Origin of the sequence: Leisingera thetidis, assembly GCF_025857195.1 — a bacterium.
GTDB lineage: Bacteria > Pseudomonadota > Alphaproteobacteria > Rhodobacterales > Rhodobacteraceae > Leisingera > Leisingera thetidis.
In genome coordinates this window covers 1-112,423 of sequence record NZ_CP109788.1, presented here as the reverse complement: position 1 = coordinate 112,423, position 112,423 = coordinate 1, and the positions used below count along the sequence as shown (strand labels likewise).

The 112,423-nt window shown below is 64.4% G+C and carries 105 protein-coding genes and 6 pseudogenes (1 of these 111 cut by a window edge); 50 read left to right on the top strand and 61 right to left on the bottom strand.

What is annotated here, in order from left to right; translation table 11 throughout:
* The 3 genes in view from OKQ63_RS21600 to OKQ63_RS21590 are tightly spaced (at most 4 nt apart) and all read left to right on the top strand, a layout consistent with a single transcriptional unit that may run on beyond the window.
* On the top strand, positions 1–809 hold the 3' end of the coding sequence (locus OKQ63_RS21600) for a GcvT family protein (RefSeq protein ID WP_264214202.1). The gene continues 1,597 nt to the left of window position 1, outside the view; 809 of the gene's 2,406 nt are visible here — the last part of the coding sequence; its start codon lies beyond the left edge, outside the window; the stop codon is at positions 807–809.
* 4 nt (positions 810–813) lie between these two features.
* Positions 814–2,376 carry a trimethylamine methyltransferase family protein gene (locus OKQ63_RS21595; protein ID WP_264214201.1) on the top strand — a complete coding sequence of 521 codons (1,563 nt, stop codon included), beginning with the start codon at positions 814–816 and terminating at the stop codon, positions 2,374–2,376.
* Between the two features lies 1 nt (position 2,377).
* Positions 2,378–3,049: a TetR/AcrR family transcriptional regulator gene (locus tag OKQ63_RS21590; RefSeq protein WP_264214200.1), complete on the top strand. Its 672-nt coding sequence runs from the start codon at positions 2,378–2,380 to the stop codon at positions 3,047–3,049.
* Between the two features lie 176 nt (positions 3,050–3,225).
* On the opposite strand, the gene speB is transcribed toward OKQ63_RS21590, so the two are convergent.
* Genes speB through OKQ63_RS21570 form a run of 4 tightly spaced genes read right to left on the bottom strand, consistent with a single transcriptional unit; the run spans position 3,226 to position 7,181 of the window.
* Positions 3,226–4,191 (bottom strand): agmatinase, encoded by a 966-nt coding sequence (gene speB, locus OKQ63_RS21585; RefSeq protein WP_264214199.1) that lies wholly within the window; start codon positions 4,189–4,191, stop codon positions 3,226–3,228.
* A gap of 18 nt (positions 4,192–4,209) precedes the next feature.
* On the bottom strand, positions 4,210–5,490 hold the full coding sequence (locus OKQ63_RS21580) for a TRAP transporter large permease (RefSeq protein WP_264214198.1): 1,281 nt from the start codon (positions 5,488–5,490) through the stop codon (positions 4,210–4,212).
* Positions 5,487–6,110, bottom strand: coding sequence for a TRAP transporter small permease (locus OKQ63_RS21575; RefSeq protein WP_264214197.1), 624 nt, complete (start codon positions 6,108–6,110; stop codon positions 5,487–5,489). The genes OKQ63_RS21580 and OKQ63_RS21575 overlap by 4 nt, the downstream gene beginning before the upstream one ends.
* Before the next feature lie 54 nt (positions 6,111–6,164).
* Positions 6,165–7,181 carry a TRAP transporter substrate-binding protein gene (locus OKQ63_RS21570; protein ID WP_264214196.1) on the bottom strand — a complete coding sequence of 339 codons (1,017 nt, stop codon included), beginning with the start codon at positions 7,179–7,181 and terminating at the stop codon, positions 6,165–6,167.
* A 143-nt stretch (positions 7,182–7,324) separates the two neighbouring features.
* On the opposite strand from OKQ63_RS21570, the gene OKQ63_RS21565 reads away from it, so the two are divergent.
* Together OKQ63_RS21565 and OKQ63_RS21560 are read left to right on the top strand one after the other, a co-directional pair.
* A complete protein-coding gene (locus OKQ63_RS21565; protein ID WP_264214195.1) occupies positions 7,325–8,218 on the top strand; it encodes a LysR family transcriptional regulator in 894 nt (297 codons plus the stop codon).
* A gap of 172 nt (positions 8,219–8,390) precedes the next feature.
* Positions 8,391–10,541 carry a TonB-dependent siderophore receptor gene (locus OKQ63_RS21560; protein WP_264214194.1) on the top strand — a complete coding sequence of 717 codons (2,151 nt, stop codon included), beginning with the start codon at positions 8,391–8,393 and terminating at the stop codon, positions 10,539–10,541.
* Between the two features lie 50 nt (positions 10,542–10,591).
* Here OKQ63_RS21560 and OKQ63_RS21555 read toward each other — a convergent pair whose 3' ends face one another.
* Entirely contained in the window at positions 10,592–11,131 is a 540-nt protein-coding gene (locus tag OKQ63_RS21555) for an Lrp/AsnC family transcriptional regulator (RefSeq protein ID WP_264214193.1), read from the bottom strand.
* Between OKQ63_RS21555 and OKQ63_RS21550 the strand changes: the two genes are divergently transcribed.
* The 9 genes from OKQ63_RS21550 to OKQ63_RS21510 all read left to right on the top strand — a co-directional run bounded on the left by OKQ63_RS21550 (position 11,122) and on the right by OKQ63_RS21510 (position 19,067).
* Positions 11,122–11,493, top strand: coding sequence for a hypothetical protein (locus OKQ63_RS21550; protein WP_264214192.1), 372 nt, complete (start codon positions 11,122–11,124; stop codon positions 11,491–11,493). The two genes, OKQ63_RS21555 and OKQ63_RS21550, sit on opposite strands and share 10 nt — an antisense overlap.
* 86 nt (positions 11,494–11,579) lie before the next feature.
* Complete coding sequence (locus OKQ63_RS21545; protein WP_264214191.1) at positions 11,580–12,683, top strand: aromatic ring-hydroxylating oxygenase subunit alpha; 1,104 nt, start codon at positions 11,580–11,582, stop codon at positions 12,681–12,683.
* Between the two features lie 19 nt (positions 12,684–12,702).
* Positions 12,703–13,140 carry a lactoylglutathione lyase gene (gene gloA / locus OKQ63_RS21540; RefSeq protein WP_264214190.1) on the top strand — a complete coding sequence of 146 codons (438 nt, stop codon included), beginning with the start codon at positions 12,703–12,705 and terminating at the stop codon, positions 13,138–13,140.
* Between the two features lie 3 nt (positions 13,141–13,143).
* Positions 13,144–13,542, top strand: a complete 399-nt coding sequence (locus OKQ63_RS21535; RefSeq protein ID WP_264214189.1) for a cupin domain-containing protein — start codon at positions 13,144–13,146, stop codon at positions 13,540–13,542.
* A gap of 175 nt (positions 13,543–13,717) precedes the next feature.
* Complete coding sequence (locus OKQ63_RS21530) at positions 13,718–15,157, top strand: glutamine synthetase family protein (RefSeq protein ID WP_264214188.1); 1,440 nt, start codon at positions 13,718–13,720, stop codon at positions 15,155–15,157.
* Positions 15,158–15,181: 24 nt separating this feature from the next.
* A complete protein-coding gene (locus OKQ63_RS21525; RefSeq protein WP_264214187.1) occupies positions 15,182–16,027 on the top strand; it encodes an ABC transporter permease in 846 nt (281 codons plus the stop codon).
* A 70-nt stretch (positions 16,028–16,097) separates the two neighbouring features.
* The gene (locus OKQ63_RS21520; RefSeq protein ID WP_264214264.1) at positions 16,098–17,153 is read left to right on the top strand and encodes an ABC transporter substrate-binding protein; all 1,056 of its coding nucleotides are present in this window, start codon (positions 16,098–16,100) and stop codon (positions 17,151–17,153) included.
* Positions 17,154–17,182: 29 nt separating this feature from the next.
* Positions 17,183–17,983, top strand: coding sequence for an ABC transporter ATP-binding protein (locus OKQ63_RS21515; RefSeq protein ID WP_264214186.1), 801 nt, complete (start codon positions 17,183–17,185; stop codon positions 17,981–17,983).
* Between the two features lie 70 nt (positions 17,984–18,053).
* Complete coding sequence (locus OKQ63_RS21510; RefSeq protein WP_264214185.1) at positions 18,054–19,067, top strand: alpha/beta fold hydrolase; 1,014 nt, start codon at positions 18,054–18,056, stop codon at positions 19,065–19,067.
* Positions 19,068–19,134: 67 nt separating this feature from the next.
* Here OKQ63_RS21510 and OKQ63_RS21505 read toward each other — a convergent pair whose 3' ends face one another.
* Positions 19,135–19,356 (bottom strand): GDCCVxC domain-containing (seleno)protein, encoded by a 222-nt coding sequence (locus OKQ63_RS21505; protein WP_264214263.1) that lies wholly within the window; start codon positions 19,354–19,356, stop codon positions 19,135–19,137.
* 4 nt (positions 19,357–19,360) lie between these two features.
* A complete protein-coding gene (locus tag OKQ63_RS21500; RefSeq protein WP_264214184.1) occupies positions 19,361–19,684 on the bottom strand; it encodes a hypothetical protein in 324 nt (107 codons plus the stop codon).
* Positions 19,685–19,783: 99 nt separating this feature from the next.
* On the opposite strand from OKQ63_RS21500, the gene OKQ63_RS21495 reads away from it, so the two are divergent.
* The 5 genes from OKQ63_RS21495 (at position 19,784) to OKQ63_RS21475 (ending at position 25,596) form a co-directional block, all read left to right on the top strand.
* Positions 19,784–20,182, top strand: a complete 399-nt coding sequence (locus tag OKQ63_RS21495; RefSeq protein WP_264214183.1) for a MerR family transcriptional regulator — start codon at positions 19,784–19,786, stop codon at positions 20,180–20,182.
* A 348-nt stretch (positions 20,183–20,530) separates the two neighbouring features.
* Positions 20,531–22,039, top strand: coding sequence for an FMN-binding glutamate synthase family protein (locus OKQ63_RS21490; protein WP_264214182.1), 1,509 nt, complete (start codon positions 20,531–20,533; stop codon positions 22,037–22,039).
* Positions 22,040–22,075: 36 nt separating this feature from the next.
* Entirely contained in the window at positions 22,076–23,749 is a 1,674-nt protein-coding gene (locus OKQ63_RS21485) for an acetolactate synthase large subunit (RefSeq protein WP_264214181.1), read from the top strand.
* Positions 23,746–25,131: an aldehyde dehydrogenase family protein gene (locus tag OKQ63_RS21480; protein WP_264214180.1), complete on the top strand. Its 1,386-nt coding sequence runs from the start codon at positions 23,746–23,748 to the stop codon at positions 25,129–25,131. The genes OKQ63_RS21485 and OKQ63_RS21480 overlap by 4 nt, the downstream gene beginning before the upstream one ends.
* Positions 25,132–25,251: 120 nt before the next feature.
* Entirely contained in the window at positions 25,252–25,596 is a 345-nt protein-coding gene (locus OKQ63_RS21475; RefSeq protein ID WP_264214179.1) for a RidA family protein, read from the top strand.
* 78 nt (positions 25,597–25,674) lie between these two features.
* Here OKQ63_RS21475 and OKQ63_RS21470 read toward each other — a convergent pair whose 3' ends face one another.
* The 4 genes from OKQ63_RS21470 to OKQ63_RS21455 all read right to left on the bottom strand — a co-directional run bounded on the left by OKQ63_RS21470 (position 25,675) and on the right by OKQ63_RS21455 (position 31,978).
* Positions 25,675–27,369 carry a BCCT family transporter gene (locus OKQ63_RS21470; protein WP_264214178.1) on the bottom strand — a complete coding sequence of 565 codons (1,695 nt, stop codon included), beginning with the start codon at positions 27,367–27,369 and terminating at the stop codon, positions 25,675–25,677.
* Positions 27,370–27,552: 183 nt separating this feature from the next.
* Positions 27,553–28,953 carry a carnitine 3-dehydrogenase gene (locus tag OKQ63_RS21465; protein WP_264214177.1) on the bottom strand — a complete coding sequence of 467 codons (1,401 nt, stop codon included), beginning with the start codon at positions 28,951–28,953 and terminating at the stop codon, positions 27,553–27,555.
* Positions 28,954–29,101: 148 nt separating this feature from the next.
* Positions 29,102–30,019 (bottom strand): 3-dehydrocarnitine:acetyl-CoA trimethylamine transferase BcoG, encoded by a 918-nt coding sequence (bcoG, locus tag OKQ63_RS21460; protein WP_264214176.1) that lies wholly within the window; start codon positions 30,017–30,019, stop codon positions 29,102–29,104.
* 18 nt (positions 30,020–30,037) lie between these two features.
* Positions 30,038–31,978 (bottom strand): acetoacetate--CoA ligase, encoded by a 1,941-nt coding sequence (locus OKQ63_RS21455; protein ID WP_264214175.1) that lies wholly within the window; start codon positions 31,976–31,978, stop codon positions 30,038–30,040.
* A gap of 134 nt (positions 31,979–32,112) precedes the next feature.
* Here OKQ63_RS21455 and OKQ63_RS21450 point away from each other — a divergent pair, with 134 nt between their 5' ends.
* Positions 32,113–33,099 (top strand): GlxA family transcriptional regulator, encoded by a 987-nt coding sequence (locus tag OKQ63_RS21450; protein ID WP_264214174.1) that lies wholly within the window; start codon positions 32,113–32,115, stop codon positions 33,097–33,099.
* Positions 33,100–33,176: 77 nt separating this feature from the next.
* Here OKQ63_RS21450 and OKQ63_RS21445 read toward each other — a convergent pair whose 3' ends face one another.
* Positions 33,177–34,067, bottom strand: a complete 891-nt coding sequence (locus tag OKQ63_RS21445; RefSeq protein WP_264214173.1) for an AraC family transcriptional regulator — start codon at positions 34,065–34,067, stop codon at positions 33,177–33,179.
* A gap of 213 nt (positions 34,068–34,280) precedes the next feature.
* Here OKQ63_RS21445 and OKQ63_RS21440 point away from each other — a divergent pair, with 213 nt between their 5' ends.
* Both OKQ63_RS21440 and OKQ63_RS21435 read left to right on the top strand, forming a co-directional pair.
* Entirely contained in the window at positions 34,281–34,742 is a 462-nt protein-coding gene (locus OKQ63_RS21440) for a (2Fe-2S)-binding protein (RefSeq protein ID WP_264214172.1), read from the top strand.
* Position 34,743: 1 nt separating this feature from the next.
* The gene (locus OKQ63_RS21435) at positions 34,744–36,921 is read left to right on the top strand and encodes a xanthine dehydrogenase family protein molybdopterin-binding subunit (RefSeq protein WP_264214171.1); all 2,178 of its coding nucleotides are present in this window, start codon (positions 34,744–34,746) and stop codon (positions 36,919–36,921) included.
* A gap of 92 nt (positions 36,922–37,013) precedes the next feature.
* On the opposite strand, the gene OKQ63_RS21430 is transcribed toward OKQ63_RS21435, so the two are convergent.
* The 19 genes from OKQ63_RS21430 to OKQ63_RS21340 all read right to left on the bottom strand — a co-directional run bounded on the left by OKQ63_RS21430 (position 37,014) and on the right by OKQ63_RS21340 (position 56,595).
* The gene (locus OKQ63_RS21430; protein WP_264214170.1) at positions 37,014–37,916 is read right to left on the bottom strand and encodes a complex I NDUFA9 subunit family protein; all 903 of its coding nucleotides are present in this window, start codon (positions 37,914–37,916) and stop codon (positions 37,014–37,016) included.
* Positions 37,917–38,185: 269 nt separating this feature from the next.
* A complete protein-coding gene (locus OKQ63_RS21425) occupies positions 38,186–39,223 on the bottom strand; it encodes an extracellular solute-binding protein (protein ID WP_264214169.1) in 1,038 nt (345 codons plus the stop codon).
* A 20-nt stretch (positions 39,224–39,243) separates the two neighbouring features.
* Positions 39,244–40,053, bottom strand: a complete 810-nt coding sequence (locus OKQ63_RS21420; protein ID WP_264214168.1) for an ABC transporter permease — start codon at positions 40,051–40,053, stop codon at positions 39,244–39,246.
* Between the two features lie 3 nt (positions 40,054–40,056).
* Positions 40,057–40,986 carry an ABC transporter permease gene (locus OKQ63_RS21415; protein ID WP_264214167.1) on the bottom strand — a complete coding sequence of 310 codons (930 nt, stop codon included), beginning with the start codon at positions 40,984–40,986 and terminating at the stop codon, positions 40,057–40,059.
* Positions 40,986–42,116: an ABC transporter ATP-binding protein gene (locus tag OKQ63_RS21410; protein ID WP_264214166.1), complete on the bottom strand. Its 1,131-nt coding sequence runs from the start codon at positions 42,114–42,116 to the stop codon at positions 40,986–40,988. The genes OKQ63_RS21415 and OKQ63_RS21410 overlap by 1 nt, the downstream gene beginning before the upstream one ends.
* A gap of 456 nt (positions 42,117–42,572) precedes the next feature.
* Positions 42,573–42,953 carry a cupin domain-containing protein gene (locus OKQ63_RS21405; RefSeq protein WP_264214165.1) on the bottom strand — a complete coding sequence of 127 codons (381 nt, stop codon included), beginning with the start codon at positions 42,951–42,953 and terminating at the stop codon, positions 42,573–42,575.
* A 12-nt stretch (positions 42,954–42,965) separates the two neighbouring features.
* Entirely contained in the window at positions 42,966–44,117 is a 1,152-nt protein-coding gene (gene argE, locus OKQ63_RS21400; RefSeq protein ID WP_264214164.1) for an acetylornithine deacetylase, read from the bottom strand.
* Entirely contained in the window at positions 44,110–44,316 is a 207-nt protein-coding gene (locus OKQ63_RS21395) for a dodecin (protein ID WP_264214163.1), read from the bottom strand. Before OKQ63_RS21395 ends, argE begins: the two co-directional genes overlap by 8 nt.
* An 11-nt stretch (positions 44,317–44,327) precedes the next feature.
* On the bottom strand, positions 44,328–46,397 hold the full coding sequence (locus tag OKQ63_RS21390; RefSeq protein ID WP_264214162.1) for an oxidoreductase: 2,070 nt from the start codon (positions 46,395–46,397) through the stop codon (positions 44,328–44,330).
* Positions 46,398–46,478: 81 nt separating this feature from the next.
* A complete protein-coding gene (locus tag OKQ63_RS21385; RefSeq protein WP_264214161.1) occupies positions 46,479–47,441 on the bottom strand; it encodes a LysR substrate-binding domain-containing protein in 963 nt (320 codons plus the stop codon).
* A gap of 27 nt (positions 47,442–47,468) precedes the next feature.
* Entirely contained in the window at positions 47,469–48,965 is a 1,497-nt protein-coding gene (locus tag OKQ63_RS21380; protein WP_264214160.1) for an aldehyde dehydrogenase, read from the bottom strand.
* A gap of 26 nt (positions 48,966–48,991) precedes the next feature.
* Positions 48,992–49,666: a DUF1028 domain-containing protein gene (locus OKQ63_RS21375; protein WP_264214159.1), complete on the bottom strand. Its 675-nt coding sequence runs from the start codon at positions 49,664–49,666 to the stop codon at positions 48,992–48,994.
* 115 nt (positions 49,667–49,781) lie between these two features.
* Positions 49,782–50,198: a RidA family protein gene (locus OKQ63_RS21370; protein WP_264214158.1), complete on the bottom strand. Its 417-nt coding sequence runs from the start codon at positions 50,196–50,198 to the stop codon at positions 49,782–49,784.
* A gap of 63 nt (positions 50,199–50,261) precedes the next feature.
* The gene (locus tag OKQ63_RS21365) at positions 50,262–51,536 is read right to left on the bottom strand and encodes a flavin-containing monooxygenase (protein ID WP_264214157.1); all 1,275 of its coding nucleotides are present in this window, start codon (positions 51,534–51,536) and stop codon (positions 50,262–50,264) included.
* Between the two features lie 248 nt (positions 51,537–51,784).
* Positions 51,785–53,248, bottom strand: coding sequence for an aldehyde dehydrogenase (locus tag OKQ63_RS21360; RefSeq protein WP_264214156.1), 1,464 nt, complete (start codon positions 53,246–53,248; stop codon positions 51,785–51,787).
* A gap of 12 nt (positions 53,249–53,260) precedes the next feature.
* On the bottom strand, positions 53,261–54,298 hold the full coding sequence (locus OKQ63_RS21355) for an LLM class flavin-dependent oxidoreductase (RefSeq protein ID WP_264214155.1): 1,038 nt from the start codon (positions 54,296–54,298) through the stop codon (positions 53,261–53,263).
* Positions 54,295–55,221, bottom strand: coding sequence for a flavin reductase (locus tag OKQ63_RS21350; protein ID WP_264214154.1), 927 nt, complete (start codon positions 55,219–55,221; stop codon positions 54,295–54,297). Before OKQ63_RS21350 ends, OKQ63_RS21355 begins: the two co-directional genes overlap by 4 nt.
* Positions 55,218–56,021 carry an alpha/beta fold hydrolase gene (locus OKQ63_RS21345; protein WP_264214153.1) on the bottom strand — a complete coding sequence of 268 codons (804 nt, stop codon included), beginning with the start codon at positions 56,019–56,021 and terminating at the stop codon, positions 55,218–55,220. Before OKQ63_RS21345 ends, OKQ63_RS21350 begins: the two co-directional genes overlap by 4 nt.
* On the bottom strand, positions 55,993–56,595 hold the full coding sequence (locus OKQ63_RS21340; protein ID WP_264214152.1) for an amino acid synthesis family protein: 603 nt from the start codon (positions 56,593–56,595) through the stop codon (positions 55,993–55,995). Before OKQ63_RS21340 ends, OKQ63_RS21345 begins: the two co-directional genes overlap by 29 nt.
* Positions 56,596–56,702: 107 nt before the next feature.
* Here OKQ63_RS21340 and OKQ63_RS21335 point away from each other — a divergent pair, with 107 nt between their 5' ends.
* Positions 56,703–57,389: a GntR family transcriptional regulator gene (locus OKQ63_RS21335; RefSeq protein WP_264214151.1), complete on the top strand. Its 687-nt coding sequence runs from the start codon at positions 56,703–56,705 to the stop codon at positions 57,387–57,389.
* A gap of 89 nt (positions 57,390–57,478) precedes the next feature.
* Here the strand turns inward: OKQ63_RS21335 and hutU are convergent, their stop codons facing one another.
* The 6 genes and pseudogenes from hutU to OKQ63_RS26180 all read right to left on the bottom strand — a co-directional run.
* Complete coding sequence (gene hutU / locus OKQ63_RS21330; RefSeq protein ID WP_264214150.1) at positions 57,479–59,161, bottom strand: urocanate hydratase; 1,683 nt, start codon at positions 59,159–59,161, stop codon at positions 57,479–57,481.
* On the bottom strand, positions 59,158–59,943 hold the full coding sequence (hutG, locus tag OKQ63_RS21325) for an N-formylglutamate deformylase (RefSeq protein WP_264214149.1): 786 nt from the start codon (positions 59,941–59,943) through the stop codon (positions 59,158–59,160). Before hutG ends, hutU begins: the two co-directional genes overlap by 4 nt.
* Complete coding sequence (gene hutH, locus OKQ63_RS21320; RefSeq protein ID WP_264214148.1) at positions 59,940–61,463, bottom strand: histidine ammonia-lyase; 1,524 nt, start codon at positions 61,461–61,463, stop codon at positions 59,940–59,942. The genes hutG and hutH overlap by 4 nt, the downstream gene beginning before the upstream one ends.
* Positions 61,460–62,668, bottom strand: a complete 1,209-nt coding sequence (hutI, locus tag OKQ63_RS21315; RefSeq protein ID WP_264214147.1) for an imidazolonepropionase — start codon at positions 62,666–62,668, stop codon at positions 61,460–61,462. The genes hutH and hutI overlap by 4 nt, the downstream gene beginning before the upstream one ends.
* A 102-nt stretch (positions 62,669–62,770) precedes the next feature.
* Complete coding sequence (locus OKQ63_RS21310; protein ID WP_264214146.1) at positions 62,771–64,096, bottom strand: MFS transporter; 1,326 nt, start codon at positions 64,094–64,096, stop codon at positions 62,771–62,773.
* 144 nt (positions 64,097–64,240) lie between these two features.
* Positions 64,241–64,333 (bottom strand): annotated as a pseudogene (locus OKQ63_RS26180) (helix-turn-helix domain-containing protein); the annotation flags it as partial.
* 164 nt (positions 64,334–64,497) lie between these two features.
* Here OKQ63_RS26180 and OKQ63_RS21305 point away from each other — a divergent pair.
* The 6 genes from OKQ63_RS21305 to OKQ63_RS21280 are packed head-to-tail and all read left to right on the top strand — an operon-like array spanning position 64,498 to position 69,173.
* A complete protein-coding gene (locus OKQ63_RS21305; RefSeq protein WP_264214145.1) occupies positions 64,498–64,890 on the top strand; it encodes a VOC family protein in 393 nt (130 codons plus the stop codon).
* Entirely contained in the window at positions 64,887–65,558 is a 672-nt protein-coding gene (locus tag OKQ63_RS21300; protein ID WP_264214144.1) for an SDR family oxidoreductase, read from the top strand. Before OKQ63_RS21305 ends, OKQ63_RS21300 begins: the two co-directional genes overlap by 4 nt.
* Positions 65,559–65,611: 53 nt before the next feature.
* Positions 65,612–66,712, top strand: coding sequence for an alkene reductase (locus OKQ63_RS21295; protein WP_264214143.1), 1,101 nt, complete (start codon positions 65,612–65,614; stop codon positions 66,710–66,712).
* Positions 66,709–67,053, top strand: coding sequence for a cupin domain-containing protein (locus OKQ63_RS21290; RefSeq protein WP_264214142.1), 345 nt, complete (start codon positions 66,709–66,711; stop codon positions 67,051–67,053). Before OKQ63_RS21295 ends, OKQ63_RS21290 begins: the two co-directional genes overlap by 4 nt.
* A 21-nt stretch (positions 67,054–67,074) precedes the next feature.
* Complete coding sequence (locus OKQ63_RS21285) at positions 67,075–68,103, top strand: zinc-binding alcohol dehydrogenase family protein (protein ID WP_264214141.1); 1,029 nt, start codon at positions 67,075–67,077, stop codon at positions 68,101–68,103.
* Positions 68,103–69,173, top strand: a complete 1,071-nt coding sequence (locus tag OKQ63_RS21280; protein WP_264214140.1) for a DMT family transporter — start codon at positions 68,103–68,105, stop codon at positions 69,171–69,173. The genes OKQ63_RS21285 and OKQ63_RS21280 overlap by 1 nt, the downstream gene beginning before the upstream one ends.
* Here OKQ63_RS21280 and OKQ63_RS21275 read toward each other — a convergent pair.
* A pseudogene (locus tag OKQ63_RS21275) lies at positions 69,127–69,267 on the bottom strand (helix-turn-helix domain-containing protein); the annotation flags it as partial. The gene OKQ63_RS21280 and the pseudogene OKQ63_RS21275 sit on opposite strands and share 47 nt — an antisense overlap.
* A gap of 791 nt (positions 69,268–70,058) precedes the next feature.
* Here OKQ63_RS21275 and OKQ63_RS21270 point away from each other — a divergent pair.
* From OKQ63_RS21270 to OKQ63_RS21240, 7 genes are all read left to right on the top strand, one after another.
* A complete protein-coding gene (locus OKQ63_RS21270) occupies positions 70,059–71,588 on the top strand; it encodes a sugar ABC transporter ATP-binding protein (RefSeq protein WP_264214139.1) in 1,530 nt (509 codons plus the stop codon).
* The gene (locus tag OKQ63_RS21265) at positions 71,588–72,649 is read left to right on the top strand and encodes an ABC transporter permease (protein ID WP_264214138.1); all 1,062 of its coding nucleotides are present in this window, start codon (positions 71,588–71,590) and stop codon (positions 72,647–72,649) included. Before OKQ63_RS21270 ends, OKQ63_RS21265 begins: the two co-directional genes overlap by 1 nt.
* A gap of 28 nt (positions 72,650–72,677) precedes the next feature.
* Positions 72,678–73,787 carry a substrate-binding domain-containing protein gene (locus tag OKQ63_RS21260; protein WP_434086069.1) on the top strand — a complete coding sequence of 370 codons (1,110 nt, stop codon included), beginning with the start codon at positions 72,678–72,680 and terminating at the stop codon, positions 73,785–73,787.
* A 61-nt stretch (positions 73,788–73,848) separates the two neighbouring features.
* Entirely contained in the window at positions 73,849–74,766 is a 918-nt protein-coding gene (locus tag OKQ63_RS21255) for a polysaccharide deacetylase family protein (protein WP_264214137.1), read from the top strand.
* A 55-nt stretch (positions 74,767–74,821) separates the two neighbouring features.
* Entirely contained in the window at positions 74,822–76,042 is a 1,221-nt protein-coding gene (lhgO, locus tag OKQ63_RS21250) for an L-2-hydroxyglutarate oxidase (protein ID WP_264214136.1), read from the top strand.
* On the top strand, positions 76,032–76,355 hold the full coding sequence (locus OKQ63_RS21245) for an NIPSNAP family protein (RefSeq protein ID WP_264214135.1): 324 nt from the start codon (positions 76,032–76,034) through the stop codon (positions 76,353–76,355). Before lhgO ends, OKQ63_RS21245 begins: the two co-directional genes overlap by 11 nt.
* Before the next feature lie 18 nt (positions 76,356–76,373).
* Positions 76,374–76,928, top strand: a complete 555-nt coding sequence (locus tag OKQ63_RS21240) for a DsbA family protein (protein WP_264214134.1) — start codon at positions 76,374–76,376, stop codon at positions 76,926–76,928.
* Positions 76,929–77,248: 320 nt separating this feature from the next.
* Here the strand turns inward: OKQ63_RS21240 and OKQ63_RS21235 are convergent, their stop codons facing one another.
* The 5 genes from OKQ63_RS21235 to OKQ63_RS21215 form a co-directional block, all read right to left on the bottom strand.
* Positions 77,249–79,240, bottom strand: a complete 1,992-nt coding sequence (locus OKQ63_RS21235) for a M13 family metallopeptidase (protein WP_264214133.1) — start codon at positions 79,238–79,240, stop codon at positions 77,249–77,251.
* A gap of 219 nt (positions 79,241–79,459) precedes the next feature.
* Complete coding sequence (locus tag OKQ63_RS21230; RefSeq protein ID WP_264214132.1) at positions 79,460–79,903, bottom strand: hypothetical protein; 444 nt, start codon at positions 79,901–79,903, stop codon at positions 79,460–79,462.
* Positions 79,904–79,917: 14 nt separating this feature from the next.
* Positions 79,918–80,199 carry a hypothetical protein gene (locus OKQ63_RS21225; protein WP_264214131.1) on the bottom strand — a complete coding sequence of 94 codons (282 nt, stop codon included), beginning with the start codon at positions 80,197–80,199 and terminating at the stop codon, positions 79,918–79,920.
* Positions 80,200–80,316: 117 nt separating this feature from the next.
* Positions 80,317–81,297 carry an SH3 domain-containing protein gene (locus tag OKQ63_RS21220; RefSeq protein WP_264214130.1) on the bottom strand — a complete coding sequence of 327 codons (981 nt, stop codon included), beginning with the start codon at positions 81,295–81,297 and terminating at the stop codon, positions 80,317–80,319.
* A gap of 234 nt (positions 81,298–81,531) precedes the next feature.
* Positions 81,532–82,668, bottom strand: coding sequence for a helix-turn-helix domain-containing protein (locus OKQ63_RS21215; protein ID WP_264214129.1), 1,137 nt, complete (start codon positions 82,666–82,668; stop codon positions 81,532–81,534).
* Between the two features lie 34 nt (positions 82,669–82,702).
* Here OKQ63_RS21215 and OKQ63_RS21210 point away from each other — a divergent pair, with 34 nt between their 5' ends.
* Positions 82,703–85,084 (top strand): mechanosensitive ion channel domain-containing protein, encoded by a 2,382-nt coding sequence (locus tag OKQ63_RS21210; protein ID WP_264214128.1) that lies wholly within the window; start codon positions 82,703–82,705, stop codon positions 85,082–85,084.
* Positions 85,085–85,328: 244 nt separating this feature from the next.
* Here OKQ63_RS21210 and OKQ63_RS21205 read toward each other — a convergent pair whose 3' ends face one another.
* Positions 85,329–86,198 carry a LysR substrate-binding domain-containing protein gene (locus OKQ63_RS21205; protein ID WP_264214127.1) on the bottom strand — a complete coding sequence of 290 codons (870 nt, stop codon included), beginning with the start codon at positions 86,196–86,198 and terminating at the stop codon, positions 85,329–85,331.
* Positions 86,199–86,317: 119 nt separating this feature from the next.
* On the opposite strand from OKQ63_RS21205, the gene psrA reads away from it, so the two are divergent.
* From psrA to OKQ63_RS21165, 8 genes are all read left to right on the top strand, one after another.
* On the top strand, positions 86,318–87,445 hold the full coding sequence (gene psrA, locus OKQ63_RS21200) for an iron-containing alcohol dehydrogenase PsrA (protein WP_264214126.1): 1,128 nt from the start codon (positions 86,318–86,320) through the stop codon (positions 87,443–87,445).
* Between the two features lie 48 nt (positions 87,446–87,493).
* Positions 87,494–88,399 carry a phosphate/phosphite/phosphonate ABC transporter substrate-binding protein gene (locus OKQ63_RS21195; protein WP_264214125.1) on the top strand — a complete coding sequence of 302 codons (906 nt, stop codon included), beginning with the start codon at positions 87,494–87,496 and terminating at the stop codon, positions 88,397–88,399.
* A 51-nt stretch (positions 88,400–88,450) separates the two neighbouring features.
* Positions 88,451–89,203 (top strand): phosphonate ABC transporter ATP-binding protein, encoded by a 753-nt coding sequence (gene phnC, locus OKQ63_RS21190; protein ID WP_264214124.1) that lies wholly within the window; start codon positions 88,451–88,453, stop codon positions 89,201–89,203.
* A 75-nt stretch (positions 89,204–89,278) separates the two neighbouring features.
* Positions 89,279–90,028, top strand: coding sequence for a phosphonate ABC transporter, permease protein PhnE (gene phnE, locus OKQ63_RS21185; RefSeq protein WP_264214123.1), 750 nt, complete (start codon positions 89,279–89,281; stop codon positions 90,026–90,028).
* 10 nt (positions 90,029–90,038) lie between these two features.
* Positions 90,039–90,863, top strand: coding sequence for a PhnE/PtxC family ABC transporter permease (locus OKQ63_RS21180; RefSeq protein WP_264214122.1), 825 nt, complete (start codon positions 90,039–90,041; stop codon positions 90,861–90,863).
* An 80-nt stretch (positions 90,864–90,943) separates the two neighbouring features.
* Positions 90,944–92,188, top strand: coding sequence for a phosphonoacetate hydrolase (phnA, locus tag OKQ63_RS21175; protein WP_264214121.1), 1,245 nt, complete (start codon positions 90,944–90,946; stop codon positions 92,186–92,188).
* 18 nt (positions 92,189–92,206) lie between these two features.
* Positions 92,207–93,658, top strand: a complete 1,452-nt coding sequence (phnY, locus tag OKQ63_RS21170) for a phosphonoacetaldehyde dehydrogenase (RefSeq protein ID WP_264214120.1) — start codon at positions 92,207–92,209, stop codon at positions 93,656–93,658.
* A 118-nt stretch (positions 93,659–93,776) separates the two neighbouring features.
* A complete protein-coding gene (locus tag OKQ63_RS21165) occupies positions 93,777–95,462 on the top strand; it encodes a Na/Pi cotransporter family protein (RefSeq protein WP_264214119.1) in 1,686 nt (561 codons plus the stop codon).
* Positions 95,463–95,593: 131 nt separating this feature from the next.
* Here the strand turns inward: OKQ63_RS21165 and OKQ63_RS21160 are convergent, their stop codons facing one another.
* Positions 95,594–95,902 (bottom strand): hypothetical protein, encoded by a 309-nt coding sequence (locus OKQ63_RS21160; RefSeq protein ID WP_264214118.1) that lies wholly within the window; start codon positions 95,900–95,902, stop codon positions 95,594–95,596.
* 125 nt (positions 95,903–96,027) lie between these two features.
* Between OKQ63_RS21160 and OKQ63_RS21155 the strand changes: the two genes are divergently transcribed.
* Positions 96,028–96,510 carry an Lrp/AsnC family transcriptional regulator gene (locus OKQ63_RS21155; protein ID WP_264214117.1) on the top strand — a complete coding sequence of 161 codons (483 nt, stop codon included), beginning with the start codon at positions 96,028–96,030 and terminating at the stop codon, positions 96,508–96,510.
* Positions 96,511–96,568: 58 nt separating this feature from the next.
* Here the strand turns inward: OKQ63_RS21155 and leuB are convergent, their stop codons facing one another.
* From leuB to OKQ63_RS21110, 9 genes are all read right to left on the bottom strand, one after another.
* Entirely contained in the window at positions 96,569–97,672 is a 1,104-nt protein-coding gene (gene leuB, locus OKQ63_RS21150; RefSeq protein ID WP_264214116.1) for a 3-isopropylmalate dehydrogenase, read from the bottom strand.
* Positions 97,673–97,705: 33 nt separating this feature from the next.
* On the bottom strand, positions 97,706–99,103 hold the full coding sequence (locus OKQ63_RS21145) for an amidase (RefSeq protein ID WP_264214115.1): 1,398 nt from the start codon (positions 99,101–99,103) through the stop codon (positions 97,706–97,708).
* Positions 99,104–99,117: 14 nt separating this feature from the next.
* Complete coding sequence (locus OKQ63_RS21140; RefSeq protein ID WP_264214114.1) at positions 99,118–99,843, bottom strand: SDR family NAD(P)-dependent oxidoreductase; 726 nt, start codon at positions 99,841–99,843, stop codon at positions 99,118–99,120.
* Entirely contained in the window at positions 99,840–100,577 is a 738-nt protein-coding gene (locus OKQ63_RS21135; RefSeq protein ID WP_264214113.1) for an SDR family NAD(P)-dependent oxidoreductase, read from the bottom strand. Before OKQ63_RS21135 ends, OKQ63_RS21140 begins: the two co-directional genes overlap by 4 nt.
* On the bottom strand, positions 100,574–101,413 hold the full coding sequence (locus OKQ63_RS21130) for a polysaccharide deacetylase family protein (RefSeq protein WP_264214112.1): 840 nt from the start codon (positions 101,411–101,413) through the stop codon (positions 100,574–100,576). The genes OKQ63_RS21135 and OKQ63_RS21130 overlap by 4 nt, the downstream gene beginning before the upstream one ends.
* Before the next feature lie 14 nt (positions 101,414–101,427).
* The gene (locus tag OKQ63_RS21125; RefSeq protein ID WP_264214111.1) at positions 101,428–102,216 is read right to left on the bottom strand and encodes an ABC transporter permease; all 789 of its coding nucleotides are present in this window, start codon (positions 102,214–102,216) and stop codon (positions 101,428–101,430) included.
* Positions 102,213–103,064 (bottom strand): ABC transporter permease, encoded by an 852-nt coding sequence (locus OKQ63_RS21120; protein WP_264214110.1) that lies wholly within the window; start codon positions 103,062–103,064, stop codon positions 102,213–102,215. Before OKQ63_RS21120 ends, OKQ63_RS21125 begins: the two co-directional genes overlap by 4 nt.
* The gene (locus OKQ63_RS21115; protein ID WP_264214109.1) at positions 103,061–104,128 is read right to left on the bottom strand and encodes an ABC transporter ATP-binding protein; all 1,068 of its coding nucleotides are present in this window, start codon (positions 104,126–104,128) and stop codon (positions 103,061–103,063) included. The genes OKQ63_RS21120 and OKQ63_RS21115 overlap by 4 nt, the downstream gene beginning before the upstream one ends.
* A gap of 77 nt (positions 104,129–104,205) precedes the next feature.
* Positions 104,206–105,249, bottom strand: a complete 1,044-nt coding sequence (locus OKQ63_RS21110; protein ID WP_264214108.1) for an ABC transporter substrate-binding protein — start codon at positions 105,247–105,249, stop codon at positions 104,206–104,208.
* A gap of 158 nt (positions 105,250–105,407) precedes the next feature.
* On the opposite strand from OKQ63_RS21110, the gene OKQ63_RS21105 reads away from it, so the two are divergent.
* Entirely contained in the window at positions 105,408–105,935 is a 528-nt protein-coding gene (locus OKQ63_RS21105) for a MarR family winged helix-turn-helix transcriptional regulator (RefSeq protein ID WP_264214107.1), read from the top strand.
* Here OKQ63_RS21105 and OKQ63_RS21100 read toward each other — a convergent pair.
* The 3 genes from OKQ63_RS21100 to OKQ63_RS21090 are packed head-to-tail and all read right to left on the bottom strand — an operon-like array spanning position 105,906 to position 106,888.
* Positions 105,906–106,343: a Mu transposase C-terminal domain-containing protein gene (locus OKQ63_RS21100; protein ID WP_264214261.1), complete on the bottom strand. Its 438-nt coding sequence runs from the start codon at positions 106,341–106,343 to the stop codon at positions 105,906–105,908. The genes OKQ63_RS21105 and OKQ63_RS21100 overlap by 30 nt on opposite strands.
* Positions 106,344–106,361: 18 nt before the next feature.
* A complete protein-coding gene (locus tag OKQ63_RS21095; RefSeq protein ID WP_264214106.1) occupies positions 106,362–106,655 on the bottom strand; it encodes a CcdB family protein in 294 nt (97 codons plus the stop codon).
* Positions 106,656–106,666: 11 nt separating this feature from the next.
* A complete protein-coding gene (locus tag OKQ63_RS21090; protein ID WP_264214105.1) occupies positions 106,667–106,888 on the bottom strand; it encodes a type II toxin-antitoxin system CcdA family antitoxin in 222 nt (73 codons plus the stop codon).
* Positions 106,889–107,013: 125 nt separating this feature from the next.
* Here OKQ63_RS21090 and OKQ63_RS26055 point away from each other — a divergent pair.
* The 3 pseudogenes from OKQ63_RS26055 to OKQ63_RS21075 form a co-directional block, all read left to right on the top strand.
* A pseudogene (locus tag OKQ63_RS26055) lies at positions 107,014–107,406 on the top strand (integrase); the annotation flags it as partial.
* Between the two features lie 111 nt (positions 107,407–107,517).
* A pseudogene (locus tag OKQ63_RS26050) lies at positions 107,518–107,879 on the top strand (recombinase family protein); the annotation flags it as partial.
* Positions 107,880–108,082: 203 nt separating this feature from the next.
* Positions 108,083–108,420, top strand: a pseudogene (locus OKQ63_RS21075) (DDE-type integrase/transposase/recombinase); the annotation flags it as partial.
* A gap of 42 nt (positions 108,421–108,462) precedes the next feature.
* Here the strand turns inward: OKQ63_RS21075 and OKQ63_RS21070 are convergent.
* The 4 genes and pseudogenes from OKQ63_RS21070 to repA all read right to left on the bottom strand — a co-directional run.
* Positions 108,463–108,717: pseudogene (locus tag OKQ63_RS21070) on the bottom strand (hypothetical protein); the annotation flags it as partial.
* A gap of 58 nt (positions 108,718–108,775) precedes the next feature.
* Positions 108,776–110,029 carry a plasmid replication protein RepC gene (repC, locus tag OKQ63_RS21065; RefSeq protein WP_264214103.1) on the bottom strand — a complete coding sequence of 418 codons (1,254 nt, stop codon included), beginning with the start codon at positions 110,027–110,029 and terminating at the stop codon, positions 108,776–108,778.
* Between the two features lie 172 nt (positions 110,030–110,201).
* Entirely contained in the window at positions 110,202–111,215 is a 1,014-nt protein-coding gene (gene repB, locus OKQ63_RS21060) for a plasmid partitioning protein RepB (RefSeq protein ID WP_264214102.1), read from the bottom strand.
* The gene (gene repA / locus OKQ63_RS21055; protein WP_264214101.1) at positions 111,212–112,423 is read right to left on the bottom strand and encodes a plasmid partitioning protein RepA; all 1,212 of its coding nucleotides are present in this window, start codon (positions 112,421–112,423) and stop codon (positions 111,212–111,214) included. The genes repB and repA overlap by 4 nt, the downstream gene beginning before the upstream one ends.

Below are 112,423 nucleotides of genomic sequence, written 5' to 3'. Positions count from 1 at the left end.
TCTTCAACTGGGGGGACGGCAGCTGGTGGATCATGGGCAGCTACTACCTGCGCGAATGGCACATGCGCTGGTTCCAGGATCACATGGATGAGGGCGTGGACGTGCGCGACCTGTCCGATGCCGTCACCGGCTTCAGCCTCTCCGGCCCGAACAGCTGCAAGGTGCTGGAAAAGCTGACGGACGACCCCATTGCAGACCTCCCGTTCATGGGCTGCGGCACCTTCGACATCGGCATGCTGCGCCTCAAGGCGGGCCGCCTCTCGGTCGCGGGTGAGCTGGGCTATGAACTCCATTGCTCCGCCGCCGAGCACATCACTTTGCGCGACACCCTGCTGGAGGCAGGGGCCGATCTGGGGTTGCGCGAATACGGCTTCAACGCGCTCCTCAGCCTGCGGCTGGAGAAAAGCTTTGGCATCTGGAGCGCGGAATTCACCCAAGGCTACACTGCCGCCCAAACCGGCATGGACCGCTGGATCGACTGGGACAAGGACTTCATCGGACGCGCAGCGGCGCTGACAGAACGCGATGCAGGCGGCCCGGCGCAGATCGTGGTGCCGCTGGAGGTCGAGGCAACGGACGCCGACGCCAGCGGCTATGAGCCGGTCTGGCGGGGAGACAAACGCGTCGGCTTTGTCACCTCCGGCGGCTATGGCCACACGCTGGGCAAATCGCTGGCGATGGCGATGGTGGACCGCGAGGCCGCGGCTGAAGGCACGAAACTGACCGTGCATATCGTCGGCCAGCAACGCGCCGCCCGGGTGATTGCCCCCTCGCCCTATGACCCCTCCGGCACGGCGATGAAAGGCTGAGGCGATGACCATCGAAAACGAAGGCGGCCCGCGCGGCCGCCGCCAAAGGGGACGCGGGCGCGGCGCGGAGGCCGCCCAAGCCCCCAAGCGCAATGTGAACTACCGCCAGCTGAAGAACCCGTTCCCGCTGATGGAAGTGTTTCCGGCCGATCAGATCGCGGACATGCATGAAACCGCGCTGAAGATGCTGCAGGAACTGGGCATGAAGGTGCTGCTGCCCGAGGCGCGCAGGATTTTTGCCGCAGGCGGCGCCCGCGTCGATGAAGACCGCGAAATGGTCTATATCGGCCGCGACATGGTGGAGGCGGCACTGGCCACGGCGCCGCGCGCGATCACCTGCCGGGCCGGAGCGCGGGACCGCGATATCACGCTGGAGCTGGGCAGCCTGGTGTTCCAGGCAGGCGCCGGCGCGCCCAATGCCACCGATCTGGAACGGGGCCGCCGCCCCGGCTCAGCCCGGGACTACCTGGAATACCTCAAGCTCACCCATCACTTTGATGTTTTCCACATGATCTCGCCCCAGGTGGAGCCTCAGGACGTGCCCGTGCACCTGCGCCACTATTTCACCACCGAGGCGCAGATGACGCTCACGGACAAATTCCCCTTCATCTACTCCCGCGGCACGCCGCAGGTGATGGACTGTTTCGAGATGATCCGCGATTTCCGCGGGCTTTCGGACGGTGAGTTCCAGGCCGAGCCGCGCTGCTACACTATCATCAACACCAACAGCCCGCGCACGCTGGACATTCCGATGGCGCAAGGTTTGATCGACTTTGCCCGCCACGGGCAAGTGTCGATTGTCACGCCGTTCACCCTGATGGGGGCGATGGCGCCGATTACGGTGGCGGGTGCCATCACCCTCAGCCATGCCGAAGTGCTGGCAGCCCTGACGCTTACCCAGCTGGCAAACCCCGGCGCGCCGGTGTGCTACGGCACTTTCACCTCCAACGTCGACATGAAGTCCGGCGCGCCTGCGTTCGGCACGCCTCCGCATTTCCAGGCCTCGCTGGCGGCGGGCCAGCTGGCGCGCTTTCTTGGCCTGCCCTGGCGCTCGGCTGCCGGGTCGGCCTCCAATACCAACGACGTGCAGGCGGCCAATGAAAACCAGATGGGCCTGTGGGGCTGCCTGATGGCCGGGGCCACCGTGGTGATCCATTCGGCGGGCTGGCTGGAGGGCGGGCTGTCGGTGTCTTTTGAGAAGCTGATCACCGATGCGGAAGTCCTGAACATGATTGCCGAGCTGTGCGCCGGCGCTCAGGCGGGCACGGAGGAAATCGGCTATGACACCGCGATCCGGGAGGTGGCGCCAGGCGGCCATTTCTTTGCCACCCCCCAGACCATGGCGCGCTATAGTACCGAATTCTATGAGCCGGTGGTGCATGACTACGCCAATTTCGGCACCTGGACAGAGCGCGGCGCGCTGGATGCCAACAGCCGGGCCACCCGGGTCTGGCAGGAGATCGTCGCGCGTGATACCCGGCCCCAAACCGATGAAACCCGCGTTGAGGCCCTGCAAGGCTTCATCGCCAAGCGCACCGCAGAAGGCGGCGCCCCGCCGGAGAGCTGAGATGGCCAGACGCGCGGCCCCGGTGCTGCACCGGGACAACCCGGACAAGGAACCGCTGAGCGGCCATGTGAAGGTCACGCCGGAGGACTGGCTGAACGTGGCCCGCGACCTCTTGATCAGCGACGGCGTGGCGGGGGTCAAGGTGCTGGCCATCGGCGAGCGGCTGAGGGTCTCGCGCTCCAGCTTCTACTGGTATTTCAAAAGCCGCAAGCACCTGCTGGAGGCGCTGCTGGACGATTGGGAGGCCCGCAACACCGCGCCGGTGCTCACCCATTGCAAATTGCCAGCTGACAATATTTCCTGGGCGGTCTGCAATTTCTTCCGCTGCTTTGTCGATCCGGACCTGTTCGACGCGTCCTTGGATTTTGCGGTCCGCGAATGGTCGCGGCGCGACGGCAAGGTGCGCAACCGGATCGACGCGGCGGATGCGCTGCGGCTCAGGGCGGTGACCGCGATGTTCGAGCGGCACGGCTATGACCCATACGAGGCCGACGCGCGGGCGCGGATCCTCTATTTCATGCAATGCGGCTACCACGCGCTGGAGGTGCGGGAGCCGATGCAGGCCCGCACCGCCCGGCTGGAAGGCTATCTGCTGGGCTTTACCGGGGTGGAACCGGATCCGGAGGCGGTGGCAGCGGCCCGGGCGTTTGCTGAAGGGAAGATGGGCCGCTGAAGGTCCGGCGCGTGCGGCGGCGGCGGGAGCGAGGGGCCGGCCCCTCGCGCTCCCCGGAGTATTTTTGACCAGAAAGAAGCAAATAGGCCGGGTCCAAAAAGGCCTGGCACGCCTATGGAAGACGGCGTGCCAGGCAGTCCGTTGCGCCTTTGCACACAGGCGCAGCGGGAGGAGACTCAGGTCTTGTTGTGGAAAATGAAGCCGATGAAGTTCAGCAATAGCTGCGCCGCCAGGATCTGGGTGCTCTCGGCCGGGTCATAGGCCGGGGCCACTTCCACCAGGTCGATCCCCACCACATCGCCGCGTTTGCTGAGCCCCTGCAGAATTTCCAGCACGTCGTAATACTGGAAGCCGCCGTGGCTGGGGGTGCCGGTGCCCGGCGCAATCGACGGGCAGAAGGCGTCGATGTCGATGGTCACGTAATAGCGCGCGCCCTCGGGAATGCGCTCCAGAACGCCTTGCGTGCCCAGCTTGCGCACCTGGCGCACCGACAGGATGTCGGAGCCGCGCTCGCGGGCGTCGATGTACCCCTCCTTGGCGGTGGAGGACACGTTGCGGATGCCCAGCTGGGTCATGCCGGAGACGTAATCCTTCTCGATTGCGCGGCGCATCGGGTTGCCGTGGCCGTCGGTGACACCGTGGCGCTCATCGACAAAGTCGAGATGCGCGTCGATCTGGATCACGTGGATCGGGCCGTTTTTGGCGCAATCCTCGGCATAGGCGTTGATGCAGGGGATATTGATGGAGTGGTCGCCGCCGATGGTCACCGGAATGGCGCCCGCGTCGAGGATCTTCTTCACGCCGTATTCGATGTTGGCGTGGCTTTCCTCGGTCTTGGTGTGGATGATGTCGGCATCGCCCAGATCGACGATCCGCACGTCCGCGCCCAGATAGGTGGCGTCATCCTCATGATCATAGGCGCCGGCGTGGCCGAAGCTGAACAGGGTGGAGGCCTCGCGCACCGCCCGCGGGCCGAACCGCGCGCCGGAGCGGAACTGGCAGCCGAAATCAAAGGGCGCGCCGAGGATGGCGACGTCGGCGTTGATATTGTCCCAATCCTCGACATAGGGCTTCTTGCCGAAGGTGGCGATGCCGACGAAGGGCAGGTTCAGGCGGCCGGATTCGTAACCGTGTGCAGACATGTTGATTCTCCGTTTTTCTTAACGATAGGCCAGTTCCGGCAGGAACAGGGCGATTTGCGGGAAGGCGACCAGCAGGCCAGTCACGGCCAGCAGGATGATCAGGAAGGGCGGCACCCCGCGCACCACTTCCACGAACGGGCGGCGGAACACCGCGATGGCGGTGAACAGGTTGCAGCCGAACGGCGGCGTTGCGGCGCCGATGGCGACCTGCAGGGTGATCAGCACACCGACCAGCACCGGGTCCAAACCGGCCGCTTTGATCATCGGCGCGAAGATCGGCACCAGAATCAGGATCACCACAATCGAGTCGACGAACATGCAGCCGAGGAAGAAGGCGAGGTTGACTGCCAGCAGCACCATCAGCGGTCCGGCCTCATCCAGCCCCAATGACGCGATGATCTGCTGCGGCACCTGGGCAAAGCTCAGCGTCCAGCTGAAGGCGGCACCCGCCGCAATCAGGATGAACACCACCGAGGTGATGGCGCCGGTCGACAGCGCAATGTCCCAGAGGTCGCGCAGTTTCACCGAGCGGAAGATCAGCACCTCCAGCACCGCGGCATAAAGCACGCAGATCGCCGCCGCCTCGGTCGGCGAGAACACCCCGCCGTAGATGCCGCCGACGATGATCGCCGGAAAGCCCATCGGCCACAGTGCCCGGCGCATGGCGGTGAACCGCTGGCCCCAGCCCTCGCGCGGCAGGACGGGGATGTCGTGGCGGTAGGCGTAGACCATGCAGTAGGCCGAGAACAGCACCACGATCAGCAGTCCCGGCACAATGCCCGCGATGAACAGCTGCGAGATCGAGGTGCCCGAGACCACGCCATAGATGATCATGCCGATGGAGGGCGGGATCAGATAGGCGAGGTCCGCCGCATTGACGATCAGGCCGATGGCAAAGCTGTCCTTGTAGCCGGATTTCAGCATCCGCGGCCGCATCGCGCCGCCGATTGCCACCACGGTGGCCTGGGTCGAGCCGCAGACCGCGCCGAACAGCGCGCAGGCCGAGGTGACGGAGATCGCCAGACCGCCTTTGATATGGCCCATGAAGCTCATCACCACGTCGATCAGCCGGTTGGCGGAATGGCCGCGGGTGATGATGTCGGCGGCCAGGATGAACATCGGCACCGCAATCAGCGCGGCGGGCTTCACGCCGCCGATCATCTGCTGCACCAGGATCTGCAGGCTCATGTCCGGGAAGTAGACGAGGAAGCCCAGAACTGCGGCCGAGATCAGCGGCATCTTCATCGGGAACCCTGCCAGCAAGAGCAGGACCATCACGGCAAGCATCAGTTCGGTCATGGTTTTTCCCCTGTCCCGGTGCCCGCGGCGCCGGCCTCTTCATAGCGCTGGATGGCGGCGGCGGTTTCCGGGTCCTCGTAGCTGTCCACCTCCAGGTAGGAGACATAGATCTCCGCCTCGGCGAAATTCAGGTTGCGCAGCGCGGTCAGCAGGTACTGAAAGGCGGTCAGCGCCAGCCCGAGCACCACCCAGACATAGGTGAGGTACAACGGCAGCTGCAGCGCCGGGGTGATGCGGCCGCGGCTGGCGACCTTCTGCACATATTCCAGCGCGTACCAGGCCAGGACCGCCATCATCACCGCGGTGGTGGCGGCAATCACCACCATCAGCCCCTTGCGCAGCTTCACCGGCAGCGCGTCATAGACCGCGGACATGCGGATGTGGATGCCCTTGCGGGTGGCATAGCCCAGCCCCATGAAGGTGACGATGACAATCAGGAACTCGTTCAGCTCCTCCGAGAAGTAGATCGACTGGTTGAACACGTAGCGGCCAAAGACATTGGCGATGGTGTTGGCCGCCATCAGGATGATCCCCCAGCCCAGGATCCAGACCTCGGCACGGCCGATGGCGCCGTCGATCTTGCCCAGAAACCCGAAGGGCGCGGAATTGGCGTGTTGCATGGTATCCTTCCTTGGTGGGACCCCGCGCTGGTCCGCGCGGGGCCGGACGCGGGATCAGTTGCCCGCCAGCTCCGCCTGCAGCGCATCCAGCAGCTCCTGGCCGCGGGCGCCTGCGGTCTCGACATAGGCGGCGGCAGTCCCGCCCGAGCGGGCACGGAAGGCATCACGCTCGTCCTCAGACAGCACCACCAGGCCGATGTCCGGCTTGGCATCCTTGATGCTGTCCAGACGCTGCTGGTTGAACTCGCTGACCACGCCGTCGATGTAGCCGGTCATTTCCGCCATGGTGCCGCGCAGCAGCTGCTGGCGTTCCGGGCTCAGGGTGGCGAACCAGTCGGACCCGGCGACAACGGTGGTCACCAGTTCCTGCTCGCCGGCCCAGATCAGATGGCTGGTGACCTCGTAGAACTTCATCTCCTCGATGGTCGGGATCGGGTTCACCTGGCCGTCCACCGCGCCCAGCTGCAGCGCGCCGAACACTTCGCCGAACGGCAGCGGCGTCGGGCTGGCGCCCATGTTCTTGTAGGTCTCCAGCAGGATCGGCGACACCATCACCCGCATCTTGAAGTTCTCGAAGTCCTCCGGCGTGCGGATCTCGCGGTTGGTGGTCCAGACCTGCGGGCCTTCGGAATACATCGTCATCACTTCCAGCCCGCGCTTCTGGAAGTCTGCGTTCAGCGGGCCATAGATGGTGTCCGAGCTGCTGAGGATTTTTGAAACCGCCGCCGGGTCCGAGGGCAGCAGGTAGGGCAGCAGGAACACCTGGCTCTCCGGCACGATGGTGCCGAGGTTGCCGATCGACACATTGGTCAGCTGGATGACGCCGTCGGCGGCCTGCTCCACCGTTTCGGTCGGGGTGCCGAGCGTGCCCATCGGATAGACGGTCACGGTCACATCGCCCTCGGTCGCCGCCTCGATGCGCTTTTTGAACTCCTGCGCATAGGCGTCCATGATCGAGCCCGGAATTTCCTCGATGGCAAATTTCCAGTCATCGGCAAAGACCGCGGCCGGCGCCAGGCTCAGCAGCGCCGCGGCAGCGGTTGTTTTCAGGGATCTCAGGTTAAGGGCCATGCGGGTCTCCTCCCAGTTGGCATGATTGACGCGGGTCGGGGGACACCTCAGCACGAACTTAAGCATGAAAAAATATCACACTGCTTATATTCACATAAGCAAAGTTCATGTAATGACTGCCACACCCTTCGGAGGACGGCCTCATGAAACTGCTGCGCAATACGCTGTTGGAAACCTTTGTCACCGTGGTGGACTGCGGCGGATTTTCCGATGCGCAATACGCCCTTGGCATCACCCAGTCCGCCATCAGCATCCGCATCCGCGACCTCGAAACCTCGCTCGGCTACCGGGTGTGCGAGCGCGGCCGCGGCGGCTTCCGCCTGACCGAGCGGGGCGAGATCGCCTATCAGAAGGCCCGCGGCATCCTGCGCAGCGCCCGCGATTTCGACGCCGAACTGCTGGAGCTGCGCGACGCGGTCACCGGCGACCTGCGGATCGGCGTGGTGGATGCGGTCAGCAGCCTGCCCGGCCTCAACCTGGCCCGGGCCCTGCAAACGTTCCTCGCCCGCCGCAACGAGGTGCGGCTGGAGATCGTCGTCGCCTCGCCCGCCGATCTGACCCAGCAGCTGATCACCGGCGCGCTGCACGTGGCCATTGCACCCTTCCGCAACCGGATTGCCGACCTCACCTATGAAGAGCTGTGCAGCGAAGAGCACCGGCTTTACTGCGGCAGGGGCCATCCGCTGTTCACCCTGCCGGAGACAGAGATCAGCCCGCAGGGAATTGCGTCCTATCCGCTCTGCCAGCGCTCCTATGACATGCTGGTCTCACCCGATCTTGGCGGCCCGGACCCGACAGCGGTGGTCGCCAACATGGAGGCGATGGCGATGCTGATCGAAACCGGGCAGTATCTTGGCCCGCTGCCGGTTCATTTCGCCGAAAGCTGGACCAGGACGGGCAGGTTCCGGGAACTCTGCCACCCTCGGCTGCGCTGGCAATCCGCCTTTTCGCTGGCCACCCGGCAAACCCAGGTTCAAAGACGCGCGGTGGAGCTGTTTATCCGGGATATGCGCGCCGCCTGCCAGCCCCCTGGATAAGGCCGGCTCCGCACCCGGATTGACGGATTTCCGACGGCCGGGATTGACAGCCCGGTCTGTATTTGTATTTTGCGGCGACCCAGGAAACTCCCAGGCATCACCCGCATTTTGCCAACAAAGTAGGGCCAGCCGGGGCGATCCGCCTGTCTGGCCAAGACCTGGGACACACTGAATGACACTCCAATCCGCTCCGGCAGCTGCCTGCCGGCCCGCGCTGCGCGCCCTGCTGTGCGGCACAGCGCTCGGCGCTTGTGCGTTTGCCGCCCTCCCGGCCGCCGCAGAAGACGGCGAAACCGTCGACCTCGCCCCGATCATCGTCCGCGACAAGCTGCAATATGCCGGTGCCGTGGACGGCTACCTGGCGCCGGCCACCGAAACCGGCGTCAAATCCGGCGTGCCGCTGAGCGAGGTGCCGCAGTCGGTCTCCGTCGTGACCTCCGCGGAACTCGAACGGCGCCACCCGGCGCAGGTCGAGGACGCGGTCAAGTTCACCCCCGGTATAAACCCCTCGACCTGGGGCACCGATGACCGGTTCGATCAGTTTTCGATCCGCGGCTTCGACATGGGCACCAGCGCGCTTTACCGCGACGGGCTGCCGAACAAGTCGCATAATTTCGCCAGCTTCAAGATCGACCCCTACATGCTGGACCGGATCGAAGTGCTGCGCGGCCCCGCGGGCGTGCTCTACGGCTCCAACGATGCCGGCGGCATGGTCAACCTGGTGACCAAGCGCCCCGGTTTCGGCAACGAAACCTCGGCCTATGCCGGCTACGGCAGTTTCGGCACCGCCGAGGCAGGCTTCGACGCCTCCCGCGTGCTGAACGCCGAAGGCACCCTGGCCGGGCGGCTGACCGTGCTGCTGCGCGATGGCGCGACCGAGGCGGACAACTCCCACAACGACCGCAAGCTGGCGGCCGGCAGCCTGACCTGGGCGCCCACCGACGACACCAGCCTGACCGTTTTGATGCATCTGCAGCAGGATGAGCGCACGCCGCTGCAATGGGTGCCGGAGGCGGGTGTCGAATACGATGCGGCCCTCGGCAGCCTGCCGGAGGACTTCCACACCCGGCAGTCGCCGTTCAATTCCTACAAGAGCGACAGCGGGTCGATCGGCTGGGAATTCTCGCACCGTTTCGGCAATGGCTTCACCTTCAACCAGAAGGCCCGCTATGCCCGCGAGAAAATCGACTACCGGCACCTGTATCTGGCCTCGACCGACTTCGCGACCGGCGACATGACCTATACTGCGCAGGCAAACAGCGAAGAGGCCTATAATCTCGGCTTCGACAACTACCTGGAGTGGAAAAGCGGCGGCAACAGCCTGATCGTCGGCGTCGACTACCAGCGCCGCAAGACGGAATACCGCCAGTACCTGGCCTATGGCGCCTATCCGGTCAGCTTCGCCGATCCGGTTTTCGATTTCAGCGTCGCCTATCCGCCGCTTTCGGAGCACAACAGCGAAGAATACACCGAAAAGGGCATCTACCTTCAGGACCACTTCAAATTCGCCAACGGCCTGTCCGTCACCGCAGGCCTGCGCCGCAGCTGGTTCGAGAATGAGATCGGCAACCTGCTGACCTCCACCCAGCAGTTCCAGAAGAACGCCGCAACCACCGGCATGCTGGGGCTGACCTACGAGATGGCCAACGGCCTGGCCCCCTACATCAGCTATACCGAGGGTTTCATTCAGAACTTCGGCAAGACCATCGCCGGTGCGCCGCTGGATCCGTCCGAAAGCAAGCAATGGGAAGCGGGCCTGCGCTACCTGCCCGATCACGGCAGCTACCTGCTGAGCGCCGCCATCTTCGACCTGCGCAAGACCAACGTCAAGGACTACGACCGCAACGACCCGACCTGGAGCAGCTTCACCCAGGCCGGAGAGATCCGCGCGCGCGGGCTGGAACTGGAGGCCCGCGGCCGCCTGAGCGGCAACCTGCAGGGCGTGTTCGGTTATACCTATCTGGATACCGAGATCACCAAATCGCTGGTCACCGGCCTGACCGGCAACGACAACGCCATGGCACCGCCGCACCAGCTGTCGCTGTGGCTGGATTACGATGCCTCGGATCTGGTGCCGGGTCTGAGTGTCGGCGGCGGGCTGCGCTACAACGACGCTGCCTTTGCCACCCAAAGCAACGCCAGGGTGACGCCGTCCTACACCCTGGCCGACCTGGCGCTGCGCTACGAATGGCAGGAGATGGAAGTGAACCTGCGGGTCTCCAACCTGTTCGACCGGGACTATGACAGCATCTGCTATGACGGCTATGGCTGCTCGCGGGGCGAGGGCCGCACGGTGTCCTTCACCATCGGCAAAACCTTCTGAAGCCGCGGGCGGGCGCAGCACGCCTGCGCCCCCTGCCCCGGCCGCGGCGGCTAGCCTGCCGCGGCGGCGCCGGTTTCCGGCATGTCCCGCTTGAGCAGGAACTGGTTCTTGAAATTCTTCAGGCCCAGCATGACATCGGCATTGGCGATATCATCGCTGGCGTGGATTTCCTGTTCCAGGAACTCTTTCAGCTCCTCGGCATCATCGCTGACCAGCTCGACTATCAGGTCGTAGCGGCCCGCCACCCACAGGATGAAGACCACCCGCGGATCCCCTTCCAGCCGTTCCGCCACCTGCCGCGGGGTGACCCCGGCGGCCACGTTCAGCCCGATCATCGCATCGGTGGTATATTCAGTGGCCACCGGATCCGACATCGCCACGATCCGCAGCATGTTGTTCTCGCGCAGCCCGCTGACCCGGTTGCGGATGGTGCCCTCGGAGACATCCAGCCGCTGGGCGATCTCGGAGAAGGCCATCCGCCCGTCCTGCTGCAGCAGCCGGATGATCTGCTGGTTCAGGTCATCCCCAGGGGACCGGATGCTTTGACTGGCCCGTTTCGCCCGCGAAGACACTTGATGCTTTGCTGTCATTTCCTGCTGCCCGATTGCTGTTTTCGCAGCCGAGATTAAGCGAAGGCGCCGGAATCCGCAAACCGGCGCCGCGTGTTTTTGCAGGAATTACTGTTCCAGGCAGGCGTTTTTCCCGGCATTTCACGGATTGGACCGGCGCGGCGCCACCGGGACCGCAGCCGGATCCGGCTGATTTTGCGATTCTCAGCGCGGCAGCGGCATTTTCATTCGAAATTCGCACCACCCTGCCGCTTTCTGACCAGCTTTCTCCTGATTCATATCGGAAAATCTCTCATCATAACGAATATCGCAAAAAACAGTTGCCAGATGATGCGATTTTCGTAAACATGATTTCCAACCCCTGCCAACGGCGCTGCTGCTGACACAGACCGGCCGGAGACAGGGACGGGTTCCATGCACGCGCCAGCACAACGGCGTGCTGCATGTGGCAGTGTCGAAGGGAGGAACAATGACAATTGCCGAGGAAAGAACACGGATCAGCGGCGGGCCGCAGCACGGCCTGACCGCGGATACCTACCGCAGCGAAACGGTCTGGCAGCAGGAATGCCGGACGGTGCTCGCCAAGAACTGGGTGTTCATCGGGTTTGCCCATCAGGTCGCCAATCCCGGCGATGCGCACCCTGTGACATGCGCAGGCCTGCCGCTGCTGACGGTGCGCGCCCAGGACGGCGGAATCCAGGTGTTCCACAACGTTTGCCTGCACCGCTGCATGACCCTGGTCGACAAACCCAAGAATGTCGGCAAGCTGATCCGCTGCCCCTATCACGCCTGGGCCTATGACCTGGAGGGGCGGCTGCGTGCAGCACCGCATTTTGCCGGCACCGGCAAACAGGAGTTTGACGGCTTCGACCTCAAACAGCACCGCCTGCAGCCGGTCCGCACCCATGTCTGGCACGACTGGATTTTCATCAATCTTGACGGCAATGCGCCGGACTTCGAGGCGTACGCCGCGCCGCTGATCAACCGGCTGGAAGGGATGGATTTCGCCAGGGTGGAGCCGATCGGCCTGCTCGATTTCGGCGAGATCAAGACCAACTGGAAGCTGATCATGGAGAACTTCATCGAGCCCTACCATGTCCAGTTCGTCCATGCCTCGACCACCGACCAGCCGCTGGAGGACCACTACACCATCACCGACGGCAACTGCATCGGCAGCGCCGTGGACCTGAAAAAGGAGACCGGCACCGCCGGCAGCCTCGGCGTCAGCTCGCGCTACCTGACGCTGTACCCCAACTTCATCCTGGGGCGCTACTTCCCCGACCAGCTGGGGGTTTACCTGAATGTGCCCACCGGCGCCGGCACGATGCAACAGTACCGTGCGCTCTACACCACCGCGGGCCAGCAGCTGAGCGCCGCGGAAATCGAAGGCCTCAAGACGCTGTGGTGGGACGTGCACAAGGAAGACCACGAGATGGTCGAGCGCATGTTCGAGGGCCGAAAATCCCCTGTCGCGGCCGGCGGCGGCCTGCTGTCGCCCGCCTGGGAGGACAGCGTGCGCGCTTTTCAGGACCTGATCGAACGCGACTTGGCAAGTGCCCCGGCAAGTGCCTGAACAAAAAGGAACAGACCCAATGAGCGACCCCGTTTCCAAGGGTTTCCGCCTGGCCCACACGATGATGCGGGTGATGGACATGGAGAAATCCCTGGAATTCTACTGCGGAATTCTGGGCATGGAGGTGCTGCGCCGCACCGATTACCCCGAAGGCAAATTCACCAACACCTTCATCGGCTACGGCCCGGAAGCGGAGTCTCCCACCCTGGAGCTCACCGCCAACTGGGATCAGGAAGAGCCTTATGACAAGGGCAACGGCTGGGGCCACATCTGCATCGAGACCCCGGATGTCTATGCCGCCTGCGAACAGCTGGCCGCCGCGGGCGTGAAGATCACCCGCCCGCCGGGGCCGATGAAGAACGGCACCCGCGTCATCGCCTTCTGCGAAGACCCGGACGGCTACAAAGTCGAACTGAACGAAAGCATCCTGAAACACCTTGCCAGCGAAGGGGCATAATCCATGGGCGATCAACCGCAGCTTTTCAAATTCGACCTGGTCCAGGAGCGCTATGACGCCATGGACGGCAGCGACACTTACATCAAGCCGATGGTCACCAGCGAATTCAGCAAATCCATGTGCGGCGGCATCAATGTTCTGAACAACATCAAGGTGCCGTGGGACCTGACCTGCGACGAGATCATCTATTGCCTTGAGGGCACCTTCCGGCTGGTCTGCGATGGCAAAAGCTATGTGTGCAACCGCGGCGACGTGCTGTTTGTGCCCAAGGACAACCACATCTCTTACGAAGCGGACGGCAAATGCGTGATCTTCTACGCCGCCTATCCGCACAACTGGAAACAACTGGCCGGGATCACCCAGGTTCCGGGCATCGACCCGTCGGATTTCGTCCCGGGCTGAGATACGCCGCTCCTGGCCACTGGGCACCCTCGTCCGAGCGCAATGCGACGTGCCGCGGACGGCGGGTTGCCCGTCTTTTCCGCCAGGCAATTGCTGAAAACGAAACCTAACCAACGCTGACCGGCCCGCCCGGCAGTGCCCGGCACCCGCGTGCCAATCAATGGGAGGAACAACCATGCTGAAAGCCAATCCCGAAACCAGAATCTATTACGAATCCTTCCAGGACGCGGTGGAGCGCAACCGCCCCCGCATCCCCGAGGTGCGCGAGCGGCTGGAAGCGGCCGGCGTCAAATACGTGATGGCCGCCTGGATCGACCTGCACGGCATCCCCAAGACCAAACCGGTGCCGATGAGCGATTTCGAACCGCTCTGCCTTGGCAAAGGCCCGCAGTTCGCGGTGCACTCGATCTCCTTTGTGCCCGAGCTCAGCCCTGCCGACAGCGACCAGGTGGTGGTGCCGGACCTGGATGCTGTCTATGTCTGCCCCTGGGACACCTCGATGGCGATCATCTTCTCGGATCTTTACTGGGAAGACGCGCCCTATAACGTCTGCTCGCGCCAGGCCCTGAAGCGGGCGATGAAAGAAGCCGCCGACGAGGGCTACACCGGCTATGCCGGGGTCGAGCCCGAATTCATCGTGATGAAATACGACGAAGCCGGCCAGCCGGTGAAGGCCTTCGACGACGATCCGGCAGAGGGTCTGCGCCCGCGCCGCCAGGCCTTCGGCTATGACGTGGAATACTCCATCGACTCGATGTCCTTCCTGAAGGACATGATCGACATCATCGAGGGCCTGGGCTGGAACCTGCACGACGTGGTGGCCGAAGGCGCCTATTCCCAGTTCGAGCTGGATTTCCACTATACCAACATGCTGGAAATGTCCGACCGGCTGGCGTTCCTGCGCATCACCCTGAAAGAGGTGGCCAAGAAGCACGGCCTGTTCGTGACCTTCATGCCGAAACCGACGGTGGGCGACTGGCGCTCCGGCGCGCATATCAACATGTCGATGCAGCATGACAGCCGCCCCGGCGAGAACATCTTCGAGACCGCGGACGGGGAATGGTCGGACGAAAGCCGCTGGGCCGTCGGCGGCCTGATGCAGCACGCCGAGGCGATCACCGCAATCACCTGCCCCACCGTGAACTCCTACAACGGACTGGTGCCGCGGGTGGGCGGTTTCGAGGGCGGCACCGTCACCTGGGCGCCGACCAACATCACCTACGGCTTCAACAACCGCTCCGCCCAGTTCCGGCTGCCGCAAAGCCGCCACTGCATCGAAAACCGCGCCTGCGACATGACGATGAATGTCTACCTGGCGATGGCCATGCACCTCAGCTGCGCGGTGATGGGGATCAAAAACAAGATCGACCCGGGCAAGCCCACCGACTTCGACCTCTACTCGAAAACCGAAGGTGAACTGGCCGAGCTTGGCATCCGCCGCCTGCCCCGCACCCTGTGGAGCGCAATCGAGGCGCTGCGCCATGACGAGATGGCCGAGCATGTGATGGGCCCGGTGATGCGCAAATCCTTCCTCGAATACAAGAACGACGAATGGGAACGCTATCACCAGTCGGTCACCGACTGGGAAGTGCGGGAATACCTGCGCCTCTACTAAAGCGCCCCAGCAAAGGACAGACCCATGACCCAGGCCCTTCGGACTTTACCGGCAGCGCGGACCAAGGCCGCGCGCCCGAAACTGCGGATCTTCGAATTCAAATCGGATATCCCGCCGTCCTGGCGCCTCACCCTCGGGATAGCGGTCTGGGTCATCTTCTTTGCCATCTGGCAGTGCGCCGCCTGGTCCGGCGTGATGCCCGCAATCCTGCTGCCAGGGCCCGGCGAGGTGCTGGCAGCGCTCTACACGCTGTTTGCCGAGAACGGCTTTCTCGGCGATGTGCTGCTCAGTGTCTGGCGGGTGATGTTCAGCTTTGCCCTGGCCTGCGCAATCGCGGTCCCGCTTGGCATCCTGATGGGCGCGTTCAAGGCGGTGGAGGCGTTTTTCTCCCCCTTCGTGTCCGCCTGGCGCTACCTGCCCGCCCCGTCCTTCATCCCCCTGCTGCTGATGTGGTTCGGGGCGGGTGATGCGCAGAAACTGGCGCTTTTGTTCATCGGCGTGATCTGGTTCCTGATCACCCTGATCGCCGACCACACCAAGGCGGTGCCGAAGGATCTGATCAACACCTCCGTCACCCTGGGCGGATCCCGCTGGCAGGTGCTGCGCAGCGTCGTGGTCCCGGCCGCGCTGCCCAATATCGTGATCGCCATGCGCCAGATGCTGGCGGTCAGCTGGACCTATCTGGTAATCGCCGAAATCACCGCGGCGGATGCCGGCATCGGCGCCATGATGATGCGCGCCAAACGCTTTTTGCATGTGGATCAGATCATGGCCGGCATCCTGGTGATCGGCCTGCTGGGGCTGATCTTCGACTACCTGCTGCGGGCGCTGCATGCCCGGGCATTCCAGTATCTCGACGACTATTCCTGAGGAGCCGGAGCAGACCGAACAGAACAGGCCAACCAAAACACACCGACGTCGCAAGGGAGGTATCGTGACGATGACCCAAAAACTGCTGAAATCAGCCAGCCGCTGCATTGCAGCCATCGCGCTGGCAGGCGCCGCCGCGCCCGTATGGGCCGCGGACAGCGTCAGGATCGCGGGCTTCACCTGGCCAGGCTACGGCTTCTGGCACATTGCCATCGAAAAGAACCTCGCCCCGGATCTGGACCTTGACTACCAGACCATCGAAGACCCCTATGAAAGCTTCAACCTGGTTGCTGCCGGTCAGCTCGACATCGTCTCCTCCACCGCTGAATTCACCCCGGTCGGGGTCGAACGCGGCCTGCCGGTCAAGCTGGTGGCCTTTGGCAACCTGTCCAATGGCACCGACAAGGTCGTCGCGGGCCCGGGCATCGAAACCGCCGCCGATCTGGCCGGCAAGGAAGTCGCCGTGCTCGAAGGCGGCCTGGCGCAGATCTATGTCGCCATGTGGCTGGAGCAGAACGGCGCCGCCTATGACTCCGTTGTCTACCGCAACATCATCGCTGACGATGCCTTTGCCGCGATGATCGGCGGCGGCGTGGCCGCCTCGGAGTTCTGGGAGCCTTACGGCTCCAACACCCTGAAGGCGCTGGAAGGGTCCAGCATCCTGACCCAATCGGACGAACCCTTCTGGCTGAAAAACGCCGTGGTCGCGGACGGCCACTATATGAGCGATGCGCTGATCAACGACCGCCGCGATGTCGCCCTGAAAACCATGAAGGCGATGTATGATGCCATCGCCTGGTGGAAGGAAAACCCGGCTGAGGGCAACGGGATCATCGCCAAGGGCATGGGGATGAGCCTCTCCGACGTCGAACTGGTTCTGGGCAGCGACGGCTCGTTCCTCGATGGCGGCCTTTACGTCTACGACTTCATCGAGGCTGCGCAGTTCTGCGGCTCGGCGCCGGGCAACCCGCCGTTCGAGCAGACCAATGGCCAGATGTCGGACCACTGGAACCTGGTCAGCGAATGGTGGGTCAAATTCGGCCTGATCCAGGAGGTCAAGGCGCCTGAAACCGGCGTCGAATGCAGCCTGCACAAGGAGCTTTACGACAGCGGCTACCGCGGCTGACCCACCTGACCAGAAAAGAGGGACGCATCATGCAATCCAGCACCATTCTATCCGTCCAGAATGTCTGCAAGACATTTCCCGCACGCGGCGGCGGGGTCGAGGCCTTGCGCGATGTGTCCTTCTCGGTGGCCCGCAACGAGCTCTGCGTGCTGCTGGGGCCTTCGGGCTGCGGCAAGTCCACGCTTTTGAACATCGTGGCGGGCCTCCATGCGCCCACCAGCGGCAGCCTCAGCCTGGAGGGCCGCCCGATCCACGGCCCGGCGCGCGAGCGCGGCATGGTGTTTCAAAGCTACACCTCCTTTCCCTGGCTGACGGTGCAGGAAAACGTCGAATACGGCATGAAGCTGAACGGCATCCCCAAGGCGGAACGCCGCGACCGCGCGCTGCATTACATCGATCTGGTGCATCTGGCAAAATTCCGCGATGCCTACCCCAAGACCCTGTCGGGCGGCATGAAGCAGCGGGTGGCCATCGCCCGCACCCTGGCCAACGCGCCGGAGATCCTGCTGATGGACGAACCGTACGGCGCGCTCGACGCGGAAACCCGCTGGCACATGCAGGAGATGCTGCTGGAGATCCTGCGCACGACGCAAACCACCATCCTGCTGGTCACCCATGACATCCAGGAGGCTATCTTCCTCGCCGACCGCATCGTGTTCCTGTCCGCCCACCCCGGACGCCTGAAAACCATCCTCGAGCTGGATTTCAAGAAAGGCAGGGAAATCCGCAGCAAGGAGGATCTGGTCGGACTAGACGGCTACCCGGAATGCGAGCGCGAGATCATGCAGCTGATGCGCGGCGAGGCCAGACCGCAGGAAGAAGACGCTTAGAACCGCGCCTCCGCCCTGCCAGCCAACAAGGCCGCAGGCCGGTAACACCGCAATTTCAAAGGGCTGAACGATGACAGACTATAAAATCCTGGACCTGGGGGATTTCCCGCTCATGTCGGGCGCGGTGCTGAAAGACGCCAGGCTTGCCTATCAGACCTATGGCACCCTCTCGCCCGCGCGCGACAATGTCATTGTCCTGCCCACGTTTTACACCGGCACCAATACGCGGAACGAGGGGTTCTTCGGCCCCGGCCGCGCCATCGATCCGGCGCGCCATTTCATAATCAGCCCCAACTTGTTCGGCAATGGCCGCTCCTCCTCGCCCTCAAACACACCCGCGCCGCAGGACGGCCCGCGCTTCCCGCTGGTGCAGATGTGGGACAACATCGCCGCCCAGCACCGGCTGATCCATGACCATTTGGGCATCGAGCAAATCGCCCTGGTTGCAGGCTGGTCCATGGCCGGCTGCCAGGCCTACCAATGGGCGGCGCAGTATCCGGACATGGTGCAGGCGATCCTGCCGTTCTGCGCCTCGGCCCGCACCTCGCCGCACAATTTCGTCTTCCTCGAAGGCGTCAAAGCCGCCCTCTGCGCCGACCAGACCTGGAACGGCGGCAACTACACCTCCCCGCCAGAGGCCGGACTCAAGGCCTTTGGCCGGGTCTACGCCGGCTGGGCCTTTTCCCAGACCTTCTACCGCGAGGGGCTTTACCGCCAGCTGGGGTTCGACACCATCGAAGACCTGCTGCAGGACTGGGAGCAGGACCACGTGCAGGGCTGGGATGCCAACAACCTTTTGGCCAAGCTTGCCACCTGGCAGGCCGGCGACATTTCGGCGGGGCCGCTGTACAATGGAAACTTCGAGGCCGCCCTGAACGCCATCAAGGCCCGCGCCATCCTGATGCCCTGCACCCAGGATCTTTACTTCCCGCCCGAAGACAACGGCATCGAGGCCCGCCACATGCCCAACGCCATTTTCCGCCCCTGCGACTCTGCCTGGGGCCATTGCGCGGCAAATCCGGGCAACGACCCCGGGTTCACCGCCCAGCTGGATGCCGGCATCCGGGAACTGCTGGAGGAATAGCGGGCCGCCCGGGCAGGAATGTCATCCCGCCGGGCTGCGCCTGCGGCCGGTGCCGGCCCACCCGCATTCAGACAGCGCAGCAACCTCCGCCCTTCTGGATCGGCGGGCACGGTACGGTCCCATAGGAGCAGAAGACGCAGCAATCCCCCTGTTTCGGCTTCAGCACTGTCTTGCACGATCTGCATTCATAGAACCACTGGCAGGACTCCGTCGGCATTGTCTCGGTTTCAACGTGCCCGCATTGCGGACATGTCACTGTGCTTTCAAGGATTGCTGTTTGCTCTGTCATCATCTCACATCTGCAGGATCAGGTATGCGTTGATCTCGGCCTCCCGGAACACAATAACCCATGCCAGGCCGGTCATGACGGTGCTTCCGGCAAGCCACCATTTCAGCGCCGCCACGGTTCCGCGCTGGCGGGCCATCAGCCAGGACACCGCAACCAGCACGGTCGAGATCGCCAGGACATAGTAACTGACGGCTGCAATCCTGCCAAAGATTGCAATCCAGCTGCCTCCCAAACCCAGCAGCATCAGTGCCATAGGCAGCACGCAGCAGGACGCGGCTCCAAGGGCCGACATCGCGCCCAGGCAGCTGAGGCCAAGGTATTTCTGCATTCCGCACCTCCAAATGCCGGGCCGCCGCTGAATTGCGGCAAGGGTCATGGAGAGGTATAACTCCTGTAGCTGCTACAGGAGCAAACAGGACATTTTCACATGATCGCGATCGGGGAAGCCTCCAGGCAAAGCGGCGTCGGCATTGAAACCATCCGCTATTATGAGCGTGAAGGCATAGTTCCGAAGCCAGAACGGGCTCCGAACAACCGGCGCCTCTATTCCGCAGATGACGTTGGCAGGCTTCGTTTCCTGAAGCGGTGCCGTGATCTCGGCTTCCCGCTCGCAGATGCAAAGACCCTGCTTGGACTGTCCGAGGGCGGCGGCGCGGATTGCCTGTCCGTCAAGGACATGGCGGAACTTCATATTGCCAATGTCCGCGACAAGATCGACGAGCTTACGCGCTTGGAGGCCGCACTGAATGAGCTCACGGCAAACTGTGCCAAAGGGAATGTTGCCTGCCCCATGCTGACCCGGCTGCGCACGGTACAGGGCTGCTAAGGCCCCCCCCCCGGACCCCGGCCGCGGCGCAGCCTTGTGCCTGCTGCATCTTCCGGGCCGGCACTCCGGCGGAACGGTCAGCCAGCCATGGTACGCCCCGCCCCGCGGACTGGACAGCATTCCCGGCTTACCCCAGTATCCGGGGACAGATCCGCACCGTGCGGAACCGCATCTGGCATCCGCACGCTGTTCCACCGACAGCCCCATGCAAACTCCGGGAAGGCGGCTCCAAAGGAAGTGATCAGCCCGTGAATGCAATGCCCGCCACGAATGCGCATTCTCAAGTGACAAATGCCAGGCCCGCGGAGCCAGCCGCGCCGCCAGACCCCTGAAGGAGCGACGGAGACCATGTCCCAGATATCCAGCACCGTCCTGGCGCTGCTCGAATTCCTGTCCTACGCGTTCATCTTTGCCCTCGGGGCCGGCATCCTGTGGCTGGCGGTGCTTTATGTCCGCGACAAGACCCAGACCGACAGCACCCTGCGCCGCAACTACCCGGTGATTGCCCGCTTCCGCTATCTGTTCGAGCATCTGGGCGAGTTTTTCCGGCAGTATTTCTTTGCGCTCGACCGCGAGGAGATGCCGTTCAACCGGGCCGAACGCTCCTGGGTCTACCGCGCCGCCAAGAACGTGGATTCCACCGTCGCCTTCGGCTCCACCCGCGACCTGCGCCCGGCCGGCACGGTCTATTTCGCCAACTGCCCGTTCCCGTCGCTGGAGCACGACGCCGTGCCCGCCGCTGCCGTCACCATCGGCCCCTATGCCCGCCATCCCTACACCACCGACTCGATCTTCAACATTTCCGGCATGAGCTTCGGCGCCATTTCCGTCCCCGCGGTCCGCGCCCTGTCGCATGGCGCCAAAAAGGCCGGCATCTGGCTCAACACCGGCGAAGGCGGGCTGTCGCCCTACCATCTGGAGGGCGGCGCCGACCTGGTGTTCCAGATCGGCACCGGCAAGTTCGGCGTGCGCAAGCCCGGGGGCGGCTTTGACGAGGACAAGCTGCGCGCGGTGGCGGCGCATGACACCGTCCGCATGTTCGAGCTGAAGCTCAGCCAGGGCGCCAAGCCCGGCAAGGGCGGCATCCTGCCCGGCGCCAAGGTGACCCCGGAAATCGCCGCCATCCGCGGCCTCACCCCCGGCGAGGACGCCATCAGCCCCAACCGCCACCCGGAAGCCGGCAGCGTCGGCGAGCTCCTCGACATGATCGCCTATATCCGCGAGGCAACCGGCAAGCCGGTGGGCTTCAAGGCGGTGCTGGGCGCCTATGGGTTCATCGAGGGCCTGTGCCAGGAGGTGCTGTCGCGCGGGCCGGAAAGCGCGCCGGATTTCATCACCATCGACAGCGCCGATGGCGGCACCGGTGCCGCCCCGATGAGCCTGATTGACAACATGGGCATGCCGCTGCGCGAAAGCCTGCCGCTGACCGTCGACATCCTCACCCGCTATGGCTTGCGCGACCGCATCAGGGTCTGCGCCAGCGGCAAGCTGATCAACCCGTCCGAGGTCGCCTGGGCGTTCTGCGCCGGTGCCGATTTCGTCAACTCCGCCCGCGGCTTCATGTTTGCGCTTGGCTGCATCCAGGCGCTGCAATGCAACAGGAACACCTGCCCGACCGGCATCACCACCCACGACCCCAAGCTGCAGTTCGGCCTCGACCCGGCCAGCAAATCCGAACGCGTCGCCAACTACGCCAGGAACATGACAAAGGAGGCCGGCATCATCGCCCGCAGCTGCGGCGTGGCCGAGCCGCGCCTGCTGCAGCGCTACCACGCGCGCATCGTTCTGGACAACGGCCGTTCCGTTTCGATGGAGGAGCTGTTTCCGGTGCCGGCCCAGCAGCACGCCGCGCAATAAGCCGCCCCCTTGCCCATTCAACCGACAGGAGCCCCCATGCCCGACACCCGCTCTGTGCCCCATTCGCCCGCCAAAGCCTCCGACCTGCTCGCCGCCGCGCTGGAGGCCGAAGGCGTCGAATACGTCTTTGCCGTCCCGGGCGAGGAAAACCTCGACCTGCTGGAATCCCTGCGCACCTCGAAGATCGAGCTGGTGCTGACCCGGCATGAACAGGGCGCCGCCTTCATGGCCGCCACCTATGGCCGCCTCACCGGCAAGGCCGGCGTTTGCATGGCCACGCTCGGCCCCGGCGCCACCAATTTCGCCACCCCCGCCGCCTATGCCCATCTGGGCGCCATGCCGCTGATCATGATCACCGGCCAGAAGCCGATCAAGAAATCGAAACAGGGCCGGTTCCAGATCATCGATGTAGTGGGCTTGTTCGATCCGATCTGCAAGATGTCCAAGCAGATCGTGCACGGCAACACCATCCCGGCGCTGATCCGCGAGGCCTTCCGCGTGGCCGAGGAGGAACGCCCCGGCGCCGTGCTGCTGGAACTGCCGGAGGATATCGCGGCGGAGGAAACCGATGCCTCCGTGATCCCGCCCCACCCGCGCCATTACGCGGTGGCGGGCGACGCGGTGCTGACCGAGGCGGCGGAAATGATCCGGGGCGCCAAGATGCCGCTGCTGCTGCTCGGGGCCGGCGCCAACCGCCGCAAGGCCCGCTCCGCGCTGTGCGATTTCACCGACCTGATCCAGATCCCCTTCTTCAACACCCAGATGGGCAAGGGCGTGGTCGACGAACGCTCCGACCTGTTCCTGGGCACCGCCGCGCTGTCCGACGGCGACTATCTGCACTGCGCCATCGAACGCGCCGACCTGATCATCAACGTCGGCCACGACGTGGTCGAGAAACCGCCCTTCTTCATGGTCGAAGGCGGCACCCGGGTGATCCATGTGAACTACAAGGCGGCGCAGGTCGACCAGGTCTATTTCCCGCAGCTGGAGGTGGTCGGCGACCTGGCCCAATCAATCACCCGGCTGGGAGAGACCCTCGGCGGCCCGCTGGAGTTCGACCGCAGCTACTTCCAGCGCATCAAGCAGGAAACCGACCAGCATATCTCCGAAGGCGCCGACGATGCGCGCTTTCCGGTGATCCCGCAGCGGCTGGTGGCGGACACCCGCAAGGTGATGGATGACTGCGATATCATCGCGCTGGACAATGGCATCTACAAGCTCTGGTACGCCCGCAATTACAAGGCCTACCACTCCAATACCGTGCTGCTGGACAATGCGCTGGCGACGATGGGCGCGGGCCTGCCCTCGGCGATGATGGCGGCCAAGCTGAACCCGGACCGCCGGGTGATGGCGATCTGCGGCGACGGCGGCTTCATGATGAACAGCCAGGAGATGGAAACCGCCGTCCGCCTCGGCCTCAATCTGGTGGTGACGGTGCTGAACGACAGCTCCTACGGCATGATCCGCTGGAAGCAGGCGCATGCCGGCTTTGCCGACTGGGGGCTGGAATTCGGCAATCCGGATTTTGTCCAGTATGCAAACAGCTACGGCGCCACCGGCCACCGGATCACGCGCACCGAAGACCTGGCGCCCACGTTCGAGAGTGCTTTTGCCGCAGGCGGCGTGCATTTGATTGACGTGCCCGTGGACTACAGCGAAAACCAGCGGGTCCTGATTGATGAGCTGGCCGCAAAGGTATGTCTGATATGACCAAGTCCATAGACGTCGTGAACCCCTTCAGCCTGGAGCGGATCGGCAGCGTTGAAACCAGCGATTGGGACCAAATCGACGCGATGCTGGACACCGCCCACGGGCTGTTCCGCCAGCGGGACGGCTGGCTGCCGGCCTACCAGCGCATCGGGATCCTCAGGAAAACCGCCCGGCTGATGGAGGACCGCTTTGACGAACTGGCCCTGCTGATCGCCAGCGAGGGCGGCAAGCCCCTGGCGGACGCCAAGGTCGAAGTCAAACGCGCCATCGACGGAGTGGAGCTGTGCGTGCATGAGATCGGCCAGATGACGGGGCGCGAAATCCCGATGGACCTGACCGAGGCCGGATCGGGCCGCATCGCCTTTACCCAGCGCGAGCCGATCGGCGTGGTGGTGGCCGCCAGCGCCTTCAACCACCCGCTGAACCTGATCGTGCATCAGGTGGCGCCCGCGGTCGCCGCCGGCTGCCCGGTGATCGTGAAACCGGCGCAGGACACGCCGCTGTCGTGCCAGGCCTTTGTGGCGATGCTGCACGAGGCCGGGCTGCCCCCGGACTGGTGCCGCGACGTGGTCTGCAGCAACGAGGTGGCGGAAAAGATGATCACCGATCCGCGCGCCGGCTTCTTCTCCTTCATCGGCTCCGCCCGCGTCGGCTGGATGCTGCGCTCCAAACTCGCCCCCGGCACCCGCTGTGCGCTGGAGCACGGCGGCGCCGCACCTGTGATCGTGGCAGAGGATGCGGACATCGGCGCAATGATCCCGGCCCTGGCCAAAGGCGGCTTCTACCACTCCGGCCAGGTCTGCGTCTCGGTCCAGCGGGTGTTTGCCCCCGCCGCCAAGGCGGAAGAGATCGCGCAGAAACTGGCCGCGGCGGCACAGGCGCTGAAGGTCGGGGACGCCACCGACCCGACTGTCGATTGCGGCCCGCTGATCCGCCCCGGCGAGGTCGACCGGGTCGAGGAATGGGTGCAGGAAGCGCTCGACGGCGGCGCCCGGCTGCTGGCCGGCGGCAAGCGCCTGGGCGAGACCACCTATGCCCCCACCGTGCTTCTGGACCCGCCCGCGGACGCCCGTGTGTCGCAGCAGGAGATTTTCGGCCCGGTGATCTGCGTTTACAGTTCGGACAGCATCGCAGAGGCGGTTGAGACCGCCAACAGCCTGCCCTATGCCTTCCAGGCCGCGGTCTTCACCCAAAGCCTGGACACCGCGATGCAGGCGGTGCGCCAGCTCGATGCCACCGCCGTCATGGTCAATGATCACACCGCCTTCCGCGTCGACTGGATGCCCTTCGCGGGCCGCCGCCAGTCCGGCTACAACACCGGCGGCATCGGCTATACCATGCATGACATGACCCAGGACAAGATGGCGGTGATCCGGCTCTGACCCCGCCGCGCCGGGCGCAGGCAGCGCCCGGCAATGATCCTGCCCGCCCGGTTTCGCCCTTTCCGCCTGCGGGTTCAGCCGCTATGCCGGCAGCATCCCAAGACAGGAAAGGCATCGACCATGACCATCACCCGTTCCGGCACCACCGCCCGCTCCAGCAAAATCGTCAAGCACAACGGCGTCGTCTACCTCAGCGGCCAGGTCTCCGAAGCAGACACCGCCGCCGAGCAGACCCGCGAGATCCTCGCCAAGGTCGACGCCCTGCTGGCCGAGGCCGGCAGCGACAAGACCCGCCTCCTGCAGACCGTGATCTGGCTCTCCGACATGTCCTATTTCGCCGAGCTGAACGAGGTTTGGAACGCCTGGGTTCCCGAAGGCCACGCCCCGGCCCGCGCCTGCGGCGAAGCCAGGCTGGCGCGCGAGATCCTGAAAGTCGAGATCATCGTCACCGCCGCCTGCGACTGATAAAATTGTCAGCTGGCAAAAAAGTTGCGCCGGGCCTCAACAGCCCGGCGCGTTTTCTTTCCGGCCCGCAAGGCTGGCTCAGGCGGGCAGATCCTGGGTCAGATGGGTGCCATCGGGCGTCGCCGCCGGCTCTGCCGCCATCGGCGCGGCCGAGGGATCCTCGCGCAGCGACTTGCACAGGCCCCAGACCATCGCGATGATCAGGAAGGAGATCGGAAAGGCGGTGGCAATCAGCGCCGTCTGCAGCGCGTTCAGACCGCCCGACATCAGCAGCGCAATGGCGGTGGCGCCAATCCCCGCACCCCAGATCACGCGGAACTTGTTCGGCGGGTTCTCATCCCCCATCGACAGCATGGTGGTGATCACCAGGGTGCCGGAATCCGCCGAGGTCACGAACCAGCTGACCAGCAGCACCGTCGCCAGCAGCGACAGCGGCCAGGCGGTCCAGCTCATGTCGCCCATCCAGGAGGTCTGGCCGATATTGGCAATGGTGCCATAAAGCGCCCCGGGCAGTTCCCAGTTGCGGACAGTGGCAATGATGCCCGCGCCGCCCTCAGCCGCCGGGCCGCCAGCCATGTGCATTTCCTGCCAGATCGCGGTGCCGCCGAACATGCACAGCCAGAAGAACACCGCCACGGTCGGCACGCACAGCACCCCGACCATGAATTCGCGGATGGTGCGGCCATAGGAAATGCGGGCGATAAAGATGCCCACCAGCGGCGCCCAGGCGATCCACCAGCCCCAGTAGAAAATGGTCCAGCCGCCCTGCCAGGCGACATCCGGCGCTTCGGTTGCGGTCCAGAACCCCATCGGAATGAAGTTCCACAGGTAATCCCCCAGCGATGTGATGAAGAACGCCAGCAGCCATTTTCCCGGCCCCAGCACCACAAAGGCCAGCAACAGCGCGATCGACAGCCAGATGTTCCATTCGGAAATCAGCCGGATGCCGCGCGCCACGCCGGACACGGTCGACGCGGTGGCGATGACCGACACGATCACGATCAGCACGATCTTCAGGGTCAGCGTCACCTCCAGCCCGAACAGCACGTTCAGCCCGGTGGCAATCTGGGTGGAGCCCAGCCCCAGCGAGGTTGCAATGCCGAAAACCGACCCGAACACCGCCAGCAGATCCACCAGGTGCCCCCAGGGGCCATAGATCCGCTCGCCCAGGATCGGATAGAGGGTTGAGCGCATGGTCAGCGGCAGCTTCTTGCGGAACCCGAAATAGGCCAGGCACAGCCCGACCAGCACATACAGCGCCCAGCCGTGGAAGCCCCAGTGGAAGAAGGCCACCCGCATCGCATCCCGGGCGCGCAGCATGTCCATCTCGGTGTGGCCCGCCATATCGGCATGCGGGTTGTTCGGGTAGCCAAAGGCGCCGGAGTTGTCGAAATAAAAGATCGGCTCAGCCACGCCAAAGAACAGGATGCCAACCCCGATCCCGGCCGAGAACAGCATCGCAAACCAGCTGAAATTGCCGAATTCGGGGCGCGAACCGTCATCGCCCAGCCGCAGCTTGCCGAACTTCGAGACCATCAGCCAGAAGCAGAAGAACATGACGCCGATCAGCAGCGAAATGTAATACCAGCTGAACCAGCCTTCGATCCAGGAGCGCACCGACTTGTACAACCCGCCGGCCAGATCCACGTTCAGGACGGTGAAGATGACAAAAAAGGCAATCATCCCTTTCGCCGCCGTGCCCATCCCCGGATGAAGACCGGCAAAGAAACCGGACTTCGCCACCAGGCGGCTGTTGGAATTGCTCTCAGACATATGGTCCTCCCTTGACCCTGTACCAATGCCCCCAGGAACCTCCGCCGCGGGGGCTGCCCGGCTGGCCGGGCTGTAAATTTCCGGCCGTCCCCTGCGGCCAAGGTTCAAAACTGCGGGCCGGATCGGGGAGGATGCCCGGCCCGCAAAGGAAAACCGGCAGCCCGCAAGCCGCCGGTTTCCAAATCATCCGCGCTGGCCGACGTGGCGCCCGGCGCCCTCGGGCAGCGGCAGCCCCGCGTGCGCAGCGGCAAAACCCGCCAGCTTGTCCGCCACCTCCGGCGACGGCAGCGAGGTGCCGCGCGCGTTCAGGTCCATGTGCAAAAGCAGCGTCTCCACGGTCGCCGCCAGCTTGCCCTCGGGCCCATGCAGGCGGTGGAACAGATGCATCTTCTTGCCGGTCCCCTGCAGCACCTGGGTGGTGACGGTCAGGGCATCGCCCTCGTGCAGCTCATCGAGGAACCGCACGTGGTTCTCGACGGTGAAATAGCTGCCGCCCGCGGCGATCATCTCCATGAACCGGTCGGTCGCCTGGGCCGAGGCCTCGGTGTAATGCGCCTCGTTCATGTGGCCGTTGTAATCGGTCCAGCTCTGCGGCACCGGGCGGCTGACGGTGACCGGCAGATCCGCCGCGTCCGGCGTCGGCAGCGCCGCCTCATGCGCGTTGATCACACCGCCGGCGCCGCTGCCGGACTTCTTCAGTGCCCGCATCATGCCAACCAGGTTGTCATCCCGCAGCCGCTCCAGATCGCGGATCGGCATATGGCCGGACTGCGCATCCGACTGGCCCGCGATCAGGTCCACCAGCTCTTCGGTGAATTCCGGCACATCCATCAGCTTGGTCCAGGGCCATTCCAGCGCCGGGCCGAACTGCGCCATGAAATGCTTCATGCCCGCTTCGCCGCCGGCAATCCGGTAGGTCTCGAACAAGCCCATCTGCGCCCACCTGAGGCCAAAGCCCATGCGGATCGATTCATCCAGCTCCTCGGTGGTGCAGATGCTGTCCTTGATCAGCCACAGCCCCTCGCGCCAGACCGCTTCCAGCAGCCGGTCGGCGATATGGGCGTCGATCTCCTTGCGCACGGTCAGCGGGTACATGCCCACCTCGCGCAGCAGGTCAGAGGCTTGCGCGCAGGTCTCCGCATCGCCCACCAGCTCGACCAGCGGCAGCAGGTAAACCGGGTTGAACGGATGCGCCACCACGGCGCGGGCGCCCTCGGCGTTCAGCTCCGACGGCTTGAAACCCGAGGTCGAGGAGCCGATCACCGCGCTCGCCGGGGCATGCTCCTGGATCTGCGCGTGGATCCTGTGTTTCAGATCCAGCCGCTCCGGCACGCTTTCCTGGATCCAGGCGGCCTCCGCCACGGCTTCCGCCATATCGGCGTGGAAGGTCAGTGCGCCTTCGGGCGGCAGCGCCTTGTCATAAAGCGACGGCAGCGCGCGGCGCGCGTTGGCCAGCACCTCGCCGATCTTGCGTTCCGCCTCCGGGTCCGGGTCGAACACCCGCACATTCCAGCCGTTGAGCAGGAACCGCGCGGCCCAGCCGCCGCCGATTACCCCGCCGCCGATGATTGCTGCTGTTTTCATCTGATGTCCCTTTCAAAAGCGCCCGGCACTTCTTCTGGCCGTAAATATCCTGGGGGTTTGGGGGCCAGCCCCCAATCTGCCCTTTTTGCCGCAGCGCGGCGGTGCACAGGGGGTGAACAGGCGGTGCACGCATGCCCCCCTGCCCGGCTTACTTCGCCACCGGCGCCCGCTTGGTCAGGCCCAGCTTCTCGCGCACCGCGTCGGGGCCGATGATCCGGGCGCCCAGGCCCTCGATCACACCCGCCGCGCGCTCGACCAGCTGCGCGTTGGTCGCCAGCACGCCTTTCTCGAGGAACAGGTTGTCCTCCAGACCCACCCGCACGTTGCCGCCCGCCAGCACCGATTGCGCCGCATAGGGCATCTGGTCGCGGCCCAAGGAGAACGCCGACCAGGTCCAGTCCGACGGCACATTGTTGACCATCGCCAGGAAAGTGTTGAGGTCGTTCGGCGCGCCCCACGGCACCCCCATGCACAGCTGCACCAGCGCGTTCGGCTCCAGAATGCCCTCTTTCACCAGCTGCTTGGCAAACCACAGGTGGCCGGTGTCGAACGCCTCGATCTCGGGCTTCACGCCCAGATCGGTCATCATCTGCCCCATCGCCCGCAGCATGCCGGGGGTGTTGGTCATCACGTAATCGGCCTCGGCAAAATTCATGGTGCCGCAGTCGAGCGTGCAGATTTCCGGCAGGCATTCGGCGATATGGGCCATCCGCTCGGTGGCGCCGACCATATCGGTCGCGGCCGCATTCACCGGGAACGGGCTTTCGACTCCGCCAAAAACAATATCGCCGCCCATGCCGGCCGTGAGGTTCAGCACCACATCCACCTCGGAATCGCGGATACGGTCGGTCAGCTCGCGGTAGAGCGCCAGATCGCGCGAGGGCGCGCCGGTTTCCGGATCGCGCACATGGCAATGCACCACCGCCGCTCCGGCCTTGGCGGCCTCGATTGCGGACTCCGCAATCTGCTTGGGGCTGCGCGGCACATGGGGGGATTTGTCCTGGGTGCCGCCCGAGCCGGTCACGGCACAGGTGATGAAAACGTCTCGGTTCATGGTCAGGGGCATGATTGGGCTCCTTTGGGGTCAGACTTGCAATTCGGGGTGATCCGCAAACAGTTCCAGCGCCTGCGGGTTGGCAAGGCCGGAGAGGTTGCGGACCGGTTGGTTGTTCACCACGTCGCGCACCGCCAGCTCGGCGGTCTTGCCGGATTTGGTGCGCGGGATGTCAGCGACGGCGATGATTTTCGCAGGCACATGGCGCGGCGAGGCATTCTTGCGGATTTCCGTTTTGACACGTGTGGTTAGCGCATCATCCAGCACGCTGCCGTCAGCGGTCTGCACAAACAGCACCACCCGCACGTCGTTATCGAAATGCTGGCCGACCACCACCGCGTCGGCGATCTCCCCGATCTTGTCGAGCTGCCGGTAGATCTCCGCGGTGCCGATCCGCACGCCGCCGGGGTTCAGGGTCGCATCCGAACGGCCCAGCACGACAAAGCCGCCGTGTTCGGTGCGGATGGTGAAATCGCCCTGGCGCCAGATGTTGGGATAGGTCTCGAAGTAGCTGGCGCGGTAAAGGGCATTGCCGGGATCATTCAGGAACCGAACCGGCATCGACGGATGCGCATTGCGGCAGACCAGCTCGCCCGCGGCACCCTCGACGGGTTCGCCGTGCTCGTTCAGGGTCGCCACGTCCAGCCCCAGCATCGGCGCCTGGATCTCGCCCTGATGCACTGGCAAAACCGGGCAGCCGCCGATGAAACAGCCCAGAATATCGGTGCCGCCGCAGATCGAGGCCAGCTGCACATCCGCCTTCCAGTCGGCATAGACATGCGCAAAGCCTTCCGGCGACAGCGGCGAGCCGGTCGACAGCAACACCCGCAAAGCGCTCAAATCGTGGGTCTCCGCGGGCCGGTTCCGGCGCTTGAGCGAGGCGTCTATGTATTTGGCGGAAATACCAAAATGGGTGACTTTCTCCGCCTCGGCCAGGTCGAACAGGCGGCGGATGCCGGGATGCATCGGGTTGCCGTCGAACAGCACGATCACAGCCTCGGAGGCCAGCGCCGCCACCTGCCAGTTCCACATCATCCAGTTGCAGGTGGTGTAATAGAACATCCGGTCGCCCGGGCGCAGGTCGCAGTGCAGCTGCTGCTCCACCAGCATCCGCAAGAGGGTGCCGCCGCCGGAATGCTCGATGCATTTCGGCTTGCCGGTGGTGCCGGAGGAGAACATCACATACAGCGGATCGCGGAACCCCATCATGCGGCAGGCCAGCGCCGGGGCGTCATCCTGTTTGAACGCCTCATAGGCCTCCATGCCCTCGGGCAGATCCGCGGCCTCCCCGGCATAGGGCCAGACCACGATGCGTTCGATCGACGGCACCCGGGCGGCGACGTCGGCAATCGCGGCGCGGGTGTCAAATGTCTTGCCGTTGTAGAAATAGCCATCGGCGGCAAACATCAGCTTGGGCGCGATCTGGCCGAACCGGTCAACCACCACATCCGGCCCGCTTTCCGGCGCACAGGAGGACCAGACCGCCCCCAGCGCGGCCGCGGCCAGCATCGCCGCCACCGTCTGCGGCATGTTCGGCACGTAGCCGACGACGTGATCGCCTGCTTCAATGCCCGCGTCCCGCAGCGCCGCGGCCAGCTGTTCGACCTCGCGCTTCAGCCCGGCACGGGTCCAGGCCATGCGGCGGCCATCTTCGCCCATGAACACAATGGCTTCGCGGTCATCCGCGTTTTTCAGGAAAGTCTCGGCGATGTTCAGCCGCGACTCGGGGAAGAACCGCACCTTCATCGGGTCGGCATCCGGCAGCAGCGGCACCGCGCCCTTGTCTCCGACCAGCCCGCAGAAATCCCAAGCCAGCGGCCAGAAGTCCTGCGGCTGCGCAACCGACCAGGCGTGCAAATCCGCAAAGCTGTCCAAGGCCGTGCCGGCAGCGGCCTGCGCCATGAAATCACACATCAAGGGTTTGCGGCGCGCCGAAAGATCCGGCTGCCAGAGGCGGGGAGCGGCTGTCATGAAAATCTCAGTGGCTAGAGAGCGGGTGTCGGGTGTCGGGCGTCGTCGGCGGATCGTCAAGAAGCTTGACTTTCAGCGTGAGTAGCGCAGGAGTTGACCCCAAGTTTATACAGTTTCGGTCAAATAACACACAGATGCCGCCAAATTCGCCGCCGATATTCGAATTCCTGCTGTTTGACGGGTTTTCCAACATGGTGCTGGCCAGCGCCATGGAACCCTTGCGCGACGTGCGGATGAATTCGGGCCAGGAAACGGCGGGCTGGCGGATCAGCACCCTCGACGGCGCGCCGGTGCGCAGCTCCAGCGGGCTGCAGATCACCCCGGACGGGGCGTTTGCCGAAGATCAGGCCAACCGTACCCTGGTGCTGGTTGCGGGCTACCACATGCGCGAGCAGGTGACGCCCGCGCTGCTGGCCCGGCTGCGCAGCGCGGTGCGGCGGGCAGAGCTGGTGCTGGCGCTGGACACCGCCGCCTGGCTGCTCGCCGCCGCCGGGGTGCTGGACGGCCACACCGCCACCATCCACTGGCAGGAGTTCGACGCCTTTACCGAGACCTTCCCCAAGGTCGAGGTCTCCACCGCGCGGTTTGTGCGCTCCGGCCCCTTCCTCACCTGCGGCGGCGCCAGCACCGCGCTCGACATGATGCTGAGCCTCATTCAGGATCTCTATGGCTCGGCGGCGGCTTTTGGCGCCTCCACCATGTTTGTCTATGACCCGTCGCGCCAGTCGGAGCTGAACCGCGGGGCCGCGCGGCTGCAGCAGAAGGGCTCGCCCAAGGTGCTGAAGGCGGCGAACCTGATGGCGGAAACCATCGAAACGCCGCTGAGCACCGCCGCGCTGGCCAAGCGGGTATCGCTGTCCGAACGCACCTTGGCCCGGGCGTTCCAGCGCGAGCTGGGGATGACGCCGGGCAAATACTACAAGATGCTGCGGCTGCAGCACGCCCGTTACCTGTCCGAGGAAACCCATCTGAGCCTGGAGCAGATCGCACTGCGCTGCGGGTTTTCTTCCGCCTCCTCGCTGGGGCGGTCATACAGCGGGCTTTACGGCCGGACCATCCGCGAGGCGCGGGGCCAGGAGCGGCCTTGGGTGAAGAATGAATACGGCGGAATGAAACGCTGAGGGCAGCGCCCGTCCCGGCGGGGTGGGAAGCGAAACGCCCGCCCCGTGGCGGGCGGGACAGTCCAGTGCAGTCCGTTTCAAGACGCCGCCGCCGCTGCCGGCTTCTCATCCCGCGGCGGGATGCCGAACTTGCGGGCGTATTCCCGGCTGAACTGGGTCGGGCTTTCATAGCCCACGTCATAGGCCGCCGAAGCCACCGACCTACCGCCGCTCATCAGCAGCCGGCGCGCCTCCAGCAAGCGCAGCTCCTTCTGGTACTGCAGCGGCGTGGTGGAGGTGAGCGCCTTGAAATGCGCGTGGAAGGTCGACTGGCTCATCCCCGCCGCGGCGGCCAGCTCCGCCACCGCAATCGGCGCCCTGTAGCCCTCGCGGATCAGCGCAATCGCCTTGGAAATCCGGCTGGCCGGGCTTTCGTGCAGCAGCAATTGCCGCAGCATGCCGCCATGCTGGGCCCGCAGCAGCCGGAAATGGATCTCCTTCAGCACCAAGGGCGCCAGCGCCTGCACCTCGACCGGGTCGTGCGACAGCCGGAACAGCCGCGCCATCACATCGGTCAGCGCCGCATCGCTGTCCGCCACGCTCATCGAGTGCGTGCCCGGCTGCTGCCCCTCTGCCGCGCCGGCCTCCTCGTAAAGGCTGCGCGCGGTGGTCAGATCCAGCCGCAGCACCAGCGAGACATATGGCCGGTCCGGCGCGGCATCGATCACCCCGGCCGTCACCGGCAGCGCATGGCTGACGATCAGCGACATGCCCGCGCCGTAACGGACCACCCGGTCCTCCAGATGCGCTTCCTTGGCGCCTTGCAGCACCATGCACATGACCGGCTCATAAACCATCGCCTGAAACGCGGTCGGGTTCTCGCGGCAAAAGGCATACAGCCCGCCGACCCCGGTTTCGCACCCGTCATCCCCGGCGCGGTTTGCGCGGACAAAGGCAGCAACGTCGGCAATCAGATCCTGCGGCACCATGGGCGCTCCTCCTGTTCTGCGTGACTATAGGCCGGCGGCAGCGGCGGCAGAACCGCAAATCCCGATCCTCCGGAGGATCAGGCAGATCATCCGGAGGATCGGGCAGGGCAATCCGCAAGCCAGCCCCTAGGTTGCAGAGAGCAGAAAACAGCGGCGCCTGTATCCGCCCCGGTCCGCACCGGGCAGGCCGCGTCACCAATGGAGGCCCCAGCCATGGCACTATCACTGAACCTCAACGGCCAGACACATGAGGTCGAGGCCGACCCCGGAACCCCGCTGTTGTGGGTGATCCGGGATGAACTGAAGCTGACCGGCACCAAGTACGGCTGCGGCGTCGCCGCCTGCGGCGCCTGCACCGTGCATCTGGACGGCGTGCCGGTGCGCGCCTGCCAGACCTACGCCGAGGATGCCGAAGGCGCCGAGATCACCACCATCGAGGGCCTGAACTCCAAGGTTGCGCAGGCTGTGCAGGACGCCTGGGTCGCGCTGGACGTGGTGCAATGCGGCTACTGCCAGTCAGGCCAGATCATGTCCGCCGTGGGATTGCTGAGCGAAAACCCCAAGCCGACGGTCGAGGAGATCGACGATTACATGAACGGCAACGCCTGCCGCTGCGCCACCTACCAGCGCATCCGCGCCGCGATCCAGCGCGCGTCCCTTATGTTGGAGGCCTGATATGACTCTCGACACCTCCCGCCGCGGCTTCCTCAAATCCGCTGCCGCCGCCGCTGCCGTCCTCTATGTGGGCGCCCGCCCCGATGGCGTGCTGGCCGCCGCCTCCGCGCCTGCGCAGCTGAACCCGTTTGTTCGGATCGATGCAGACGGCACCGTCACCGCCATCGTCAAGCACTTCGAGACGGGCCAGGGCCCGGCCACCGGCCTCACCACCCTGATCGCCGAGGAGCTGGGTGTGCCGATGGAGGGCATCCGGTATGAATTCGCACCCTCCGATCCCTCGCGCTATGCCAATCTGGCGTTCGGGCAGATGCAGGGCACCGGCGGTTCCACCGCGATGGCGAATTCCTTCCTGCAGTACCGCAAGGCCGGCGCTGCCGCCCGTGAAATGCTGATCAGGGCCGCTGCCGAGGCGTGGGGCGCCGACCCCGCAGAGCTGACCCTTGCGGACAGTATCATCAAGGGCGCAGGCCAGGAGGCGCCGCTGGCAGAGTTTGTCGCCGCCGCCGCGCAGATGGAAGCCCCGGCAGAGCCGCGGCTGAAAGACCCCGGCGACTTCCGCCTGATCGGCAACCCGCAGGTCAAGCGCAAGGACTCGCGGCCCAAGACCAACGGCACCGCGATGTATGCGATGGACCTGCATCTGCCGGACCAGATGGTTGCCGTGATCATCCGCAGCCCGCGGATGGGCGGGCTGGCCAACGGGTTCGACGATGCCGGCGCCACGGCGGTCAAAGGCTACATCCGCGCCGCCGTGCTGCCCAACCAGGCGGGCGTTGCGGTCTATGCCGAGGACACCTGGGCCGCCTTCCAGGCCCGCGACGCAATCACCGTGGACTGGGATGTCTCAAACGCCGAAAGCCGCAGCTCGGACCAGATCCGCGAGGAACTGCTGGCCGCGGTGAACGCAGAACCGCAATACAACGTCAACGGCGCGGACCATGCCGCCACCGCGGCGCAGATTGAGGGTGCCGCGAAGGTAGTGGAGCAGACCTTCTACTTCCCGCTGCTGGCCCACGCGCCGATGGAGCCGCTCACCTGCACCATCGAGGCCGACGCGGACGGCGGCATCACCCTGCATGACGGCTGCCAGTTCCCCACCGGCCCGCACATGGCGATGGCGCAGATCTTCCAGCTGCCGATGGAGAAGGTCCGCATCAGCACGATGTTTGCCGGCGGCTCCTTCGGCCGCCGCGCCACCCCCACCGCAGATTATCAGGTAGAGGCGGCGCTGGCCTTTGCCCTCACGGACCGCTCGCGCCCGGTGAAACTGGTCTGGTCGCGCGAGGACGACATCACCGGCGGCTATTACCGCCCCGCCGTGGCGCACCGCGTGCGGGTAGGTCTGGACGCGGACGGCAGCATCACCGGCTGGGACCACCGGGTGGCGGCGCAGTCGATCATGAAGGGCACCGCGTTTGAAGCGTTCTCGGTGCATGACGGCGTCGACCACAGCTCGGTCGAGGGGGTGGCGGACAGCCCCTACAGGATCCCGGGACAGTTCACCGGCCTCAGCGACGCGGCCAAGGCCACCTCTGTCCTGTGGTGGCGCTCGGTCGGGCACACCCACACGGCCTATGTGATGGAAACCATGCTGGACGCGGCCGCCCGCGCCGCGGGCCGCGACCCGGTGGACTTCCGCCTTGCCCTGCTGGAGGGCGGCGGCACCGATCAGCAGCGTCTGGCGGGGGTGCTGAAGCTGGCCGCCGATAAAGGCGGCTGGGGCCGCGCGCCGGAGGGCCGCAGCCAGGGCATTGCCGTCCACAAGAGCTTTGGCAGCTATGTGGCGCAAGTGGTCGAAATCTCCGGCAACGCCGGTGACGGGGTGAAGATCGAGAAAGTCACCTGCGCGGTGGATTGCGGCCTCGCCGTCAACCCGGATGTGGTCAAGGCGCAGATGGAGGGCGGCATCGGCTATGGCCTCGGCCATGCGATGCGCAACGAAATCACCCTGACGGCGGGCGCGGTGGACCAGTCCAACTTCCCCGATTACGAGCCGCTGCGGATCGGCGATATCGGCGCCATCGAGGTGCATATCGTGCCTTCCGCCGAGATGCCGGCCGGCGTCGGGGAACCCGGCACCCCGCCCTCGGCGCCGGCGCTGGCCAATGCCATCGCGGTCAACGGCCCGCGGGTGACGGAACTGCCGATGACCCGGAACGGGGTCCGCTTCGCCTGACCCCTCCCCGCACCGGGCGCGCGGCCCGGTGCGGGGAGGTTCCGTTGAAGGGCGCCAAACCAACCGGCCTGCCGCAGCGGTTCTCCCAGCCGCTACACCAGCCCCATGGCGATGGCGGAGTGCGGCTCGATCCCGAGATCGGAAAACCCTGCCATGCCGTCGCCAACCGTGTTGTCATGCCGCATCAGGGCAATCTGCGCCTGGGTCACCGGCGGCCGCGGCAGCGGCGACAGCACCGCCGCCCCCAGTTGCCACAGCGCAAACGGCACCGGCAGCAGCAGCCGCCTGCGGCCGGAACGGGCGGCCAGCCGCCGCAGGATGTCCCGGTAGGCAAGGACATCCGGCCCGCCCAGTTCAAACACCTTCCGGCGCGCGCGGGCGCCGTCGAGGATCCGGCAGACCGCTTCGGCCACATCCCCCGCCCAGACCGGCTGCAGCCGGGTGCGCCCGTTGCCGAACAGCGGGATCACGGGCAGGCGGTCCACAAGTCTTTGCAGGTCGCCGAAAAAGGCGCCGCTGCGGCTGAACATCACGCTGGGCCGCAGGACGATGGCACCGGGACAGGTGCTGCGGACGGCGGCCTCGCCCTCGGCGCGGGCACGGACATAGGCCGAAGGCGAATGCAGGCTGGCACCGATCCCGGAGATGTGGATCAGACGCTGGCCCTCATGCTCCCGCACCAGCCGGGCAACCCTGCGGGCGGCATCGGCATGGACATCCTGAAAGCTCTGCTGGCGGGTCTCGGCATAAAACCCGATGCAATTGACCACGGCAGAGGTGCCGTCCAGCGCCCGGGCCAGCGACTCCTCATCGGCCAGGTCCACCTGCACCAGCCTGACACCGCTGCCCCGGCTGCTGCCGCGGGAGGCGGCGGCATCCGCAAACCGGGTCCCGGCGCTGACAGCGCAGCCGCGTTCCTGCAGCCGCCGCACCAGCCGCTGGCCGAGGAACCCGGTGCCGCCCAGCACAATCACATTCTGGCCGCTGGTCTTCATGGCGAATTGCCCCGCATAAGGCATGCAACTGACGCGGACAGGGCACCGCCCCGTCCCGCCACAGGCCCGCCCGGACCGGGCAGATGCCCGGACAAAAGCAACCCATAGCTGCATTACCACTTAGCGCGGCAGACCGCCCGCGCCACCGGCTGCAGGAATGGCGGACCGGCCGGCCTCGGACGCCGCCTGAAGACAGGATCCTTCATTCATCTGGCTGACAATATCCTCGGGGGAGCGCGAGGGGGCAAACAGCCCCCTCGCTTCCCGGGTCACTTCTTGAGGTTGGTCCAGATCTGGTCGTACACCGCCTGGGTCTGCTGGTCGCAGACCTCGATGAACACGCCCTCGCCCGCTTCCGCCGGCGGGTTGCGCTCCGGCAGGGCGGCCAGTTCGGCGTCCAGATAGGCCTCGGTTCCGGCCACGCCCGCATTGTACTGGGCATAGTTGGTGACCACCGCGATATTCTCGGGCTGCAGCAGGAAGTCCATGAACTTCAGCGCGTTTTCACGGTTCGGCGCGTCCTTCAGCAGCACCACATTGTCCATCCAGACCACATAGCCCTCCTTGGGGAAGGCATATTCCACATTGGCGCCCTCGGCCCGCGCCTTGGCAGCAAAACCGTCATAGATCATCCCCGCCGCGGCGTCGCCGGAGACCAGCACCTCCTTGGCTGTGTCGGAGTTGAACGAGGCCCAATGCTGCTTGGCGCCCTGCAGCATGGCGTTCAGCGCCTTCAGCTGCTCCCGGTCCTGGCTGCATTGCGGAATGCCCATGTGCAGCGATCCCAGCGCCATCATCTCGCCCTGGCTGTCCAGCACGTTGATCTTTCCCGACAGCTCCGCCGGCGGCGCGAACAGGATGCCGGTGGTCAGGATGTCGCCGCCGTAGGCATCGCGGTTCACCGCAAAGGCGGTGGAGCCCCACTGATAGGGAATGGAATGCGCCCGGCCCGGATCAAAGCCGGGATCAGCCCATTCCGGCGCGATGTTGCCCTTGCTGGCCAGCTCGCCCTCGCCGATGGTGTCCAACAGGCCCTCGCCCGCCATGATCTCGACCATGTAATCGCCCGGCACGGCAAGGTCATAGGTGCCCAAGCCGCCCGCCTTCAGCGTTGCCAGCATCGATTCATTGGAGTCATAGGTGTCCATCGTCACCTCGATGCCGGTCTCCGCGGTGAACTTCTCCAAGAGCTCCTGCGGCATGTATTCGAACCAGTGGTACAGCACCAGCTTGCCCTCGGCGGCGGCAGCATTGGCGGCCAGGCTCAGCGCAAGCGCTGCGGCACTGGATTTCAGCAGGGTTTTCATGTGGTTTCTCCCGTGTTGGATCATTTATTGGTGTCGGATTTGCTGACGAAGTAGCTGATGGTGACCATCACCACCGAAACACTCAGCAGCATGGTCGAGATCGCCATGATGTTGGGCTTGATGCCCTGTTTGACCGAGCCGAAGATCGCGGTGGGCAGGGTTTCAACACCTGCGCCCTTGACGAAATTGGTGATGATGAAGTCGTCCAGCGAGACGATGAAGGCCAGCAGGAAGCCCGAGATGATGCCCGGCGCCATCAGCGGCATCAGGATCTTGGTGAAGGCCTGCCGCCGGGTGGCGTAAAGGTCCATCGCCGCCTGTTCGAAACTGTCCTCGATCCCCTGCATCCGGGCCGAGATCGGCAGGTAGGCAAAGGGGATGCAGAAGGCGATATGCGCCACCAGGATGGTCAGGTAGCCGCGGGTGAAGCCGATGGCGTTGAAGAAGATCAGCGTCGCCACCGCGGTCACGATCTCCGGCACCATCAGCGGCAGGCTGATCAGACCGAAAGACACCGTGCGCAGCTTGAAATTGCCGCCGCGCACCATCGCCGTGGCCGCCAGCGTGGCAATCATCGTGCTGGCCGTCGCCGCCATGATCGCGATGGTGAAGCTGTTGAAGGCAGCGGTCTTGAACTTGCCGCTTTCCGGGCCGGTGAACACATCAGCGTACCAGCGCAGGGAGACCCCCTCCCAGTTGGTGATCGAAGCGGACGCGTTGAAGCTGTAGATGGTAACGATCACCAGCGGGGCATAGAGCACCACCAGGCACAGCAGGGTGATCGCGCGGAAGCCGGTGTAGGTTTTGATATTGTCATTCACATGCGCCATGGCTCAGCCCCCTGCCTTGTCTGCTTTGGCCTGCTGGCGGGCCGAGAACATCAGGATGATCAGCACCATGGTCAGCAGCACCATTGATGCGGCGGCGCCGAACGGCCAGTTGCCCGCATTGCCTTTGAACTGCTCCTCGATCAGCGAGCCGATCATGAAATTCTTGGCGCCGCCCAGAAGATCCGGCGCCAGGAAGGAGCCCATCGACGGCACGAACACCAGGATGCAGCCCGCCACCACGCCCGGTTTCACCGCCGGCAGCACGATGCGGCGCAGGGTGGTCCATTTGCTGGCGTAAAGATCCGCCGCCGCCTCGGAGAGCGAGAAGTTGTAGCGCTCCACCGCGGCATAGACCGGCAGCACCATGAACGGCAGGTAGGAGTAGAACAGCCCCAGCTGCACCGCAAAGTTGGTGTTGACGATGTGGATCGGCGTATCGATCAGCCCGGTGCCGATCAGGAAGTCATTCAGCGGGCCCTGGTCGCGCAGCAGGAACTTCATGCTGACGGTGCGGATCAGCAGGTTCACCCAATAGGGAATGGTGATCAGGAACACCCAAAGCGGGCGCACGTTTTCGGGCCTCGTGGCGATGAAATAGGCGGTCGGGAAGCCGATCAGAAGGCTCAGCAGCGTTGCCGCCCCGGCCTGCCAGATCGAGCGCCAGAAGATGGTGATATAGGTCCATTCCAGCTTCGGCGGCTCATCCCCGAACAGCCCGCGGTCAAAGAAGAACTGGTCATAGGCGGCGAGGGAGAATTCCCAGATCACGCCGCCGCGGAATTCCTTGGTCAGGAAGGAATAGACCAGCATCATGCAGACGGGACCCAGCACAAAGATGCCAAGCACCGCCCAGGACGGCAGCAGCAGCCAGCCGCGGGCGTCCTTGTAGGTGTCTGCGCGGGCCGAGCCGCCGGTTGCTGCGCCTGCTGCCATCAGTCCATCAGGAGGCGCCCGGCCCCCAGCTCCATGTTGACGAAAATCTCGCTGCCCGGCTCGAAGATCCGCTTGTTGCCGCGCTCGGAGTTTGAGGTCCGCACGATGAACTGCGGCCCCTCGGCCAGATCAACCAGCGTGCTGATGTCGGTGCCCACGAATATGTTCTCGGCGACCCGGCCCTTGAGGCTCTCGGCCTCGACCGGCACGTCGGACATGAACAGGCGCTCGGGGCGCACCGACATATGCACCTTGGCGCCGGTCCCGATGCCCTCGACCGAATTGCAGGTCAGCGCATGGCCGCCGCCCAGAAGGCAGGTCGCGCGGCCGTTCATGACCTGATCGACGGAGACCTCCAACAGGTTGGTTTCACCGATGAAATCCGCCACAAACATGTTGCGCGGCCGCTCGTAGATCTCGGTCGGGCTGCCCAGCTGCTGCAGCGCGCCCGCCGACATCACCGCGATGCGGTCGGACATGGTCAGCGCTTCCTCCTGGTCGTGGGTGACAAAAATAAAGGTGATCCCGGTCTCCCGCTGCAGGTGCTTCAGCTCCAGCTGCATCTGCTTGCGCAGCTTCAGGTCGAGCGCCGACAGCGGCTCGTCCAGCAGCAGGACTTTGGGTTGCGGCGCCAGCGCACGCGCCAGCGCCACACGCTGCTGCTGGCCGCCGGAGAGCTGCGACGGCTTGCGGGCAGCGAACTGCGACAGCTGGACCAGCTCCAGCATCTCGCCCGCACGGGTGCGGGCTTCGGATTTGGACTTGCCGCGCATCTCCAGGCCAAAGGCGACGTTTTCCAGGATCGTCATATGCGGGAACAGCGCGTAATTCTGGAACACCGTGTTGACCGGCCGCTGGTGCGGCGGCAGCTTGGCGATCCCGTCGCCGAACAGCAGGATTTCGCCTTCGGTCACATCCTCGAACCCGGCGATCATCCGCAAAAGCGTGGTCTTGCCGCAGCCCGAGGGCCCCAGCAGGGTGAAGAACTCATTGTCCTCGATGGTGAGCGAGATGCGCTTGAGGGCGGTGAAGTCCCCGTAACGCTTGACTGCATTGCGCACATCAATCGCATTTGTCTTGTTGCCGGGCACTTGCGCCTCCCCTTTGCCGCGTGTCGTTTGATCCAGCATAGGAAGGACCGCGGGGTTGCTTAAGCATTGACTCCCTCAGCAAATGTTAGTCTTTGCCTAATCTTTGATAGTCCCGCAAAAGCAATGCCTTAGATGATGCATGGGGAGGCTTCGCGCCTGCTCTGCCCGCCCCTGGGCGGTGCTGCGGAAACCGCATCCTTGGCTGGCGTGCCGGTGCCGCCAAGCCCATGCGGACATTCCCGGTTGCAGGACCGCAGACACTGCACGGCACGCGCGCGCAACAGGACACGATCGGGCCGGCGGGCCTCCCGGCAGGCTGTTTTCCGGCACGCGGGAAGGTTCTGGCGGGATCACTTTGCCCGCGGTGCAGGCCGGCGCCTTCGCTCATGCCGGGCAAAGTGTCAGCTGACAAAACCGGTACGATTTCCGGCAGCATTGCCAGGCCGAGGGCCGGATCCTTGAAACCGGCTCTCGGCCTGGCCTGCGCAACAAAAATTACGACGGCAGGTCCGTGGTCACAGCCAGAAAAGACTTGTCTGCCGTATCACTGCGGATGTCCCACAGCACCGGTGTGCCCTTGGCGATGATCCAACTGTCGCCCGGCCCGTAGACCACGGTTTCGCCGGTTGTCTCATCGGTCAGCGCCACCACCCCGTCCAACAGGGTTGCGTGCTCGTGAAAGCCATAGACGGTCCGGTACTTGCCTCTGGTCACGGAGTACACGCCGCCAAAGACCGTCCCGTCCGGGCCGCCAAGATCAAAGCGGCCGGCGCAGTGCGGCGACCCCTCGACGGTTTCGGAGCCGATATCTTCGGGCCTGCCCCAGCTCTCAAGCGTTCCACGCTGCATCGTCTGCAGATAGGCTGTCATCGTCATGTCAGGTGTTCCTCAACCGGTCAGATCCTGCAGGATCCGGTCCATCATCGCGCCGCAGGCGGCCAGCTGGTCCAGCGCCAGATATTCGTCCGGCTTGTGCCCCTGCCCCGCCATCGACCCCGGGCCGCAGACCACGGTGGGAATGCCCAGCCGGGCAAAGAACCCGGCCTCGGTGCCGAAAGCCACTTTGGTGGAGGTGCTGCTGCGGGCGAGTTTCCGGGCATAGGCCGCCACCGGGCTGTCCGGCGGCACGTCGAGGCCGGGATAGGCGTTGTACTGCTCCACCTCGATCCGCGCCTCCGGTGCCGGATAACGGGCGCTGACCCGCTCCGCCGCCGCCTCGATGCGGGCCAGAATGTCCTCTGCCCGGTCGGCGGCCAGATGGCGGTACTCGAATGTCACCCCGGCCCGGTCCGGCACGATGTTGAGCGCGGTGCCGCCGGACATTTTCCCTGCGTGCACGGTGGTATAGGGGATGTCATAGGCCGCGTCCTGCGCACCGCCCGCGGCAAGATCCTCTTGCAAAGCCCGCAGTTCGGTCAGGAAATCCGCCGCCAGATGCAGCGCGTTGGTGAAATCGGGCGCCAGCGCCGAATGGCCGCTCTGGCCGTGGCAGATGGCGCGCAGCGCCGCCTTGCCCTTGTGGCCGATGGCCACCTGCATGTCCGTCGGCTCCCCCACGAAACAGGCGCGCGGGCTGCCCAGCAGCGGCGCCAGCCGCTCCAGCATCTGCTGAATGCCGACGCAGCCGACTTCCTCGTCATAAGAGAGGACAATCTTCAGCGGCTCCCGCAGCTCCGCCTGCGCGGCGCTCCCGGCCAGCGCCAGAACACTGGCTACATAGCCCTTCATGTCGGTGGTGCCGCGCCCGTAAACGCGCCCCTCCCCGCGGGTCAGGCGGAAGGGGTCGCGGCTCCAGGCCTGCCCCTCCACCGGCACCACATCGGTATGCGCCGACAGCAGCACCCCCGGCCCCGCCGGGCCTTTTTCGGCATAAAGCCCGGTTTTGGAGCCATCCGGCGACGGCAGCCGCGTCACCGCAAAGCCGCAGTCCGCCAGAACGGCCGCCGCATAGGCGGCCAAGTCCAGATTGGAGTTGCAGCTGACCGTGTCAAACGCGATCAGCCGCTCCAGGATCTCCAGTGTCCTGGCCGTGTCAGTCAAGCCGGAACCCGATCTTGAGCCCGACCTGGTAATGCGCCACCTTGCCGTCCTCGACATGGCCGCGGATCTCGCCGACCTCGAACCAGCTGATGTGGTCGATGGTCTTGGACGCCTTGGCAATGGCGCCGCTCACCGCATCCTCGATGCTGCTGGCGGAGCTGCCCACCACATCGACCGTCTTGTAAATGGAATCACTCATGATCTTTCTCCTCACTCTGCGGCCAGCTCGGTGATCTCGCGGCGGAACGGCAGCGCATCGCCAATGTCCGGCCCATCCAGCTCGCGCGCATAGCGGTGGCCTGCGTAAGTTGCCCACGCAATCGGCCCCGGCGCGTTCGCATCGCCGATCAGTTTGACCGATTTGATGCCTGCGTCCAGCCATTCCGCCTCGCGGGCGAGGAGATTCTGGTAAAGGGCATCATTGCCAATGCGCGAGGCGACCATCACCACGGCGTCCGCCTCGATATTCCAGGTGCGGCCGGTATAGGTGCAGTTGCTGACCACATGCCCGGCGTGAATTTCACTAATGCCCTGATTGAGAACGATTTCCACACCGGCCTCGACCAGCCGCGGGTGGATGGCCACCTGCTCCAGCGTGTTGTTGGTCCAGTCGCTGACATAGGCCGAGGGCGTGACCAGCGTCACCTGCGCGCCTTTCGACGCCAAAAGCTCCGCCAGAACCCCGCCCATGTAGTAGTGGTCGTCGTCATAGACCACCACCCGGCCCTCGGGAATGGTGCCGTCCATCAGGTCGTCGGGGGTATAGACCTTGGCGCCATCGGCAATCGGCATCGGCACCACATGCTGGCGGGAGACCCCGTCGCGGCGCCAGGTGGAGCCGGTGGAGATGCAGATGTTCTCGAACCCGAACTCCAGGATGCTGCCGGCATCCAGCGGGCTTTCGCGGTAGATCTCCACATTCGGGCGCTGGCTCAGCTGGTAGTCGCGGTAGTCCACGACGCGGCCCCAGGCATTGAGGCCCGGCAGCTGCCGCTCGCGCGTCACCCGGCCGCCGATCACGTCCTTGGCCTCGGCCACCGCCACGTCATAGCCGCGGCGGCACAGCGCCCAGGCCGCTTCCAGCCCGGCAGGGCCGGAGCCGATCACCAGCACGTTGGAGCTTGCGCCCTTGGTGTTCATCTTCTCAGGATGCCAGCCCTTGCGCCATTCCTCCATGAAGGTCGGGTTCTGGGTGCAGCGGCTGATCGACATGGTCATGTCGCCGGTGATGCAGATGTTGCAGCCGATGCATTCGCGGATGTCCTCGATGCGGCCTTCCTCGATCTTCTTGGGCAGGAACGGATCGGCAATCGACGGCCGCGCGCAGCCAATGAAATCCAGCGTTCCGGATTTCACCATCTTCGCCATCACGTCCGGGCTGGTGAAGCGGCCGACACCCACGATGGGCTTCTCCGTCAGCTCATGAATGCCACGCACCAGCTGTTCCTGCGCCGCTTCCTCCTTGAACCGTGAAGGGCCGGAGCAGTCTTCCCACGTCCCCTGCGCCAGGTCCCACAGGTCCGGCAGGTCCTTGTTCATCTCGATATAATCGCGCACCTCGGCGTTGGAAAAACCCAGCTCGCCGATGGTTTCGTCCAAGCTGACCCGCAGCGTGATCGCCATGGTGTCCCCCACCGCATCGCGCATGTCGGCAATCACCTCCTGGCTGAACCGGGCGCGGTTCTCCAAGCTGCCGCCGTACTCGTCCGACCGCTGGTTGGTGGCCCGGCTCAGGAAGTGCTGGAAGATCCCGAAGCCATGCGCGCCGTAAAGGCAAATCAGGTCAAAACCCGCCTCCTTGGAGCGTTTCGCCGCATTCACGAACCAGCGGCGCAGATCCCTGATGTCCTGCTTGTCCAGCGCGCGGGCCTGCACCGGGTCATTGGTGAAGGTGCGGATCGGCAGGGCGGAGGGCGCCAGCGGCACCTCCTTGGAATAGAGGTTCGGGCCGTTGATCCCGGAATAGGCCAGCTGGATGCCCGCCAGCGCGCCGTGGGTCTTCATCTTCTCCGACATCCGGCGCAGCTGCGGGATATCCTTGTCCTCCCACAGGCGCAGCTCGATGAAGGGGGTGATTTCCGAGGTGTGATGCATCTCGCACTGTTCGGTGAAGATCACGCCCCAGCCGCCTTCGGCCTTGATGCCGCGCATCTCTGCCGCGGCAGAGGGGTCGCGGTAGCCGCCGCCGTTGCAATGCGGCACCTGGTAAAACCGGTTCTTGGCGGTGAGCGGGCCGATCTTCATCGGCTCGAACAGAATGTCATAGCGGGGATCGCGCAATTTCCATCTCCTTTGGTGCAAGAGCCTCCAAAGGGTACAGCACTGGGCGCGACGCTAAAGGTCAGCTTGCGGAAGCATTGATTAGCCTGCCGCTAAGCCGCTGGCCTGCCCTTGCGGCGCGGCGTTCAAGCCCGGCAGCGCACCGTCCTTCACCAGCTCCGCGCAATGCTCCACAAACGACCGGATGGTGATCGAATTCTCCGAATCCGGCGCCATCAGCAGGCCCATCCGCATCGGCCGCAGATCGCCCTTCAGCGGGATGAACTTCAGCGTCTTGCCGTCGGGGGACTGGTCGTTGACCGGACGGATATTGGCGATCGAATAGCCGTATCCATTGGCCACCAGGCTGCGCATCACCGCCATGTCGCGGGTGCGCTCGGCCACGTTGGGCTTGATCCCGGCCTCATGGAAGAACGACAGGAAGTATTCGGCACTGAACGGCAGGTCCAGCAGCACCATCGGATGCTCGCGCAGCTCTTGCACCGTGACCTCCGCCCGATCCGCCAGCGGATGCCCCTCGCTGACCAGCGCATAAGGCGGCAGCTCCGCCAGGGTGATGAACCGCAGATCCGCCGGGATATCCAGATTGTAGGTCAGCGCAATGTCCAGCTCCGCCCGCCGGATGCCGCTGAAGACCGCGGCCTGATCCAGCTCGATCTGGCGCACCTGAACGTCCTTGTAGCGGTCCTCGAACCCGCGCCGCACCGCAGGCAGCACCACCTGGGCAAAGGTCAACAGGCAGCCGATCGCCAGCGGCCCGCGCACCTGGCCGGAGATATCGCCGGCAATATCCCTCATCCGCTCGGCCTCGCGCAGCACGGTGCGGGCCTGTTCCAGCATCACCCGCCCCGCCTGGGTCAGCGCCAGCCCTTGCGCATGCTGGCGCACGAACAGCGGCAGGGCGAATTCCTGCTCCAGCTGCGCAATCGCCGCCGAGATCGACGGCGACGACACGTTCACCTTTTCCGAGGCCAGCGCGATCGAACCCGCCTCCCCCACGGCCACAAAATACTCCAGCTGGCGCAGCGTGTATCTGACTGGCAAAGGCAGGCTCTCCCGGAATGGCTGGGATCAGGTCTTGTACTTGATCCAGGTGGTCTTCAGAGCAGTGTACTTCTCCAGCGAGTGCAAGGACAGATCCCTTCCGAACCCGGATTGCTTCATGCCGCCGAACGGTGTCTGCGCCGACAGCGCATCGACCGTATTGACCGACACCGTGCCGACCTGCAGCCGCTCCGCCACCCGGCAGGCGCGGCTGAGGTTATCGGTCCAGACGGATGCGGCCAGCCCATAGATCGAGTCATTGGCCATCGCCACCGCCTCTTCCTCGCGGTCGAACGGGATCACCGACAGGACGGGGCCGAATATCTCATCCCGCGCCAGCGGATCTTCATGGCTGACGTCATCAAAGATCGTCGGCTGCACGAAACAGCCCTTGCCGTTCACCGTGACGCGCGCGCCGCCCGCCACCAGATTGGCCGAGGCCTTGCCCGCCTCGACACAGCGCATGATGCCCTCGGTCTGTTTCTCATCGACGATGGCGCCCATTTTCGAGGCCGGATCCAGCGGATCGCCCGGCTGGGTGGCCGCGGCGCGGGCAATCAGCTTTTCGACAAATTCCTGCTGGATGGAGCGTTCGACGTAAAGCCGCGAGTTGGCCGAACACACCTCGCCCTGATTGAAGAAGATGCCGAAGGCAGCCATGTCGGCGGCGGCGTCCAGATCGCCGCAGTCGGCAAACACCAGATTGGGGGACTTGCCGCCGGTCTCGGGCCAGACCTGTTTCAGGTTCGACTGGCCGGAATACTGCATGAACATCTTGCCGATGGCGGTCGATCCGGTGAAGGCAAGGCAATCCACATCCATATGCAGCCCCAGCGCCTTGCCCGCGGTGGCGCCATAGCCCGGCACCACGTTGAAGACCCCGTCCGGAACCCCGGCTTCCGCCGCCAGCTCCGCCAGCCGCAGGGCAGACAAGGGCGATTGCTCCGCCGGTTTCAGCACCACCGAATTGCCCGCCGCCAGTGCTGCCGCCGCCTTCCAGGTCGCCATGTCGAGCGGGAAATTCCAGGGCGTCACCGCCCCCACCACCCCCAAAGGCACGCGGGAGACCAGCGCCAGATCGCCCGGCCCGGTCGGCGCCACCTCGTCATAGATCTTGTCGATGGCCTCGCCGTACCACTGGAAAAAATGCGCCGAGCCGGGCGCATCCACCGTCGCCGCATCGGTCACCAGCTTGCCCATGTCCAAGCTGTCCAGCAGCGCCATCTCCTCCAGATTGGCGCGGATCAGGCCGGCCAGCCGCAGCAGCACCGCCTTGCGGTCCCCCGGCGCCATCCGCGACCAGCGCCCGTCCTCGAACGCCCGGCGCCCGGCCGCCACCGCGCGGTCCACATCCCCGGCATCGCATTCGGCGACCTCGGCCAGCACCTCCCCCGTCGCCGGGTTCACGCTGGCAAAAGTTCTGCCTGACGCCGCATCGGTGAACTTGCCGTCAATGAACGCGCGGCTGCGGAACGTCAGCGCCGCGGCGCGGCTCTTCCAGTCGTCATGGGTGTAATCCAGCATCTCTTTCCCTCCCTGTTCCGCCGCACTCATTCGTCGCCGGGCACGCCGTAGGACGGCGCCTCCCGCGGGTCGAGCGCGCGCTGCACATAGGCGTCCAGCTGCGGCTTGTAGATCTCCCAGGCGGCGGCGATGTTCTCAATCGGGCAGTCCCCGGTCCAGTCGCAGCGCAGATCCGCCACCGGCCAGCTCACCTTGTCGACGAGCTTCATGCCTGCCGAATGCACCGGCCCGGCCTCGCCGCCCGCCGCCAGCCCGGCGCGCATCGCGGCAATCAGCCGGTCGCCCAGATGCCCTTCAGCCGCCTGGAATCCGTCCACAACCGCCTGGCACACCCCGTCATTGGCCAGCAAGTTGCCGCCCGAGGCCACATCCTTGCCTTCCGCCTGGGTCCAGATCCCCAGAGAATTCGGCCCCGAATGAATGGCGGTGCCGCCGATGCTGTCCACCGCCAGCACCTGCCGGTAGTCGATGAACCGCCCGATCTCGCGCACCTTGGCCACCGCGGCGGCGGCGGTCATGCCCTGCTCCATCAGATCCAGCGCCAGGGGCCCAAGGCTGGGGTCGGTCACGTTCTGGCTCGCCACCGCGCCGACGCCGGCGCGCGCAAAGGAACAGCGCGCCGCCACCGCCGGCGAAGAGGACGAAATCGCCACCCCGAACATGCCGGTCTGCGCACAGCGCGCCACAAGCGAAAATGTCATCGTATTTCCTCCTCACCAGCCACCAGAGACGGATCGTCCTTCTTCTGGCTGTAAATATCCTCGGGGAAGCGCGAGGGGGCAGACAGCCCCCTCGTTCCCGCCCTCAACCCCGCGCTCAGTCCGGAATGACAGCGGTGCCGTCGATCTCCACCAGCCACTCCGGCCGCGCCAATGCCTGCACCACCAGCCCGGTGGACACCGGATGCACGCCTTTGATGTATTCGCCCATGGTGCGGTAGACCGCCTCGCGGTGGCGCACATCGGTGATATAGACCACCACCTTGACCAGATGCTGCATCGAGCCGCCGGCCTCCTCGATCAGCTGCTTGATGTTCTGCATCACCTTATGGGTCTGCTCCACCGGGTCGTGGCTCTCGATGTTCTTCGCATCATCCAGGTTCTGCGGGCACTGGCCGCGCAGGTAAACGGTTTTGCCGCCGGTGGTCACCACCGCCTGGCACAGGTCATTGTCCAGGTTCTGTTCCGGATAGGTGTCAGAAGTATTGAATTTTCGGATACGGGTATGGGCCATGGTGTCCTCCTGGCATGGCGGGATGGCGGGCCGCCGGGCAGGATGGCCCGGCGGTGCAAGGGTTCAGGCCTGGTCCGCGCGGCGCCCGGCCGGGCCGCGGTAGGCCTCATAGTCGCGCTGGATGGCGATCTGATCGGCCACATGCCTGGCATCATGCCAGACCCCCCAGATAAAGGTCGAGCCGCGGCGCGACTGCCAGGGCAGGCCCAGGAAATAGATCCCCGGCTCCACCGACACCCCGCGCTGATGCTGCGGACGGCCCTGCGCGTCAAAGGCATCGACCTGCATCCAGCTGAAATCCTGGCGGAAGCCGGTGGCCCAGAGGATGGTGGTGATCCCGGCCTCGGCCAGATCCAGCGCCCGCACCGGATGGGTCAGGCTTTCCGGGTCCGGGAAGGCTTCGCGCGCCTGCGGCTCCTGCGGCAGGTCAATCCCGGTGCGCGCCACATAGGCATCGGCCAGATCCAGCATCTTCAGGTAATCGGCGTCGCCGCTGGCGATGTTGTCCTGCAGGTCGCCGGCAAAATTCAGCACCCCGTCCTCATAGGACTCGGTCAGCCCCAGCAGGGTCACGCCCTCGCCGCCCAAGCGGCGGAAGTCCATGGTCTGGCCGCCATAGGCGCCGCTGACGGAGATCGTCACATGCTCCTTGCCCGGCTCCATCGCCGCCTGGTCCCACAGGCCCAAGACCCCCAGCCACCAGACAAAATCGCGGCCCCGGTACATCCGCGGCGGCCGGTCGTGCGGCCCCACCGACAGGTAGACCTTGCGGCCCGCCCGGTTCAGCTCATCGGCGATCTGCGCGCCCGAGGAGCCTGCCCCCACCACCAGCACCGCCCCCTCGGGCAGCTGATCGGGGTTGCGGTAGTGGAAGGAATGCAGCTGGTTCACCGCCGCGCTCTCCGGCACCACCGGCGGGATCACCGGATGCTGGAAGGCGCCGGTGGCGGCGACGATGCGCTGCGCCTCGATCACCCCGTCCGAGGTCTCGACCCGGAAGCCGCCGCTGCCATTGAGGCGCTCGGCCTTCAGCACCTCGACGCCGGTGCGGACCGGCGCCTGGATGCGCTCGGCATATTCGGCAAAGTAATCCGCCACCCGGTCCTTGCCGGCAAAGGCCTCGGGATCGGTGCCGGTGAACTCCAGGTTCGGAAAGCGGTCGTGCCAGGCCGGGCCGTTGGCGACCAGGGAATCCCAGCGCCCGGTGCGCCAGGCCTCGGCGATGCGGTTCTTTTCCAGCACCAGATGCGGCACGCCTTTGCTGCTCAGATGCTCGCTCATGGCGACGCCCGCCTGGCCCGCACCGACAACCAGCGTGTCTACTTTTTCAATCGCCATCTCCAAACCCTCTCCTGACACTGCGGCAAGGGCTGCCCCCTGCCGGTCTTCCCCAACAGGAATTCCACATCGCCGGGTCATGAAAAAGAAATCTATGGCTTACCCCTGCTTCGAGTGCGGCTAAGCAGGGTGTTCCGCTTTAATCGCAGCGGCTTGGATCGAGGCCGCCCGCAAATGAAAAGCCGTCCCGCCACGGGAATGGCAGGACGGCTCAGGGCCGCGCCAATGGCGGAACCCGGCGCGGCCGGTTACCGCATCACAAAGGGATCGGGGATCGCCTCGTCGCTGGTGCGCAGCCAGACCGCCTTGACCCTGGTGTAATCCAGCGCCGCCTGAAGCCCGCCCTCGCGCCCGTGGCCGCTGAGGCCGTGGCCGCCGAAAGGCGCAATCGGGCTGACGGCGCGGTAGGTGTTGACCCAGACGATGCCCGCCCGGATGCCCCGGATCATCCGGTGCGCGCGGGTGAGGTTTTGCGTGAACACGCCCGAGGCGAGGCCAAAGGCGGTGCTGTTGGCAATCTCCAGCGCTTCCGCTTCGGTTTCAAAACTGACCACCGACAGGACCGGCCCGAAGAATTCGGTGCTGAGGCACGGGGCCTCCGGCGCCTCAGAGCAATCCAGCACGGTGGGCGGGAAGTAGAATCCCGCGCCCTCCACCGCCGCGCCGCCGGTGATCAGCCTGGCGCCCGCCTGCACCGAGGCCGCGATCAGCCGCAGCGCATGGTCGCGCTGCTTGAGCGTGCACAGAGGCCCGACTTCGGTGGCCATATCCTGCGGCGCGCCGATCACCACGGCTTCGGCCTTTTCCTTCAGCCGCTTGAGGAAGGCGTCCTTGATGCCTTTCTGGATCACCAGCCGCGAGCCCGCAACGCAGCTTTGCCCGGTGGCGGCAAAGATGCCCGACACCTGCGCGTTCACGGCACTTTCCAGATCGGCGTCATCGAACACGATGAAGGGCGACTTGCCGCCCAGCTCCAGCGAGGTGGAGGCAAGGTTCTCGGCCGAGTTGCGCACAATATGGCGCGCGGTCTCCGGCCCGCCGGTGAAGGCGACATGGGCGACCGATGCGTGGCTGGTGAGCGCCGCCCCCGCTTCCGGCCCGCCGGTGATCACGTTCAAGACACCGGGCGGAAATCCCGCCTGATCAAAGAGGCGGGCAAACTCCAGCATCGGCGCCGGGCCTTCCTCCGAGGCTTTCAGAACCACCGTGCAGCCCGCCGCCAGCGCCGGGCCGATCTTCACCGCCGACAGGAACAGCTGCGAATTCCACGGCACGATGGCGGCCACCACGCCCACCGGCTCGCGCCGCAGCCAGACCTCCATGTCGGGCTTGTCGATCGGCAGGTGCGCGCCCTCGATCTTGTCCGCGAGGCCGGCGTAATAGCGGTAGTATTCCGCCACATAGGCGATCTGCGCCGAGGTCTCGCGGATGATCTTGCCGGTGTCGCGGGTTTCCAGCTCGGCGAGCCTGGGCGCATTTTCCGCCACCAGATCCGCCAGCCGCATCAGCAGCTTGCCGCGCTGGGTGGCACTCATCCCCGCCCACTCAGCCGAGAAGAACGCAGCCTCCGCCGCGCGGACCGCCCGGTCCACATCCGCCGCCGATGCCGCAGGCATCCGCGCCCAGGGCGTGCCGGTCGCCGGGTCGAGGCTGTCGAACGTGGCGCCTGCATCCTCAAACGCGCCGCCGATATACTGCTGGAAGGACTGCATTTGCACTCTCCTTTACTGAAACGCCGGCATGACTTGCGCGATGAACCGCTCCAGAGAGGCTTTCTTGCGCTCAAAGCTCATGCTGCTGTCGATCCAGAACGAATACTCATCATAGCCAAGCGCCTCATATTTCTTCAGCCGCTCGATCACCGCTGCCGGTTCGCCGATCACCAGATCGCGCTCCATCGCTTCCGGAGAGTAGAACGGATGCGCGGCGATTTCTTCATCGCTCAGCGGATCGATCAAGCCCTGAGAAACACCCCGCTGGTTCATGAACCAGGCGCCGAAATAGCAGTAGAAGCGATTGAGCTCTTCCGCCCCGCGTTTCACATCCGCGGCACTGTCGGCCACATAGGTGTGCTGCAGCAGCATGATCCTGGGACGCGGCACATCGGAATGCTTGGCGCAGGCATCGTTGAACTTGCCCATCAGGTCGGTGATTTCCTCGTCGCCCTTCCACAGCGGCGTCACCTGCACGTTGCAGCCATTCGCTACCGCAAATTCATGGCTGTTGGGGTCCCGCGCAGCAACCCAGATCGGCGGGCCGTTTTCCTGCACCGGCTTTGGCGACGACGTGGTTTTCGGGAAGGAATGGAACTCCCCCTCCTGCGCGTAATCGCCCTGCCACAGCCCCTGCACCGCCGGGATCAGCTCCCGCATCCGCTGGCCGGCCTCCCAGGCGTCCATGCCGGGCCTCATGCGCTCGTATTCGTAACTGTAGGCGCCGCGGGCGATGCCCAGATCCAGGCGGCCATTGGTGATGATGTCGGTCATCGCCGCCTCGCCTGCCAGCCGGACCGGATGCCAGAACGGCGCAATCACCGTCCCCGTGCCCAGCCGCACGTTCCTGGTGTGCCGCGCCACGTCAATGAGGTTCAGGAACGGGTTCGGCGAGATGGTGAAATTCATCCCGTGATGCTCACCCGTCCAGACCGCGTGCATGCCGCCGTCATCGGCGATTTTGCACAGCTGGATGAACTCGTCATAGAGCTGCTTCTGATCCTCGGACTCCGAGATCCGCTCCATATGCGCAAAGAGGGAAAATTTCATGCGCCCTTGCTCCCTGTCCCGACCGGGCGCACCTGGCCCCGGCTCTGGTTTCCATAATACACCCCGAAATTGCCCATCCGGCTTTCACTGGCGAACCGCTCCAGCATGGTGCAGACCGCCGCATCGGCGATGTCCATCAGCGTGGATTGAGTCAGCGGCGTGAATACCCCTTTGGCCGGCCTGCCCCCCGCGGATTGGCACAGGAACGAGATGTGCTGATGTTCGCGCGCTTCGTCCTCGAAAACCGAATAGATGAACCCCGGCTCCGCCTCGACGCCGGTCTCGGCAATCAACCGGGCCAGCGCCGCCGAGGCGCCTTCCTTGCCCACCCTTGTTTCCGGCAGCGTCAGCCTGCCCTGATCGTTGCCCATGAGCAGCACCTTGCCCTCATGTTCAATCAGGGCCGAGACGATCAGCTTGGCGCCCTGGCTCAAGGCTTCGGCTTCGGCGGCTGCCGTCACATAGGCGCCGCGGGCGTATCCCAGCCCCGGCAAGGGCGAGGTCTCGAACGCCGCCACCTGTCCGATCAGGATCAGGTGGTCGCCGGCCTCCACCCTTTGGTGCATGGAGCAGTCGAACCAGGCGGAAACGCCCTCAAACACCGGGCTGCCCTGCGGTCCTTTGCGCCACTCAACGGCGGCAAAACGGTCCTCGACGGGCCGGGCAAAGGTGTTGGAGACGTCTTTCTGATCTTCCGCCAGCACATTGATGGCAAAGCCGCTCGCCTGTTCAAACGCCGCGTAATTGCTGGAGGAATTGGCCAGGCAGACCAGCACCAAGGGCGGGTCCAGCGACACCGAGGTGAAGGAGTTGGCGGTAAAGCCGATGGGATTGCCCTCCGGATCATGCGCCGTCACCACGGTGACGCCGGTCATGAAGGTGCCAAAGGCGTTGCGCAGGGCGCGCGGGTCGATGCCGCTCATGACGTTGCTCCTTCCGTGTTCAGCCAATCCCGCAGGGCCGCGGTGACCGCGGCGGGGGCGGTGAGGTTGACCATATGCCTGTGGCGTTCGATGACAACAGCGTGGCCCATGGGCGCTGCCTCTGCCATGGCCTGCGCCATCTCCGGCGTCGAGTTCGGATCGCCATCGCCGGTCAGCGCCAGCAGCGGGCAGCGGATGCCGCCAAACCCGTCCGCATAGGTGCTGTCGCCGCGGGCAAAGGCGGTATAGGCCGCGGCGTAGCCTTGCAGGTTCACGCCCGACAGCCATCCGGCCACCTGCGCCCTGGCGGTCTGGTCCGCCGCGCTCTCGCCGAACCAGCGGATCAGCGGCGTGTCCAGGTCGAAACTGCCTGCGCGGATTTCGGCGGCGCGGGCTTCGACCGCAGCCCGGGCCTCCGGCGAACGCCGGAACACCCCGTTCAGCAACGCCACCCGGGCCACGGCCTCAGGATGGCAGACCGCATAGCCGCCGGCAATCAGCGCGCCCATGGAATGGCCCGCCAAGCTGACCGGCCCCAGGTCCAGCGCCTGCAGCACGGCGTGCAGCCACGCCACATATTCCGGCAGCTCCGCGCCTGCGGGCAGCGGCGCGCTGCCGCCGTGGCCGGGCATGTCCAGCGCGATCACCTGATGCGTCAGGGACAGCGCCGCGGTCTGCGGCGCCCAGGCCGCCGATTGCATGCCGACCCCGTGGATCAGCACCACCGGCGCGCCCTGCCCCGCCCGCTGGCAGGTGACGGGGCCGTAAGGCTCAGACAGCGGCAGGGTTGTCGGCGTCATGGCCCAGTTCCTTCAGGTCCTGATAGCGGTCGCCGATCCGGTGATGCGGCCGCCCGCCGATCGAGGCGCCAAGCGCGATCACGATCTCATCCGGCCCCGGTGCATCCGCCACCGACAGCTGGATGGTCAGGTAATGGCTGCGCCGCCCGCCGTCGTTCTTGTCCATCAGCGGGATCTGCAAGGGCGCATTGGCCGGGCCGCGGGTGTTGGTGAAGGCCAGGTAGGATTTTGCCCCCACCGCCTCGCGGAAGTGGTTGCCGAAGCGCAGGGTGTGGATCAGGGCAGAGGCATGCTCGACCTCGCCGTTCACGCCGACGATGGCGGATTTGCCGTAGCCCTCGACCTTGCCGCCGCCGCCGGCGGCCTCCAGGATCATCGCCGTCAGCTTCTCCCCCAGGCCCGGGGCGCAGTCATGGATCGCCGGGCGCAGGTCCTCGACAAAACCCTGCCCGGCCCAGGGGTTTTTGATCACCGCCACCGCGGCAATCATCCTCAGCGGCGTTTCCGCCGGTTTGCCACCCTCGATCAGGGTTTCTTCGACATGCAGCAGCGTCTTGCGGATTTCGGCGGGCATGGGCGGGTCTTTCCTGTCTGATTCCAGTTGCCATAATATGGTATACCATCATACAGTATGTCAATGCGGACTTGTTCCGCCCTGCCGCCGTTGCTATCGGAGGACATATGACCAGCTCCGGAACCCCGCCTGTGATGCGCAGAATCGACCAGCCGCCGCAGACTCTGCGCGACATCGTGCAGGAGCGGATGCGCGAGGCGATCATCTCCGGCCGGTTTGCGCCCGGCGAGCGGCTGGTGGAGCGCCCCTTGTGCGACCAGCTCGGCGTCAGCCGGACGGTGGTGCGCGAGACCATCCGGTACCTGGAGGCCGAGGGTCTGGTGGAGATCCTGCCCGGCAAGGGCCCGATTGTGGCGCAGCTCAGCTGGGAGGATGCGCGGCAGATCTATGACATCCGCCAGATGCTGGAGACCGCCGCCGCCACCGCCTGCGCCCGGAACATGACGCCGGACCTCGCCGCGGCGCTGCGGAACAGCTTGCAGGCGCTGCAGGATGCGGTGGCCGCGGGCGTTCCCGGTCCCATGCTGCGGGCCACGACAGAGTTCTACCGGATCATCTTTGAAGGCGCCGGCCACAATGTCGCCTGGGAAATCGCCCAGCGTCTGAACGGGCGCATCAGCAGGCTGCGGGCCGTGACGCTGTCCACCGCAGAGCGCCGGAAACCCGGCCCTGCCCATATGCAGGAGATCTGCGCGGCCATCGTGTCAGGCAACGCCAAGGCCGCGCAAAAGGCGATCGAGCAGCATCTGAGTGACGCCAAACACACTGCCGAGCGGCTGCTGAACGAGGCGTAGCCGTTTTACTACGAGAAAAACGGCCATGAAAAATCGATTTTTCATGGCTGAAATCCGTGCCGGATTTCAGCCTCGCTTCACCCGGACTGTCAGCCCAGGATACCGGGCAGGTTCAGCCCGTGCTCGCGCGCGCAGTCCTTGGCGATGTCATACCCCGCATCCGCATGGCGCATCACGCCCGTCGCCGGGTCGTTCCACAGCACGCGGCCGATGCGGCGCGCCGCATCGTCGCTGCCGTCGCAGCAAATCACCACGCCGGAGTGCTGTGAAAAGCCCATGCCGACGCCGCCGCCGTGGTGCAGCGACACCCAGGTGGCGCCCGAGGCGGTGTTCAGGAGCGCATTCAGCAGCGGCCAGTCGGATACCGCGTCGGAGCCGTCCATCATCGCCTCGGTCTCGCGGTTGGGCGAGGCCACCGAGCCACTGTCCAGATGGTCGCGGCCGATGACAACCGGCGCCTTCAGCTCGCCGTTCTTGACCATCTCGTTGAAGGCCAGACCCGCCTTGTGGCGGTCGCCGAGGCCGATCCAGCAGATCCGCGCGGGCAGGCCCTGGAAGGCAATCCGCTCCTGCGCCATGTCCAGCCAGCGGTGCAGGCCTTCGTTGTCGGGGAACAGCTCCTTCATCTTGGCGTCGGTCTTGCGGATATCCTCCGGATCACCCGACAGCGCCGCCCAGCGGAACGGGCCGATGCCGCGGCAGAACAGCGGACGGATATAGGCGGGCACAAAGCCGGGGAAGTCGAAGGCGTTCTCCAGCCCCTCCTCCAGCGCCATCTGGCGGATGTTGTTGCCGTAATCCACCGTGGGGATGCCCATGGCGTGGAAATCGCACATCGCCTTGACCTGAACCTTCATCGAGGCACGGGCCGCTTTCTCAACCGCTTTCTTGTCGGTTTCGCGCTTTTCCTTCCACTCCGCCATGGTCCAGCCCTGCGGCAGGTAGCCATTGACCGGGTCATGCGCCGAGGTCTGGTCGGTGACGATATCGGGGCGGATGCCGCCCGCCTTGGCGCGCTCCACCAGCTCGGCGAACACATCCGCAGCGTTGCCCAGCAGGCCCACGGATTTCGCCTCACCGGCGGCGGTCCAGCGCTCGATCATCTCCAGCGCCTCGTCCAGGGTTTCGGCCTTCTCGTCCAGGTATTTGGTGCGCAGGCGGAAGTCGATCGAGTCCGGGTTGCACTCCACCGCCAGGCAGCAGGCACCGGCGAATACCGCCGCCAGCGGCTGCGCGCCGCCCATGCCGCCCAGACCGCCGGTCAGGATCCACTTGCCGGTCAGGTCGCCGCCGAAATGCTGGCGGCCGGCCTCGGCAAAGGTCTCATAGGTGCCCTGCACGATGCCTTGCGTGCCGATATAGATCCACGAGCCGGCCGTCATCTGGCCGTACATCATCAGGCCCTTCTTATCGAGCTCGTTGAAATGGTCCCAATTGGCCCAATGCGGCACCAGGTTGGAGTTGGCGATCAGCACCCGCGGCGCGTCCTTGTGGGTCTGGAAGACACCGACCGGTTTGCCGGACTGCACCATCAGGGTCTGGTCTTCCTCCAGGTTTTTCAGGCTCTCGACGATCATGTCGAAATCCTGCCAGGTGCGCGCGGCGCGGCCGATGCCGCCATACACCACCAGCTCATGCGGGTTTTCCGCCACATCGGGGTGCAGGTTGTTCATCATCATCCGCAGCGGCGCCTCGGTCATCCAGGACTTGGCGTTCAGCTCCGTGCCGGTGGGCGGGAAAATATCGCGGGTGTTCTTGCGGGGATCGCTCATGCCGAGGGCCTCCAGTTTTTGAGATCAGTCAGAATTTGGGTGAGATGGGCGCGCAAGTTGTCCGCGCGCTCCGGCAGATACGTCCAGGGCGGGCTTTCCTGGCAGTAGGTCGCCTGCGCCAGTTCCATCTGGATCGCATGCAGGCCCTCCGCCGGGCGGCCATAGTGCCGCGTGGTCCAGCCGCCCTTGAACCGGCCGTTGAGTACCGAGGTATAGCCCTCCGCCGCGGCGCAATGGGCGACGGTCAGCGCCTCGATCGCCGGGTCGCAGGTCGCGCCCATGTTGGTGCCGATGCTGAAATCCGGCAGCCGGCCCTCGAACAGGAACGGGATATCGCCGCGGATCGAGTGGCAATCGTAAAGGATGGCAAAGCCGTGGATGGCCTTCACCCGCTCCAGTTCCGCTGCCAGCGCGGCGTGGTACGGCACGTGATAGGCCTCGCGGCGGCGGGCGGTTTCGGTCTCGTCCGGCTCCATGCCGTCGCGCCAGATCGGCAGCCCGTCAAAATCGGTCAAGGGCACCAAAGTGGTGGTGTTCTGCCCGGGATAGAGACTGAGTCCGGCGGGATCGCGGTTCACGTCGATCACATAGCGGTGGATCGGCGTGCGGACGGTTGTCACCTCCCCTGCCAGCCCGGCATAGAGGTCGTGGATGTGCCAGTCGGTATCGGCCAGCGCCCTTCCGGTCTCGTTCAGGCAGTCCCAGATGTCCGGCGGCACATCGGTGCCGGTGTGGGGCAGCCCCAGCACCAGCGGCGATGACCCTCGGGTAATCTCGATCATGCCTTCACCTCCACGCCCGCGGCCTTGGCGGCGCGGCCCGCGCGGACCATGGCGCTGGCGGTTTCAATGTCGGGTGCCAGATAGCGGTCCTCGGCCAGCGCGGGGATCTCCTCGCGCAGCATCGCCAGCACATCCTGCAGGCGCTCGGAGGTTTTCAGCGGCGCGCGCGCCTCCACCCCTTGCGCGGCGCAGAGCATTTCAACGCCCAGGATCACCGACAGGTTCGCGTTCATCTTCGAAAGCCGCAGCGCGCCGTGGGCGGCCATCGACACATGGTCCTCCTGGTTGGCCGACGTCGGGGTCGAGTCGGTCACGCAGGGGTTGGCCAAATGCTTGTTCTCGCTCATCAGCGCCGCGGTGGTGACTTCGGCAATCATGAAGCCGGAGTTCAGCCCCGGATCGGGGGTCAGGAACGGCGGCAGGTCGTGGCTGAGGGTCGGATCCACCATCAAGGCCACCCGGCGCTGCGCGATGGCGCCGATCTCGGCCACGGCCAGCGCGATCTGATCGGCGGCAAAGCCCACGTATTCGGCATGGAAGTTGCCGCCCGAGACGATGCGCCCCTCGTTCACCAGCACCAGCGGGTTGTCGGTGACGGCGTTGGCCTCGATCTCCAGCGTCTTCGCGGCCATCCGCAGCACGTCCAGCGCCGCGCCCACCACCTGCGGCTGGCAGCGGATGCAATAGGGGTCCTGCACGCGGGTATCGCCCTCGCGGTGGCTCTCGCGGATCTCGGAGCCGTCCATGATGGCGCGCATTTCGCGGGCCACGTCAATCTGGCCGGCATGGCCGCGCAGGCTGTGGATGTCCGCGATCAGCGGCGCGGTGGAGCCCATGATGGCGTCGGTGCTCAGCGAAGCAATCGCCATCGAAGCCTCAGCCATGCGCCAGGCGTCGAACAGCCCGGCGAGCGCGCAGGCGGTGGAAAACTGGGTGCCGTTGATCAGCCCCAGGCCTTCCTTCGGACCCAGCACAATCGGTTCCAGCCCGGCCTTTTTCAGGGCTTCGGCACTGGACATGCGGGTGCCGTCATAAGTGGCCTCGCCTGCCCCGATCATCGCCGCCGCCATATGCGCCAGCGGCGCCAGATCGCCCGATGCGCCGACCGAGCCCTGCGACGGGATCACCGGCACCACGCCGCGTTCCAGCATCTGTTCGATCTGCTCGATCACCAGCCAGCGCACGCCGGATGCACCGCGGCCCATCGACAACAGCTTCAGCGTCATCATCAGCCGGGTCTTGTCCTCCGGCAGCGCCTCGCCGACGCCGCAGCAATGCGACAGGATCAGGTTGCGCTGCAGGGTGGCGGTGTCCGCGGGCGCGATCTTGGTCGAGGCCAGCTTGCCGAAACCGGTGTTGATGCCATAGACCGCTTCCTCGCCCGCGGCAGCCTCGGCCACCATCCGGGCAGCGGCCTCCACCGGTTCGCGGGCCGACGCATCCAGCCGGGCGGGTGTCAGGTTGCGGTAGATATCTTCCAGCGTGGACAGCGTCACCGTGCCAGGGATCATCTGGATCATTGTTTGCCCTCATAGATACGGGAGTGAAGCGGGTTGAAGCCGATGCGGTAGGCCAGCTCGCCGGGGGTTGCGACGTCCCAGACCGCCAGATCGGCGCGCATGCCGGCGGATATTTGACCGCGGTCAGTTAACCCCAGCGCCTGTGCGGCGTTGCGGGTGACGCCTGCCAGCGCCTCCTCCGGCGTCATCCGGAACAGGGTGCAGCCCATGTTCATCGTCAGCAGCAGCGAGGTCAGCGGCGAGGAGCCGGGGTTGCAATCGGTCGCCAGCGCCATCGGCACGCCGTGGGTGCGGAAATGCTCGATCGGCGGTGCCTGGGTTTCGCGGATGGTATAAAATGCGCCGGGCAGGATCACCGCGACAGAGCCGCTGGCGGCCATCGCGCGGGCGTCGTCCTCGGTGGCGTATTCCACATGATCGACGGACAACGCGCCGTACTGCGCCGCCAGCGCGGTGCCGCCCTGATGGCTCAGCTGCTCGGCGTGCAGTTTCACCGGCAGGCCCAGTTCCTGCGCGGCCTTGAACACCCGTTCGATCTGCGCCGGGGCAAAGGCGATGTTCTCGCAGAAGCCGTCGACCGCATCCACCAGCCCTTCGGCATGGGCAGCGCGCAGGGCGGGAATGCAGACCTCGTCGATATAGGTGTCGTCACGGCCCTTGTACTCGGCAGGCGCCGCATGGGCGCCGAGGAAGGTGGTTTTCACCGTCACCGGGCGCAGCTCACCCAGACGCCGAGCGGCGCGCAGCATGTTGAGTTCGGTCTCGCGGTCCAGCCCGTAGCCGGATTTCACCTCCACCACCGTCGCGCCCTCGGCCAGCAGCGCATCCAGACGCGGCAGCGCATCTTGCACCAGCCGCTCCAGCGAGGCCTCGCGGGTCGCCGACACGGTGGAGACGATGCCGCCCCCTGCCCGCGCAACCTCTTCATAAGACGCGCCGTTCAGGCGCATCTCGAACTCCATCGCCCGGTTGCCGCCAAAAACGATATGGGTGTGGCAGTCGATCAGCCCCGGCGTTACCAACCGGCCGCCCAGATCGCGCTGCTCCCAGGGAAAATTGTCAGCTGACAAATCTGCCCGCGGCCCGGCCCAGACGATTCTGCCGCCGGAAACCGCAACGGCCCCGTCTTCAATCAAACCATAAGGCGCATTTGTTCCGGCCATCGTGGCCAGCCGCGCGCCTGTCAGAACATACTCTCCTGTCACGGAATCCCCCCGAGTCGCTTTGCTGCCGTTCCGACATTAAACTACTCATTGAGGATATTATGTCTAGTCATAAAAAACGGAGGCCGCCCTGCATTTGCGTCCTCAGCGCGGCGGATCCGGCGGGATCCGCGGGTGCAGATCGTCGATCACAATCGGATGCGCATGCGGACCGGGGCCTTGCAGATGCGGATGATCCGGCGGCAGGCCGGTGTGGCTGTGCGGAACCGGGGCTGCGCTGTCCCGCGGCCACAGATGCTGCGCCGCGGCCAGACCCGCAGCCGCCAGCAGCGCCAGAACCAGCATCGCGGCCCCGGCCCCCCAGACCGCCATCAGCCAGGCCGACAGCGGGTAGAACAGCAGCCAGCAGGCATGCGACAGGGTGAACTGCGCGGCAAAGATGGCGGGCCGGTCCGCGGCATGGGCAGAACGCGCCAAGAGCCGCCCCGAGGGTGTCAGAACCGCGGAATATCCAAGGCCGATCACGAACCAGGCAATTGCCAGCCGTACAAACCCCAGCGGCTGCATCAGCGTGGTCAGTGCCAGCACCATCAGCGCGGCACAGCCGAGGGCGCCGCCAGCCAGCATGACGCTGCGGTCCGGCAAACGCTCCAGCAGGCGCGGCAGCAGCATCGCCGACAGCATCGCGCCGCCGCCGAAACAGGCCAGCGCCAGGGCCACCGCGCTTTCCCCCTGCCCCAAGCCGGCCCGCACCAGCACCACGGTGTTGACCAGCACCATCGCGGCCATCGCCGAAACAACCCAGTTCAGCGCCAGCAGCCCGCGCAGCCGCGGGGTCCGCAAATAGTTCCGGATGCCGCGGGTGGTGCGCTGCCAGATGGGCCGGGGGGCCTTGGGTTCCGGCGACGGCAAGGCAATGGAGAACAGCAGCAAAGCCGAGGCGGCGAAACCCGCCGCAGTGCCCCAGAACAGCGTCGAGGAGCTGACCAGCACCAGCAGTGCCGCAGCCAGCATCGGGCTGACGAGGCTTTCCAGCTCATAGGCCAGCCGCGACAGCGACAACGCCCGGGTGTACTCCGTCTCCTCCGTCAGCACATCGGGGATCGAGGCCTGAAACGCCGGGGTGAACCCGGCGGAGGCCGACTGCAGCAGGAAGATAAGAACATAGACCTGCCAGACCTCGGAAACGAACGGCAGGCAAACCGCCACCGCCATCCGCAGCAGATCCAGGGTGATCAGCATCCTGCGCCGGTCCAGCTGCTCTGCCCAGGCGGCGGCAATCGGGGCCACGGTGACATAGGCCAACATCTTGATCGTCAGCGCGGTGCCCAGCACCACCCCGGCGCGCGCGCCCGCCAGATCATAGGCCAGAAGGCCAAGCGCCACGGTCGCCAGCCCGGTGCCGGTCAGCGCCACGATCTGGGCCAGGAACAAATGCCGGTAGGTCCGGTTGCGCAGGATGGAAAGCATGGGGCTGCGGGGTCCTTTCGCCGGGAGGTCTGCCGGTATTCTGGCCGCGCGGCGGCGGCGAACGCAATGGCCCGGATCGCCGGCACGCTGCGGGCTTTGCCAGGTTGCTGACGCCGCACCGGCGGGGGAGTTCTCTGTCAGGCAGATGGATCGGGTCGTCCGCTTCAGCAACCCAGCGCCGTAGTGGTCCTCGAGTGCCGCAAGGCGTTGCGATACCGCTGCCGGCGACAGCCCCATCTCGCCCCCTCGGCGACCAGTCCGCCCCTTTCGACGAGGCGCAGAAACAGGGAAAGATCGTCCGGAATAATTATTCGGCATATCCGAATTATAATTTCGGAATCCGCCCAATTCCCTTGGCTGCCCGCAAGGATCATCTTGGTGGCAACCAAGGAAACACCCCTATGCAGCTTGACCATGTGACCATACGCACCCGAAACCTCGCTGGAACGCGGGACTTCTTCATTGATGTCTTCGGTCTTGCAGAAAAGCCGCGTCCCAAGGCGATCCAGCGCATTCCGGGCCATTGGCTCTATGCCGGGGACGATCCCATTGTCCATCTGATCGGCTCGCGCGGGCTGGGTCCGAATGCCAGCCCCGAAGCCTGGGATCACGTCGGGTTTCGCTTGGCCGGCTACACCCGCTTTCGCACCAGGCTCGAAGAACGCGGCATCCGCTATTCCACCATGGATCTGCCGGAACTGAACGAACGGCGCCTGTTCTTCCACGCCCCCTGCGGACAACTCATCGAAACCGTGTTTCGCGAAACCAAGACATTTTCCGGAGACGAAGAATGACTGGCGTGACCAATAAGAAAGCACTCGTGATCGGCGGTACATCTGGCATTGGCGCTGCGGTGGCTGACGCTCTGGCCGAACGCGGCGCCGAGGTGGTGCGGGCCAGCCGCGCGACGGGGCTGGATGTCTCCGACGGTGCAGCTTTGTCCAGCTGGATTGTCCAGCAAGGACCGATCGATCACCTTGTCTTCACCGCAGGCTCACAAGCGCCGGGCGGTGCCATCGCCTCCCTTGATCTGGACGCTGCCCGCGCCGCCTTTGACACCAAGTTCTGGGGCAGCATCCGCGCCGCGCAGGCCGCAGCCCCCCACCTGCGGGAAGGCGGCACGATCACCTTCACCAGCGGTTTTCTGGCCCGGCGCACTGTACCCGGCACGTTCACCAAAACCGCGATCAACGCAGCTCTCGAAGCCAGCGCCAAGATCCTTGCCAAGGAACTTGCCCCGATCCGCGTCAATGTTGTCAGCCCGGGGCTGACCGAGACAGAGGCCTATGCCGGGATGGATGCAGATGCGCGCCGGCAAATGCTTGAAGGCGCCGCCTCCCGCCTGCCCGCGGGCCGTGTGGCCCGGCCCCATGACGTGGCCGCGGGCCATCTCTTTGCGATTGAAACCCCTTCCGTCACTGGCGCCGTGATCGACATCGACGGCGGTGCGCTGATCAATTGAACCAGAGCGCTCCAAAACCTGCCGGATTAATTCCCACCCAAAGGACCAATCACATGACCACTCTTTTTGACTCCGCCAAAGTGGGCGCCTTGCATCTGCCATCGCGCATGGCACTGGCCCCGATGACACGCTGCCGCACCGATCAGCCTGGCAATATCCCCAATGCGATGATGGCGGATTATTATGCCCAACGCGCCGGCGCGGTGCTGATCATCACCGAGGCCACCCAGATCAGCCAACAGGGTCAGGGCTACTCCTTCACCCCGGGCATCCACTCCGAAGAACAGGTGGCAGGCTGGCGCAAGGTGACCGGTGCCGTGCATCAGGCGGGCGGGCGCATCGTCAACCAGCTTTGGCATGTGGGCCGGATGAGCCACGCGATGTTCCATGCGGACGGACGGCCGGTCGCGCCTTCGGCAATTGCCCCCGATGCAACCGTCTGGGTTGTCGATCCTGAGACCGGCAAAGGCGGCATGGTCGACTGCCCCATCCCCCGCGCACTGGAAACCGCCGAGGTCGCAGGCGTCATCGCCGATTACGCAGCGGCCGCACGAAACGCCAAGGAGGCCGGGTTTGACGGTGTCGAAATCCACGCGGCCAACGGCTACCTGATCGACGAATTCCTGCGCGCCGGTTCAAACAAACGCGAAGATCAATACGGCGGCAGCGTTGAAAACCGCATTCGCTTTGCCATCGAGGCGGCCGGGGCTGCGGCCGCTGAACTCGGCGCGGATCGCGTGGGTATCCGGATCTCTCCCTTCATCACGCAGCGCGGCATGGATGACCCTGACGCCCCCGCCACCATTCTGGCAATGGCCAGGGAGCTCGGCCGCATCGGCATCGCGTACATCCATATCGCCGAGGCGGACTGGGACGACGCCCCGGAAACACCGCGCGCCTTCCGCGAAGCACTGCGCGCGGTGTTTCCCGGCGCGATCATCGTTGCCGGCGGCTATGACAAGAACAAGGCCGAGGCCATCCTGGCTGAAGAACTGGCCGATGTGGTGGCCTTTGGACGCCCGTTCATCGCCAACCCCGACCTGCCGCGCCGCTATGCCGAAGGTTTGCCGCTGGCAGACTTTGACGGCGATACGCTCTTTGGCGGCGATCAGCAGGGTTACACCACCTACGGCAACTATGAGGCGGCGGCATGAGCCGTCCCTTGTCCGCCCGCGAGATTGATCAAGCCCGCGGCAACAACCGGATCGGCACCAGGCTTGTTGCCGAAACCGGCAACATGAAGATCTGGCACTTGCGTCTCGCTCCCGGCGAGACGCTTGCCGCCCACCGGCATGACCGGCCCTATTTCTGGACGGTTCTGACCGACGGGAAAGCCAGGTCGCGCCATGGCGACGGCCGCATCGAGGATGTCACCTATGCCAACGGCCAGACACAGCACTTCCCCGATCTGACGCCGGACAATGCCTTTGTTCACGACCTGACAAATACCGGAGACGCCGAGCTTGTCTTCGTCACCATCGAATTCGACTGCTGAAAGCCAATGAGGAACCCCCGCATGCAACACGTGACTACCAATAAAGCTGTCGCCCTGACGCGCTACCTGCCGGTCAGTGATCCCGACGCCTTTTCCGATGTGGAATTGCCTGTTCCTGCCCCCGCCGGCCAGGACATTCTGGTTGAGATCAAGGCGGTTGCCGTCAACCCCGTCGACACCAAAGTGCGCGCGCCCAAGGACAAGGTGGAAGAAACGCCGCGCGTCCTCGGTTGGGATGCCTCCGGCATCGTCACCGCTGTCGGTCCGGATGCGACGCTCTTCAAACCCGGCGACGCCGTATATTATGCCGGTGACATCACCCGTCCCGGCAGCAACCAGCAATACCAGCTGGCCGATGAACGGATCGTGGGCCGCAAACCCGAAAGCCTCAGCCACGCCGAAGCCGCCGCGCTGCCGCTGACCACCATCACCGCCTATGAAGCCATGTTCGACCGGCTTGCCATCGACCGTGACGGCGCGGATGCCGGCCAGTCCATCCTGATGATCGGCGGTGCAGGCGGCGTCGGGTCGATCGCCATCCAGCTGGCCAAACGCGCCGGCCTGACCGTGATTGCCTCGGCCTCGCGTCCCGAAACCATCGCCTGGGTCAAGGCGCTCGGCGCAGATCATACGGTCAGCCACCGCGAGGACATGGTGGCGCAAACCCGCGCGCTCGGCTTTCACCACGTCGATCACATCGCGATTTTCAACGACATGCGCCACTGGAATGCGGCTGTCGAACTGATCCGGCCGCAAGGCGGGATCGTGACCATTGATGACACCGGTTTGCCAATGCCGATGGCGGGCATGAAAACCAAGGCCGCAGCGCTGCACTGGGAATTCATGTTCGCCCGCGCCATGCATCAGACACCGGACATGATCGAACAGCACAAGCTGCTGAGCTTTGTTGCCGATGAGATCGACGCGGGCCGCATCCGCACCACGCTGAGCGAAGTCCTTTCGCCGATCAATGCAGAGAACCTGCGCAAGGCCCATGCCGCCATCGAAGCCGGCACCGCAAAAGGCAAGATCGTTCTGGAAGGGTTCTGATGCCCGGCATCATGCAACAAGGCAAAGGCCGGCGCATCACCCGCCCGGCCTTTGCCGCACCCATGCATAGCCAAGCCCGCGTCATGCTGGGCCTGTCGGTTCTGCTGCTGGGCGTGAACTGGCCCGTGATGAAGCTCGGGCTTGATTACTTTTCGCCCTTTTGGATGGTCTGCCTGCGCTTTCTTCTCAGTGCTCCGGCGGTTGCCGCGCTGATTGTCATCTCCCGCCGCCGCCTGCCGGTTCTGACAAGGGCTGATGTGCCGGTCATCCTGGGTGTCGCGGCCTTCCAGTTCGCCGGCATGATGGGGCTGGCAACTCTGGCGCTTACGCTTGTCCCGGCGGGAACAGCCAGCATTCTGATCTATACGACGCCTGTCTGGCTCTTGCTGATCGACATGATTCTTGGCGAAGCAAAGATAATCCGCAAACGCAAGGCAACTGCGCTTGTGTCCGCCGCGGGCTGCGCGGTGATCGTCTTTTCCCCGGGCAAATCCGGTATGTGGGGGGCGCTGCTGCTTATCCTGGTGGCCTCTGCCCTTTGGGCAATCGCAATGCGGCTTGTCAACCGCCACAAATGGCAGGGCAGCGTCCGCGATGCCCTGTTCTGGCAAATGCTGATTGCCGGCTTGGCCCTGCTGCCGGTTGCCTATTTCACCGAGGGCCCCTTTGCGCCGCGGTCGCTGACACCGGTTTCCGTTACCCTCTTGGTGCTCATCGGTCCGGTGGCCAGCGGCGCCGGCTTCGGGTTCATGATTGCCGCGGGCCGCAGCCTGCCGGCAGCACGTGTCGCACTGATCAGCACCGCAACACCGCTCATCGGCTTCCTCTCGGCAACTCTGGCGTTGGGGGAACCCGTGCAGGCCGCGACCTTGATTGGCGGTGGAGTCATGCTCGCGGCTCTGGTGCGGGGCGGCGTCCAGACTGTGACACCCGGCGCTACTGCGGAGGGTGCCGGCCACCGCCCGCAAACGACTTGGCATAGGCCGAAGGCGTGCGGCCCACATATTCCTGAAACGCCACGGAAAAGGCCGAACTCGACGAGAACCCCACCTCAAAGGCCGTTTCCGTGATCGACCGCCGCTCGCGGCGCAGCATCTCCATCGCCCGGTTCATCCGCATTTCGCGGATGAACTCGCGCCAGCTCTGCCCCAGCTCCGCTTGCATATGACGGCGCAGGGTCCGTTCCGACATGCCCGCATGTTCCGCCACCTCCGGCAGCGAAACCGATGGCCCCTTGCGCCGGGTGTAGTCAATCACCTCCTGAATGGCCGAACTGCTGGCATAAGGCGTCCACATGATCCGCTCGTGCCGGAACCACTCCGGCAGCATGTGGCCGAGCGTGGTGAAAAAGGCGCGCGCGTGGCGGTTGCCCGGACTCGTATCGCCCCCCCATTTCAGACCGTAGTCCAGCATTGCCGCGGCAAATTCCCCCACCGGGCCGACCCAGCATCCGTCATGTGTCCAGGCAACCTCGCGGCGGCAGAATTTGACAACCAGACCCGACGAAGGCACCCGTGCCCGCAAGCGGAACATCCGTCCCTCGGGGATATAGACCATGTGACCGGGCGGGATCACCCATTCCCCGGCATGGCCGAACAGCTCAAGTTCGCCACTGCGGCAGCGCACAAGCTGACCGCCGCCCTCGGCATCGGTCAGATAGTCGAAACGCCCGGTACCGAAACGCAGGGAATGACTGGTCATTTCCTGCGTCACGGAAAATGTGCCGGTGCTTGGCTGGTGCTGCCTCACTGTCATCCATCGAACTCCGCCAGGGTGCCGTTTTCATGTCCTACACAACTCTACCGGTCCGGCCAAAAGCTTATCCAGCACTTGTCCGATAATCAAAAAAAATTGTCCGATTACCGAATGCGGGACGCGTCCGGAAAAGGCAACATCAATAAATACTGTCGATTACAGGCCATCACTGGCGGCGGTATTTCGGGAGGAGATTCAAAATGGCACTGGAGAACGCAGTTTCTGCGAACGGGCCGGTATTGTCCGTGGCAGGCGTGAGCAAGCGCTTTGGCGGGACACAGGCTGTCAGCAAGGTCAGCTTTGCGGTCAACACAGGCGAGATTGTCGCGCTTCTTGGCGAAAACGGGGCCGGGAAATCGACACTGATCAAGATGCTCGCGGGGGTCTACGCAAGCGACGAAGGCCACTTCCGATTCAGGGAGAGCCGGTTCGATCCGCGCGACGCTCATCCCGGCATCGCCTTCATTCACCAGGATCTCGGTCTGATCGAATGGATGACCGTGGCCGAAAATATCAACCTGATGCAAAACAGCTATCCACGGCGTTTCGGGCTGATCGACTGGCCGCAGGCACGCGAAAACGCGCTCAAGGCCCTGGCTGAAGTCTCCGACAGCATAGATCCGGACATGCGGGTGCAGGATCTGACGCGCACCGAGAAGTCACTTGTCGCCATCGCCCGCGCCCTGGCCCGCAAGGCCACGCTTCTGGTGCTGGATGAACCCACCGCATCGCTGCCGCAATCGGATGTGGAGATGCTGCATGGCGTGCTCTGCCGCCTGCGCAGCAACGGTGTGGCGATGATCTACGTCTCGCACCGTCTGGACGAGGTGTTTGCCATTGCGGACCGCGCCGTGGTGCTGCGCGACGGTTTCCTGGCCGGGGATGAACCGATCGGCAAGCTGGATGCCGACAGCCTGATCCAGCTGATCATCGGCCGCAATCTGGACGATGTCTTTATTCACACCGAGCCCCCCGAAGACGCGCCCTGCGTGCTGCGGCTGGACCGCGTGCGGACGCAAGATGCCGGCCCGGTCAGTTTCGAGCTGCGGCGGGGCGAGGTTCTGGGCCTTGTCGGGCTGCGCGGTGCCGGACAAGACGCGGTCGGCCATGTGCTTTTCGGCCGCACCCCGCTGCAGTCGGGTGAGATCCGGCTGGCCGATGGCACCCGCTTTCACGCCGCGCATCCCCAGGAGGCCATCCGGCAGGGCATCTGCATGGTGGCGGGCGACCGCAACGCCGAATCCGTGGCGCCGGGGCTGAGCATCCAGGAAAACCTGTTCCTCAACCCCGGCCTGACCGGGCGCGGCCTGGGAGATTTCCGCACGCCTGCGGACGAGGCCGCCGAGGCGCGCCGCATTGGCCGCACCTTCGACATCCGCCCCAATGACCCTTGCGCGCCCATTGAAACGCTGTCCGGCGGCAATCAGCAGAAGGTCGTCATGGCCCGATGGATGTCCGTGGGCGGTCAAGTGCTGATCCTCGAGGATCCGACCGCCGGGGTCGACGTCGGCTCCAAGGCCGATATCTACGCGCTGCTGGCGCGCGCCCTGAATGACGGTCTGGCTGTGCTGCTCATTTCCACCGATTTCGAAGAAGTCGCGGCGCTCAGCCACCGCGCTTGCGTCTTTCACGATGGCAGCATCGTGACGGAGCTGAGCCAGCCGGACATCTCGATCGAAACATTGCTGAACGCCGCCTCGATGGAGCCGGCCCGTCAGGAGGAGAACTGATGCAATCCCTGGAATCCAATGCGCTGGAACCAACTGCGGCCGAACTCGACGGCCTGTCTTTCGGCGCCCGCCTGATCCGGCTGCTGCCGGTCTACGGCTTGCCGGTCCTGACCGTGCTGCTGATTATCCTGTTTTCGCTGATCCTGCCGGAAACCTTTCCGACCTTCCTCAATCTGCGCGCGATCCTGGGGGAAAAATCCGTCATCGCGCTGCTGTCACTGGCGGCGATGCTCCCGATGATGACCGGCCGGATTGACCTGACGGTGGGTTACGGCATCGTCATCTGGCATGTCCTCGCCATCAGCCTGCAAACCGATTACGGGCTGTCCTGGCCTGTTGCGGTGCTGATTGTTCTGACGGGCGGCTGCCTGCTGGGCGCCCTGAACGGCTTGCTGGTCGAAGTTGCGAAAATCGACAGTTTCATCGCGACACTGGGCACCGGCACGGTGATCTATGCGCTGGCCCTCTGGTACACCGGGGGCCGCCAGGTCATCGGGGCACTGCCCGAGGCTTTTACCGGGATATACACGGCAACGGTTTTTGGCCTGCCGGTGGCCGCCTTCTATGTGCTTGTCATCGCCGTCATCCTTTGGGTGATCACCGATTACCTGCCGATTGGCCGCAACCTCTATGCCATCGGTGCCAATCCCCGCGCCGCTGAGCTGAACGGCATCCGCACACGCCGTTTCGTGATCGGCGCCTTCATTGCCTCGGGGCTGATCGGTGCACTTGCCGGCGTGGTGCTGGCCGCGAAACTGCGGATCGGCCAGGCCAGCGTCGGCCTCGAATTCCTTTTGCCAGCACTCGTCGGCGCCTTCCTGGGCTCGACAACGATCAAACCGGGGCGGGTGAATGTCTGGGGCACCTTGGTCGGGGTGATCATCCTGGCCGTCGGCATCTCGGGCATCCAGCAGCTGGGCGGCGCCTTCTATGTCGAACCCCTGTTCAACGGCACCATGCTGCTGATCGCCATCGGCATTGCCGGATATGCGCAGCGCAAACGCAGTTCGGTCCGCAAGGCGAGGCCCCCCGCCCGGACCCCGCACCCCAAGAAGTCTTGATCAGACCCGTTCACGGAGGAGAGAACGCATGACCAACGCAGTGAAACCCCTGTTCGCCGCAGCCCTAATGGCCAGCACCGCGCTGGCCGGGCTTCCGGCCGCCGCCGATGCGGTCAGCGGCGCCAAGGCCTTTGCCGCCGAAGCCGCCAAGCCCAACCCGCCCTGGACCGGACCGGCATCGGGCCCCGCGGCCCAGACTGGCAAGACCATCGTCTATGTCTCTGCCGATCAGCGCAACGGCGGTGCCCTCGGCGTCAGCGAAGGCGTGAAGGAAGCCGCGTCCGCCATCGGCTGGGAGGTCCGCGTGATTGACGGACAAGGCAGCGTCTCGGGCCGGTCCTCGGCCATGCAGCAGGCCATTGCCCTGCAGCCGGACGGGATCATCCTGGGGACGGTGGACGCCAACGAACAGGCCGAAGCTATCCGCCAGGCCGCCGCGGCAGGCATCCGGATCGTGGGCTGGCATTCCACCGCCTCGGCCGGACCGTCGCAGACGCATCCGATCTTCACCAATATCACCACCGACCCGCTTGAAATTTCCCGCGCCGCCGCCTCGCTGGCCGTGGCCGACAGCAACGGCACGGCGGGTGTCGTGATCTTCACCGACAGTGCCTATGAAATCGCGATTGCAAAATCCGATGCCATGGCCGGGATCATCAATGCCTGTGAAGGCTGCCGGATCCTGTCGGTCGAAGATACGCCGCTGGCAGAGGCCAGCACCCGGATGCCGCCGCTGACCAATGCGCTGCTGCAGCGCTATGGCGGCGACTGGACCTATTCGCTGACCATCAACGACCTGCCATACGATTTCATGGCCCCGGCCCTGATCTCGGCCGGCATGCCCCAGGACGGCCAGCCGCGCAACATCTCGGCCGGCGACGGATCCGAGGCGGCGTTCCAGCGCATCCAGCAGAACTTCTATCAATACGCCACTGTGGCCGAACCGTTGAACCTGCATGGCTGGCAGGCCGTTGATGAAATGAACCGGGCATTCGCAGGCGAGGCCGACAGCGGCTTCGTTGTCCCGGTCCACCTCTTCACGCCGGACAACATTCAGGAGGATGGCGGCGCCAGCCTCTCCTATGACCCGGGCAACGGATACCGCGACGTCTATCGCGGCATCTGGGGCGTCGACTGATCCCCCACTGGCGCGGCCCGCGGGCTGCGCCCCTTTTCCAGTTTCCAATCGGAGCAACCACATGACCAAGACTTTCTGGCCCGATGACGCCCGGCTTGTCATCTCGATCTCGATGCAGTTCGAAGCCGGCGGCGAAGCCCCCTATGGCCCCGGCGGCCCCTTCTCGGGCTTTATCGACATGGATCCTGCCTATCCCGACTTCCCGACCAAGAGCTGGTACCGCTACGGATATGTCGAAGGCATCCAGCGCATGCTGGATCTGTGGGACAAGCACAGGATCAAAGTGACCTCGCATATGGTCGGCAGCGCCGTCGACCGCAGCCCGGAGGTGGCGAAGGAGATCGTCGAGCGCGGCCACGAGGCCGCCGCGCACGGGCGCGACTGGATCATGCAGGTCGACCTGCAAGAGGCGGAAGAGCGCCGCTTCATCGCCGACAACGTCGCCTCGATCAAACGCGCCACCGGGGTTGCGCCTGTCGGCTACAACGGCGCTGCGATGCGCGGCACGATCAACACGCTGAAAATCCTTCAGGACGAAGGCTTCAAGTATCACATCGACGATGTCAGCCGTGATGAGCCCTTTGTGATCCCCGTGAGGAACAGGGATTTTGCCGTCGTGCCCTACTCGGTGACCCTGAACGACATCATCCAGTTCGAGGGCTACAAGTTCACCACGAGCGAGTATGAACGCCAGCTGCAGGACGAATTCGACCAGCTGTACGAGGAGGCCGGACACCGCCGCCGGATGATGGCCATCTCGACCCATGACCGGGTGCAGGGCCGCCCCTACCGGGTCAAGTCGCTGGACCGGTTCCTGGAATATGCGCTCAGGCACAAGGGCGTGGTGGTGATGCGCAAGGACGATATCGCCGATTTCGCCCTGTCCGATCCCAGCATCCTCCGCGATCCGAACCCGCATGACGAATGGGCCGAATGGGAGCGCAGGAACGGCGCGCAGAAGATCGAACCGATTGCATGATCGCCGCGCCGGGCGCGGGCTTCCGCCGTGCCCGGCCACAACCGAAAGTCATGACATGACCGACATCACCATCATCGGCGGCGGCATTGCCGGGATTGCAACAGCCCTGGAAATCCAGCGCGCCTGGCCCGGCCTTTCGGTCAGGGTGCTGGAGAAGGAACAGGCGCTGGCTCTGCATCAGACCGGGCGCAACAGCGGCGTTATCCATGCCGGCATCTACTACGCCCCCGGCAGCCTGAAGGCAGAGTTCTGCCGCCGCGGGCTGGAGGCCACGGTCCGTTTCTGCAGCGAGCATCAGCTGCCGTTTGAGCAATGCGGCAAACTGCTGGTGGCCGCCTCGCCGCTGGAAGAGGACCGGCTGGCCGCTCTGACCAGCCGGGCCCGGCAAAACGGGCTCAGCGTCCGCCCGGTCCCGGGCGGCGAACTGCGCGAGCTGGAACCCAATATCGCGGGCCGGGCCGGGTTGCTCAGCCCGGCCACCGGCATTGCCGATTACGGCGCGATAGTGCGCAAGATGGCGGAACTGTTTACCGGCGCCGGAGGGGAGATCACCCGCAACGCCGAGGTGACCGGGATCTCGGAAACCGCCAATGACGTCACTCTGGCGCTGGCCAGCGGGCAGCGGCTGAAGACCCGCCGCCTGATTGCCTGTGCCGGCCTCAATGCCGACCGGCTGGCCGGGATGTGCGGCTTGGCTGATGACTTTGCTATTGTTCCGTTCAAGGGAGAGTACTACCGCCTTGCACCGCGCCGCGACACAATCGTCAATCATCTGATCTATCCGGTCCCCGACCCCGGCCTGCCCTTTCTCGGCATTCACCTGACACGGATGATCGGCGGCTATGTCACTGTCGGCCCCAATGCCGTGCTCAGCCTCGCGCGCGAGAAATACGGCAAACTGGCGGCCTCGCCCCGTGACCTGGCCGGGATGGCGCGCTTTCCGGGTTTTTGGCGCACGCTCGGGGCAAACCTGGCCTCAGGCCTGACAGAGATGGCCAATTCTGCTTTCCGCCGTCGCTACCTCCGGGCCTGCCAGCGGTATTGCCCCGCGCTTGAGTTGAGCGATTTGCAGCCGCATCCGGCAGGCATTCGGGCACAGGCCGTGATGCGCGACGGCACGCTGGTGCATGATTTTCTGATCCGCAGTACCGCACGCACCATTCATATCTGCAACGCTCCCTCACCCGCTGCCACCTCGGCGATCCCCATTGCCGAACACATCCGCAACGAGGCCAAGCGCCTCTTTGAGCTGAAGGACCCTGCCCATGCTTTATGATCTGCGCACCTACCGCTGCCGCCCGGGCACGATGAGACGGCAACTCGATTTCTACGCCGAAAACGGGTTTGACGCACAGCGGCGTCATTTGGGGGAGCCTCTGTTTTATGGCACAGTCGAGACCGGCGATGTGAACTCTTATGTCCACCTCTGGCAGTACCGCGACGCCGCCGACCGGCAAGCCCGCCGCGCCGCGCTCTACAAGGATCCCGACTGGCTCGAATACCGGACGCGGGGGGCGGCGCTTGGCTATCAAACCGAGCAGCACAATACCCTGTTGCGCCCGGCCGCATTCTGGACACCCCCGCACTAGGATTGAAAGGAGACCACCATGTCCCATTGGCACGCTGATCCGCTTCACTGGGGCCACGGCCCACGCGTGTTTGAGATGTTTCTGGAGCCCACTTGCCCGTTTTCGGCGCGCGCTTTCGGCAAGCTCGATGAATTGCTGGCCGAGGCCGGGGATGATCGCATCACCGTAAAGCTGCGGCTGCTCTCCCAGCCCTGGCATATGTTTTCCGGCGTCGTCACCCGCTGCATCATCGCCGCCTCAACATTGGATCAGGGCAAGACGGCCGCACGCCGCGTGTTGTCGGCAGTGGCGGCACATCGCGATGCGTTCGAGTTCAAGGACCATTGCAGCGGCCCCAATCTGGACGCCACGCCGCGCGAGATCATCGCCCGGCTCGAAGACATTTCCGGTCTAAAATTGGCCGCCGCCTTTGCTCTCCCCGATCTGGACCGCGAAATTAAATGGCATTGCAAATATGCGCGTCAGAATGGAATCCACGTCTCGCCTACCTTCATGATCGATGGCTTGGTGAGACCGCAAATGGGCAGCGGCGATGCCGTCTCGGACTGGCTTCGGGAAGTATTCCCGCAATAAGTCCGCATCCTGCAGCCCGGCTAGTTCTACTGCAGCAGGATAGCCTTGGGGGCGGCCAAAGGCCTGCAGGACGCTTCCCGTTACTTCCTTGCCCTGTCACCCTTTGCAGATGCCTGTGGTCTCCAACCCGGTACAATTTCCATCTCCGGGAAACGTGCAACGGTTCGGATCGAGTACAGACCGGCCTTTGTTGCACTTGCGGAATAGCGGGCCAGAGACGCCCGAAGCGGGAATGCTGTTTTTCCGGTGCGAGGCCAAGGAAATTTTCCTTTACGAAATCCCGCCCTTGGCCAGCATCGTCCAGCCACCTTTCGATTTGCCTACCAAGCGCGCGACCGTTTGCCGGGAGCCAGCCACATCGGATCTCCCTCTTCGATACCGAAGGCATCGTACCAGGCATCTACGTGCTGCAGAGCGGCAACCGACCGGTAGAAATCCGGCGCGTGCCCGTCATTCAGCGTGATTGTCCTGAGATAGGTATCGGTTGCCTTCATTGTCCAGAGCTGGGACCAGGCCGCAAAACACCGCTGAGCCGGCGTCAAGCCGTCAATCTCGGTATTCTGCTCGGGATGGTCTTCGAGATACTGCATAAGCGCCTCGTAGGCGAATGTGATGCCGCCGACGTCGGCCATGTTTTCCCCGACGCCCAGCTGACCGTTGATGAAGACGCCGGGAAGGACCTCATAGGCATTTGCCTGATCGATCAGCTTCTTTGCTTCGGCGATGAAGGCTTCGGTATCTTCCGGTGTCCACCAGTCACGAAGATTGCCGTTGGCATCGTAATTCCGGCCGGTAAAGTCGAAGCCGTGGGTCATCTCATGGCCAATGACCGCCCCCATCCGGCAGAATTTCAGCGGCGCGTCCATATCCGAAGAATAAGCCGGCGGCTGGGTGATGGCAGCGGTGACTTCAAACCCGTTTATCGTCGGCGTGTAGGCCGCATTCATCGCGATCGGCAGGGTCGATTCACCGCTGAACTCATCGTGCTCGGGCGGCCGGGTCAACTTGTCCAGTTGGCGCTGCATGTCAAAACGGCCAAGCGCGATCATGTTGGCAACCGGGTCAGCGCCGATATCGACGCTGCTGTAGTCGATCCAGGTGTCCGGATAGCCCGCCTTGTAGTAGAACTTATCGACCTTTTCCAAAGCCGCCACGCGCGTCGGTTCCGACAGCCAGTCGCTGTTTTCGATCCGTGTGTGGAAGACGGCCTTGATGCGCTCGATCATGTCGAGAATCTCGGCCTTGGTTTCATCTGAGTAGTATCTTTCGACGAAAAGCTGGCTGGCGGGGTGGCCAAGGTTTTTCAGCAGCAGCTGGTAGACACGTTCCTGCCGCGGCGGATCGTACCGCGCGCCAAGCAGCGCTTCGTTGAGACTCAGGGCCGGTTCGTGCAGACCGCTTGCCAGGAAGGGGGCGAAATTCTCGATAATCCGGTATGCGGCATAGTCCTTCAGATCCTCGATCGGGGTGGTGCGCCAAACCTCGGACAGCATCGGCAGAACCCGCGGCTCATACATGTAGAACCAGTCCGGCTTGTCAAAGCCGATTGTGCTCAGGTAAGCGTCGAGGTCCAGCTCCGGCGCCAGTGCCTTCACCTCGTCGTAGGGCAGTCTGTTGTATTTGTTGGCAGGATCCTTGGCCTCGGCCGGGGTCAGGAAGGAGCTGTAAATTCTGCGTTCGATCCCCAGCGACAGGTCCGCGACCCGCGACGCTTCCTCCTGGGCGTATCCGGCTGCCAGCAGCAGGTCATTGATGAAGGTCCGGTAGGCGATCAGCGCAGCGCTGTCCTCAGCGCCCCGCAGCGCCTCCTGAAAGTGCCGGTCGAGACCAAAAGACGGGCCGACAGCAAACATGGCATGCCTGGTGCCGTCAGCCGGGTCCTGCGACGGGCCGAACATGGCAAAGATACCAGGCCCGGCGATGGCGGCTTGCTGCGCCATGATGACCGTCAGTTCTTCAAAGGTTGCAACGTTCTCGACATCATCCAGCAGGCCGCGGATGGGTTCGATGCCGGCCGCGTCTATCGCTTCAACGTTCATGAAGGCGTTGTAGAAATCGCCAACCAGCTGGGTGGGCGACCCCTTCGGCGCCTCTGCCGCCATTTGCCCCGCTTCAGCCGCCATTGCCGCAACCTGCTTGGTGAGCCTGTCGGTCATGATCGTGAAGACACCAAAGCCTGCGAATTTCGAGGGCCGCTCCACCCGGTCAAGCCAGCCCCCCGATGTGTAACGGTAGAAATCTTCTGCAGGGGCGGTGCTCAGGTCCATGTTCTCGACTGAAAACACCAGGTCATCCGGGCCGGGCTCGGGCAAGCCGGCTTCCTGCGCAGCCGCGCCAGCAGCGAGCAGAGCAGATACAGCGGTTGCAGACAAAGGGCGGAAAAAACGCAAGGCAGACTCCCTGGCGACGCACCTGGATTTGTGATCTCCGGCGGGCGGCGACGAGGCAGCACACCGCCGCCGGAGGGTTAAGCCAAGCAGTTTGCCTGGCAAATCGGCCTGCGCCCGGCGGTGGCGCCGGGCGGCAGCATCTCAGTTGGAGGCGTAGATCAGATGCGGTGCCTCTTCACCGTTCCGTTCCTCTTCGGCATGAGCGCAAAACCCATCCGGATCCATCGCATGAGCTGCGCGGCCAAAGCCGATGTAAGCCCCCAAGGACATCAGGAGAGCGGCCTGAACCGCTTCAAAGTCCTCGTCGTCCTCGCTGTGGCCTTCAGCCACTGTGGCAAGTGCAGCCCCCGCCTTGTCCTGGTCCACATTGAAACCCGGGCACACCCCGGCCACCGCCATTTGATGTGCGACGGATTTCAGCATGTTGCGATGCGGCGCGTCGAACCCGTCTCCCAGAACATGGTCGACCCAATCGGTGACCGCGAGGTCCGCTTCGACCGCAGGATCCAGCCCGGACTGCGCGATGGCGGTTTCGGCGGAAAAGAGGAGTGCGGCCGCTATTGCGGGAATATGCATATATGTCATGTCATAGGCTCCTGTCAGTCGAACTCATGATGGGTCCAGCGCGAGGAATAGCGGTTATTCCAGTAGCACTTGCGGACTTCAGGCAGGCACATCACGCCATTCGCCGGCTGGTAGGGTTCGCCGCGTGCTTTCTTTTCCTGCCGGTTCTCGGCAACCTTTTTTGCAATCGCGATCCCGACCAGCGCGCCGACAAGTTTGGCTTTGTCCTCATCGCTCAAAGCCACGCTTGGGCCCGGCAGGGCAACTGCGGCAATCAGAACCGCGACTGCCAAGGACTTCAGTTTTCCATGTTTCATGAGTTCGGGCCTCCTCCCTTGATGATCTTGTCTGCCAAGCCTGACCGCTTGCACGGTGCCGGGCTGGATTTTTCCGCTTCGCCTCCTGTCTGTTGTTTTCTGCGATTTTGATCGGGCTCAACCGCCGTACAGAACGGCATCCGGCAGTTCGTACCGTTCCGACCCGCCGATGCGGACGCGGTTCAGATCCCCCGTCTTTTCCTGCTGCACGGACAGGCCCGGGTCACTGCCGACCAGGCGGCCGTCGCGGAAATCCAGATAGCGCTCGCCGCCCGCCGGAAGCGCCACCCAGACGCTTGCTGTGCCTCCTTGTCCGCGCGAGACGCGGAACTTGCACGTGGTCATCGGCTGGTCCGGCGACAGGGCGCAGGGGATCAGGCCGCTTGCGTCACTTGCCGCTCCAGAGCTTGCGCTGCCGGGCGCTGATCCTTCGCGCAGGTAGCGGCCGGCGGCCCAGCCGGCAAAGGGCTGATCGCCGGGCACCTCGATCTGGCACCATTTCGTCTCGCCGTTCATCCGGCAGCCGAGATTGCGCGCGCTGTCGCCATTGGCCAGGGCGCCGACCACGGCATGGGACGTGCCGGGGCCGGCGCGGACGTTCAGCGTATCGCCGGCCGTCAGCCCGGTCACCTGCCACCAGTCCGGACCGCCGCTGAGCCCGTCAGCATAGTCCGCGCCGGGGGCTTGGGGGCTGGCGGCGCTGCCGCCGATCGAGATGTTCAGGGTATAATCCGCCGTTTCGTTCCGGCGCGCCGCATTGCGCATCAGATACACCCGGATGCGGTAGTCGCCGGACGCTGGCAGCACCCCCTGGTAGCTGTTGCCCGCAACCGAGCCGATGTGAATGGCCTCCGGGCCGTCGCCGCGCATCAGGTTGAAATAGGCAGAGGGGTTGTCCGGCTGAAAGCGGATCGTCATGGTCTGGCCCTGGCCGGCCCCCAGCAGGTAGTCGGTCATTTCACGGCCGGTGATCTGCGCCTCGATCGTCGCGCCGGATGTTCCGGCGGCGAAACTCACACGCTGTTCCTCAATCGGCTGGGACAAAAGGCTGGACGGCACCCAGAGGGCAAACATCAGTATGATTTTGTTCAATGGCATTTGGCACTTCCCATCATGAAAAGCCGCACGGCATGAAAACCGCCCAGCCCTACCGTGGATCTGACACACCAATGGCCTGAACTCAGCTTGGCAAGGACCCGGCCACGAGCATGCGAATTGTCCTGCTTGGGGCGCACACCCAAAAAGGTGTCTCCCATATGCATGTTATCATGTTATCCAGTTGAAAAGAAGCCAACTATCCCAATCCGGCCAATCGCTATCCGAATTGCGCAGTCACCGGCCTGGCATGCCCGCCCGGTCTTTCGCACGCTTAAGTGTCTGGCTCGGCAGCTCTCCGTAAGCGCTTTGGTACTGGCGGGCAAAGCGTCCCAGATGCGCAATTCCACAATCAAACGCCGCAGCCGTGACGCTGACGGGGATGCCGGACATCAGCATACTGCGGGCCTGGCTCATGCGGATAGACGTCAGACAGGCCCAGACGGTACCACCTGTTGCGCGGCGGAAAACCCGTTGCAGCGTCCGGCAGCTGATGCCGGAAGCGCCTGCAATATCTTCCAGTTGCAGCGGTTCACAGCAGTGCGCGTGCATGAAATCCACGGCACGCCGGAAATGCGGGTCCGATGCAGGCAGGGGCAGGTATTGCTCCTCCGGCCTCACCTCCAGCGCTGATTTCAGATGCTGTTCAATCAGCGCATCAATCAGCTGCGCGGCCCTCGGGTCCGCCAGCACAGGGTTCCGGGAAGCCAGGTCGGTCATGACATATCTGATCAGATCCGAGAGGCTGCGGGCGGCGTCGGCGCTGAGGCCAAAATTCGGGATCCCGCCCCGGAGACAAGGCAGCGGCTGTCCGGGATCCGGCGGCGCCACAGGCGCTTTCAGCATGAAAGCCGCGAATTCTCTGCCGCACGCGGCCCTGACGGAGGTCTTGCGGCGGCTTGGGCCGAACGCCAGACCTTCTCCAGCGCCGGCGTGAAAGGGACGGTTCTGCATTTGCACTGAAACGTCGCCGGATTGCGGCAGCATGATGGTTACCGAACCTTCGTCATCCACTTCGATATCATGCCCGGTGGAGGTCACAGCCAGAAGGCGGGTTCCGCTTGTTTTCGATGTGGTCTTCGCCACCGCAGCGCGGCGGTTCCGGCCCGCGTGCATCTTGATCTTGCTTTCCGGGCGCAGTGTCAGCTCACTGTACTTTCCCTTCGGGTCAGCGTCCTCAACCCAAACTGACCGATGATAAGTGAGCATGGCCGCATACCCTTCCGCCGTTCCGCTGTGAGACAGGATGGACTTGCGGCTGATTTTTTCAAGCCGCGCGGCCGCTCGAAAAGCCCGCAAATCAGTCGCTCCGCAGCCCGGGCTTGCGGCACACGTGCCGGCGGGTAGACTTGCAGTCATTTTTTGGAACCGCAAGCGGGGCCATCGAATGATTAGCCGGAGGAAGCTGATGCGTTGTGTTATCGTGGCCGTGTCGCTGCTGGTCTGTGTCTGCCTCACCAGCGTGGTTCAAGCTCAAAACACTGTCCCCGAAGACAGGATTGCGGGTGTCATCGCGCGCGCCCAGACTGCGATTGAAACCGGCGCCGCGTCGGTTGAAGCACTGAACGAGCTGCGCAGTGACCTGGACGAATTGCGGCGGCAGGTATCGGTCATTGCCGAGTCCGGCAGCGTCGAGGCCCGCACGATCGAGGCCCAGGTCAAGGCGCTTGGCCCGCCCCCCGGAGAGGGCGAAAGCGAAGCGGAGGAAATTGCCAGCCGCCGGGCCGAACTGGCTGAGCGGCTGGCAGAAGCCAACCGGCCGGCCCGCGAGGCGCAGGAACGCCTGAACCAGGTTGAGCTTCTCATTCGCGAGCTGGACAAGCTGATCCGCAGCAAGGACACCAGCAAGCTGATCCAGAGATTCCCCAGCATTCTATGGCCAGGAACGCTGGCGGCGGCCCGGAAAGAGCTGAGCAATCTAAGCGTCGAGACCTTGGGCGAGGTGAGGCAAAGCCTTGAAACCAATACATTCCGGGAAAGCAAAGAGGGGCGGATCGTTCTGTCGCTCGGCCTGGCCCTGGCCGGCTTGGCCCTGGTGCTGTTTGTGCGGCCGAAACTCAGCCGCCGGTTTGATCAGCGCTTCGAGGAGGCCGGCTCCGCCCGCCGCTACCTGTGGGCTCTTCTGTCCAACCTGAGCAGCCTGCTTGTTCCTTCGATTGGAGCGGTCGCTCTGGCTGCCATCGTGCCGGTCCTGGGCATCAGATCGCAGTTCACCAATTACACCGGCCAGTATGTTCTGGAAATCCTGCTGGTGATGATCGTCGCGAACTGGCTGGGGCAGACCGTGTTCTCTCCTCATGCGCAGCACCGCAGGCTGGTGCGCATGGATGACCGCCGGGCGCTGCTCGGGCTGCGTTTGTGCCAGGGGCTTGGCCTCGTCGAGGCCTTCGAACTTCTGGTGGAGGCGCTGGCGCTTGAGCTGATCCGGGAGCAGGCCACCATTTCGGTGATCGCCGTGCCAATCCTGGCCGCGGTATCGCTCCTGCTTTGGAAACTGGCCGCCCTGCTGAACGGCGCGCTGGCCGGGGATGCGGCGGAAGCCTCGCTTTCATCTGATGGGAAAGAGCGGACAGAGACCAACAGGGGGCTGGTCAAGCTGCTGATTTTCCTGCTGCGGGCTACGGCCATTGTTACCGTGCCGCTGGTGCTCGCCGGTTACGTGCCGATGGCCCGGCATCTCTCCGACGCCATGGTGATGACGGTGGCGCTGCTGGGGTTCGCGTTGTTCCTCTATGTGCTCATCACCGGCTGCATTCATAGCTTCGTGAACAGGGGCCGCCGGGAACAGGAGGACGAAGCAACGCTGCCGCTGCTGCCTTTCATTATCGGATCATTGCTGGCATTGGCGATGATGCCTGCTCTGGCAATCTTCTGGGGCGCGCGGACAGCCGACGTCGCCGAGGCCTGGCGGCTGGTGACCGTGGGGGTGCAGGTCGGCGACGTTCAGCTGTCGCTGGGCGTGGTTGTTTCGCTGCTGGTGGTATTCTTTCTCGGGACCGTTGCCACCCGCTGGCTTCAGCATGGCCTGCGCGAAACCGTGCTGCCGCGGACGCGGCTGGATCCCGGGGCCCGGAACGCGCTGGTCACCGGCATCGGCTATGCCGGCCTTACCCTGTCAGCATTGATTGCGGTGTCCGCCGCGGGATTGAGCCTGTCGAGCCTTGCGGTGGTTGCAGGCGCGCTGTCGCTGGGGATCGGCTTCGGCATGCAGACCATCGTCTCGAACTTCGTTTCCGGCATCATCCTGCTGATCGAGCGGCCAATCGCCGAGGGTGACTGGATCGAGGTGTCGGGGCATTCCGGCATCGTCAAGAAAATCGCCGTACGCTCCACTCAGATCAGCACGTTCGACAAGCATGATGTGATCGTGCCAAATCAGGACCTCATCGGCGGAACGGTCAAGAACATGACACTGTCCTCGCGAATGGGGCGGCTGATTATTCCTGTCGGGGTCGCCTATGGAAGCGATCTGGAAAAGACCAAGGCTATCCTGGAACAGGCAGCGCGGGAGGAACCCAGCCTGCTGGGCTACCCGGCGCCTGCCGTGCTGTTCAGGGGACTGGGCGAAAGCGCGCTTGATTTCGAATTGCGGTGTTACCTGAAGGATGTCGACACGATGGCGACCACGCAGTCCGACCTTCTGTTCCGCATCTACGTGGACCTGTCAGCCGCCGGGATAGAGATCCCGTTCCCGCAGCGCGATGTCAATTTGCGGCAGGTTTCCACAGCCGCCGCGCAGCCCAAGGAGGACCCGGACCGGGATCCGGATCTGACGGTGGCCGCCACATAAGGACCTCGGCAGAGCCCCTGCCTCACGCGCAGCACGTGCGCCGGAGATGCGGGTGCCGGCACCGGTGTGCGCGATCCGCCCCTCTCGGCGATGCCAGCACCGCCTGCCGGGCACCGGGACAGAGCCGGAAAAATCCAGCTTATGTCGGTCCAAGGCCGGGGCTCAAAGCAAGGGTTGGGCAGACACGCCATCATGGTGGAGGATTTCGCGGGGGGCAGGTCATAACGGCCGCACAGCAACGTCGTCAGCTCGCGACTGTTTCAATTGCGATTTCAGCGAAGGAGCGAATAAGCCGAGAGTGTTTTCTCTCTTTCAAATAGGCAAGATAGTAGCCGGTCTTGACCTGAGCGTCATTGATCGGGATGGCACGAAGATTGGCATGTGGCACAAACTCGAAATCAGCGACGAACCCTATTCCCAAACCTTGTTCCACCGCCTTCCAAATGGCCTCCCGGCTTCCGAGCTCCAAGACCGGGTGGATGTTTATCCCTTTCCTGTTCAGTTCTTCCTCAATCGCGGACCTGGTGGTGGAGCCCTCTTCACGGCGCACGACAGGCTGACCGTCCAACTCGTCAAGGGATATGCTCTCTCTGCTGAAGAACGGATGTTCAGAATTGACGAAAACGACCACGTTGTGCTGACTGTACGGTTCGACTTCCACACGCGCATCAGTTGGAACTTCCGCGATGATGCCGACGTCGGCTTCAAGCGAGATGATCCGCTCAAAGCACCTTTGCGAGTTGCCAAAGCGCACACCGACTTCGATCGAGGGATGCCTGGACTTGAAGGCGACAATCATGTTCGTCGCGTGAAACGGTCCAACCGCTGCGATGTTCAAAGAACCCTTGTGAAGCCCGCGGAAGGAATCCAGCAGGTTCTCGGCATCCGTTTCTGCCTGGTTAAGTCTCGACGTTATCTCGAAGAGTTCCTTGCCGGCCGCGGTGAGTTGAACCTTGCGCCCGAGACGGGCGAACAGCTCGACACTGTACCTTTGCTCAAGGGCTTTCACCTGTGACGACAGCGTCGGCTGGCTGACATTGAGAACCTTGGAGGCAGCCGAAAATCCTGAGTGCTGTGCAACGGCATGAAAGGAGCGGAGTTCAGATTTTAGCATAGGCTCAGCATATAGATCTGATTGAAACAATCAATTGGACATATAGATAGATTGCTCACACACTTTTCCTCAAGCGAAAACAGATCGATCGATCATCAACAGACGGTGTGAGGAAGTTTATGTGGAATTACAGCAATCCGGTAAAAATCACTTTTGGAGATGGTGGGTTCAATAAACTTCCTGAGCTCATTGGCCGCAGGGCCTATGCGCTCATCACCTATCCTGAAGCACCGTTCACGGATCTGGCCGAAAAACTGGTGCAGGCCGCCGGGCCGGCTGCTTTGATCATCGATGATATCGCCCCCAATCCCGATTACGTTTTGCTTGCGGATCAGTCAGCCCGTTTTGCCCAAGCCGGCCATCCCGTAGAGGTGATTGTTGCGCTGGGGGGCGGATCGGTCATTGACTCTGCCAAGGTCTTTGCGGCTGCCAACGGGGATTTTGGCAAGGTTGCGCATTTTCTTGAAACAAAGACAGGGGCGGAGGCGCTTTCCGCAATTCCGATCATCGCGGTGCCCACGACAGCCGGCACCGGCAGCGAGGTTACGTGCTGGGCCACAGTTTGGGATGAAGCGCGCGGTCAGAAGTTTTCGCTGGCACGCCCGGAACTGTACCCTGAAACCGCGATCATCGATCCTGCTCTCATGCTGGGAAAACCCTACAACCTGACATTGGCGACAGGGCTGGATGCTCTTTCCCATGCCTTGGAAAGCATCTGGAACGTGAACGCAAACCCGGTTTCGGCGCGCCATGCCGTTGTTGCCGCCAAAATCATTCTGGACACGCTCCCCAAACTTGTCGGCGATCTCGGGAACCTGGACTACCGCGCTCGTTTGGCCGAAGCCTCGCTCAGCGCTGGCTTGGCGTTTTCGAACACGAAGACAGCAATCGCTCACAACCTGTCTTATCCGATCACCCTGCGCTGGGGGGTGCAGCACGGGATAGCCTGCTCGTTCAGCCTGCCGACCATTCTGCGGTCGATGAAGGGGATCGGCGGGTTTCGGGAAACATCCCTGCAGGAGATTTTCGGTGCGGATCTGGAGTCCGGGGCAGCGTGGCTCACGAGATTTCTGAACGCGATGGGAGTCGGCTGCACCTTCAAGGATCAGCGAATTCCCGACGACCAGGTCGCTGGGATCATTGACCAGGCATTTGCCGGCGAACGCGGTCGGAACTTCATCGGCACCAAGGCCGGCTTCCTAGCCTCGGCAGAACAGCAAAACCGCCTGGCTTTCGAAGTCACCTGAACCCCGAGGCGCCCGCCCGCCAAGGCCAAAACACCAACGGAGGAGAAGATGAAATATACCAGAACAACGATCAAAGCGGCCATTTGCGGCGCCGGGCTTGCGGTGGCCGGAACAGTGCAAGCAGAGGAGTGCAAGAACCCTGACGTTCTGCGGTTCTCCATGATCCCGACTGAGGAAACGACACAAGAGCTCTCCCTTTATGAGCCGATGGTGAACCAGATCAAGGAGGTCACGGGCAAGAACGTCGAGTTCTACCTGCCCACATCTTATGCCTCGGTCGTCGAGGCCATGCTGGGCGGCTTCGTGGATATCGGCATGCATGGTCCCTATTCCTACATAATTGCGCAGGAAAAGGATCCATCGCTGGAGGTTTTTGCCACCTACGCAAAACACCCCGGCCACTTTCAAGAGGAAGGCCCGGGCTACAAGGCTGTTCTGGTTTCCCGCTCTGACTCCGGCATCAGCACGATTGAGGACCTCGCGGGGACGGTGGTCGGCCTGACCGACCCGGCGTCCACGTCGGGCAATCTCCTGCCGCGGGTGTCGTTCACCGAAGTGATCGGAGCACAACTCGAAGATCACTTCTCAAGGGTTGTCTACACGGGCGGCCATGACCTGTCGGCAGTTGCCGTGATCGAAGGTCAGGTCGACGTGGCCTTTGTGGCGACACACCGTTTGGACAACGTGATCGATCGCGGATTGGCAGCAATGGAGGACTACAATCTCATTTGGTCCTCTCCGGTCATTCCGCAGGATCCCTTTGTCGTCTCCGGCAAGCTGTGTGACGAAGTGGTTGACCGGATTACCCAGGCATTCTTGACCCTGAATGAAACCGAGGCCGGCCAGGAATACCTCAGGAACGTGAATGCCAGCAAATTTGTGGCGATGACGGATGCGGACTACGACATCATTCGCGCCCTGAAGGCGGCAAAAGACGCCCAGAAAAACCAGTAAAGCCAATGCTCTGTTCTGCGACCGCAGGACAGGGCTTCCAGGGAGGATCAAATGGCGGTTTTGAAAGTCACCGGACTGAAGGTCAGGTATTCGGCGAAGGGACCAGAGATCTTGAAGGGCATTGATTTCGAGGTGAAGTCCGATGACTTCCTTGCAATCATCGGTCCAAGCGGTGCAGGGAAATCCACCCTGATCCGAGCCGTCAACCGGCTGGTTGAGCCAACGGCAGGCAAAATCATTCTGCTGGAGCAGAATGTTTGCGAGCTCAATGCCAGGCAACTGCGTGAACTGCGCCGGAATGTCGGCATGATTTTCCAGGAGTTCAACCTGATCAACCGCATGTCTGTCATGGACAATGTTTTATCCGGCAGGCTGGGCTACACTGGAAACCTGCGCTCGCTGTTCCGGATGTTTCCGAAGGCAGACGTGGATCAAGCCCTCTACTATCTTGATCGCGTAGGGCTAAGCGATCACATCAACAAGCGCGCCGATGAACTCAGCGGCGGTCAGCGCCAGCGGGTCGGAATCGCACGCGCCCTCATGCAGCGGCCCAAGCTGCTGCTATTGGATGAGCCGACTTCTGCGCTCGATCCGAAGATTTCGCGTGAAGTCATGAGCCTGATCCGGGACATCGCCCGCGAACTCAAGGTTCCCGCCCTGTGCAACATTCACGATGTCCAGCTCGCCAAGGAATTCTGCAACCGGATCATCGGCATGCAGGATGGCTACAAGAAATTCGACGGCACAACCGAAACCCTGCAGGACAAGGATCTCGAGGAGATCTATGCGATGGAGGTGCTCTGAGCCATGATCCTCACGATACAAGATCCCCAGGGCGTCGCGTCCCAGTTGGACTTGAGACGCAAGCGGCTGACAAAAATGACTGTGATCTGGGGTGCTGTCATCCTGGTCATTGCATGGTGTGTCAGCGGCACGATTATCGAAGACACCGATTGGTCCCGCATCGGCGGCCGCAGCGGGGTTTTCGCTGGAATAGTCCGCTATCTGCACCTCGATCTCGGCCTGATCCCCGAGCTGATCGTGCCCACACTGGAAACCTTCATGATGGCCTGTGTCGGCACTGTTCTGGGGTGTTTCTTTTCCCTGCCGGTTGCCTGGCTGGGGGCTGCGAACGTCACACCCAGCAAGACCATCCTCTATCCTTTGGGCCGCTTCCTGATGGTTCTCAGCCGGTCAGTGCATGAAATCGTCTGGGCATTGATCTTTGTGAGTGCCGTCGGCCTCGGCGCGCTCCCCGGGATCCTCGCCATCGCCATGCGCTCGGTGGGGTTCATTTCCAAGATCACCGCCGAGGCGATCGAGAATATCGACGCCAAACCTGTCGAGGCGATCCGTGCCGTTGGCGGCAACCAGTTCCAGGTGATGTACTACGGCATCCTGCCCCAGATCTACCCGGTGGTGCTGGCCACGGTGATCTTCGAATGGGACATCAATATCCGCCGCTCGGCAGTCATGGGTCTGGTTGGTGCCGGCGGTCTCGGCCTGCTCTTCTTCCGCCAAATGAACAGCTTCAACTATGGTGGCGTTTCCATGGTTATCATCGCGATCCTGCTGCTGATCGTCCTGGGCGAAGTCATTTCGCACTACCTGCGCAAAGCGGTGATCTAAGGAGATGGCCATGACTGATCATATCAACGCCCCGCAAAAATGGTCCCGGTTCAAATACCCGGACTCCCTCTACAAACACGGCACTCTGCTGATCATCCTGCTGTTCCTCGGGTACTCCCTGAACTTCCTGAACGTGGATATTCCGCTTCTGCTAGGAGCTCTTGGCGGCCTCGTGGGCGTGGTCGGAGACCGCTACTATCCGCCGGATGTGGCCTATGTTCTGGATCGGGGCTATCTGGCCGCCATTCTCGACACGCTGCAAATGTCTTTCCTGGGTGGTTTTGCCGGGGTTTGCCTTGCCATCCCGCTGGCCTGGTTTTCCGCCTGGAATGTCGCACCCAACCGCCGGGTCCTGTTCCCCATCGGCCGGCTGGGCGTCATCTCCTGCCGCGCCATTCACGAAACGATCTGGACGATCCTGTTCGTATCGGTGCTGGGCTTCGGAATGCTTGCTGGGGTCAGCGCTCTGACAATGTTCTGCATCGGCTTTGCAGGCAAGCTGTTTGCCGACGAGATCGAAGCCATCGAAATGGGGCCTGTGGAGGCCATGCGGTCCGCAGGGGCCAACCCGTTCCAGGTCCTCATCTATGCCGTGGTGCCGCAAGTGCGCGTCGCTTTCACCGGAATCGCCATCTACACCTGGGATGTGGCCTTCCGTGCTGCCACAGTTGTCGGCTTCTTCGGCGGCGGCGGCATGGGGTGGTACCTCAAGCGCAACGTGCAGCAGCTTGAGAACCTGCGGGTCGCCGCCATCATCCTGTCGATTATCGCAATGGTTCTTGTCGCAGAGTTCCTGTCCGGCTGGCTGCGGGCTGCCGTCAACAGGGCAAAATGAGCCAGCTCAACAATCAGAAAACCGAAACGGGGCCGGCGTCGCACCTCTGGCGAGCCCTGGAAAAAGAAGGAACCTCTCCCATGACCACTCATACCCCGGTTGTCGCCAATGGGCGTGCCTATGCTGCACCGAAAACCTGTGCGATTGCGATTTGTCTCGACGGCTGCGAAGCGGACTATCTGGACGTGGCCATCGCCAAGGGCCTGATGCCGAACCTCAAGCGGATGCGCGAGGAAGGGACGGACCGCCTGGCCCATTCGGTGATCCCGTCGTTCACCAACCCCAACAACCTCAGCATTGCCACCGGCCGCCCGCCGGTGGTGCACGGGATCTGCGGCAATTACCTGATCGACCCGGACAGCGGCGAAGAGGTGATGATGAACGATGTGCGCTTCCTGCGCGCGCCCACCATCTTCTCTCAGTTTTACGAGGCCGGATACCGCGTCGCCATGGTCACCGCAAAGGACAAGCTGCGCGCGCTCCTGGGGGCGGGTCTTCGGTTTCACGATGAGCGCGCGGTGGCGTTTTCCTCGGAACGTTCGGGTGAGACCACCAGGACAGAGCATGGCATCGACAATGCCTCTGATTGGCTGGGCATGGACGTGCCGGAGGTTTACTCGGCAGAATTGTCCGAGTTCGTCTTTGCAGCCGGCGTGAAACTCCTGAAAGAGTTCAAGCCGGACGTCATGTATCTGTCGACCACCGATTACATCCAGCACAAGTTTGCTCCGGAACAGCAGGGCGCGCTGGATTTCTACGAAATGTTCGACCGGTACCTGGGTGAGCTGGATGCGCTCGGCGCCGCGATCATCGTGACCGCGGATCACGGGATGAAGCCAAAGCATCACGCCGATGGGTCGCCCAATGTGATCTATTGCCAGGACCTGATGGATGACTGGCTGGGCAAGGATGCGGCGCGTGTGATCCTGCCGATCACTGACCCGTATGTGGTTCACCACGGTGCGCTTGGCTCCTTTGCCACCTGCTATCTGCCCGAAGGTGCGGATCAGGAGGACATCATTGCCAAACTGCGCGCCACCGAAGGGATCACCCATGTGCTGACCAATGCCCAAGCCGTGGCGGCCTTTGAGCTGCCCTCGGACCGGATCGGGGACATTGTGATGATCTCCGGCGAGAACATCTGCATCGGCACCTCCGAACACCGCCACGACCTGGCGGCGCTCAAGGAACCGCTGCGGAGCCATGGTGGCCTGACCGAACAGGAAGTGCCGTTCATCTGTAACCGGGTGCTGGCCCTGCCGGAACGCCCTGTCCTGCGCAACTTCGATGCGTTCTTCTACGCAACCGAAGCGGCCGCACTGTAATTGAAAGGTCTGACGCACATGAAAGACAAGATTGAAATCCGTGAAGAAGGGATGCGCATTGGGGGCAAGGTTGTCTTCACCGAAGAGGTGATCGAGGTAAAATACCCCTACACCGATGAGGTCGTCGGCACTGTGCCCGCGGGCACGGCCCAACATGCGCGTCAGGCCTTTGAAATCGCGGCGAACTACAAACCCGGGCTGACCCGCTATGAACGCAGCCGGATCCTGCAGCGTGCAGGTGAATTAATCGGTGAGCGGCGCGAATATCTGGCCAAATGGCTGACTCTGGAGCTGGGTATCTGCTACCAGCACGCCATCTATGAAACCAGGCGGGCCCAGGACGTCTATCAGTTTGCTGCCGCTCAGGCGCTGAATGATGACGGCGAGATCTTCTCCTGCGACCTGACCCACAACGGCAAGAACCGCAAGATCTTCACCAAGCGCGAGCCTGTGAAGGCGATTTCAGCAATCACGCCCTTCAACCACCCGCTGAATATGGTCAGTCACAAGGTCGCGCCGTCGATTGCCACCAATAACTGCATGGTGTGCAAGCCGACGGAGTTGACCCCGCTGACAGCTATTGCGCTGGCCGACATTCTTTACGAGGCAGGCCTGCCGCCCGAAATGTTCCAGATTGTCACCGGTTGGCCGCAGGATATCGGCGAAGAGATGATGGTGAACGAAAACATCGACATCATTACTTTCACCGGCGGCGTTCCGGTCGGCAAACTGATCGCCGGCAAGGCAGGCTACAAGCGCACCGCGCTGGAACTTGGCGGCAATGACCCGCTGATCGTCTGCAATGACCTCAGCGATGCCGATCTCGAGAAGGCGGCAGCCATCGCCGTGGCGGGCGCTACGGGCAATTCAGGTCAGCGCTGCACAGCGATCAAGCGCATCCTCGTGCAGGAAAGTGTGGCCGGCAAATTCGTGCCGTTGGTTCTCGCAAAAGCCAAAGCCATCAAGTTCGGAGATCCCCAGGACCCCGGGACCGAACTTGGATGCGTGATCCACGCTCAAGCCGCGGAGCTTTTCGAGAAGCGGGTTTTCCTCGCCGAAGCCCAAGGCGCCGAGATCCTCTATAATCCGGGCCGCCGGGGCGCTCTCCTGCCGCCGATCGTTGTGGACAAGGTGCCTCACGACAGCGAATTGGTGATGGAGGAGACCTTTGGCCCGATTGTCCCGATCGTGCGCGTGCCGGACAATGATGAAGAGGTGATGGCGATCTCGAACTCAACCGCATTCGGTCTCAGCTCGGGCGTGTGCACCAATGATCTGGGCCGCGCCATTGCCTATATCAACGGCCTCGAGGTCGGCACCTGCAATATCTGGGAACAACCCGGCTACCGCATCGAAACCTCTCCTTTCGGTGGTATCAAGGACAGCGGAAACGCCGTCAAGGAAGGTGTCACCGAAGCCATGAAGTTCTTCACAAACGTGAAGACTTACTCGCTCCCCTGGCCCGATTGAGGCCTGAACCCGGGCCCCCTTGCGGGGCCCGCTTTTCCCATCCGCGGGCCGCCCTCAGGCGCTGATTTCCCTGACGGATTGCATCGCGTCCCGACGCCGGAACCCGAAGGAACTCGCCATGGCCATCCTCAGTTTTCTGGTTCACTTGGCTGGCGCGACAATGCTGTTGTTATTCGCGGTTCGCATGGTGCGCACCGGGATCGAGCGCAGCTTTGGCGCTGGGTTCAAACGTGTTCTGACGGAAAACAAGAGCCTTTGGGGCTCAAGCCTAGCAGGCTTGTCCCTAGCCGTTGTCCTGCAGAGCTCGGCGGCTGTTGCCCTCTTGGCCAGCGGGTTCATCGCCAGTGGCATCCTGGCCTTCCCGGCCGGGCTTGCCATCGTTCTTGGCGGCGATCTGGGGTCGGCTCTGGTTATCCAGATCCTGTCTTTCAAATTGGATTGGCTGGTGCCGCTTTTGTTGGCGGCAGGCGGCTGGCTGTTCGTCAAGACCGAGCAGAAACGCTGGCGGCAGGCGGGGCGTGTACTGATGGGCGTTGCTCTGATCCTGATTTCGCTGCGTTTCCTGCGCGAAGCGATGGCTCCGATAAGCGGCAGCGCCTTTTTGCCAGCTCTTGCTGAGTACCTTGCGCGCGATTTTGCCACCGCCTTTATCATCGGGGCCGTGCTGGCCTTTGTCATGCATTCCAGCGTTGCCGCGGTCCTGATGTGCGTGACTCTTGTGCAGATTGGCGCGATACCGTTCGACGCGGGTTTATCCCTGGCCTTGGGGGCGAACTTCGGAAGCGCGCTCATCCCGGTCTGGCTCACGCGGGGCATGTCCGCCGAAGCTCGGCGGGTGCCTTTGGCAAATCTGCTCTTGCGCGGGGGCTGGGCCCTTGCCGCGCTGGTTTTCGTGAACTGGTTTGACGTCGCCCCTCTCAAGGGCAGTGCGAATCCCGGCCAGGCCCTGATCTATGGACATCTGGCGTTCAATGCCACGCTGCTGGCTGCCGCTCTGCCGTTCTGCTCTCAGGTTCAGAAGCTGATGGTCCTCCTGTTGCCTGCCTCTGCAGCCGGGCAAGCGGCTTCGCCTCTGTCGCGGCCGGCAAGCGCTTTGGACCGGAACGCTCTGCAAGATCCCAATCTTGCCATCGGCAGCCTTAAGCGCGAGTTGCTGCGCATGGTTGAAATGACTGAACGCATGTTCCTGCCCATCCTTGATCTTTTCGACAAAGAGGACCCGGCAACGCTAAAGGCAGTATGCGAGTTGGATCAAGAGGTGAACCAGACGCTTGCGGGGATCCGGCACTACGTAGCGCAAATCCCGGTCAGTGCCTTTGATGCGTCCGGCGCAAAATCCGTTCAGGGGCTGATGGAATACGCCATTCGGGTTGAATCCGCAGGCGACGTCATTTGCAAGGTTCTCGCCCGGCGGATCGAAGAGAAACATCAAAGCGCTGCGCGCTTTTCCGAAGAGGGCTGGAAAGAACTTGTCCGAATGCACGAGGCAACGACGGCCAACCTGCGTTTGGCTTGCAACGTGCTGATGTCGGATGATTTGGAAAGCGCACGCCTCTTGGTGATCGAGAAAACCGAAATCAAACGTGCCGAGCGGGACAGCCGGAAAAACCATCTGCGCCGATTGCAAGACGGCCGGTCCGACAGTTTCGACACCAGTAACATACATCTGGAAACAGTGCGCGCTCTGCGGGATTTCAATGGTCACATATCAGCAATCGCTTATCCGATTCTCCATGAATACGGGCAACTTCTGGAAACCAGGCTGATCATGGATATGGATTCTCGCAGCAGGCAAAATGCATGAAGTCTGCAGCGGCTGAGGCTGGCACCGCTCTGAACCGCGCCGGGTTGGCCGGAGGCTGATTTCAGTTGGCTACGCGGCTCGTGCCTCAGTTTCCGGAACGGTGCCGGAATTGGCCAGCGCGTTCTGCGCATTCAAATGATCCCCCGGATCCTTTGATCCGTTGCGCGGACCTGCTTGAACTCACAGCTGTCCCCGGCGCTGCCGGCAGAGGGCTCGATGCCGGGCCCGCCGGCCCAGCCTTCGAACATCCTGATCCGCTGCTCAAAGCTGGCAGCGCGCTGTGTTCCCTGCTCGGACAATGCAAACTGAAGCGCGAAGCAGGCCTCGTCCCGCCGCTCGAATTGCAGCGTTTCAAACTCCAGCCCCATGCGGCGCGCCAGGTCCAGCATCCTGCAGGCCGTATTCATCGGATCTGTGCAATAGAAATTTCCGTTCATCATCTTCCGCCTTCCATTGACAGAAACATATCCCGCATGCAGGGAAACTTTCTTTTTCTTTGCCTTGCAATTGCTGATTTACAGCGCGTATTCTTTCTCAAGTTCTCCATTCTGCGAAAGCATCTTCTGTGGCGGAAAACGATTTCGACCAGTTCGACCGCAAGATCCTTCAAGCCCTGGCCGAGGACGGGCGCATCTCGAATTCTCAGCTGGCCCAGAAAATCGGGCTTTCTCCCAGCCCCTGCTGGCAACGGGTACGGCGGTTGGAGAATGAGGGGGTGATCAGCGGCTACCGCGCCATCCTGGATCAGGAAAAGCTTGGGGCGCCGGAGGTTGTGATGATCGAAGTGGTGCTGGACCGGCATGATGACGAGATTCTGGAAGCCTTCGGAACAACGATGGAACGGATCCCCGAAGTGCTGGAGGTGCATCTGACCACCGGCGAATACGACTATCTCATCAAGGTGGCCGTTAACGGCACCCGCGGCTACGAGGAATTCCTGCGGCGCAAACTCTACCGGGTCCCGGGGATACGCCACACGCGCTCCAGCTTTGTGCTGCGCAGCCTGAAAAACGTGCAGGCCTACTTGCCGCCGGGCCAGGGCAATTGAACCCTGGCGAGCCAAGGAAGCCGCCCGGTCCATTTCGCCCGCATGCCGTGCCCGACCTTCAGAGGCTTGCGTCCAGCGCGGCAATCACCGCGTCGCCCATCCGGCTGGTGGAAACAGGCTCAACCCCCTCGCTGGCCAAGAGGTCTGCGGTGCGCACGCCGTCGGCCAGCACCTTCTCCACCGCGGTCTCCAGCCTGCCGGCCTCCGCGCCCTGATCGAAGCTGTAGCGCAGCGCCATCGCAAAGCTCAGGATGCAGGCGATCGGGTTGGCCTTGCCCTGGCCCGCGATGTCGGGGGCGGAGCCGTGCACCGGCTCATAAAGCGCCTTGGGGCGGCCGTTTGCCATCGGCGCGCCCAGGCTTGCGGAGGGCAGCATCCCCAAGCTGCCGGTCAGCATCGCGGCGCAGTCGGACAGGATGTCGCCGAACAGGTTGTCGGTCAGAATGACGTCGAACTGCTTGGGCGCGCGCACCAGCTGCATCGCACCGTTGTCGGCATACATGTGGCTCAGCTCGACCTCGGGGTAGTCCTTGCCGACGCGGGTCACCACCTCGCGCCACAGGATGCCGGATTCCATCACGTTGGCCTTCTCCATCGAGCAGACCTTCTTGCCCCGGCGCATCGCCAGCTCGAAGGCCGACCGGGCGGCACGCTCGATCTCGCTCTCGGTGTAGCGCTGGGTGTTGATGCCGACGCGCTCGTTGCCTTCCTCGAAGATGCCGCGCGGCTCGCCGAAGTAGACGCCCGAGGTCAGTTCGCGCACGATCATGATGTCGAGGCCCGCGACGATGTCCTTCTTCAGCGAGGAGAAATCCGCCAGCGCGTCAAAGCACTGCGCCGGGCGCAGGTTGGAGTAGAGGTCCATCTCCTTGCGCAGGCGCAGCAGACCGCGCTCGGGCTTCACCGAGAAGTCCAGGCCGTCATAGGCCGGGCCGCCGACGGCGCCGAGCAGCACCGCGTCGGCTTCCTGCGCCTTGGCCATGGTCTCATCCGCCAGCGGCTTGCCGTGCTTGTCATAAGCCGCGCCGCCGACCAGATCCTCGCTCACATCGAACCGCAGGCCGCGCTTGTCGCCGAACCAGGCGATGATCTTGCGCACCTCGGCCATGACCTCGGGGCCGATGCCGTCGCCGGGCAGAATCAGAATCGATGGGTTGGGCATGGGGATCCTCCTGGGACATTCCGGGCGGCGGGCTCAGTGTCCCGCCGAGAGATCGAAGGCAAAGACCTGTTCGGCCAGGGCGGCGGCATCCAGCAGGAAATCCTCCTGGTACCACGGGGCGGTCATGTGGAAACCCGCGGGCAGGCCGGAAGGGTCCCAGCCGCACGGGATCGAGACAGACGGGTGGCCGGTCATGTTGGTGGCAAAGGTGTAGGGATACCAGGAGGCCCGCACCCGGCCGGCCGGAATGCCGTTGATGGGAACCGGACCGTGCGGATCCTGGCTGTGCGGCAGCGGCGGTGCCGACAGTGTCGGTGAAGCGATCAGATCGAAACGGGCCAGGACGTCCTGCACCTGCTGGAAGGCCCGGGTGCGCGCGGCGCCGGCCGCGGCGAGGTCGAGCGCGCTGTGGCGGCGCCCGTTTTCCACATGCACCACCAGGCTCGGGTCCAGCTCGGCGCGCCGGCTGTCAAGCGCCGCCCCGGCGCGCGCGGCCAGCAGGGTTTCGAGCACCACCATGAAATGCGGCTCCAGCGCGGCGAAATCGAGTTCGATCTCCGCAACCTCAGCGCCTTCGCTTTCAAGCTGCGCAATGGCCTTGGCGCTGAGCGCAGCGATGCCGTGGTCGACCGGGTTGCCCGCCTGCGGCAGCCAGGCGATCCGCAAGCCCTTCAGGGACTGGCAGCGCCGCCGCGCGGGCATCTGTGCCTGACCGAAGGGGTCGCGCCGGTCAAAGCCGCGGATCACATCGAACAGCAGCCGCGTGTCGGCGACGTTGCGGGCCATGGGGGCCACATGGACGTTGCTGGAAAACAGGTCGCCCGCCTGCAGGTTGGGCACGCTGCCGAGCGTCGGTTTCAGCCCGACGGTGCCGCAGCAGGCCGAGGGGATGCGGACAGAGCCGCCGCCGTCGGTGCCAAGCGCAATGGGCCCCATGCCCGACGCCAGCGCCACCGCCGCGCCGCCGCTGGAGCCGCCCGGAGTCACCTCCGGCGAATGCGGGTTGAGGGTGCGGCCGAACAGCGGCGACGAGGTGTGGATCTTGTGGCCGAACTCCGGTGTTGTGGTCTTGCCGAACAGGATCGCCCCGGCGGCGCGGGCCCGGGCCACGGCAACCGCGTCCTCCGCGGGGACAAAATCCGCCGCGGTCTTGGATCCCATGGTGGTTGCAACGCCTCGGGTGAGGGTCAGATCCTTCACCGAATAGGGCAGCCCGTGCAGCGCCGGCAGGTCGCCGCCTTTCTGCTGCAGCGCCTCGGCGGCGCGGGCGGCCTCCAGTGCGGCCTCCGGCTGCAGGCTGACGAATGCGTTCAGACCGCGCCGCGCCTCGGTGCGGGCCAGCACCGCCTGCATCACCTCCACCGGCGAGTATTGGTTCCGGCGATAGCCGCGGGCGAGGTCCACCGCGCCCAGATCCGCAAGATCGGTCATCTGTTCCAGCTCCTTCAAATCATCCAGCGGCCGCCGTCGATCAGCAGCGTCTGGCCAGTCACGAACCTGGCCCCGTCCGAGGCCAGGAAGCCGACCGCGGCGGCCACGTCTTCGGGGGCGCCCACAAAACCGGCGGGGGTCGCCGCCTTGATCCGCTCCAGCACCTCGGGGGCAAGCCGGTCATGCGCACGGGTGCGGATGGCGCCGGGCGCCACCGCGTTGACGGTCACCCCGTGCGGTGCCAGTTCGCGCGCCAGTGCGCGGGTGAAGCCGATGACGCCCATCTTGGCGGCCGCGTAATCGGCCAGGCCCGCATCGCCGCAGACCGCGGCGTCGCTCGACATGTTGATGATCCGGCCCCAGCCGCGCGCCTGCATGCCCGGTGCCGCCAGCCGGGCCATCCGCATGGCCGAAACCAGCGAAATCTCCAGCACGAAGCGCCAGGTCGCCTCTTCGGACTCTGCAAACAGCGAGCCCTGTTCCCGGGCGCTCTGGCCAAGGTTGTTGAACAGGATGCCGACCGGACCCAGCTCCGCCTCGGTCTGCGCAAGAGCGGCGGCCATGGCGGCGGGGTCGGTGCCGTCCGCCGCGATGGCGAGGATGCCTTCGGGCAGCTGCGCAAGCGCTTCGGCGTCGATGTCGGTGGCCGCCACCCGGCAGCCCTGTGCCGCAAGATGCGCCGCCGCCGCCGCGCCGATGCCGCCGGCGCCGCCAGTGATCAGGGCAACCCGCGCGCTCAATGGAAACTCCGGCCGCCGTCGACCGCCAGGGTGATGCCGGTCACATAGGTCGAATCCGGCCCGGTCAGATACAGGATGGCGCCGGCGATCTCGGCCGGTGCCGCCACCCGGTGCATCGCGTAGCGGGCCTTGATGGTGGAGAGCCGCTCCTCGGCGTTCTGGTAGTCCTCGTAGGAGCTGCGGAACAGCGGCGTGTCGACCGCGCCGGGGCAGACCGTATTGACGCGGATGCCTTCGGGGCCCAGCTCCATCGCCAGGCATTTGCCGAACATGTTGAGGCCGGCCTTGCTGGCGCAATAGGCGGTGCGGTGGCTGAGCGGCGACAGCCCGGCCGCGGAAGAGACGTTGACGATGGTGCCGGAGCCGGCGGCGCGCAGATGCGGCAGCGCCGCCTGGGCAAGGAACATCGCGCCCGACAGGTTCACCGCGATCACCCGGTCCCAGTCTGCCGCGGTCATTTCGCCGGCCGGGGATTCCAGGTCGATGCCGGCGCAATTCACCAGCCCGTCGAGCCCGCCAAGCGCGGCGGCGGCCCCCGCGGCGGCGGCGCGGCAGGCGGCGGGGTCGGAGATGTCGCCGCCGAACACCGCCACACCGCCGTCCTGGGCGGTTTCCTCCAGGTCGAAGGCGGCCAGGCGGGCGCCCTCGGCGGCAAAGCGGGCCAGCGTCTCGCGGCCGATGCCGCTGGCGGCGCCGGCGATCAGGATGCGGCGGCCGTTGAGCAGGCCGCTCATGCCCCGGCCTCCCCGGCGGCGGCGGCATCCAGCAGCACGCCGCGGATCTCGTCCGTCATCTCGTCGCAGCGCCCGGTCCAGACGCTGGAATGCTGCCGCACATAGGCCAGGAACTGGTCGAGCACCCACAGCCGCGAGGGCTGGCCGATGATCTGCGGATGCATGCCGATCATCATCATCCGGTCCTCGGCCCGCAGCATGTCGAATTCCAGCTTCCAGGCCTCCAGCAGCGCCGACGGCGCCTGCATGGTCCGCCCCGGCAGGGTGATCGAATAGTGGAAGAAGGGCGCATCATCCAGCACCCAGCGGAACGGCAGCTCGACGATGCCGGTGCGCTGGCCGCCGATTTCCAGCAGGTAGGGCTCGTCATCGTCGAAGAAGTTCGAGGAATAGTCGAAACCGTATTCCTGGATCAGGCCCAGCGTGTGGGCGCTGAACTCGGCCGCGGGCGAACGCCAGCCGCGCGGCCGGTAGCCGGCAGCCTTTTGGATCGCCTCGATCCCCTTTTCCATCTCCTCCCGTTCCTGCTCCAGCGACAGCTGGGTGATCCAGGTGTGGGTGTGCGAATGATGGGCGATCTCGTGGCCGCCCTCCAGGATCGCCTCCATGATCCGGGGATGCGCCTCGACCACCAGCCCGGGCACGAAGAAGGTGCAGCGGATCTCGTATTTGCGCAGCAGGTCAAGCACCCGCCAGACGCCGCGTTTCCAGCCGTATCGGCCCTGGGACATCACGATGGGGCGGTCCGCGTTGGCCTTGTCGCGCGCGGTCCACAGGGTTTCCGCATCAAAGTCGAAGGTGAGGAAAAGCGGGAAGCCTTTCGAGGTGAATGACATTTTGGGAACTCCCGTCAGACGAAGCGCGAGAAGCCGACCCAGCGCTCGGCGATGGCCAGCGCGGCCCCGGTGAGCAGGATCAGGATGGTGGAGATGGCCGCCAGCCCCGGATCGACGCCGCCCTGGTCGATGGCGGTGAAGATCTTGACCGGCAGGGTGCTTTGGCCCGGGCCGAGCAGGAAGATCGTCACCGGCACGTTGTCGAGCGAGGTGATGAAGGAGAAGAACCCGCCCGCGACCAGCCCGGGCTTGAGCAGCGGCAGGGTGACCAGCCGGAAGGCGGTGAAGCCGCCCGCGCCCAGCGTGCCCGCGGCTTCCTCGAGGTCGACGCTGACGCCTGCGAGGCTCGACAGGCAGGCGCGCACCACATAGGGCGAGGTCAGCACCACGTGGCTTGCGACAAGGGCGAGGAAGTTGCCGCGCCAGCCGAGATGGGCGTAGAACTGCAGCAGGGCGACCCCGATCACCACCGCCGGGAACACCAGCGGCGCCATCAGGAAAGACGCGATCGCATCCGAGCCCGGCAGCAGGCGGCGGTTGATCGCATAGGCCGCGGCGGTGCCCAGCACCATCGACGTCAGCGTTGCCAGCAGCGCCAGCCCAAGGCTGAAGCCGATCGCCGACAGCCAGTCCGGGTCCGTCAGCACCGCGCCGAACCAGCGCAGGGTGAAGCCTTGCGGCGGGAAGGTGAGATAGGAGGTCTCGGTGAAGGAGCTGAGCGCGACCACGATCACCGGCAGCTGCAGGAACACCAGCACGGCGGCGGCGGTGGCGGTCAGCAGGATTGGCGTGCGCGTGCTCATGCCAGCCCCCCCGACCATTTGCGGGCCACGCGCCCGGCGCCCCAGATGATCAGCAGGGTGATCGCCGTGAGGATGAAGGCAAAGGAGGTGCCCGAGGGCCAGTCCAGCTTTTGCATGAATTCGTCGTAGATCAGGGTTGCCATCACCTTGTAGGCGGGGCCGCCCAGCAGGCGCGGCGTGACCAGCGCGCTGATGGTCAGCACGAAGACCAGGATCGAGCCCGCAAGAATGCCCGGCGCGGTGAGCGGCAGGGTGATGGTGAAGAAGATCCGCAGCTTGCTGGCGGCCAGCGTGGCGGCGGCCTGCTCGACATCGCGCGGCACGTTCTGGATCGCGGTCAGCAGCATCAGCACCATGAACGGCAGGTAGATATGGGTGAGGCCGATCACCAGGCCGGTCATGTTGAACAGCATCTTGATCGGGCTGTCGATCAGGCCGATGTCCATCAGCAGATTGTTCACCACGCCGCGGTTGGCCAGCAGGGTGATCCAGCCGAAGGAGCGCACCACCAGGTTCAGAAACAGCGGGAAGATCACCAGCAGCGTCGCCGCCGCCCGCCAGGCCGGCGTGGTGCGGGCCATGAAATAGGCCAAGGGGTAGCCCAGCAGGAAGCACAGGAAGGTGACCAGCGATCCCATCCACAGGGTGCGCCCGATGATCTCGCGGTAATAGTCGTCGGTCAGCAGGCGGGTGTAGTTCTGGAGCGTCCAGGCATCGGAGGTGCCGGTGCCGGGAATGTATTCATGCAGGCTCTGCGGCAGCATCAGCAGCACCGGCGCAAGGAACAGCCCGAGCAGCACCAGCAGCAGCGGCGAGGCCAGCCCGACCCCTTTGAACGGCCCGCTCATGCGCCCGCTCCGGCGGCCACCGGCGCGACAAAGGCGCGGTCCATGTCGATCTGCAGCGCAACCTCCTGGCCCGGCTCAAATCCGCCCGAGGGGCCGCCGGCATCGACCTCGGCCACAATCTCCACCCCGGGGGCGAGATCGGCCACATACTGGACCCGCGAGCCGATGAAGGAGCGCAGCCGCACCCGGCCGTGCAGGCCGCCATCGGCACCCGGCGGCAGCACGCCGATGTCCTCATGGCGGATCACCGCCTCGACCTCGGCGCCCGGCGCCGCCGCGCCCGGCCGCACCGGCAGCGCCAGCCCGCCGCCGATGGCGATGGCGCCGTCCCGCAGCGGCCCGGCATAGCGGTTGGAGCGGCCGATGAAGGTGGCGACAAAAGCGTTGGCCGGCTCGCGGTAGATCGCCTCGGGGCTCGAGAACTGCTGGATACGGCCCTGCGCCAGGATGCAGATGCGGTCGGAGATCGACATCGCCTCGGACTGGTCGTGGGTGACGAAGACGCTGGTGATGCCCAGTTCCTTCTGCAGCTGCTTCAGCTCGATCTGCATGCGGTCGCGCAGCTGCGCATCGAGATTCGAGAGCGGCTCGTCAAACAGCAGCAGCCGCGGGCGCGGCGCAATGGCGCGGGCCAGGGCAACGCGCTGCTGCTGGCCGCCCGACAGCTGGCGCGGGAAGCGGTCCGCCAGATGGTCCAGCCGCACCATGCCGAGCGCCTCGGTCACCCGGTCGGCGAGGGTGGCGCCGCGCTCACCGCGGCGGCGCAGGCCGAAGGCGACATTTTCAAAAACGGTCATATGCGGGAACAGCGCATAGGACTGGAACACCAGCCCGATGTCGCGCCTGGCCACCGGCGTGCGGGTGATGTCCTCCCCCGCCACCCGGATGCGCCCGCCGCTGGGCTCCAAAAGCCCCGCCACCATCCGCAGGATGGTGGTCTTGCCGCATCCCGACGGCCCCAGCAGGGACACCAGCTCGCCTTCCTCGATGGCAAGCGAGACGCCGTCCACGACATCCACTTCCCCGTAGCTTTTCTTCAGCTGTTCCAGCTCTAGCCTTGCCATGGCGCATTCCTGTGCGATGTTGGGGCGGTGCGGACCGGGTCAGGCGGCCGCACCGCAGATGGGTGGGAGAGGCAGGGTCAGCGCGCGACTTCGCGCTGCCAGCGGTCGATCCAGCCCGGCAGCTGCGCCGAGGTCACCGCCGGGTCGAGAAACCACAGCGCTTCCAGCGTCGCGCCGTTCGGCACGATGGCGGCGGCCTTCTCGGACAGCTCCGCCTTGAGGTTGATCGGCCCCGCATATTTGGTTTCTGCAAAGCATTCCTGCACCTCCTTCGACAGCACCGTGTCGACGAAGGCGGCGGCGAGCTCCTTTTGGCTGCTGCCCTCGGGGATCAGCAGGGTCGGGCGGATGCCGACGGCGCCTTCCTCAGGGTAGGCGATGGCGATCGGCAGGCCCTCGTCCGCGGCCGAGCCGGCCCGGTCGGGGTACCAGGGCGCCATGGCCACCTCGCCGCGCGCAAACAGCGCCAGCAGCTGGTCGGCCTGGGTGTATTGCACGACGGCATCCTGGGCGAGCGGCCTGATGGCGTCGATGCCCGGGCTCACATCTTCCAGCGATCCGCCCTCCAGCCGGTTGACCGCCAGCAGGAACTGCCAGCCGGCGGTGCCGGTGACATCGCCAATGGCCACCTGGCCCTTGTAGGCCTCGTCGAACAGATCGCGCCAGCTGGATGGCGGGGTTTCCACCATCTCGGGGTTGTAGGCGATTGCCGTCGCGCCGGTCATGAACACCACAAAGGCGTCATCCGGGCCAAAGGCGCGCGGATCCAGGTCCCCTGCGCTGGCCAGTGCGGCCCGGTCCAGCGGGTGCAGCAGGTTCTCGGCCTTGAGCTGCATGGCCGCGGAATCGTCGATGTAAACCACGTCATAATCCGAGCTGGCGCCCATCGCGCGCACCGAAGCGGCGTGCTGGACGGAATTCCCGAGCACGGTTTCGACGGTGGCGCCGGTTGCCTGCTCGAAAACGGGGATATGACAGGATTTGACCGCATCCAGGAAGGAGCCGCCAAAGGTCGCAATCGTCAGTTTCTCCTGGGCCGCCAGCGGCGAGGCAAGCGCGAATGCGCCTGCAGCCAAGGCAGCAATCCCCGGCAGCACGCGCCGTTTGCCGTGATGTCTCATGGTGGTCTCCCTGTCGCTGTTGTCTGCCAGTCAGGATGGCGCCGCGGCCGCGCTTCTGTCAAGAAAGTTTTTCAAAAACCTTTTTGGAAAGCTTTTATTTCCTGCTTGTCAGCAGCGCTGAGAACGGGGAACATGCGGAAAAGACAGAAAGGACTCCGATGCAGCAGCTGCGCCAGAAACGTTTCACCACTGGTCCGACCCCGGAAGACCGTGTGCGCAACGGGCTGGACATGTGGCGCCGCGAGGTCCCGAATCTCGACATTTCCGGCAAGGAGATCTGCGCCCGGCTGGTTGCGCTGAACGGTGCGCTCATGCTGCGTTTGAATTCTGCCCTTGCGCCCTACGGCCTCAAATATCCGGAATACGGGGTTCTGGCGACGCTTCGGGCGTCCGGCGCGCCTTACAAGATGAGCCCCAAACAACTGCTGGAGACAATGTTCTTCACCTCAGGCGGCATGTCAAACATGCTGAACAGGCTCGACCGCAAGGGGCTGATTTCCCGCAGCGGTGACGCCAACGACCGCCGGGTGACGCTGGTGGCCCTGACCGAAGACGGCCTTGCCCTTGCGGACGAAACCATGGAGCTGCAAGCCAGCCTGGAGGCAGATTTCTGCCGCGGATTGCAGGCGGCTGAGCAGGAAACTCTGGCCGCCGGGTTATCTGCTCTGCTGGATGGGCAGGAGTAAGGGGCATTTGCAAGGACCCCCCTCCCCTTTCCGCGCGGGCAAGGCATCCCGCGCGGCGGTATCCGGTGTCACATCAATCATTGGCAGAGGGGCCAGATGCGCCCGCCGCGCCTCGATCGTTCTGAAAACCAGTTCCTCATCCACAGAACGGCGTCCAGCCTCGCGCAAGGCGCGCCGGGCGGCGCGGTGCTCCCAGAGCGGGATCGCAGGCCGGGTCAGATCCGCCGGCCGGGCCCCGATGATCCCGTCCTCGGTCATCGCGCAGATGCGCGAAGGATCGCATGGATCGTATTCGCGCGTGAACTTGCGGCTTTCCCGGCCCGTCAGCCAGCGCACCCCGTGCGCCCAGTACCGGATATGGAAGAGGTGCAGCCCGTCACGCTGCAAGACCCGCTGCTCGGAGGGCAGGAAGGCGGGACCCCGCGCTCAAACCCCGTCGATCAGAATTTCCAGGGCACGCTTCAACGCGTCACGATGCTCTGCCAGCGAGCCGATGGGCTCTCCCAACTCGGCCCCTGCAACCGCGGCCAGTTCCTGAACCCGGACAATCCACGGTGCCGCGTCGACCTCGACAGATGGCGTCAGCCCCGGAAAGGCCGTGTACAGTCCCGCCTCACGCAAGGGCGCCACGATGCGCGACGCGTCGATCCCGATCAGGTCGGTTTGCAGATCCACGACAAGTTGCCCGCCCTTCAGACGGTAAAGATCGAACTGCGCCACGGGGCCGCGCCTCAGAAACTTCTGTACCGGGCGAGCGGCAAACCGTCTTTCGCCACTTCGTCGGCATAGGCGCTGATTGCCGCGCTGTTCTCCTCACGCCAGCGCCGGTTCCGTTCAACCTTGGCGGCCTCGGCAATCGCCGCCTCCGCAAGGCGCGACATGTTCAGACCCAGCGACCGGGCCATTTCCGCCACATCTGCGTCCAGCGTGAGATTGACCTTTACACGTCTCATCGGAACCTCTCGGAGAATACGTATGAAGCAGGAGTATAATCCTCACGCCTCTTGGAAACAAGATGAGCTTGGCGACATCGCTCTGCCTGCGCACGCCACCGGCTCCGGCACGCTTGATCGGCTGGCCGGTACCGCCCTCGCCTGAGATGATCGGCCTCTACCTGGCGGACCTGGCATCCCCTTCTGGCCAGCCCCCTGCCCTTTCGGTCTCAACCATAGACCGCCGGCTCTCCGGCCTAGGATGGAATCATGCGCAGCGCGGTTTCACTCTCGATCGCAAGAACCGGCACATCGCCACAGTACCGGCCGGGATCAAGCGCAAGCATGCGCGCCCGCCCGTGCCGAAGGAAGCGATCCTGGCCGAAGATCTGCTCGCGATGGTCGACGCCCTGCCCTACGCCCTGCTCCTTGGCTATGCCGGCGGATTGCGGCGCTCCGAGAGCGTGAGCCTCGATGTGCAAAAAGACTACACGCCTGGTGCCGGCGGCTGGATCGAGAGTGTGGACAAAGGGGCCGTCCATTACACCTATTTTCAAGCCATCTATTTATACTGGCACATTAAATTGAAAATTGCCCCGGACCAGGCAAACTTATGGACGATTGCAAATAGACAGGGTCAAGAATCCGCCATTCCCTTCATCGGCTATGCCCGTGTCTCCACCAATGACCCGTCAACCGCCGCCCAGGCTGAAGAACTCCGGGCAGCGGGCCGCGCGCGGGTGCATCAGGAACAGGCGTCCGCTTCAAGTCCCTGCGCGACCCGGTCGACACCCCCAGCCCACAGGGGAACTTCCCCCTCCAGGTGCTGGGTGTCGCGGCCGAGCTGGAACGCGCACTGATCCGGAAGCGCACCCTGGCCGGTCTGAAATCGGCGCGCGCGAAAGGCCGGATCGGCGGCAATCCCCGGCTGCGCAGCAAAGACCCCGGCGGTCTCCGCAAAGTCCAGGCCGCCCGCGGTGAAGCCCTGTTCCGGCGGCTAGAGGAGAGTGCGAGCCGACATCGCGCGGGCGGGCACAGTGGTCCGTGTCTTCCGTCAAGATGCTGCTGGACCGCGCCAAGACCCGGGGCCTGATTACGGCCGAGCGGCCCGAATAGGATGCCCCCTGCCCTAGACACTTAGAACCTGTCCCGTCGGATCTGGCCCTAAGGCTTTGCCGGCTTGTTCACGCCAGCTGGGTTGGATAGCCGGCAGCCATGAAGCTGCCCCCCGATATGCCGCGCCGTAAGGGCTCCCGTTTCCCCCGTGGAATCATCGCCTGTGCGATCCAGGCGTATTACCGCTGTGCGCTGAGCGCGGCGTGTACCTGAGCCGGGAAACGTTCCGGAAATGGGTCAACCGCTTCGGTCGTCATTCCGCCGATTGCGTCCAGCGCGACAGGCCCGGTGCCGGCCGCAAATGGCAACCCGACGAAGTGGCCGATGCGGTCCGTGGTGAACGATATTGGCTCTGGCGGGCGGTGGATGCGAATGGAGATGTGCTCGGCATTCCGGTTCAGAAGCAACGCAATGCGAGGGCGGCGCGGCAGGCTCTTTTTCTTGAGACACAACTTCTGGCCGCTGCGGGTATTGGCAGGGATGGTCAGCGCGACCCTGTCATTCGGTGGCGGCATCATCACCTTGCCGCCCAAAGCCGCGTCGCAAAGGACTACCGCTAGATCGAGATACAGATCCCGGTCAACCACCCGGTAGACAGGGTGGGGGGCCTCTTCTTGGAAACCTGCACAGTGATGCAGCGCTGCTGCAGGCGTGTGTGCTGGGAAAGTGCCCCGGTTGACCACTGCCGCACCAGTGGGACGCGCCGGGCGGGGATGCGGATTGATCGGGATCATGCGGACCTGTCTTCGGCGCAGTTTCGGACGTTCCCAGCGAGTTCACAGCTGTGAACTTTTATGCCGCGGCCTTGCGGGCCAGGGCCATGACCATCGGGGCGCTGGAGAAATTTTCGGACATCGCCTTGGCGCTGAGATGCCGGAGGTATCCGCCGGGGGAGCGGATGTCCGAGAACCGCTCAAGCATGGCGGCGACCACGGTTGCGGCTTCGGCCGCGCCCATGGCGGTTTTGGCCTCGTCCCAGACGGCCGCCGAAATGCCCATCATCGGGCGTACGGTATCGGCGGCGCGCAGGAGGTCGGTCCAGTGGCGGATGGCGCCATCGGCATAGCTCTGGATTTCGCCGCAGGCGGCGAGGATCAGGCGGAGCGGCAGGCTTGGGCCGCCGGGGGCAGGGGCCTCAGGCGGGAGGGATGGCGGTTCACGGTGCACGGGCCTTTCTTCTGAGTGTTTCTCAGCATAGCCGGTTGCGTCTTTCGATTCCGTATTTGGACCGTGCGCCGGCTTAACGGCCTGTTCAGATTCAAATGAGTCTTTCTTTGAACTCTGATAGTGGTGCTCATTTTGGCTGCCGCTGGTGCCCGGTTCTTCTGCAAACAGAGTCTGTAAATGGCTTTTAGTGTCTAAAATGGCGGCGGCGAGGCGGGCCTTGATCTCTGCCAGTTCCGCCAGTCCCAGTTTGCGGCGCAGGTCGCGGGCGGTGAGCTGCGCGAGGTCCTGGAACTGGTCCCAGACGGAAATCTCAGGACGCTCCGCAGCGCCGAGCAGCGCCAGGTTCAGCAGGTCGCGGCGCATCAGGCTGACGGTTTCGCGCACCGCCTTGATGCGGGCCGCGAGGGCGCGTTCGGCCTCTGCGGCGTCTGCAAATTCGGCAAAACGGACGGCGAGGGGGGAGAGGTCGAAACCATAGGCCACCCGTTCGCCCTGATAGCGGCGCACGTAGCGTTTGCCATTGGGGCTGTCGCGGCGGATCAGGATGCCCGCGGCAACCAGCTTGGCCATGTGGCGGCGCATGGTGGACCCCGGCATCCCGTTCAGCCGCTCGCAGATGGTGCGGTTGGAGGGGTGAACCACGGTGACGCCGGGCCGGGGGTCGACCTCGGTGCCGGGCAGGAAGCTGATCAGTGCCTGCAGTACCGAGAGGTCGCGGTCGTTCAGGCCATAGGTTTTCCGGGCTGCAGCCAGGTCGCGCAGCGCGTCCCATTTGCTGACGGCGGATTGCATGGCGGAACCGTCAGCGGCGGCCTGCTGGTGTTTCAGCAGGACAGCATCCACTGTCCGCCCAAAAGGCGTGAGGGGCATATATCCCATGTGATCATCACGAAAGACAAAAAAAGAGCGGCCCGCGAATCTCTTTGGACTTGCGGTCAAAGGCTCCGGCCACTAACTTGAAGGTGCTAGAAACAAGTTGGTCTCGTGGAGCTTCGGTTTTGCGGGGCCTTCTTTTTTGCCTGCTCTGTGCCTCCTAAGTTATTGTTATATATTAATCTTCGCCGCGCGACTGCCAGCGCGCGTGAAGCTCTTCAATGACATTCTGGGCCTCGGCCTCCAGCCAGTCGGCAAAGCCGCCGCCGGGCAATTCCAGGCTCACACCTTTGGCGGTGCGGCGCAGGGTGGCGCTGCGGCGGCCATCGACGGTGAGCGGCCGGGTGAGCGTGCGGGCCTTGCGCGCGGGCTTGGCCTGCGGGGCAGGGGAGGGGACCGCGGCCTTGAACACCGCCTCAAACGCCAGCACCGAGGGATCGGCGGGCGCGGCGTCGGTGCCTTCGGTCACCGCATCGACGGCGAAATCGGTGTATTCCTTCTCGGCAATGCGGATGAGCGCGTTCCGGTCGGCGCCGCTGTCCGCGATTGCCTTGGCCAGCGCGTCCCAGCGGGGGCGGCCGATGCCCTGGGCGGGGCCGATGGCGCGGATCAGGCCGGCGCCGACCGCCTCGGCAATGGCGATGGCCATGGAGACGGCGGATTTGGTGACGGTCAGCACCTCGGCGACCTGCGACTGGTTGCCAAAGCCGTTTTCCACCAGCTCCTGCGCGAACAGCGCCTTTTCGATGAAGGAGAGGTCGCGGCGCGCCATGTTTTCGGAGATCTGGGCCCGCACGGCGGCGTCTTCATCCAGATTGGCAACCAGGGCGCGGACCTTTTCGACCTTGTCCGAGGTGCGGATCGCCTCCAGCCGGCGGCGGCCGTAGACCAGGAGGTAGCGGTCGGCCTCGGACGGGTGGCGGCGCACCAGGATCGGCACGGTCTGGCCGTTGGCCTCGATCGCGGCGCGCAGGTCGAGGACATCGTTGGGGTCAAGCCGGTCGTGGACGCGGGTGTCCTCGATCTGATGCGGTTCCAGATCCCAGACCCGGTGCGAATCCACCGCATCGCGGGCCGAGCGCAGGGCGCGGTTGCTGGACATCATCGAGGCCGCCGGGGCAGGGGAGGCCACCGGCGCGCCGGCCGCGGCCAGGCTGTCGAGCATCGAGAGACGGGATTTCTTGCTGGTCATGTGCGCCCCCAGGTTTCCTGAACGAGCTGGCTGATTTCATCGTTGACCGCGTTCAGGCTTTCGACTGCGCGGTCGTAGGTGGAACGGGTGAAGGCGCTGCGTTCGACCTCGTATAGAGTCTGTTTTGTGAGGCCGGCGTCGGAAATCGCGGTGGATTTCAGCATCGGCGCGTTCAGCACCTTGTCGCCGTACATGGTGCGCAGGAAGGCGACGATGCGGTTCTGCGGCGCGTCCGACGGCTCGTAGCGGGTGAGCAGGTAGCGCATCCAGTCGTGGCTCATGTCGGCGCCGCTTTGCGCGATCACGTCCATCAGGTCGGCGGTCATGCGCAGGAACTGCGACATCGACATCACGTCGAGCATTTCCGGGTGGATCGTCACCAGCACGCCGGTGGCGGCGGAGAGCGCCGACATGGTGAGGAAGCCGAGCTGCGGCGGGCAGTCGATCACCACCACGTCATAATCGGAATCGACCTGTGTCAGAGCCTCTTTCACCCGGAAAAAGAACAATCCGGCGCTGCCCTGCGCGAGGGCGCGGGGGGTGTCGTGCTCGAACTCCATCAGTTCGAGGTTGCCGGGGATCAGGTCGAGATTGGGGATGTAGGTCTTGCGGATCACCGAAGAGATCGGCGCCGGGTCGTCATAGCGGATGGCGTCGTAAAGGGTGCCGCCGTCCTTGAGGTCGAACTCCGGCTGCACCCCGTGCAGCGCCGTCAAGGACGCCTGCGGGTCGAGGTCGATCGCCAGCACCCGGTAGCCCTTGAGCGCCAGGCGCTGTGCCAGATGGGCGGAGGTGGTGGTCTTGCCGGAGCCGCCCTTGAAATTCATCACGCCGATGATCTGCATGTGATCGGCATAGCCCTCGCCGCCGTCCGGGCGGCGGCGGCGGCCGGGCAGGTAGTCGCCGGGCTTGCGGGCGGTTTTCTCCAGCAGGACGCGCAGGTCCTGGATGTCCTCGGCGGAGTACTGGCGGCGGTTGCCGGCGGTCAGTTCGGGCGAGGGGCCCTTGCCGTCGAGATGCAGCTTGCGCAGGTAGGAATCATTCACGCCCAGCAGGGCCGCGGCCTCGCCGGAGGTGAATTTGCGCATGGTCTTGGAGGCGTTCGGCGGGAACAGGCTTTCGCGCTGCGCGTGCAGCTGGGCCGCAATCCATTCGGAATGCTGGCGGATCACCGCATTGAGATCCTCAGGTGTGTATGTATGATCCAT

Excerpts from the sequence above, each read along its gene's own strand:
- OKQ63_RS21520 (WP_264214264.1), top strand. The coding sequence starts at position 16,098 with ATGACCCAAAAACTGCTGAAATCAGCCAGCCGCTGCATTGCAGCCATC.
- lhgO (WP_264214136.1), top strand. The coding sequence starts at position 74,822 with ATGACCGACATCACCATCATCGGCGGCGGCATTGCCGGGATTGCAACA.
- OKQ63_RS21115 (WP_264214109.1), bottom strand. The coding sequence starts at position 104,128 with ATGGCAAGGCTAGAGCTGGAACAGCTGAAGAAAAGCTACGGGGAAGTG.
- OKQ63_RS21570 (WP_264214196.1), bottom strand. The coding sequence starts at position 7,181 with ATGGCCCTTAACCTGAGATCCCTGAAAACAACCGCTGCCGCGGCGCTG.
- OKQ63_RS21430 (WP_264214170.1), bottom strand. The coding sequence starts at position 37,916 with ATGAAGACCAGCGGCCAGAATGTGATTGTGCTGGGCGGCACCGGGTTC.
- OKQ63_RS21505 (WP_264214263.1), bottom strand. The coding sequence starts at position 19,356 with ATGACAGAGCAAACAGCAATCCTTGAAAGCACAGTGACATGTCCGCAA.
- OKQ63_RS21130 (WP_264214112.1), bottom strand. The coding sequence starts at position 101,413 with ATGTCATTCACCTCGAAAGGCTTCCCGCTTTTCCTCACCTTCGACTTT.
- OKQ63_RS21470 (WP_264214178.1), bottom strand. The coding sequence starts at position 27,369 with ATGTCTGAGAGCAATTCCAACAGCCGCCTGGTGGCGAAGTCCGGTTTC.
- OKQ63_RS21255 (WP_264214137.1), top strand. The coding sequence starts at position 73,849 with ATGACCAAGACTTTCTGGCCCGATGACGCCCGGCTTGTCATCTCGATC.
- OKQ63_RS21410 (WP_264214166.1), bottom strand. The coding sequence starts at position 42,116 with ATGCTGGATCAAACGACACGCGGCAAAGGGGAGGCGCAAGTGCCCGGC.
- OKQ63_RS21145 (WP_264214115.1), bottom strand. The coding sequence starts at position 99,103 with ATGACCGATCTTGCGGATCTGGGCGCGGTGGACCTCGCCCGCGGCTAT.
- OKQ63_RS21265 (WP_264214138.1), top strand. The coding sequence starts at position 71,588 with ATGCAATCCCTGGAATCCAATGCGCTGGAACCAACTGCGGCCGAACTC.
- OKQ63_RS21450 (WP_264214174.1), top strand. The coding sequence starts at position 32,113 with ATGCCGCCAAATTCGCCGCCGATATTCGAATTCCTGCTGTTTGACGGG.
- OKQ63_RS21340 (WP_264214152.1), bottom strand. The coding sequence starts at position 56,595 with ATGCCCGCCGAAATCCGCAAGACGCTGCTGCATGTCGAAGAAACCCTG.
- OKQ63_RS21110 (WP_264214108.1), bottom strand. The coding sequence starts at position 105,249 with ATGAGACATCACGGCAAACGGCGCGTGCTGCCGGGGATTGCTGCCTTG.
- OKQ63_RS21245 (WP_264214135.1), top strand. The coding sequence starts at position 76,032 with ATGCTTTATGATCTGCGCACCTACCGCTGCCGCCCGGGCACGATGAGA.
- OKQ63_RS21305 (WP_264214145.1), top strand. The coding sequence starts at position 64,498 with ATGCAGCTTGACCATGTGACCATACGCACCCGAAACCTCGCTGGAACG.
- OKQ63_RS21590 (WP_264214200.1), top strand. The coding sequence starts at position 2,378 with ATGGCCAGACGCGCGGCCCCGGTGCTGCACCGGGACAACCCGGACAAG.
- OKQ63_RS21565 (WP_264214195.1), top strand. The coding sequence starts at position 7,325 with ATGAAACTGCTGCGCAATACGCTGTTGGAAACCTTTGTCACCGTGGTG.
- OKQ63_RS21425 (WP_264214169.1), bottom strand. The coding sequence starts at position 39,223 with ATGAAAACCCTGCTGAAATCCAGTGCCGCAGCGCTTGCGCTGAGCCTG.
- OKQ63_RS21280 (WP_264214140.1), top strand. The coding sequence starts at position 68,103 with ATGCCCGGCATCATGCAACAAGGCAAAGGCCGGCGCATCACCCGCCCG.
- OKQ63_RS21420 (WP_264214168.1), bottom strand. The coding sequence starts at position 40,053 with ATGGCGCATGTGAATGACAATATCAAAACCTACACCGGCTTCCGCGCG.
- OKQ63_RS21350 (WP_264214154.1), bottom strand. The coding sequence starts at position 55,221 with ATGAGCGGCATCGACCCGCGCGCCCTGCGCAACGCCTTTGGCACCTTC.
- OKQ63_RS21490 (WP_264214182.1), top strand. The coding sequence starts at position 20,531 with ATGTCCCAGATATCCAGCACCGTCCTGGCGCTGCTCGAATTCCTGTCC.
- OKQ63_RS21375 (WP_264214159.1), bottom strand. The coding sequence starts at position 49,666 with ATGACATTTTCGCTTGTGGCGCGCTGTGCGCAGACCGGCATGTTCGGG.
- OKQ63_RS21485 (WP_264214181.1), top strand. The coding sequence starts at position 22,076 with ATGCCCGACACCCGCTCTGTGCCCCATTCGCCCGCCAAAGCCTCCGAC.
- OKQ63_RS21545 (WP_264214191.1), top strand. The coding sequence starts at position 11,580 with ATGACAATTGCCGAGGAAAGAACACGGATCAGCGGCGGGCCGCAGCAC.
- phnY (WP_264214120.1), top strand. The coding sequence starts at position 92,207 with ATGAAAGACAAGATTGAAATCCGTGAAGAAGGGATGCGCATTGGGGGC.
- OKQ63_RS21230 (WP_264214132.1), bottom strand. The coding sequence starts at position 79,903 with ATGACATATATGCATATTCCCGCAATAGCGGCCGCACTCCTCTTTTCC.
- OKQ63_RS21195 (WP_264214125.1), top strand. The coding sequence starts at position 87,494 with ATGAAATATACCAGAACAACGATCAAAGCGGCCATTTGCGGCGCCGGG.
- OKQ63_RS21365 (WP_264214157.1), bottom strand. The coding sequence starts at position 51,536 with ATGGCGATTGAAAAAGTAGACACGCTGGTTGTCGGTGCGGGCCAGGCG.
- OKQ63_RS21260 (WP_434086069.1), top strand. The coding sequence starts at position 72,678 with ATGACCAACGCAGTGAAACCCCTGTTCGCCGCAGCCCTAATGGCCAGC.
- OKQ63_RS21475 (WP_264214179.1), top strand. The coding sequence starts at position 25,252 with ATGACCATCACCCGTTCCGGCACCACCGCCCGCTCCAGCAAAATCGTC.
- OKQ63_RS21595 (WP_264214201.1), top strand. The coding sequence starts at position 814 with ATGACCATCGAAAACGAAGGCGGCCCGCGCGGCCGCCGCCAAAGGGGA.
- OKQ63_RS21555 (WP_264214193.1), bottom strand. The coding sequence starts at position 11,131 with ATGACAGCAAAGCATCAAGTGTCTTCGCGGGCGAAACGGGCCAGTCAA.
- OKQ63_RS21405 (WP_264214165.1), bottom strand. The coding sequence starts at position 42,953 with ATGACGATGACAGCCTATCTGCAGACGATGCAGCGTGGAACGCTTGAG.
- phnC (WP_264214124.1), top strand. The coding sequence starts at position 88,451 with ATGGCGGTTTTGAAAGTCACCGGACTGAAGGTCAGGTATTCGGCGAAG.
- OKQ63_RS21090 (WP_264214105.1), bottom strand. The coding sequence starts at position 106,888 with ATGAGACGTGTAAAGGTCAATCTCACGCTGGACGCAGATGTGGCGGAA.
- OKQ63_RS21370 (WP_264214158.1), bottom strand. The coding sequence starts at position 50,198 with ATGGCCCATACCCGTATCCGAAAATTCAATACTTCTGACACCTATCCG.
- OKQ63_RS21220 (WP_264214130.1), bottom strand. The coding sequence starts at position 81,297 with ATGCCATTGAACAAAATCATACTGATGTTTGCCCTCTGGGTGCCGTCC.
- OKQ63_RS21165 (WP_264214119.1), top strand. The coding sequence starts at position 93,777 with ATGGCCATCCTCAGTTTTCTGGTTCACTTGGCTGGCGCGACAATGCTG.
- OKQ63_RS21300 (WP_264214144.1), top strand. The coding sequence starts at position 64,887 with ATGACTGGCGTGACCAATAAGAAAGCACTCGTGATCGGCGGTACATCT.
- OKQ63_RS21135 (WP_264214113.1), bottom strand. The coding sequence starts at position 100,577 with ATGAGCGGCCTGCTCAACGGCCGCCGCATCCTGATCGCCGGCGCCGCC.
- OKQ63_RS21395 (WP_264214163.1), bottom strand. The coding sequence starts at position 44,316 with ATGAGTGATTCCATTTACAAGACGGTCGATGTGGTGGGCAGCTCCGCC.
- OKQ63_RS21480 (WP_264214180.1), top strand. The coding sequence starts at position 23,746 with ATGACCAAGTCCATAGACGTCGTGAACCCCTTCAGCCTGGAGCGGATC.
- OKQ63_RS21295 (WP_264214143.1), top strand. The coding sequence starts at position 65,612 with ATGACCACTCTTTTTGACTCCGCCAAAGTGGGCGCCTTGCATCTGCCA.
- OKQ63_RS21290 (WP_264214142.1), top strand. The coding sequence starts at position 66,709 with ATGAGCCGTCCCTTGTCCGCCCGCGAGATTGATCAAGCCCGCGGCAAC.
- OKQ63_RS21380 (WP_264214160.1), bottom strand. The coding sequence starts at position 48,965 with ATGCTGGATTACACCCATGACGACTGGAAGAGCCGCGCCGCGGCGCTG.
- OKQ63_RS21575 (WP_264214197.1), bottom strand. The coding sequence starts at position 6,110 with ATGCAACACGCCAATTCCGCGCCCTTCGGGTTTCTGGGCAAGATCGAC.
- OKQ63_RS21415 (WP_264214167.1), bottom strand. The coding sequence starts at position 40,986 with ATGGCAGCAGGCGCAGCAACCGGCGGCTCGGCCCGCGCAGACACCTAC.
- repC (WP_264214103.1), bottom strand. The coding sequence starts at position 110,029 with ATGGGATATATGCCCCTCACGCCTTTTGGGCGGACAGTGGATGCTGTC.
- OKQ63_RS21455 (WP_264214175.1), bottom strand. The coding sequence starts at position 31,978 with ATGACAGCCGCTCCCCGCCTCTGGCAGCCGGATCTTTCGGCGCGCCGC.
- OKQ63_RS21495 (WP_264214183.1), top strand. The coding sequence starts at position 19,784 with ATGATCGCGATCGGGGAAGCCTCCAGGCAAAGCGGCGTCGGCATTGAA.
- OKQ63_RS21335 (WP_264214151.1), top strand. The coding sequence starts at position 56,703 with ATGACCAGCTCCGGAACCCCGCCTGTGATGCGCAGAATCGACCAGCCG.
- OKQ63_RS21445 (WP_264214173.1), bottom strand. The coding sequence starts at position 34,067 with ATGGTGCCGCAGGATCTGATTGCCGACGTTGCTGCCTTTGTCCGCGCA.
- OKQ63_RS21225 (WP_264214131.1), bottom strand. The coding sequence starts at position 80,199 with ATGAAACATGGAAAACTGAAGTCCTTGGCAGTCGCGGTTCTGATTGCC.
- OKQ63_RS21205 (WP_264214127.1), bottom strand. The coding sequence starts at position 86,198 with ATGCTAAAATCTGAACTCCGCTCCTTTCATGCCGTTGCACAGCACTCA.
- phnA (WP_264214121.1), top strand. The coding sequence starts at position 90,944 with ATGACCACTCATACCCCGGTTGTCGCCAATGGGCGTGCCTATGCTGCA.
- OKQ63_RS21530 (WP_264214188.1), top strand. The coding sequence starts at position 13,718 with ATGCTGAAAGCCAATCCCGAAACCAGAATCTATTACGAATCCTTCCAG.
- OKQ63_RS21355 (WP_264214155.1), bottom strand. The coding sequence starts at position 54,298 with ATGAAATTTTCCCTCTTTGCGCATATGGAGCGGATCTCGGAGTCCGAG.
- repB (WP_264214102.1), bottom strand. The coding sequence starts at position 111,215 with ATGACCAGCAAGAAATCCCGTCTCTCGATGCTCGACAGCCTGGCCGCG.
- OKQ63_RS21510 (WP_264214185.1), top strand. The coding sequence starts at position 18,054 with ATGACAGACTATAAAATCCTGGACCTGGGGGATTTCCCGCTCATGTCG.
- OKQ63_RS21125 (WP_264214111.1), bottom strand. The coding sequence starts at position 102,216 with ATGAGCACGCGCACGCCAATCCTGCTGACCGCCACCGCCGCCGCCGTG.
- speB (WP_264214199.1), bottom strand. The coding sequence starts at position 4,191 with ATGTCTGCACACGGTTACGAATCCGGCCGCCTGAACCTGCCCTTCGTC.
- leuB (WP_264214116.1), bottom strand. The coding sequence starts at position 97,672 with ATGCCCAACCCATCGATTCTGATTCTGCCCGGCGACGGCATCGGCCCC.
- gloA (WP_264214190.1), top strand. The coding sequence starts at position 12,703 with ATGAGCGACCCCGTTTCCAAGGGTTTCCGCCTGGCCCACACGATGATG.
- OKQ63_RS21160 (WP_264214118.1), bottom strand. The coding sequence starts at position 95,902 with ATGATGAACGGAAATTTCTATTGCACAGATCCGATGAATACGGCCTGC.
- OKQ63_RS21580 (WP_264214198.1), bottom strand. The coding sequence starts at position 5,490 with ATGACCGAACTGATGCTTGCCGTGATGGTCCTGCTCTTGCTGGCAGGG.
- OKQ63_RS21345 (WP_264214153.1), bottom strand. The coding sequence starts at position 56,021 with ATGACGCCGACAACCCTGCCGCTGTCTGAGCCTTACGGCCCCGTCACC.
- OKQ63_RS21360 (WP_264214156.1), bottom strand. The coding sequence starts at position 53,248 with ATGCAGTCCTTCCAGCAGTATATCGGCGGCGCGTTTGAGGATGCAGGC.
- bcoG (WP_264214176.1), bottom strand. The coding sequence starts at position 30,019 with ATGCCCCTGACCATGAACCGAGACGTTTTCATCACCTGTGCCGTGACC.
- OKQ63_RS21270 (WP_264214139.1), top strand. The coding sequence starts at position 70,059 with ATGGCACTGGAGAACGCAGTTTCTGCGAACGGGCCGGTATTGTCCGTG.
- hutU (WP_264214150.1), bottom strand. The coding sequence starts at position 59,161 with ATGAGCGATCCCCGCAAGAACACCCGCGATATTTTCCCGCCCACCGGC.
- OKQ63_RS21210 (WP_264214128.1), top strand. The coding sequence starts at position 82,703 with ATGCGTTGTGTTATCGTGGCCGTGTCGCTGCTGGTCTGTGTCTGCCTC.
- OKQ63_RS21525 (WP_264214187.1), top strand. The coding sequence starts at position 15,182 with ATGACCCAGGCCCTTCGGACTTTACCGGCAGCGCGGACCAAGGCCGCG.
- OKQ63_RS21310 (WP_264214146.1), bottom strand. The coding sequence starts at position 64,096 with ATGCTTTCCATCCTGCGCAACCGGACCTACCGGCATTTGTTCCTGGCC.
- OKQ63_RS21285 (WP_264214141.1), top strand. The coding sequence starts at position 67,075 with ATGCAACACGTGACTACCAATAAAGCTGTCGCCCTGACGCGCTACCTG.
- OKQ63_RS21440 (WP_264214172.1), top strand. The coding sequence starts at position 34,281 with ATGGCACTATCACTGAACCTCAACGGCCAGACACATGAGGTCGAGGCC.
- OKQ63_RS21435 (WP_264214171.1), top strand. The coding sequence starts at position 34,744 with ATGACTCTCGACACCTCCCGCCGCGGCTTCCTCAAATCCGCTGCCGCC.
- phnE (WP_264214123.1), top strand. The coding sequence starts at position 89,279 with ATGACTGTGATCTGGGGTGCTGTCATCCTGGTCATTGCATGGTGTGTC.
- OKQ63_RS21515 (WP_264214186.1), top strand. The coding sequence starts at position 17,183 with ATGCAATCCAGCACCATTCTATCCGTCCAGAATGTCTGCAAGACATTT.
- OKQ63_RS21180 (WP_264214122.1), top strand. The coding sequence starts at position 90,039 with ATGACTGATCATATCAACGCCCCGCAAAAATGGTCCCGGTTCAAATAC.
- OKQ63_RS21500 (WP_264214184.1), bottom strand. The coding sequence starts at position 19,684 with ATGCAGAAATACCTTGGCCTCAGCTGCCTGGGCGCGATGTCGGCCCTT.
- OKQ63_RS21240 (WP_264214134.1), top strand. The coding sequence starts at position 76,374 with ATGTCCCATTGGCACGCTGATCCGCTTCACTGGGGCCACGGCCCACGC.
- hutG (WP_264214149.1), bottom strand. The coding sequence starts at position 59,943 with ATGATCGAGATTACCCGAGGGTCATCGCCGCTGGTGCTGGGGCTGCCC.
- OKQ63_RS21465 (WP_264214177.1), bottom strand. The coding sequence starts at position 28,953 with ATGAAAACAGCAGCAATCATCGGCGGCGGGGTAATCGGCGGCGGCTGG.
- psrA (WP_264214126.1), top strand. The coding sequence starts at position 86,318 with ATGTGGAATTACAGCAATCCGGTAAAAATCACTTTTGGAGATGGTGGG.
- OKQ63_RS21105 (WP_264214107.1), top strand. The coding sequence starts at position 105,408 with ATGCAGCAGCTGCGCCAGAAACGTTTCACCACTGGTCCGACCCCGGAA.
- OKQ63_RS21120 (WP_264214110.1), bottom strand. The coding sequence starts at position 103,064 with ATGAGCGGGCCGTTCAAAGGGGTCGGGCTGGCCTCGCCGCTGCTGCTG.
- repA (WP_264214101.1), bottom strand. The coding sequence starts at position 112,423 with ATGGATCATACATACACACCTGAGGATCTCAATGCGGTGATCCGCCAG.
- OKQ63_RS21535 (WP_264214189.1), top strand. The coding sequence starts at position 13,144 with ATGGGCGATCAACCGCAGCTTTTCAAATTCGACCTGGTCCAGGAGCGC.
- hutH (WP_264214148.1), bottom strand. The coding sequence starts at position 61,463 with ATGATCCAGATGATCCCTGGCACGGTGACGCTGTCCACGCTGGAAGAT.
- OKQ63_RS21560 (WP_264214194.1), top strand. The coding sequence starts at position 8,391 with ATGACACTCCAATCCGCTCCGGCAGCTGCCTGCCGGCCCGCGCTGCGC.